This is a genomic window from Halomicrobium sp. HArcht3-1 (assembly GCF_058933345.1).
On sequence record NZ_JBZYDM010000001.1, the window covers coordinates 1 to 111,077 of the forward strand.

Genomic DNA, 111,077 nt, shown 5'->3' on the forward strand with positions numbered 1-111,077 from the left:
GACACCAGATGAAGTGGTACTGGAGTTTGTGGACGTTGGTACGTTCCCTGTCGAACCCACGAGGCATCGTCAGTATATAGAAACTACTCACCTAAAGATGTTACACAGGCATCCAACCCCAGCCGTGGCTACGAGCGTGGAGAGATTCCCAGTTGTCGGCTTCATCCCACCCGTAAACGGGTGGGCTTTCGCCTCGCTACCGCTGTAACCGTTCAATCTCGTTTTAACCTTCACACACTGCTTAGTAGGTCGGGATTCATCGTCCAGATACCCAGGCCATGTCGGGACTCATCGACCGGATGCAGGAACGGACCGCCACGACCGACGAGCGGGCGCGGATCATCGAGATGACCGACGGGGACGCAGACGAGGTCCTCGACGCGCTCGCGTCCGAGACCGGTCGTGCGACGTTCCAGACCCTGTTCGAAGAGCCACGAACCCCCTCCGAGATCGCGGATCGGGTCGATACGTCCGTCCAGAACGTCCACTATCACGTTTCGAACCTCGAAGCTGCGGAGCTGATCGAACCCGTGGATACGATCTACTCGGAGAAAGGCAACGAGATGACCGTCTACGGGCCGGCTAGCGATCCGCTGGTGCTGGTCGGGGACGACACGCGCACGCCAGCGATCGAGCAATCGGTGACGGAAGTCGTCGGCGGTCTCGGGGTGCTCGCCGCGGGGTCCCTGTTCGTCCAGTGGGGTGCCGAGCGGCTGATGCGCCAGCAGGTACGCCCGCCCAGCGCGGTCGGGCCGGCGAGTCCGGACGCGACCCTCGCACCCCCTGAGGGGTCGCTCGCGTGGCTCGTCTTCGAGGTCGTCGAACCCGGCGTGCTCTTTTTCTTCGGCGCGGTGCTCGTCGCGACGCTGGCGCTCGTCGCGTCGCGGCGCTAGCGCCGGAGCAGCCCCAGCAACAGTCCGATCCCGACGACGCCGAGCAGCAGGCCGGCACCGAGTGCACCGACGCCCCCGGGGTCGATGCCGGGCCGTCCGGGTGTCGTATCGTCCAGCGGTGCCGTCGGGGTGGCCGACCGGTCCCCGTTCGCTGGCGTCTGCGTGGCGGTCCGTCCGTCCATGACGACTATCGTTCCGGTGTTGATTTCCTCGCCGTCGGTCGTCCGCAACACGAGATCGTAGTCGTACGGCCCGAGTGGCTCCGAGAGTGTCGACTCCGAGTCGACCATGATCCGGTCACCGTCATCGGCGGACCACAGCGTCGTGGCGTCCGTGCCCGCTGCTTCGGGATCGAACACGGCGATGACACGCCCGTCGCCGTTCTCGTCGACCACCGTCGCGTTCAGCACGTAGTTCGCGTCATCGCTCCCGATCGCGAGCCGGCGGCGGTCGCGGTCACCGACCGTGATCGGGATCTCGACGGTCCGGCCCTGTCGGACCTGCACGACGGTGTCGGCGAGTCCCGCTTCGTCGGCCGGATACGTCGTGGTCGGTCGATCGGTGTCGCTGTCGGTCTCCGTACAGTCACGCACGCAGTCGACGACGCGTCCGTCCGTTCGAGCGATGGCCGTCCCGTTGTACCGGACAGCCACCTCGAAGCCGGTCTCGGGAGGGATGTCGCTAAAGTCCCACGTCGTGGCGAACGTCCCGTCGTCCGTTACGGTCGTCTCCAGTAGCGTGAGAAACGGCGAACCGCCGTCGGTCGAAGCGATTCGAAGCGCGACCCTCGTGCCCGCTGGGAGCGAGGTCGTTCCTTCGAGGCGTTGACTGGGGGCCGACTCGACGACGAGCGTGTCGCCGTCGTGGGTGAACGACGCCGACGGTGCCGAGGTCGTCGTCGTCTCGGTCTGTGTCCCCACGCCGGCGGTGGTCGCCGTCGTGAGCACGAGGAGGGCAACTGTCGCCGTGAGAGCGGTGGTAACTCGCATAGTGGGGACTGTCAGTGCGACCATCTAAGCAACCCCGGTAGCTTAAACGTGGCTTGAACCGCGCGAACGCTGCCCCAGTCGCAACCGTGACCGATTTCGTCACCCCGAGGTGGCGAATATCGTTACGAAGCTCCAGTCATCGGTATCATTCCCGGTTCGCGCGACACAGTCCGCCCCCGAGCGCGAGCGCGCCCCCGACGAGCGCGCCGACGACGCCGAAGCCGGGACCCTCGCCCGCCGTCGTCGACTCGGGAGCGTCGGTCGTCGTGTCGGACGCCGTGACCGCGGTGTCAGCGACGGTCGTCGTGTCGGCCTGCGCGGTTGCCGTGGTATCCAGTGTCTCGCTCGTCGTGGTCAAAGCCGTTTCAACCCCGATAGTCCCAAAGTCCAGAAACTCCTCGTGGCTGTCGGTTCGATAGAGATTCATCTGATAGCCTCCGGTCGACAGCTCCCCTCCGAGCGTCGTCTCGGAGTCGATTACCACACGATCGTCGTCACCGCCTGCCGTCAGCGTCTTGGCCTCTTGTTGGGCTTTCGTGGGATGGTACCGGGCGATGACACGTCCGTCGCCGTTGCCGTCGACGAGTGTCGCGTTGAGTCGATAGCTGACATCCTCGTGGCTGATCGTCAGCGCGACTCGTTCGCGATCACCGACCGAAACAGGGATAATACCCGTTTCCCCGCGACGAACTCCCACGACTCCAGTACCGATAAACTCGATCTCTCCCGTCGGGGGTGCTGGCTCTCTGACATAGAGGTGAACGTTCTCGACCGCCGACCCGCTCTCGTCCGGGGAGAGTTGCACAATGTACTCTCCCGGACCGATCTCGTTTTTCGATCCCAGTTGGGCGTTGACGTCGATCTCGTCCTCGTCGTTGGCGGCGGCGATGGTGGACTCCGAACCGTTTGTCGATGTGGTGTCGACGACGAGGGTGACGCGACCGTCGTCGTTCCCGTCAGTCACCGTCACGTTGAGATCGAGGACGTTTACTTCGCTGATTCGAACGACGCCGTTGTCGTGGTCACCGAGCAGAATCGTGATCCGCGTCTCCTGACCTGGACGCACGATCGTCTCAGCGGGCACTAATTCTCGTTCCGGTTGCGGTGTCGGCGTCACATCGCAGCGTCCAGTGCACTCGATCTGGCCCTGCGTCTTCGCCAGTTCGGTCCCCTGATAACGGATTTCGACGGCGATCTTCGAGCCGGACTGGAGATGACTGAGATTCTCTGTTACGGTGAACGTACCGTTCTCGCCGACTGTGGTCGTCGGTGTTGCCAGGAATGGACTGTTCTCTCCCGATGTAATCTGGACCGTCACCTCCGTTCCTTCCGGGAGGGAGGTCTCGCCGTGGATCTGCTGGCCGGGAGCCGATTCGAGCGTGAGTGTGTCGCCGTCGTAGACGAACGATGCGGTTTCGGTCTGTGTGGCACCGGTGATCCCGGTCGCCATCGCAGCACCGATTAGCACGACCGCGAGGACGAGTGCTGGAGGGCAGCGTCGTATCATCGTGATTCGTGTTCTGAATTTCCCAATGGCTGTAATTAAATATTCGTATTCACATGTGGTCAAAACACGAACCGCTCGCAGCTCGGTCCTGCCGTCTCGGGCTGTCGCCATCACGATCGGTCAGTGCCCTGATCGCCGAAGGGTCGGTGTTGAATTGCTATCGTAACAATTGAAACGATTCACACACCGATCGTACTTCAGTCGTGAGATCGGGTGTGCATTGATTTTAATTGCTACTATAAGTGATCTCGCCGGCGTCGATGTCGATTGCGCGGAGATTCGAGCCGCTGACGCCCACCGGCCGTCGCGACGGAAAGCATTCCGTCGGCAGCGCGGAGCCGTCGCGGATTACGGCGACGACGAGCCACGCTTACGGCCCTGCCGTCCCAGAGTCCGGTATGGATCGCGACGAGTCCGGCGACGGGGTATGGCTCGGCGTCGACGTGGGCGGGACCTTCACCGACGTGGTCGCCGTGGTCGACGGCGACCTGACGACGGCGAAAGTACCGACGACGGCCGACCAGAGCGAGGGCGTACTCGGCGGGATCGAACGGGCGTGTGAACGCGCCGGGATCGAACGCTCGTCGGTCGACCGCTTCCGCCATGCGACGACCGTCGCCGTCAACGCCATGCTCGAAGGAACGGGCGCGGCGACGGCGCTGGTCACGACTGAGGGATTCGCCGACGTGCTCGCGATCGGCCGGCAAGACCGGCCGTCGCTGTACGACCTCGATGCTCGCAAGCCAGACCCGCTCGTCCCGGCAGCGCGCCGGTACGAGGTCGACGAACGAGCGACGCCCGAGGGCATCGAGCGAGCCGTCGATCCCGACGAGATCGAGGCGCTGGCCGAGCGGATCGACGCCGAGGCCGTCGCGGTCGCGACGCTGCACGCCTACGCTCACCCCGACAACGAGCGCCGGATCGCCGAGATCCTGCGCGAGGAACTGGACGTGCCGGTGTCGGCAAGCCACGAGGTGCTGGCTCAGTTCCGCGAGTACGAACGGACCGCGACGACCGTCGCCGACGCCACGCTCACGCCGGTCGTGGCCGACTACCTCGACCGACTCACAGAGCGCGCGAGCGAGCGGGACGTGCCCGCGCCCCGCGTCATGCAGGCCAACGGTGGGATCGCGGACGCCGCGACGGTTCGGGAGCGCGCGGTGACGACCGTCATGTCCGGTCCCGCTGCGGGCGTCGTCGGTGCGGGTGCGTTCGAACCGGACGACGCCGCCGGTGCGATCACGTTCGACATGGGGGGGACCTCCAGTGACGTGTCGCTGGTCAGGGACGGCGCGGCCGAGCGAACGACCGAGGCCGACGTGGGTGGTTACCCGGTCAGGACGCCGATGGTCGACGTGGAGACGGTCGGGGCCGGCGGCGGGTCGATCGGCTGGGTCGACGACGGCGGCGCGCTCCGCGTGGGTCCCCGGTCGGCGGGGGCAGTGCCGGGACCGGCCTGCTACGGGAAGGGCGGCACCGAGGCGACCGTCACCGACGCGGCGCTGGTGCTCGGCTATCTCGGCGCGGAGACGACACTCGGCGAGGACCTCGAACTGGACGCCGACGCCGCCGAAGAGGCACTGGCCGATCTCGCTAGAGCTGCCGATCTCGACGGACCGGTGGCCGCCGCTCGCGGGGTCTATCGGGTCGCCAACGCGACGATGACCCGGACGATCAGGAGCGTCACGACCGAACGCGGCCACGACCCGCGCCGGTTCGCGCTGGTGGCTTTCGGCGGGGCCGGCCCGATGCACGCCGCCGCACTGGCCGACCGCCTCGGCGTCGAGCGCGTGGTCGTCCCGCGGGCCAGCGGCGTCCTCTCGGCGTTTGGCCTGCTCGCGGCCGACGAACACCACGATGCCGTCCGCACGTTCCGGACGACCCTCGCCGACGCGGCGGTCGACCGGATCGAGTCCGTGTACGCCGACCTCCGGGAGACCGTCCTCGACGACGCGAGCGACCGGGCGGCCGCGACCTGTGTGCGTCAGGCCGATCTGCGCTACGCCGGGCAGAGCCACGAACTGACCGTCGATATCGACGCCCCGTTCGATCCCGCGACGGTCCGGGCGACGTTCCACGACGCCCACGAGCGGACGCGGGGTTACCGACTCGACGACGAACCCGTCGAACTGGTCAACTGCCGGGCAACGGCGACGATCGAGGGGAGCGTCCCGAAAAGTTCCTTCGAGGGGAGCGGCGAGCCACGGACCGACACTCGAACGGCCATCTTCGGCGACAGGACGGTCGAGACCCCCTGCTACGACTGGCGTGCGCTCGCGCCGGGGACGACACTCGACGGATCAGCCATCGTCACCGGCGGCGAGAGCACCGTCGTCTGTCCGCCCGACTGGACACTGGCCGTCGACGACGCCGGCACGCTGACTCTGGAGGTGGTCTCGTGAGCGACCGCGACGACGGTCTCGACGCCGTCGAACTGGAGATCGTGCGCAATCAGTTGGAGAGCGTCGCCGAGGAGATGGGCGAGGTACTCGTCCGTGGGGCCTACTCGCCGAACATCACGGAGCGACGGGACTGCTCGACGGCGCTGTTCGACGCCGACGGGCGACTGGTCGCACAGGCTGAGCACATCCCGGTCCACCTCGGCGCGATGCCGCGGGCGGTCGACGCGATCATCGACCGCGACCCCGCTCCGGGCGACGTGTTCGCGCTCAACGACCCCTTCACCGGAGGGACCCACCTGCCGGACGTGACCTTCGTCTCGCCCATCGTCGGCAGCGTTCACGAGGCCACTGTAGCCCCGAAAGACGGGCAAGACGGTGACGACATCTTCGCCTACGCGGTCTCTCGCGCCCACCACGCCGACGTGGGCGGGATGGCTCCCGGGAGCATGCCCGCGGGCGCACGCGAGATCCAGCAAGAGGGATTGCGGATTCCGCCGGTCCGGCTCGTCGCCGACGGCGAGATCAGATCCGACGTGCTCGACCTGTTGCTCGCCAACGTCCGCAATCCGACCGAGCGACGCGCCGACGTGCAGGCCCAGCTAGCGGCCAACGAGCGTGGCGCACGCCGCGTCGGTGAACTGCTCGCCGACCACGGTGAGGACTTGCTCGGAGCGTTCGACGCCGTGATCGACTACTCCCGTCGGCGGATGGCCGCCGAAATCGCCGCCGTTCCGGACGGCGAGTACACGGCGACCACGACCATCGAAGGCGACGGGATCACCGAGGACGACGTGCCCATCGAGGTGACGGTCACAGTGGCAGACGAGACACTCACGGTCGACTTCGCGGGCACCGCCTCGCAGGTCCCGGGGAACGTCAATGCCCCGCTCGCGATCGCCGAGAGTGCTGTGTACTTCGTCGTACGCTGTCTCACAGACCCAGAGATACCGCCGAATCAGGGCTGTTACGACCCGATCTCGGTCGTGGCTCCGACGGGATCACTGGTCGACCCCGAGCCACCGGCCGCGGTCGTCGGTGGCAACGTCGAGACCAGCCAGCGCGTCACCGAGGTCGTGTTCGATGCGCTCGCGGACGCTGTGCCCGAACGCGTCCCGGCCGAGGGACAGGGCACGATGAACAACCTCGTCGTCGGCGGGCCGGCATTCACCTACTACGAGACCATCGGCGGTGGCGGTGGCGCGACCCCGAACGGCGACGGTCCGTCGGGCGTGCAGGTCGGGATGACGAACACGCAGAACACGCCCATCGAGGCGCTGGAGACCGCCTATCCGCTACGGGTCACCGAGTACGCACTGCGGGCGGACAGCGGCGGCGCGGGCCGTCATCGCGGCGGTGACGGTCTCGTCCGCGAACTCGTCGTCGAGACCGATGCGACCGTGTCGCTGCTGACCGATCGCCGACACACCCCGCCGGCCGGCCGCGCGGGTGGCAGCGATGGGACCGTCGGCAACAACGTCGTCGACGGCGAGCACGTCGGTGCGAAACTGACCCGGCAGGTCGCGGCTGGTACCACCGTCCGCGTCGAGACGCCCGGGGGCGGTGGCTACGGCGACGCCGACAGCGAGCGATGACGGCTGCCGACACCACGCTCTCGTTGGCCGTGAGACTAAGTACGAACACTGCATAAAACGGGGTATGGTGGGCGTTAGCGCCCGGTTCGCGCTCGCCGCCGTCCTCGCGGTGCTTGTCGTCGCGACGGCAGCGGCCGGGCTAGATGGGGCAGCGAGCGGCGACGGCGACAGTGCTGCCGGTCCCGCGTCGGGTGTCGGCTTCGGGTCCGACACTGGTCTCGGATCGGGCAACGACAGCGGCGTCGGACTGTCGTCGCCGGAAGGGCGCGCCATCTCGCTGTTGCCGCCCTTTCTCGTGGGGCACGTGCTGGGGTTCGTCGTCCTGCTCTCGATGACGGTGCCGGTCGTCTACGGGGCCGTCGTGGTCTGGCAGGACGGTCTCGGGCGACTCCGGGCGATGCTTGCGGACGCGGCCACACGGCTCGTGATTATCGTGGCCGTGTTCCTCGGTCTAGTCGCACTGTTGCTCTTGCTGTCGTCGTTGCTGGGCAACGGTGGCGGTGGGGCGTTCGGTTCGAACGCCGCCGCCGGGCGTGCACTCGGGGCCAGTGACGGGTGGCGCTCGCTCTCGGCGTCGTCGCTCCCGGTCGTACTGTTGCTGGCAGGTGGACTGCTGGCCGTCGTCGCGCTCGTGACGCGCACGACCCGGTCGGGCACGACGCGTTCGGTCGCCGCCGTGCTGGGCGGTCGCGGGAGCGAAAGCCGGTCCGCCGCCGAGACGCAGGCGACCACGTCCCCGACGCCAAGCCCCGCGGCCGACGTTGCGCCGACCAACGATGTGTACTGGGCCTGGCTCTCGCTCGTCCGCGCCGTCGGTGGCACCGACCACACCGAGACACCGAGCGAGGTGGCGGCCCGTGCGGTCGATCACGGGTTCGACGACGAGGCCGTCGCGACACTGACGGCCGTGTTCCGCGAGACACGCTACGGATCGGGGGTCGTCACCGCCGAACGCGAACGGCGCGCACGCGACGCAGTCGAGCGATTAGGAGCGGTCGACGCTCCAGACGGTGTGGACACGGAACTGTAATTTTACATGGTTGGCATTCGCGAGACAATACCATGAACACCGATCGACTCGGACCCGCACTGGTCGTCGTGCTTGGTGTGCTCGCCATCTCCGCGACCGCTGCGAGTATGGACGGCCCACCCGAGACGCCGACGGCCGGGACGGGGTCGGGCGAGGGGGAGGGGGCTGGTGACGGGACGGGACCCGGACTGAGTGCTGACCCGTCGGCAGCCCTCTCAGGCGGCGATACGTTCGACATCTGGAACTGGCTCCGGCCGGCGCTCGGACTGTTGTTTGCCGCTGGGGCACTCGCGTATCTCCTCTATGCTGTCCGTGAGATCTGGCGTGACGGCATCGACGGGGTCCGACAGGTCGTCGTCCACGCGGTCACCACGGTGCTCCCGGCCGGGATCGCCTACCTCCTGTTCTTCGGTCCAGAGGTGCTCCAGTGGGGGAGCGGGCCGGCCCGTGAGCCGTCGCGGTCAGTCGCACCCGAGTTCGAGCAGGGCGGCGGTTCCACCGATCCCGAAGTCGTCGACACCGCGACCCAGACCCCCTCGATACTGGTGCTCGTCGGTGCGTTCGTGGCGCTCGTGCTCGTCGTCGCGCTGCTGCTGTACGCCCTCGACAGCGAGGACGACGAGTCCACCGTCACGACCGATCCGGCCGGGACCGACGACCAATCCCTGGAGCGCCCGGTCCACGTCGATACACAGACCGCGATCGCCGACGTCGACGCGACCAACGACGTGTACCGGGCCTGGCGGGACTTTGCGTCGGCGGTCGACGGCGTCGACCTTCGGACCCATACGCCGGCCGAGGTCGCCGACCGTGCCAGCGACCGCGGCTTCGACCGACAGGCCGTGCGGACGATCACGGACCTGTTCGAGGAGGTCCGGTACGGCGGGCGTCCGGCCACCAGCGACCGCGAGTCACGCGCTCGGTCGGCACTCGACCGACTCCGCTCGGAGGGTGAGCACCGATGAACCGCCGCTCGCTCGTCTTGCTCGCCATCGCGATGGGCGCGGCCGTGGTCGGTCTGGTGCTCGCGTTCGCTCCGGGCGTTGCCGCTGTCGTCTCTCTCCCGACGATGCTGGTGGCCGTACTGGCCGGCTTCGCGGTGCTTGCTGGCTGTTACAGGGCCTATCTGTGGTTCGGTAGCGACGACGCCGATCGAACGCTGCCCACGCCGGAACGTGGGCGTCCGATCCCGGTTCCGGGTGACGACTTCGACTCGTTGCTCGCTGGGACGCCGTCGGTCGGCACGTCGAGCGGAAACCGGCGTGCACTCGCGGTCCGTGACGACCTCGAAGACGCCGCTATCGCGGTCCTGACTCGCCATCGCGGGCTCTCGGAATCGGCTGCTCGGGAGCGACTCGACGATGGCACGTGGACCGACGACCGCCTCGCTGCGGAGTTTTTCACCTCTGTCAGTGGGTCGGGATCGTCGCTTCGCGAGTCGGTGACTGGGTCGTTCTGGGGGGACGGTCCCTTCCAGCGCCGGGCCAGCCACGTCACCGCAGAACTCGACCGTATCGCCGGCCACCGGGGTGAGGACTGATGTCTTTTGGCTCACCCCCGGAGACGGACGCAGCCACCGAGACGGTCCCGGCGGAGACGGCGGCGTTCGCAGTCGAACCGGGGACCGTCGAGGAGCGCCAGACGAGACGCTGGTACGGCGTCACCGTCTTCGCGCTGCTGGCGCTCGGGATCGGTGTGCTCACCCGCCAGCCCGGACTCCTCCTGACGAGTGCGTTCGGCATCGCTTTTGCCGGGTACGGCCAACTGACCTCGCCACCATCGGTCGACATCGACGTCGAGCGGACGATCAGTGACCACTCGCCGAGTACGGACGGTGTCGTCGAGGTGACCGTGACGGCCACGAACACGAGCGACCAGTTCGTGCCCGATCTGCGCCTGCTCGACGGCGTTCCGCCGAAGCTGACGGTCGAGGACGGCTCGCCACGTCACGCGACGGCGCTTCGTCCCGGCGGCGAGACGACCTTCTCGTACTCGCTTCGGACGCGGCGGGGCCACCACGAGTTCGAGCCAGCGACCGTCCTGACGCGTGATGCAAGCGGCGCGACCGAGCGACGGGGGTCAGTCGAGTCGCCGTCGGCGATCGACTGCGAGCCGTCGCTGCCGACCCGGACGATACCGTTCCCGTTGCGCTCGCAGACGACTCGCCACACCGGTCGCTTCCCCGCCGACGCCGGGGGTCCCGGCGTCGAGTTCTACGCCACCCGGGAGTACCAGACCGGCGACCCGCTGAGCCGGGTCGACTGGAAGCGAACGGCCCGGACCGGCGACCTCACCACGGTCCAGTATCGGGTCGAACGCAGCGTCTCTGTCCTGCTCGTGATCGACGCCCGGGCCGTGGCCTACACGGGACCTGAACCCGACGCCCCGACAGCCGTCGAGGCGGCGATCGACGCCGCCCGCCACGCCTACGTCTCTCTGACGGGTGAGGGCCACAACGTCGGAATCACGACGCTCTCGCCGACGGAGTGCTGGCTCGCCCCCGGGAACGGCGACGACCACCGTGTGCAGGCCCGAGAACTGCTGGCGACCCATCCCGCACTCTCGCCGTCTGCGCCGGACGCGGATACCAACATCTACGCCGCCGTCCAGCGGCTCAAACAGCGCGCGCCGGCCGACGCACAGATCGTCCTGTTCTCGCCGCTGACCGACGACCTCGTCGCCGATTCGGCGATCAGGCTCGACGCACACGGCCACAAGACGACCGTCGTGACGCCGGACCCGACCGCCCACGACACCGCCGGCCATCGACTCGCCAGCGTCCGGCGCGCGAACCGACTGGCGGACCTGCGAACGCGCGGGCTTCCGGTCGTCGACTGGGACACCGAGACGGACTTCGACCGTGCGCTGGCTCGCTCGCAGGGGGGTCGTGAATGAGTACGACGACCGACGCATTCGAGCCGCGCCCGACCCGGATGTCGGTCGTCGCGACTGTCGTCCCTGCGCTCGTCGCCGTCGCCGCCAGCGCGACCACGCTCCCGTCGGCTGCCGGGGCCTTCCTCGGACTCGTCTTGCTCCCGATCGGCGTCCAGCGTGGCTCTCGCCTGCTCCACCGACTCGGCTCGGCGGGGCTGTTTTCAGGCGTGTTACTCTCCGGTGTCGCCGGCACGTCGCCGGTCCTGATGCTGGTGGCCGCGGGGGCCGCCGTCGTCGCCTGGGACGCCGGTGAGCACGGTCTCTCCCTCGGTCGGCAACTGGGCACGGCCGCGACGACGGGCCGCTCACAGCTCGCCCACACCGGTTCGACCGTGGTCGTCGCCACCGTGGTCGGGGCTGTCGGGTACGCCGTCTACCGGATCGCTCGCACCGGCCAGCCGACGACCGCCGTCGTCCTGCTCGTGTTCGCGGCGCTGCTCTTTACGTTCCTGCTGGACCGCTAGGGCGGTCGCTTTTCGAGTCGCTCACTGATCGAAGACGGCGACAACGAGCCGCTGCGTGGGGCGGTCGTGACGACCCTTACTGGCGGGCGACCGTCGGCACCGCAATCTCGTCGAGGACGCTCTCGACGACCGAGGACTCTTCGACGTTCTCGACGCGGGCTTCCGGCGTCAGGACGACCCGATGCGCCATGACTGGCTGGGCGACGGCCTTGACGTCCTCGGGGGTGACGAACTCGCGCCCGCGGATGATCGCCCGGGCGCGGACGGCTTCGAACAGGCGCTGGGTCCCACGCGGCGAGACCCCCACGTCGACGTGGCGGTGTTCGCGAGTCGCACGCGCGACGTTCGAGATGTACCGCAACACGTCGTCGTCGACGGTGACCGACTCCGGGAGCTGTCTGAGGTCGGCGACGTCCTCGGGCGAGAGGACGGTCTCGACAGACGGACTCTGCTCGCTGCGTCCGGCACGGCGCTGGAGGAGTTCGAACTCGCCGTCGTCGTCGGGATAGCCGATCGAGGTCTTGGCGAGGAAGCGGTCGACCTGCGCTTCGGGCAGTTCGAAGGTGCCCTCCATCTCGACGGGGTTCTGGGTGGCGATGACGAAGAATGGCGTCGGGAGGTCGTAGGTGTCGCCGTCGACGGTGACCTGTCCCTCCTCCATCGCTTCGAGCAGGGCCGACTGGGTCTTTGGCGGCGCGCGGTTGATCTCGTCGGCCAGTACGACGTTGGCGAAGATGGGTCCCTCGTTGAACTCGAAGGTGCGGTCGCCTTCGTTGAACACGTGGGTGCCGGTGATGTCCGCCGGCAGGAGGTCCGGTGTGAACTGGATGCGCGAGAACTCCAGCCCGAGCGTCTGGGCGATCGTCTGTGCGGTGAGGGTCTTCCCGGTCCCCGGCACGTCCTCCAGCAGCACGTGCCCGCGTCCGACGACGCCAAGCAGGACCGTCTCGAAGAACTCCCGCTCGCCGATCACCGCAGACTCGATCTCGTCCAGTACCGTCGAACACGCGTCGGTGGCGTCAGCTACGTCCATATTTTCTACTGTCATCCACCCACAATATTACTATCGGAGGGTGTGCCTCGTCGCTGTCTCTCGCCGCTCTCTCCACGACCGAATCGAAACCCCTAAAGAGTCCTTCGCGCTACGATTAGGTGAGCCGAGGTAGCCTAGCCCGGCCAAGGCGGTTGCTTCGAGAGCAACTGTCCGTTCAGGACACAGGAGTTCAAATCTCCTCCTCGGCGTTTTCCGACGAACAACACACCGCGAGCGCAGCGAGCGGTCTGCGAGTCGGAAAACCAGTACGAAGAGATTTGAACCCTATCAGTCGCGCGCAGCAACGCGAGCACGTCTGATTCCGGTTCAAATCTCCTCCTCGGCGTTTTTGAGTGAACAACTGCCTTCGAGCGACCGCTTCGCGTGTCGCTCGACCTGTGAACTCAAAACGCCACATTGAGTGATTTGAACCCTGGAAGTCGCAGCGGACGAGCGAAGCGAGTCCGACCGTCTTCCTCCGGTTCAAATCTCTCCCTCGGCGTCGTTGCGAGAGAAGTGAGCAACGGCTCGGAAAGCTCTGCTTTCCGGCGTTTTCACGAGCGAAGTGAGTGAAAGCACGAGCAGCGATACCTCTCGGCGTTCTTGCGAGTCACAGCGCGAGAGGCCCTGCCCGGTGAACTCGTCCGGTGGCCGAAAGTACTTGCCACTGGTGTCTCCATCTGGTGGCATGACCGACGACCACGCTGACCCGGACCACGCTGGGCAACTCCATCACGTCGAACTGTACGCAGACGACTTTGGGGCGTCGGTCGACTTCTGGGACTGGTTGCTGGGGGAACTCGGATACGAACCGAAGGACCAGTGGGAGGATGGCCGCTCGTGGATCAACGGGCCGACGTACGTCGTCCTCGTGCGGGCCGAGGCCCCAGACCAGCCGTTCGACCGCCGAGCGGCGGGACTGAACCACCTCGCATTCCACGCCGCCGACAGGGCACAGGTCGACGGTATCACGGCCGCTGTCCGCGAACGGGCGGACGCGACGGTCCTGTACGAGGACCGACATCCGTATGCCGGCGGCTACTACGCGCTCTACTGCGAGGACCCCGAGGGTATCAAGGTCGAAGTCGTCGGACCCGAGTGACACCGCTCGCTGTCCCGCCGTCGTACTGTCCGATCGGCGGTAACCGTGACACCCTCGTGGAGGTTCCGGCGTGAGTGGACTCGCTCACGCCCACTCGTCGAGATACCCGTCGAACGCCGCGGCCGCTCGTTCGTAGGGTGCGCTCGTTCGCAGGTCCAGTCCCAGCCGTTCGAACAGGTCGAGCGGGTCCTCGCGACCGGTCGAGCGCAGGAACTCGCGGTAGGTCGCGGGATCGAGGTCACCACCACGGAGCGATTCGCGCACGTGGAGTGCTCCCACCGCACCCAGTACGTACTGGTAGTGGTGGAAGGCATCGCGATACAGTGCGCCGGTGAGCCACTCGGCACGCGAGCGGTCACACTGTTGCAGTGTCGGGTCGAAGCGGGCTTGCGTGTCGGTGTAGGCGTCGGCGATCCGGTCGGCCGACAGCGTCTCGCCGTCGTCGGCCGCCATCGCCAGTCGTCGTTTGAACGCGGCGTTGGCCGCCTGTCCGTAGAGCATTCCGTCGAGACTCTTTTGCAGGCGATTCCGTGCGTGGGCGGCGAGCGGGTCGCCGGCTTCGACGAAGTGTTCAGTCAGCAGCATCTCGTGGAGGAGGCTTGGGACCTCGGAGACGGGGCGTGGGCCGGTCGCGTACATCGTCGGCTCCTCGCGGTAGTGTTCGACGTGGAGCGCGTGGGCGAGTTCGTGGCACAGGTGGTACAGTGTGCGCACGTCGTGCTGGTAGTTCAGGAGGATGTACGCGCCGTCGTCGGCCGAGGACGGGCAGAAGGCGGGGATGTCGCTGCGCTTGTCCGCACACTCGTACACGTCGATGCGCCGATCCGAAACGAATTCGCGGGCGCGTTGCTGGTACGCCTCACCCAGTGGGGCGAGTGCGGCGACGACGTGCTCGATAGCCTCGTCGTAGGGAATCTCCGGGACGGACTGGTCGGCAAGCGGGACGGTCCTGTCCCACGGCCGGACGGTTTCGATCCCCAGTCGGTCGGCTCGCAGGTCACGCGCACGCTCTCGCGGACCGATACAGTCACCGACGGCGTCGATCATCGTATCGTGCAGTTCGGACGAGAACTGAAAGTCGAGACCACTCTCGGGGTAGCTTCGGCCGCTCAGTTGTAGCTCTCGAATCGAGTCGTACTCACGCACGTCCGCGAGTGCGCTGGCGGCGGTGAGCTTTTCGTGGTACGCGGTCGCAAGCGTCCCCTCGAAGTCGGCGAGCGCGTCGAGATACGACTCGTAGACCCGTCGCCGGTAGGACCGGTCGGCGTGAGACAGTGCACCCGGATACCGTCCCTGTGTGATCGTCCGGCGTTCCCCCGCCGGGGTCTCGACTGTCGGTGGGTCGAAGTCCTCGTTTTTCACCGCGCGGGCGATCCGGTCGGCGCTCGACCGCTGCTCGGCGAACTGTTCGACGACCGTCTCGACCGCTGGCTCGCGCCGGTGCGTCGCCTGCCGGCGGAGTGAAGCGAAGTAGTGCCTGCGTTCGTCGAGTGCTGTTTCGACCCCATCGAGCGTCGTCTCGTCGGTCCGCCGGAGGCGGTCGATCCGGCGTGCGACGGCGGTCTCGACCGCGCTCGATAGCTCGCGGCTGGCGGCCATCCTGTCGCTGGCTTCATCGCGGTCGCTGATGCAGTCTCGGAGCGTGGCGTACAGTTCGAGGCGCTGGCTGCGCCGGTACCAGTCGGCGACGGTGTCGACGAGCGACCGGGCCGCTGTGGCGGACTCGATGGGTTCGCTCGGTGGATCGTCGCCGTCGAGATCGGACTGGAGGGCGTCGCGGGCGGCGACCCAGTCGGCCGGCGTCTCGTAGATCTGTGCGGTGTCCCAGGTGTATCGGGACGGTCGGTCTGTATGGTCGGGTAGTGACATCTATCGGTGAACGTCTGCGTGTAGTCGCTGTCGCTCGTCAGAGACGACAGACGAGACGAATCGCTCGGAGGTGGCGCGAACGCCGAGAAACGAGTTTACTGGGTCATCCTTCGACCGTACCTGCACGAACTGTCACACTACCTGCAATTAAACCTTCTCATCCACCCGTAACGAGGAAGATGCCGACGCTGACGGTGAGGATCGTCAGCAGGAAGGTCACGGCGAGTGCCCCACCGAGCGAGACGACGGCGTTGGCCGTCGAGGCGAGCGTCTCGGTGCGGTCGTTGCCGAAGACGGTGACGTTTGCCTTCTCGCTTGCCATGCCGGCTTCGACGGGTTCGAGGTCGGCGGTGGCCCGTTCGGTCAGGTCGGCGATCAGGGCGATCAGGTCGTCCGTGGGGATGGCCTGCCCGACCTGATTCTCGGCTTCGACGGTGTTGACGATGTGGGTGTCCGTCGTCATCACTTCGGCGTCGTCGATACCGTCGAGCGCGTCGACGATCTCGTCGCGCAGACCCGGTTCCATGTTGTTGCCGTCGATCAGGACGTAGGCCGTCCGCACGCCGTCGACCTCGAAGACGGCGACGCGGATACCAAGCGGGCCGATGCCTTGCTGTGGGACCCAGTCGGTCTCGTCCCACGCGACGCCACAGTGCAGTTGCCCCCGGTCGGCAGCGGCGAGCGCTTCGCCGAGTTCCCCTGCACCGTAGATCATGTCGAACGAGCGCTTGCTGCCGGGGACGACGTGGCCCAGATCCTCGCCTTCGAGACCGTTGTTGCTGTTGTGGGCGTCCACGAGGAGCACGTCGTCGAGCGATCCGGCGCGGGCCTCCGATGCCGCGGACAGACCGACGGCGTAGGCCACGTCGTCGGCGAAGCCCGGCGCGAACGTGGAGACGATCAGGGCGTCGTCGCCGACGGCCTGTCCGAGCAGTGACGCCTCGCCTTCCTCGATCCGGCGGCCCGCCGTCGCTTGATCGGTGTAGTCGAGGCGCTGGTAGGCCGTCTGGGCGGCCGAGAGGATCGTGTCGACCTCCCGTTCGGTGACGAGGTTGAAGTCGTGGCCGGCGGTGGCGTGTGGGGGAAACGCCAGCCCATCGGCTTCCTGTGCGACGCGTTCGGGGAGATTGCCGCCGCCGATCTCACCCATCGGGCCGGGGTGGATCATCGGCAGGACGAACCGGGCCTTCTCCTCGCCGCCGGGCCGGCGCACCGAGAGGACGGTGACGGGGACGAGCGCTTCCTCGCCCAGTTCCTCGAAGAAATCTTCGAGTTCGCGGGTGCCTTCCGCAATGTGGCCGATGAAGCCCTGAATGAAATCGAGCACCGAGACGCCCAGACTGGAGCGCCACGGGCGATCCAGCAGCACGAGGAACAGCCACACTGCACCAGCGTAGAGGACGCACATGAGCGCGAGCAGTCCGAAGTCGATCGGTTCGACGAACTGGAGTTCCGGCGGGGCTTTCTCGGGGCGAGAGAGCCAGGTGCGCAGCGTCGGATTGTCGAGCAAGACCGAGGTCGTCCCGGTGTAGACCGACAGTAGTACGCCTGCAGCGGCGGTCTGGATCCCGGCGGGGATCGCAGCGATCGGTAGCGAGTGGCGCGAGACGGCCATCACGACCAGCAGGCGAAGCGCGAAGATGCCGGCGAGACTGACCAGCAACGCGTCGAGGACGAACTCCTGTGCGAACGTCGTCAGCACCGAGATGGCCCCCGCGCCGACGAGGAACGCGATCACGATCAGTTCACAGAACAGCGCCAGCAACGAGGCACGGTTGGGCGTGAGTTGGCCGCCCAGTCGGTTGTCGACGTAGGACGTGCCGACGCTCGCGACGACAGTCGGGATGCCGACGAAGAACACGCCCTGCCAGGCGTCTTCGAGGACGAAACGCGAATCGAAGGCAGCGATGCCGGTGACGGCAGCGAACACCAGCGCAAAGGCCACGCTCGTGTACCATCGCGGGGCGCGAAAGATGAATCGCGAGAGACCCGCGAGGTTGCCTTGCGTCGCTGTCATACTGTCAGGAACTCCATCGAACAGTTTAAAACTACTCGTCGTGGTCCGCCGTGTGCGGCGCTGTCACTCGTTTTGCCGGTCGCTCGATCGTCACTCAGTTACCGTCACAGACCGCGAGGAAGTTCTCGAAGACGGCTTCGCCCTCTTCGGTGTGGGCGACCTCAGGGTGCCACTGGACGCCGAAGCGATCGGTCCCGTTGCTCATCGCTTCGACGCCGCAGACGTCCGAACTCGCCGTTCGCTCGAAGCCCTCGGGGACTTCCTTGACCTCGTCGGCGTGACTGGCCCAGACCCGTGTTTCGGGTGCGAGCGAGCCGACCAGCGGGTCGTCCTCGTCGTCGATTCGGACGGTCACGTCGGCGTAGCCGCCGTACTCGCCGGCACCGACGCGTCCGCCCAGCTGGTCGGCCATCAGTTGCATCCCGAGACAGATGCCGAGGATCGGCACGTCCATGTCGAGGTAGTCGGGGCAGTTGCCGATGCGATCCATGTCCGGCCCGCCCGAGAGGACGAGACCGTCGGCGTCGATCTCAGCCGGTGGTGTTTCGTTGTCGACGAGTTCCACGTCGACACCCATGTCACGCAGCGCACGCTGTTCGAGGTGCGTAAACTGGCCGTGATTGTCGATAACGGCGATCCGAGTCATTACTACAGGGGACGCTATCGCTCCGTATATATCTCTTGATCACGGCCCCGGTCCTCGTGGCCGGGATCGCTTCGAGCGTGCCGTCGCGGTGTCCGCGCACGCGACCGACTCAGCGATCGATTCGACGGAGTCGCTCTGTGAGGCCTTCACTCTCGCCGTTCGGGGCTGCTGGGAACACGAGTGCGACCCGATTACCGCCCACGTCGCTGGCGTCGAGTTCGATGTCACCGCCGTAGCTCTCCATGATCGACTGGACCAGCCAGAGACCGACCCCGGTCGAGTGGTTCAGTGTCGTCTCCGTGCCCCGTTCGAACACCGACCGTTCGTGGTCGGGAATTTCGGGGCAGTCGTCCACGACGTGCACCCGAACGCTGTCGCCGTTCCGCCCGATACCGACCCGGAGATAGGGGTCGTTCTCGGCGTGCACGATCACGTTCTCGACGACGTTGTCGAGGACGGTCCCGACCAGCCAGTCGCCGTACACCCACGCCGAGTCGGGAAGCTCCGTCTCGATCGTCGCGTCGGGATAGGCCGCCTCGACGGCGTCGACTCGTTCCCGAACGTACGGCACCACGTCGAGCGGGCGCTGGCTGTGGTGTTCTGCGGCCAGTGCGACGTCGATCTGGCGTGCCTTCTCGGTGGTCGACACGATCTCGTCGACTTTTCCCTGCAGTTGTGTCACTCGGTCTGCTTGCTGCCCCGAGACGTTCGCTTCGAGTTCACCGAGATGGCCGAGGATGACCGTCAGGTCGTTCCGAAGATTGTGGCGTAACACGCGGTTGAGTACGTGGTTGCTCTGTTGCAGTCGGTGGTTCGTGTGATGGAGTTCGAGCACCGTGCCGACGAGGACGCCGCCGACGCCGCCGATCGCGATGCTCGTCGCCAGCAACACTGGGACGAGATTGCTCAGCGGAAGCCCGTACGCGAGAATAGCGACGTTACACAGCGTCAGCAGTCCGATCCCGAATCCACTCCACTTCGCGACGCGCCACACCTGATCGCCCTCGATGCCACTGGCCGGGAGCCAGTAGTGTGCGCACGCGAGTGTCAGCGAGGGGACCAGCCCACCCACGAGCAGGATGCCGGCCAGCCAGCCGGCTTCGAACACGACGACGGCGTGGCCGAGCAGCGCGAGCGTCAAGGTGACGCCTGCTGCGACGACGTACGACTGTCCCAGCGTCTGCTTGGTGACCTCCATCGCTGTCTGTGCCGTGACCTCGCTCAGCGACGACTTAACCGTGTCTTCGGAGTATCAGTGCTGATACTCGGTCGGGTGATCACTCGTCGTCGTACCGGTCGGCGGCCGATTCGAAGCCCAGTTCGGACTGTTCACGGGTGCGACGACCCTCGCGTTCGGCGATCGCTTCGGGGTCGGGGCGTACTTCGTCGTCGATGCGCGCCCACGACTGGTGGACCTTGGCGTGACACCACCGACAGAGATAGAGCGTGATCTCGTGGCACAGGTCTTCGTCGCTCGCCACGCGGTAGGAGAGATGGTGCTCCTCCAGCAGTGGCCGCTCGTCTGAGTGGGCCATCCGCCGTTCTTCGAGACCACAGCGCGCACAGGCCCGGTCGTGTTCTCGGCAGCGAAAATGCGGGCAGTCGGCCCAGTCCCACGGACCGGCCGGTTCGTCTCCAGTCGAGGCGCTCGGGTCGTGGCCGTCGGCGTCGGCGACCACAGGGCACTGGAACTCCTCGGCGCTGCGGGCGTCGGCAAACTCGGGATCGTGGTGACCGTGTTCGACCGCCCACCGGCACTTGCCCTCGTCGGTCACGAAGTCACAGCGGTCGACGTGCGCGTACGGATCGTCCACGCCGACGCTCGTTCCGCCCGGTGCCTTCTCCATACACCCAGTCAGCGGGCGACGACCGTGAATCTGTTCCACGGGATCGCCGGCCGAGGCGAGTCAAGTCGACGCCGTCCGTGTACTGTCGGCTCTCATTTCACGAACGGGTTCGAAACCCGAGTGGCGAAATCGGTCACGGACTGGCAGCCGGCAATCACGCTGCTGGCTGCTCGGAGTCTGCTTCGACGGACTGTTCGTCCGCACGACCGAACTGTGTCTTCAGTTCTTCGAGTTCCTGCTCGACGCGGCGTTCAGTCGAGCGCCGCCGAAGCTCACGGTCGATCTCGTCGCCCTCGGCGAGGACGTCGTCGAGAGCGCCGCTCTCTTCGAGTTCCTCCAGTGCGGCGGCCCGGGCTTCCATCTGTTCGGTCCGCTCGGCGGCACGTTCGACCGCACGAGATACGTCCGCGAATTCGCCGCTGACGCCGGTGAACGCCTCGGCGACGCGTGCAGATGCGCGCGCGGCTTCGTGGCGCGCCTTCAGGGTCTCTTTGTGAGTTCTGAACCCTTCGATGCGACCGCGGAGCGTGACTTGCCGCTCGACGAGCTGGTCCTGTGTGGCCTGCAGGCGCTCGATCTGTTCGTCGAGGTCGGTCAGCTGATCCGCGGTCGCGTGTTTTTTCTCCAGCGCCCGTCGCGCGAGGTCCTCTCGATCCTGTTTGATCGCTTCTTTGATCTGTCCGTCGTACTTCTCGACCGTCGACCGCAGCCGTTCCCGGTGCAGTTCGAGTCGCTTCTTCTGGGTCGTCAGATCGGCGATCCCGCGATTGATGTCCTGCAGTTCGTCCCGCAACTGTTCGTAGGAGTAATCCAGTTCGGCGACGGGATCAGACGCGCGGTTCAGGATGCCGTTGATCCACGCACGGATCGTAAACCAGAGGCGGTCTACGAGTCCCATCAGCGTCCCTCGCTCTCGATGCGTCGGCGGTGACTGGTTCGTGTGACGACCATACGGCGACTACGACCGAGACCGGGGTAAATTTGTTGTCTATCGTGAACGTTTGCGGGACCGGCGCCCGCAGTCGAGGAACGCTTTTGACCGACGCCACGCAGGGGTCTGGTATGCGCATCGTCCACGAGCGAGACGGCGACCGCCGAACCCTGGCGACGAACGTCGAACTGGCCGATACGGCGCTCAAACAGATGCGAGGGCTGATGTTTCGGCGCTCGATTCCCGAGGACTACGCGCTCGTGTTCGAGAAGGACGCACCCGGGTTTCCGCTCTCGCTGGTGACGAGCAATCGGTCGAAGATGGACGCTCACATGCTGTTCGTCGCCATGCCCATCGACGTGGTCTGGGTCGACGACGGCACGGTCACCAAGGCCGCAACGCTCTCCCCGTGGACCGGCTCGGGGATCGCACGTGCGGACACGATGATCGAGCTTCCCGCCGGCACGGCCGACGAGGTCGATCCTGGCGACCGAATCAGCATCGACGACGATCGAGACCAGTGAAACGGCCCTGCTCTGTCCATAGACGCCACGCCACGGTTCGACAGCCTAAATCTGCCTTTACTAGTCTAATATCTCTGAATAGAATCGATCTTCTGTCCCTATTTTAGTGTCTGTGGGGCCTTTTAGCTGCAGCTTGAGTACAAATGCAGCTATTAGAGTAAGAATTAGCAATTATGGTTTCATATAGATCATTATTGCCTCTGACCTTGACAGCGTAGTCCAGAAGTGGACCGTCTCCACCGCCCTCGAACGTCCAGACGGGATTCGGTGCTGTTGTCCGGTGATTCGATATCGAACAACGATTCTCGTCACGTGGAGTATCGGACGATGGTCGGTCACCATTGTCGTATCGAATCTTCTGTATCCAGTAATGCTGAATCGAGGTGTGCAAAGGCGGATCGAAATTCGATTTTGCTCACTGCTACTCATCGGTGACGTTCTCGGCCGACGTGCTGTTTCCAGCGACCTACCTTTACAGCATTAATGCTGTAATGGCTGGCGGCTTCGAGACGGATCGACGACGACTACTGGTGCATCGTTTCTCCGGAGTGATCGTTTTGTATCCCGTGATTGATACCTGATACGGGTCGGCGCCCGAATCCACGACTGAATCGTATTGGCTGATATTGAATAATATTCTGTAGTACTGGACAGATGAGGTCTCATATAGGATTCTATCGGTGCGTTACTGGAACAAGATTTACTGTTGACGATCAGCACCACCTCACTGGACGAGAGAACGCCGTGATTCTCGCCGCTCTGGCCTTCAAAGTGCATTTCTACTAGTACTGGAGTATTGTTCTGCAATGCTGGACGAAGTCTCGTCGGCACGACTGTCCTGTCGCTCGTCGGCACAGTCGCGTCCCGATCACCGGTTCGTGCGCTCCCGACGGCCATCCGATCACGTGTAGGTGATGTTCAGTTCGATCACGTTCGCGACGCTCTTGAGTTTGGCCGGCAGTTCGGACCGGAACCGCTCGCCCTGCAGTCGACTCGTCGGCCCGGAGACGCTGATCGCCCCCTCGACGACGTTGTCGTTGTTCACGATCGGGACGGCGACACATCGGAGTCCCTTGACGCGTGCTTCGTCGTCGAACGCGACCCCGTCCTCCCGGACCTGTTCGAGCCGTTCGAACAGTTCCTCGCGGTCGGTGATCGTGTTCTCGGTCATCTCGGGCAGGCCGTGTTGTTCGATGATCTCGTCGACACGCTCTTCGGGGAGGTACGCGAGGATGGCGTTGCCGAGTCCGGTGCTGTGCAGATTGACCCGCTGGCCGATGTAGGAGTCGGTCTTGACTGCGTCGTCCCCGTGCGCGCGATGAATATAGATACCCCGTCCGTTCTCCTCAACGAGGAGGTTCGCCAGTTCGCCGGTCTCGTCGGCCAGATTCGTCACCTCCTCTTTGGCGATCTCGTAGATCTGTTCTCGGTGGCGAGCCTTCCCGCCCAGTGCGAGGTGTTTGAGGCTGAGTCGGTAGCTGTTGTCCTCTTTGACGACGTAGCCCGCCTGTTCGAGGGTGCTCAGATAGTTGTGGATGCTGCTCTTCGAGAGACTGAACGACTCGGTGAGATCCGTCAGCGTCGCCTCGTTACACTCTTTTAGTTCTTCGAGGAGTTCGAAGGCTGTCTGGACTGACTGAATCTCGTTGGACCGCTTCTGTGGCATACCCTCCCATTTCGACCATGCCATAATAAATCTGATCCACCAATGATGGACCGATGTCTGTAACGGACGAACGCCCGAATCCGGCGTCGCTGGCGGGTGTCGCGAACTTCCAAACAAATATATGGGTGGCCCGGAAGCCTTCTCGTATGTCACAGTTACCAGCAATCGGACTCGGCACGTGGCAGAACACCGATCCAGACGCCTGTCGTGAAAGCGTTCGCACCGCGCTCGAAGTCGGGTACCGCCACATCGACACGGCACAGTACTACGGCAACGAGGAACTCGTCGGCGAGGGGATCGCCGAGGCCGACGTAGCCCGCGAGGACGTCTTCGTCGCGACCAAGGTCCACGCCGAGAAGTTCGGACTCGCTCACGACGAGGTCATCGAGGGACTCGAAGTCAGCCTCGACCGCCTCGGACTGGACTCGCTCGACCTGCTGTACGTCCACTGGCCGGTGGGCAACTACGACGCCGCCGAGACGATGCCGGCGTTCGACGAACTCCGCGAGCGGGGCCTGATCGATCACGTCGGCCTGAGTAACTTCTCCGTCGAGTTGCTCGACGAGGCTCGCGAGCACCTCGAATCCCCGCTGTTCGCCCATCAAGTCGAGATGCACCCCCTGCTCCAGCAGGACGAACTGCTCGCCCACGCACAGGCCCACGACTACAACCTCGTCGCCTACTCGCCGCTGGCACGGGGCAACGTCTTCGAGATTCCCGAAATCGAGGCGATCGCCGACAAACACGGCGTCAGCGAGTCACAGGTCAGCCTCGCGTGGCTCCGTTCGAAAGAGAACGTCCACGCGATTCCGAAGGCATCGAGCGAGGCTCACATCCGCGACAACCTCGCCGCGCTCGATCTCGAACTCGACGCCGAGGACATCGAGCGGATCGACGCCATCGAGCGCACCGAGCGGTACGTCGAGCGCGACGGCGCGCCGTGGCTGTAAGTCGACGCACCGTCACTCGTTCGTCTGCCGTTTCCTCCGCTCGCCACTCACCGCACAGCGCGGTGGCGCTGGTATTCCGTCGTCAGTGAAAAACGGGCTGTCGTCGCTCGGTTGTCGCGTCCGTTCGCAGGCTCACCAGGAGGTGATCGTGATCTCGCGAAGCGGTCGTTCGAGAGGCACGTCGACCACGCCGCCAGTGTAGTGTGAGAGATAGAAGCCGACGATCATCTCCAGCGAACTCGTCGCTTCCGTGCCGGGCGAGTAGTTCTCGCACTCGCCGTTGAGCAGGTCCTGTACGTGTCTCGCGGCGTTGGCGAAGGAGTTCTTGTAGTCCTCGTCCCAGGTCCAGACGCCGTCGATCCCGCGGAGGTCCCGCTCGACGTGTTCGCCGTCTTCGAGGCTCCAGTAGCGCCACTCCCCGTCGTCGTTGTTGAGGTACAGTTTCCCCTCGGTCCCGATGAAGTTCAGCGTCATCGAGGACACGTCTCGCGGGATCGTACAGTCGACCGTGACGAACGTGCCGTCGTCCATGACGACGTAGCCACCGCCGCCGGCGTCGTCGACGGTCTCGTCGACCGCCAGCGAGTCGACGGCCTCGTTCTCGCCCGTGATGTAGCCGTTGACCTGCTCGGGTTCGGCATCGAGCAGGTAGACGAGCGTGTCCAGGACGTGCGTCGAATTGCGCATCAGTTCCATCCGGTACTGGGTGCTGACCGACTTCACCTCGCCGAGGATGTTCTCGTTCTGGATCAGGTCCCGGAGGCGCTGGAGCTTCTCGGTGAATCGAAACGAGTGGTTGATCACCAGTTCGGTGTCGGTCTCGTCACACACCGAGACCATCTCCCGGGCCGCGGCGACCTCGGAGGCGATGGGCTTCTCACACCAGATCACGTCCGGGTCGGCCGCCGAGCGTGCGGCGTCGATGGTGTGCTCGTGGTGAAGAAAGGAGGGCGTACAGATCGAGACGACATCGAGGTCTTCTGTTTCGAGCATCTCTTCGTGGCCCTCGTAGCGATTCCACTCGGGGATGTCCCACGCCTCACCGAACGTATCGAGTTTCTCGGTGTCGACGTCGGCGACCGCGACGAGTTCGATCTCGTCGGTGTCCGCGTAGCCGCCAGCGTGGCTGGCGTCGATCTTCTGTTTCCCGATGGCGTCCTCGTCGTGCATCCCGAGGATACCCATGCCGGCGATACCGCCTGTTCCGATGATGCCTGCGTTGTAGCTCATGTGTTCGATCAGTCTCCGCTGTGCGAGCGGGCTATCGCAGTGTCGAGTCGAGCGATGGGCTGGTGCCACTGCTCGACTGACCCATGGGACCTCAGTTTGATATCACCACGTATAAATCCTTGAGTTTCCCGTCTGGCGAAGTGATAGGTCTCGGCCCCAGATCGGTTCTGCGTTCGCGGGTCCCAAGCTACAAGACGGTCTCCGAGCAAGTGGGCGTATGTCAAATCCAGTGGCGCAGAACCCGCTCCAGAGCCGTTCGGACGTACAGCGCGCGGTCAGGCAACTGGTCGCCCCGCTCGAAGCCCACCAGAGTTCCGGGGGCGCACTGATCCGGCCCGGCGAGACCAGCGCGTGGTTCCCGAACCACGAGGCCGGCATCGAGGGGTACGCCCGGTCGCTGTGGGGACTCGCCGCACTCGACGCTGGCGGCGGATCGTTCGACGGGTGGGATCGCTACCGCGCGGGCCTCATCAACGGCACCGACCCCGACCACGCCGAGTACTGGGGCACCATCGAGGACGGCCACCAGAAGGTCGTCGAGAGTTCCTGTCTCGGGATGGCGCTCGGACTGGTCCCCGAGCACCTCTGGGAGCCACTCGACGACGGCGAGCGGGCGAACGTTCAGCAGTGGCTCACGGCGGCCAACGGCGAGTGGATCCCGGACAACAACTGGCGCTTCTTCCGTGTCCTCGCCAACACCGGACTGGCGTCCGTGGGTACCGAGTACGACCGGGAACAGGTCGAGACGGACCTCGACCGACTCGACGAGTTCGCGCTCGGTGACGGCTGGTACGCCGACGGCCCGGACGCGCCGGCCGACTACTACTGTGGGTGGACGATGCACGTCGAGGGGTTACTGTACGCGTGGCTGACTGACGACGACCCGGAACGGGCGGCGCGCTTCCGGCGGCGCGCGGTCGAGTTCGCCGACGACTATCGCTACTTCTTCGAGGAGCGTGGCCGGGCGATCCCCTACGGTCGCAGCCAGACCTACCGGTTCGCACAGGCGGCGTTCTGGGGTGCGCTCGCGCTCGCCGGTCGCGACGCCGATCTACCGTGGGGCGAGGTGAGAGGGCTGTGGCTGCGAAACCTCCGCTGGTGGTTCGACCAGCCGATCTTCGCCGCCGACGGGACGCTGACGGTTGGCTATCGCTATCCGTCACTGAAGATGACCGAGCCGTACAATTCGGCCTCGTCGCCTTACTGGGCCTTTCGCGCGTTCCTTCCATTGATCGTCGATGCTGACCACCCCTTCTGGACGGCCGAGGAGCGTCCGCTGCCGGCCCTCGACCGCCAGCGCACGCTCGACCACGCGAACCTCGTCGTCCGGCGGGAGGCGGACCACGTCGTCGCCCTCACCGGCGGCACCGACGCCCCGAACTACCCCCACAAGTACGACAAGTTCGCCTACTCCACTCACTTCGGATTCGGCGTCGACGACGGGATGGCGGGTCTCGAAGCCTGCGGCGTCGACAGCACGCTCGTGGTCAGCGCCGACGGCGAGCACTACCGCGGTCGCTCGGCCGACCTCCGGTCGACCGTGGACGACAGCGTCGCCGCCTCGAAGTGGCGGCCGCTCGACGACGTGACCATCGCCTCGTGGGTCGTCCCCGCCGGTCCGTGGCACGTCCGTGCCCACCGTCTCGACACGGAGCGACGGATCGAGAGTGCCGAGGGTGGGTTCGCACTCCCGACGACCGAGGAGCGCCACGCGGAAGACGTGACCGAGGTGACTGACGATCACAGCGCAGCAGTGCGATTCCGTGACTTCAGCGGCGTGCAGGCGCTCTCCACGTCTGGGGCTGGTGACACGACGGACGGTGACGTGGTCCGCCCGTCGCCCAACACCAATCTCCAGCACCCTCGCACTGCCGTGCCGGTGCTGTCCCGGTCGTTCGAACCGGGGACCCATCGCTTCGCCACAGCCGTGCTCGGTGTCCCCGGTGCGACGGCGGTGCCCGAGGCGTGGGCCTCGCCGCCGACCGTCGAGTGGACGGACGACGGCGTCGACGTGTTCGACGGCGATGGGTCGCTGGTGCGGTCGCTCGACGGTACACGAATTGAGGACCTGCAGACCAACGACTGAAAAACGGACGGCGGGACGATCAGTGCGACAGCGAGGTCGAAAAGTCGCCGTCGTCGAACTCGATGGGTGTCGGTTCGTCGACGACGCGGAGGTCGTCGCGGTCGCGTGCTTCTTCGACGAGCGCCCAGCCCCCCCGCCGCAGAAAGATCGACTCGCCGATCCGGGCGCTCAAAGCCAGCGGCGACGCCAAGACCCGCGACCAGATTGCCATCCACGGCAACGCCGCCCTGTTCGTCGACTGCACCTCGTTCCCCGACGACGACTGGGCGCGCATCCTCGGCGAACGCCCCGACGTGGGCCACGAACCCGCCGTCGTCTTTCGCATGCGTCCCGACGATCGCACTGAAGGCTACATCAAGGGGACGCTGCATCTGGACGTAGAGACCGTTCTCGAACAGCCTGCGCGGTAGGATGACGGTTCCTCTGGATTTGGTGGTGTTTCACATGACTGCTGTGAGTGATACCGTCAATAGGTGCCTCTGGAAGACTCAGGTATCACTCATTCGAAAGTAATCCGAGTAGCTGTTGGCCGTCATCCGTTATCCGGTACTCGGTCTTGTTTCGACTATCGTTCTCCATCACCAACGACTCTACCATTCCAGCCTCCTCCAAGTCGTTCAGGTGGCGGTACACGACAGGAGCTGAGACACCCACATCTTTGTGCAACTGATACCCGTGGCTTGGTGCATCGTCGAGCCGTCGCAGTATCTCCATCTTCGTTGCCCCGATTAGCGACACTGCTTACTCTGTTCCCCCGTCACTCATTTTTACTTTACAAAGCATAGATAGCATATATAGCAAGAAAGCTAGCTATAGTAGCCATTGAACGTCAATACACACCCAAGTGCACGATTGCACTGCGATGGGTGTGTAAATCGCTTCAATTGTTACTATAGTCGAGCGACTCCACAGCCTTCTTCCACGCTGTTTTGTTCTCCTCGGCTGCTCGCATCTCGTTGAGGAACTCCCCGACAGCCGTGACGAATTGTTTCCGGCCGGCTGTTTCACTGAACTTCAGGATACTCAGGAGATCGTCTGGATAGACGAGAATGATCTCGACGTTGGTTTCGTCGATCTCGTCGATCGCGGCCTGCCTTTCCGCCTCGTTTTTGAAGCCTTGGCCGACCACATACAGATACTCCGCGAGCCTGTTTTCGCGGGCTTTCGTAATGGCGTGTTGTAGATCACTCCGTTCTGTCGGCTTATCTTTCACCTCTATCGCCCGAATCAGTTCTTCGTCACAGCATACTTCTACGTCGCCCGCAGCATTACTGAACTCGTCGGGAACATTTGCGTGTTCGGCTTCGATGTTGAATGTCCCATCTCTATTGGTGTAATATGTCTTCATTACGGCGGCTGTTACGGACGCTAATCGTTCACCGCCACCAGATACCTCCATGAATTCGCTGACCCTCTGTTGTAGGCTGTTGTACGGAACATCGGACTTCGGTGGTCGAAAATCGACCGTTTGGGGTTCGAGTTGGGCAATCTCGTAGAGTGTCTGTCGTAACACGTCTTCTGGATCAATCTCGCCGCTGTTCGTCTTCTCTTCTAAACGTTCGAGAAGGTCGTAGAGTCGTTTGTGCGCTTGCTCTGACCGATACGAATTCTCCATCGAAAACGCGGGATACCGAGCGGGTTTGTTCAAAAACGGTTCGTTCGAGCCGCCGAGACGTTCCCCGTGTTCTTTTTCCCATTCCACGACGACCTGATGACCGAGTGAACGGGCGTTGTATGCACCAGGATCATCCCACTGCGCCTGCATCGCTCTGTAGTGGATCGCTGGGTTGACTGCTTTTGCGATCACGTTCGTAACGAGGATGTATTTATACGTGAGCTGTGAGGCGTTCAGCACTTCACTGATCGTACTGGCAATAGATCTGTTATTGAGATAATTCACCTCTCCGCTGTCGTCACTTCGCACCTGATTCCACTCTGCTTCTATAATCCTCTTGGCTGCTGAGTTGTCGACACTCTCTGCCAAATTAGACACCAATCGTAACCAACGATAGGTGATACAAATGCCATATAAATCAAATAGCACACGTATAGCAATATTGCTATACTGTTGGGGTGTTATTCGTCGGTCGCTTCGAATAGCGTCGCTTGGTCTGCATCTTTATCGATGCCGGGGGAGACCTCTCGGTTCGGCGGTTCGTAGTTGAGCCACAGACTTTCGACCCGAGTGTCTTTCGTCGTGTGCATCGTCTTCTCTTCGTCGTCGACTCGGTTCCATCCATGGTCTTCGAAGACCTCTTCGTACAGATCACACTGATAGCCCGAGACTGCGACTTTCCCTTCACAGTTTCGCAGGGTTTCGGCGAGCTCTCGATGCTCATCGTCTGTCATCTCGTGCCCGTACGAGTTCGTATCTCCACGCGCAGCGTGGACGTACGGCGGATCACAGTAGAACAACGCATCTTCGTCGTCGTGACGGTCGATGACTTCGATCGCGTCCTTGTTCTCGATTTGGACACGGCGGAGTCGATCTGCCACGTCGTAGAGCTGTTCGAGGCGGCCGTGCCACCGAGAGACAGCACCGGACATCTCTCGACGTGACGTGCTCTTACAGTACGCCCACCGTCCTGGTGTCGCCTCTTGGGCGAGACCACTTCTCGTCTGCCCTGCTCGGACGAAGAACAGACGTGCTTGTTCGATCTCGCTGAGGTCGTCGTTGTGTTGCTGTTCGACTGCGTGGGCCAGTTCTTCACGGGAAAACGGCGTGAGTGCGATCTGTTCGAGCAGTTCGTCCCGATTCTCGCGTAGCACTTTAAAGAACGTCACTACGTCACCGTCGATGTCGTTGTACGTCTCGACAGGGCTGGGTTCTCTGTTGATGAGGACAGCAGCACTCCCACCGAATGGCTCGATGTATTGGTCAGTTTTCGGGAGTTGAGCGAGAATAAAGTCGAGGTGACTGTATTTGCCGCCGTACCACCGGAACGGAAGCGCCTTTCCCATGTATGCTGCAAAATGGCCCGGTATGACTTATAAGGATTCGCTTCACAGGAGATGCAACACTGGCAGTCACCACTGCCCGAGAATTGATCTGTCGTGATATCGTCTCTGTTGCTCCTCAGTCGTTGCGGCGTGAGAAGAAGCCTCGGCCGGAATGTGAACAACGCGAAGACGTGCTCGCGTTCGCTGCGCGCGTCTTCTTTCGATTCAAATTCCGGGTACAGCTTTCGCTCCTCACGTCCGTTCGTCGCAGAAAGCCTAGGCCGGAATTTGAATCCGGGGTCTCGTCCTTACCAAGGACGCGCTTTACCGCTAAGCTACCCAGGCACGCATTCACTGGTAGTCGGGAGTTGTCTTTAGGCGTTTCGATTCAACCCCGGTACGGGAATCCGTCTCAGTGATCGGCAGAGGTGCGGACGCCGTCGGTGGCCGTCGCGTCGGTCGCGGCCAGCGAGACGAGCGTCTCGATGACCTCGTCGTCGTCGAAGGTCTCAGCGGGTGGTAGCGAGTCGTCGACGAGGTCGGTCGCGTACTCGCGCAGGCGCGGGGTCGGGTGTGCGCCGGCGGCGGTGATGCCGGCGACGACGGCGAGTTCGAGCACGTCGGCTTCGAGGTTCCGGTCGAGGGTGGGGTCGTCGGTCTCTCGGCGGACGGTCTGGTCGGTGCCAAAGGCCCGGACGACCTCGACGGCGGCGTCGGCGGCTTCCGTTCGTGCGAGCAGGTAGAACCCTCGGGAGACCAGAATGTCGGCGATGAGGATGTCCAGATCGGCGGCGTCGCGGTCGCCGTCGACCCAGGGGTTGTCGTGGGCGAGCGTCCGTGTGAGTCGGAGTCCTTCGTAGATCAACTGGACACCGGCGGCGCGGTCGGTGATGCCGTCGCGGTCGTTCTCGCAGCCGGCGGCGCTAGCGCTTGTGAGCGTGCAGACGCCGGGGGTCATCGAGGCGGTGTCGAGTCGGGCCTCGATACGGTCGTGCAGACGAGCGGGATCGACGTCGTCGACTGCCGCCAGTGCGGCTCGTTGGACCGCAGCGGCTTCCTCCATTACCTTCGCCTAGCGACGGGAAGGGCAAAGACCTTTGGAAACGTCCGGTGGGCTATGGACGCGATTCGGACGCGCCAGACGGGCGATGTGTGGGTCGTGACGCTCGATCGTCCCGAGCGGCGCAACGCCCTCTCCAGCGGAGCACTCGACGAACTGATCGGTGTGATCGAGAGCGCCAGCGCCCCGGTGCTCTGTCTCGATGGAGCCGGGTCGGCGTTCTGTGCCGGGGCCGATCTGGACACCGTCGATGCCCTCGACAGCGAGACGGCGCGCGAGTTCGCCCGACAGGGACAGGCGGTCGCGGACGCCCTCGCGACCTACGACGGCGCGACGGTGGCAGCGATCGATGGCGCGGCCCGCGGTGGTGGCGTCGAGCTGGCGCTGGCCTGTGACGTGCGCGTGTGTACCCCGCAGTCGACGTTCGCCGAGTCGGGCGTGACGCTCGGTCTCTTCGGTGCGTGGGGCGGGACCGGCAGGCTCGTCGACGCCGTCGGCACGACCGTGGCGATGGACCTGTCGCTGTCGGGGCGTGTCCTCGACGCCGACGAGGCTGCACGGATCGGACTGGTCTCCAGAGTCGTCGACGATCCGCTGGCCGTCGCCCACGAGATTGCGGGGAACGACACCGACGCAGTGCGGGCGATCAAGGGCCTGCTGGCCGAGCGGGCGGCACACGACCGCCAGCAAGAACGCGAGCGCGAGACCTTCGCCGAACTGGTCGCAGCGCGTGCACCGAAGCGCAAAGATTGAATTCATCGAGCACCCTGCAATCAATAATGGTTGACTGTGACTACTGCGATGCCTCGTTCGACGACGAGGACGCCTACCTCGATCATCTCGATACGGCCCACGAGGGGGAGCTGGGGTCGATCGATCGGCGTCGTGTCGAAGAACACACCGGCGGGAGCGACAGCGGCAGTTCGATCCCGCTCGGGCCGGCGATCCTCGTCGGCGTCATCGGCTTCTCGCTGGCGATCGTCGTCTACGTCGTCGTGTTCATGGGTGGCGGTGGCGGCGGTGGAGACGGCCCCGCGACGATCAGCGGGTTCGATGTCGAACAGACGCCGGGACAACTTCGTTCGGCTCACACCCACGGAACGATCAACGTCACGATCGACGGCCAGCGGATCGACTTCAGTCAGTCCCAGTACCAACTGGCTGCGAACAAGTTCCACTTCGAGGGCGGTGACGGCCGCACTTGGCACGCCCACGCGACTGGCGTCACGCTCGAATACGCCATGGCGACGGTTGGGATCGGTGTCACCGAGGACAGCGTCACGTTCGACGGGACGACGTACACTGACGGCGAGAACGCCAACGTCACAGTCACCGTCAACGGCGAGCCGGTCGACCCCGAGACGTACGTTCTCGACGGGGTCCAAGCCAACAGCGGAGCGAACGGCGATCACGTCCGGATCGTCGTCAGGCCGACGAACTAACGCCTCGCGGTCAGTACAGCGGGTCCGGTCCCGGCGGGGCGGCCCGCTTGTGCTTGCTCCCTTCGTACAGGGCTCTGACGTGCTCGACGGCACTCTGGTCGACGCCGATCTCGGCTGCCGTCGCGGACTTCGAGACACCGCCCTCGACGTGGAGTGCGAGGATCGAATCCAGCGTCGGATAGTCCAGCCCCATCTCCTCCTCGTCGGTCTGGCCGACCCACATCTCGGCGCTGGCAGTTTTGTCCGCGAGATCGTCGGGGACGCCGACGTGTTTCGCGAGCTGTCGGACCTGTCCTTTGTAGAGATTCGCGATGGGGTGACAGTCGACAGCACCGTCGCCGTACTTGGTGAAGTAGCCCACCAGCGCCTCGCTCTTGTTACCAGTCCCGAGGACGAGTGCGCCGCGGTGGTTCGCCGCGAGGTAGTTCAGCACGGCTCGACAGCGCACGCGGAGATTACCGACGGCGAGCTGATCGCCTTCGGCGGCGGGGAAGCCCGAGAGGAACGCCTCGACGATCGGTTCGATCTCGACCGTGTCGTACTCGATGCCGAGCAGTTCGCTGGCGACGCGCTCGGCGTCGCTCATGTTCGCCTCGCGGTTGACCTCGCTTGGCATCACCAGCCCGTAGACGTTGTCCTCGCCCAGCGCTTCGACGGCGAGATGCGAGGTGAGCGTGCTGTCGATGCCACCGGAGAGACCGATCACGGCGCTGTCGACGCCGGCGGCCGCGACCTGTTCGCTGATGAAGTCGGTGATGTGCTCGCGGTACGCGTCGAGTTCCGTCTCGGAGAGAGTCAGATCCAGCGGGTCACTCGCCCGGCGGACTGTCGTCGATTCTGCCATCGTATCTCTAAGATAGGGTTCCGGAGACTAATACCCCACCGAGTCGGGGCGCATACTGGACGAACGGTCACTCCTCCAGCGCTTCGACGAACTCCAGCACGTAGCCCTCGGGGTCCTCCACGAAGGCGACGTAGGCGTCGGCCGGTTCGATGACGGTCGGGCCGGTGACGACGGTCGCCCCACGTTCGGTCGCGCGCTCGACCATCGTGTCCGTGTCGTCGACGGTCAGCGCGACGTGGTCAACGTCGGCGCGGTTCGGTGCGATCGGTGTCGTCCGGTCGGGATCGTGGCGTAACTGGAGTTCACCGTGCTCGCCGCCGACGTAGACGTTCTCGACGCCATCGAGAGAAAAGGACCACTGTCGTTCCAGCCCCAGTCCGGTGTAGAAGTCGACCGCTCTGTCCATATCCGAAACCCACAGCGCGACGTGTGCAACGTCCATGGCGACCGTTAATCCGGGCGGTAGTTCACTGTACCGTCTTCTGTCCCCCGCTATTTGACGGGTGGGCACAATTTTCACAGCGAGCCTGTCAGAACATTGCCGGTGGCTACTTTAGGTCCTCACTCCTCCACGTGTCCGTATGGAGTACACGACACTCGGCTCGACCGGCATCGAGGTCTCGAAGATCTGTCTTGGCTGCATGAGCTTTGGCAGCAGCCACGACTGGATGCTCGACCGCGACGAATCCGAGGCGTTGATCGAGCGGGCGATCGATCTGGGAATCAACTTCTTCGACACCGCAAACGTCTACTCGACGGGCGAGAGCGAGGCGATTCTGGGCGACGTGCTGGCGGAGTACGACCGCGACGAGCAGGTCGTCGCGACGAAGGTGTACGGTGAGATGGGCGACGACCCGAACAAGCAGGGTCTCTCCCGCAAGACTATCGAGCAGGAACTGTCGGCCTCGCTGGATCGGCTGGACATGGAGACGGTCGATCTCTACCAGATCCACCGCTGGGACTACGACACGCCCATCGAGACCACGCTGCGGGCACTCGACGATGCTGTCCGGCGCGGGCAGGTCCGACACATCGGTGCCTCCTCGATGTACGCCCACCAGTTCCAGCGTGCGCTCCACGTCAGCGACCGCGAGGGACTGGCGCGTTTCGAGACGATGCAGGACCTCTACCACCTCACCTACCGCGAGGAGGAACGCGAGATGTATCCGATCTGTGACCGCGAGAACGTCGGCATCATCCCGTGGAGTCCCCTCGGTGCGGGCTACCTGACTCGCCCCCACGAGGAGTTCAGCGAGACGACCCGCGGCGAGCACGAGAAGGACAACGCGGGCGTGCCCTACCACGAGGGGCCCGGCAGCGAGGAGATCAACGAACGCGTGCAGGAACTGGCCGCCGACAAAGGCGTCACGATGGCCCAGATCGCCATGGCGTGGCACTTCGAGAACGAGTACACCGACGCACCGATCCTCGGAACGTCGAGTATCGAACACCTCGAAGAGGCCGTCGAGGCACTTGAGATCGACCTCTCCGCCTCGGACATGGCGTATCTCGAAGAGCCGTACCATCCGGTGGCTGTGTACGGGCACGAGTAGCCCGAGGGGCGTTGCGAGCGAAGCGAGCAACGGTCCTCGGAACGGCGAGCGGGAGCGCTAGCGACACGCGAGCGATGGGGCCGTGACCGACGGGAACGACCTCGGAACGGCGAACGGGAGCGCTAGCGACACGCGAGCGATGGGGCCGTGACCAGCGGGACCGACCACGAGACGGCGAGCATCGGATCCCTGTTTTCGGTCTGCCCGTGACGCCGTAACAGATGCGCCCGCTTCGGAGAAGCCGGGTCGCTCAGTACCGTCTGGTTATTCTGTTGGTCGGCGTCGTGACAGGCCCGCTCGCGCTCGGTGTGCGTGCTTTCGTCCGGGCAGCGAGACGACGCGACGATGGACTCGACGCGCGCTGCGTGGGGTGTCGAGGAACTCGACGGCGAACAGTAAGCTGGCCTGATCGCTGGCCGGGCGGGAAAAAGCAGTATATAACCAATTGCTCCGCCGGAAACGCGATGATACGGTTTCACCCGTCACTTCCCATGTCGACAGACACCCTGCTCGAACACATCGAACTCCGGCCGTATCTCGACGAGCAACTGACCTATCCGGTGACACTGTCATCGGTCCGCGAGCAGATCGGACACGCGACACTCGTCGCACCCGACAGCGACGCCTCGGAGACGATCACGACCATCGTCGACAACGTCGAGGACGACAGCTTCGAGACGCCCGAGGAACTGTTCGAGACCATCATCTCGCGACTGCCCGACGCCTACATCGGCCGGAAGTACTACGACGACCGCGGGTCGAACCCCGACGAGTTCCATACGGCGGACGACGAGTCACTGTAACACTCCGTGTCGCCACTACTGTTCAACAGACTGGCAACTACACCAATGATCGTCCTTCCCGTTAGCCCCGATATGGTCGAGGAGCAGACCGAGTCAGATGGCGCTGCGCCGGAGGCGAACGACGAGATCATCAACCGACGTATCTCCCCGGACCCGGGAACAGCCGAATACGAGGTACTGGAGATCGTTGCCGGCCTCCAAGACGAGGAAATCGAGGCGTTACCGTCGTTCTACGAACAGGTCGGACACTTCGTCGAGATGCTCTTCGAGAACCCCCCGGCACCCGAAGCGCAGATGGAGATCAGTTTCTCGTACGCTGGCTATCGCATCCGGATCACACAGGAGGGGCATGTGACCGTCCTGACGGTCAAGCACTCGATCGAGGACCACTGAGGCGACTCCTGCCCCGGGACGAGCCACGGACTCTTGTACGGGCCGGCCGAGTCACCCACCATGACCGACAGCGACGTGGCACTGGTCACCGGCGGGACGAGCGGGATCGGACGCGAGACGGTACTGGGGCTGGCCCGCGAGGGCTGGACGGTCATCGTCCACGGCCGCGACGCCGGTCGGGGGAGAGCGGTCTGTGAGAGGATTCGCGCCGAGACCGACGGAACGGCGACCTTCCTGCAGGGCGATCTCGCCGATTTCGACGCTGTCAGGGACCTTGCCGAGCGAGTCGCCGCAGAGACCGACCACCTCGACGCGCTGGTCAACAACGCCGGGACGTGGCCGGGCGAGCGTGTCCCCGTCGACGCGACCGGCGAGCGAGCCGAGGGGACGCGTGCCGGCGTCGAAAAGACGATGGCAGTCAATCACTGCGCGCATTACCTGCTCACCCACGACCTGTGGCCCCTGCTCGCCGCGGTCGACGGGCGAGTCGTCACCGTCGCCTCGGACCTCCACCGGCGTGGTGATCTCAACACTGATCGATTCGTCGGCCCGGACGGTCCGACCGGCCAGCAGGCCTACGCCGACTCGAAGCTCGCCAACGTCGCGTTCACGCGAACACTGGCCCGCCGTGCCGAGGGGACGGGTGTCACCGTCACGTGCTGTCATCCCGGTGTCGTCCCGTCCAGCCGACTGGCGCGTGACTCGGCCGGTCTCTCGCGGCTTGGCTGGAAGCTCTTTGGCGTCGTCGGCAGTCTCGTCCCCTTCGGCCCGGTCGACTCAGAGCGTGAGGCCGCCGAGACATCGATCTCTCTGGCGACGACCGACGACGACATCGAGCACGGCGGCTACTTCGCGAACGCTCGGCCTCGACAGGCGAAGTCGACTGACGAGCGCGAGGCAGAGCGTCTCTGGACGTGGACCGCCGACGTAGTCGGCGTCGCGCCGGACTGGCCGCCGGTCCCGTGAGGGGGCAGACTATCGGATGGCGTCCCAGCCCGGTGTCGATGGCGCGCCGTCGTCGTCTTCGACCGCGCGAGCACGGTCGGGATCGGGTGCCGGCCGGTCCGCGTCGTCGGCCATTTCCTCCCACCGGTCTATCGCTCGCCCGGCCCACGAATCGGCGTCGCGGGTGCGGTCCGCGTAGCGCTCGTACCAGTCGTCGCTGACGGCACCCGTCCCCGGCGCGGAGGCGGCCGCGACGGCGACGAACTCCGCGCGGTCGGCGGTCGTCAGTTCGTCGGCGACCAGTCTGTCGACGACGCCCGAGAGCCGGTCGGGATCCGGGTGGGCGAACAGCTTCGAACCGAGAGCGGCCGGACCGAGCAGCGGCGTGGCGTCCTCGGGTGGCTCGTCGTCGAGCAAGCGCTGGCCCGCACGCTGCCCCGGTGCGTGCGATTCGACGCGCTCGCACTCGGTCGTCACGTCGAGTGTGAGGTTCTCGCCGGGATACGTCCCACAGGTCGCGGGATACAGGTCGGTGTCGTGGATGCGACACTGCAGGGTCACGGGGTCGAGGAAGACGCAGGCGTCGAGCCACGTCGGATCGGCGTCGAACGGCGCGACCGGCTTGGGTGGCTTGCGCAGGCCCACGTAGAAGACGGGCCGGCCGTCGATGGCCGCCAATGCGTGGCCGTCGACGGTGACGCCGTCGTCGCCCGAAAAGAGCCGGGGCGTCAGGGCGTCGCCATGGCCGGCGTCGACGAACGCCCGCACTTCGTCGCGAGTCAGCGGGACGAGATTGGCCGTCCCGTCGAGTGGCTGGCGGTCGCCGCGGTGCTCGTGGTCGATGTCGGCGTCGGTGAGTGGCTGCCAGTCGAGACAACAGCCAGCACACCCTTCGCAGTCGACCTTCATGCCGGTCAGTATGGACCGGCGGGAGATAACGACAGGGTCGGACCTGCAACGAGAGTCGCACTTTTCACGCCACGCTCCCAAGCGACGGTATGGCAACGCAGCCCTGCGATGGGTGTGGCGGCGAGGTCACCATCGCCGGCGGGATCGCGAACATCTGGACCCAAGAGCACACACCCACCGGCGGGATCACACTGGAGTTGCAGGACGACACCGAACACTTCCTCTGTTTCGACTGTATCGATCGGCTCCCCGACGAGGACGTGACCGCCGACGACGTGGCCGCGCTGTAGGCTTACGCGTCTGGGCCGGTGTCGGAGCCGAGTGTCACGCCGCTCCCGGCTGCGGGCGAGTAGAGGACGAACAGCCGGTACGCTGGTGTGGCACCGACGACGACGCTGTCGCCGGCGACGACCGTGTTGCCGTCGCCACTGGCTGTACCGGCCCACGTGCCGGCGCTCGTCTGGTCGGCATCGGCGCGGTCGGCGAAGCCCCGCCCCTGAAGTTCGATGTTGTCGGCCGGCACCGAGTCCCCGCCCCGATGGGATATCGTCACCGTCCCGGCGTCCGCATCGAACGCGAAGTCGAGGGCGATCTCGGGTTGATTCCCGTCCGTCGCCGAGATACTGAACCGGCCGAGGTCGCCCGTCGGTACGTCCGCGCTGGCGGTGACGACACGGCCCTCAGCCGACACTGAGGGGGATACCTCGCCGAACGGACCGGCGGCGCTGGCCCACGACTCGACGCGCTCCACGTCGGCCGTGTCGTCGGTCTCGAAGAGGGTCGCGGTCGCGACGGCGGTCGTGTCACTGCCGATCTGCCAGCGTCCGCCCTGTGCGACAGCGTTGTCGGTCTGGAGCGCGGTCGAACCCGGCTGGCAGGTCACGACGTGCCCGTCCCCGAGCGTGGACAGCAGCGTCGCCACGTCGTCGTCGACGGCGTCGTAGCGCTCCCCGGCGTCGGCGTAGGCGTCGATGGCGCCCTGCAGGACGGCTCCGCTGTCGACCGACACGTCCACCTGACGAAGGTCGACCTGTGCGACCTGCTGGTCGCCGATCCCGACGACGCGGTCGGCGTCGGCGCTGTACACCTGAAACCCCTGATAGCTGCCGTCGTCGCCGAAACCCGCCCCCGTCAGCTGTTCGACCAGCGTCGACCGGTCGAAGGGACCGTCGAGCACCGTCAGACCGACCCCGGTCTGGTGGAGGCTCCGCAGCGTCCCGACCGTCTCGAAGCCGGCGAGTCCGATCTCCGTCCCGAAGTTCGCCGTGCGGGCGTCGGGCAGCGCGTCGCTGTACTCGGTCATCGCCGCCGGCCGCAGCGTGACGAAGGCGTAGTCGTCCTGCCCGGCGACCGACGGCACTGGGAGCCACTGACCGACCGGTGTCCCGGCCTCGTCGACCGACTCTGTGGCCGTGTCGGTCTCGCCGTCAGCTGTCGTCTCGTCGGTCGTTCTCCCGTTCGATTTCGTCTCGGTCGAGTCGTCGCCTGAAAGGGCCGAACAGCCGGCAAGCCCGCCGACACTGGCGACTGTGGCCGTCCGCTGGAGGAGGGCACGACGTGTCTGATACATACCCGGGGTCGTCGTCGCCGCGGGAAATACTTCGTGGTCTCGACGGACCCATCCTCGGTGACCGGCAGTTTTACGAGCGCAGACCGGTTGCCAACAGTCGTGGACCCCGCCCGGATCTTCGACGAGTTCCCGGCTCCCTCCTACCGGGGGAACCAGAAGCAGGCGCTCGCGGACATCCGCGACGCCTTCGCGGCCGGCAACGACGTGGTGCTGGTGCGTGCGCCGACCGGGAGCGGCAAGTCCCTGCTCGCACACGCTATCGCTGGCTGTGCCCGAACAGCGGGCGAGGCTGGTGCCGAGCAGGTCATCGACGCCTACTACACGACGCCACAGGTCTCGCAATTGGACGACGTGGCCGAGGACCCACTGCTCGAAGACCTCAACGTGATCCGGGGGAAGAACAACTACGACTGCATCCTGCCCGGCGAGACCGACACGCCGGTGAATCAGGCTCCCTGTGCCCGCGAACGAAAGTTCGACTGTCAGGTCAAACACCGCTGTCCGTACTTCTCGGACCGGGCCATCGCCTCGAACCGCCGGATCGCCGCGATGACGCTCGCCTATTTCATGCAGACCGCTGGCTCGGACGTGTTCGGGCCGCGCGACGTGGTCGTCATCGACGAGGCTCACGGGCTTGGCGACTGGGCGGAGATGTACGCGACGATCGAACTCGGTCCCGACACCGTCCCCGTCTGGGACGACACGCGCCCCCAGCAGGTCGACGATCTGGAGGATGCGGCGGGCTACGCCCAGCGGCTGGCCGACGTGGGCGAGCGCCGGGTGCAGGAACTGCGCCAGCAGGAGGAACTGACCGCCGAGGAAGTCGCCGAGCGTGACCGACTGAACAAACTCAGACAGGACCTCCAGTGGTTCGTCGAGGACTATCGGGACCCCGAGAGCGTGACGACGTGGGTCGTCGACCAGCCCGAAGGCGAGGGCGGGCGCGTGACGATCAAACCGCTGGACCCGGAAAAGTACCTCAAACACACCGTCTGGGATCGGGGCCATCGCCACGCCCTGCTGTCGGCGACGATCCTCAACAAGGAGGCCTTCTGTGCCAACGTCGGTCTCGATCCGAACAACGTCGCTTTGGTCGAGGTCGGCCACACGTTCCCCGTCGAGAATCGCCCGCTGTACGACGTGACACAGGGGAAGATGACCTACGAGCACCGCGAGGAGACGCTGCCGAAGATCGCTCGGATCGTCGTCCGAGCGATGCAGGCCCACCCCGACGAGAAAGGACTGATCCACTGTCACTCCTACGCCATCGCCGAGCAGCTAGAGGAACTGCTCGTCGACTTCGGCGTCGGCCAGCGCCTGCGCAGCCACGAGAGTGAGGACCGGGACGGCCAACTGACGGCGTGGAAGCGCACCGACGATCCCGACGTATTTCTCTCGGTGAAGATGGAGGAGGCACTGGATCTGGAGGGAGATCTCTGCCGCTGGCAGGTCATCTGCAAAGCGCCGTATCCCAACACCCGGGACTCTCGCGTCGCCCAGCGCCTCGAAGACGGCCAGTGGGGCTGGTACTACCGGACCGCCCTGCGGACGGTCATTCAGGCCTGTGGCCGAGTGATCCGGGCGCCGGACGACCACGGCGCGACCTATCTGGCCGACTCGTCGCTGCTGGACCTGTTCGAACGCGCTCGCGTCGACATGCCCGACTGGTTCGCCGAGCAGGTCGACCGGATGGGACCGCCCGATCTGCCGACGTTCGACCCGTCGGCGGCGCTCGGTGGCGGGAGTGCGGGCAGTGCGACCGACGACGGCGACAGTGGCAACCGCTCCCGGTCGCGCTCTCGGCGGTCCCGCTCTGGCCGGCGCTCTTCGGGGACGAGTCCGATGGCCGACGTGTGGGACACGGAGTGATGCGACTCGAAGTGAGACGGGTCGGAGAAGGGACGGTGGAGAGACGGGTCCCGAACCCCCGGCGCTACTCGTCCGTGACCTCGTTAGAGTGCTGACCCGACCGCGAGTGCGATCGGTGAGCCGATCATCAGCACCACGAAGATGATCGCGATGATCTGCTGTCGATCCATACCAGCCATTGTTCGGCCGGTGGGATAGGCGTTTCGAGCGCTCACTCCGACAGGTCCGGTGGGTACTGTAGATCGACCCAGTATACCGTGCCGTCGTAGCGTGTGAGCCAGTCGCCACCGTACTCGTCGCTATCGACCGCGTCGTGAGCGCGGAATCGATCGATCAGCGACCGGAAGGCGTCGGTCGTCTCGTCGGGATAGTAGTTCTCTTCGATGGCCGTCTCGACGATGTCACGCTCCGCGTCCGAGAGTCCCGAGAGTGTGAACAGATGGGTCTCGCGGAGTTGCGCGCCCAGATCGGCGGCGCTTTCGGCGACCTGCTCGGCGCTGTACTCGTAGGTGTTGACCGTCACCTCGCGATTCGCCTCGACTTCGAGGCGATAGACCGCGCTGTCGTGCCTGACGCCGTCGTACTGCCCGTCGATGAGGACGCTCTCGGCGTCCTCCGGGTATCGGTATGTCCGTCCTATATCGACCCCGTCGTTGTCGGGCACGTCCTCTTCTGGCGGAATGAGTCCGCCAATCGCGTTCCGGTCGGCCTCGGGCAGGTCCGCGTAGTCGATCACCGACGACGGCGGTTCCGCCGGGTCGTAGTCGATCCGAACGTCGTACAGCGTCTCGGTGTGGCTGTCGACGACTTCGTGGGTGATCCGGTAGTACGCGCCCTCGTACTCGACTGGTCGGTCGCGGTCGTACGGTGGACGCGTCCCTTCCCGGGTCGGGGATTCGCCGGCGATGGCGGCGTCGAGCAGTGCTTTTCTCTCGGGCGGTAATCCTTCGGTTTCGGCGGCGTACCGGTCTGCGATGGCGGCGTCGGTCGTCATTTCGCCCATCGTGAGCGTCCCGTTCGTGGGGTGGGCACAGCCGGCGAGCGCGATGGGGAGGGCGGTCGCGGCGGTCGCGAGGAAAGTACGGCGGCGCATACTGATCGACGTTCGAGACCCGGTGAATATTTTGTGGTCGCCCGCTCACTCGATCCGGGCGTCGACGACGACGTGGGCGACGCCTTCGCTGTAGCCCTTGACCCGGCGGGTGTCGAGCACGTCGACGGAGCGGCCGGCAGCGCCAGCGGCGCCTTCGAGACGGCTGATCGGTCGGTCGAAGACCAGCGCCTCGGGGGTCGCTTCGTGGAGATGGATCGTCCCGCCCGCCCGCAGCGCCACGAGTGCCGCGTCGAGGTAGTCGTGGGCCTCGTAGTAGCCCATCACGACCCGGTCGACGGGGTCGTCGGCCAGTTCCGGGGCAACGTCCCGGCAGTCTGCCCGATAGGGGTGGACCCGGTCGTCGACGTCGTTGAGGCGGACGTTCTCGATCAGGTAGCGAAAGGAGTCGGGGTTGCGTTCGACGGCGGTGACGTGTGCGCCAGCGCGGGCCATCGGGAGCGTGAAGTAGCCGATGCCGGCGAACATATCCAGCACGCGCTCACCCTCGCTCGCGTGTCGCGTCGCTCCCGCTCGCCCCTCCGAGGCCCCCGTCTCGCTTCGCTCGTCGCGCGCCTCGCGCACGATCTCGCCCATCCGCGCCCGCTCGGCCTTGTTCCCCGGCGAGAACATCACTTGCGACAGGTCGAGTGCGTACGCCGTCCCGTGTTCGTGGTGGATGGTTTCCGTATCGCCGGTGCCGGCCAGTACCTCCACTTCGGGCTCGCGGTGGTCGCCCGTGATCGGCCCGCGAGCGAGGACGGTGTCGGCCCCGCCGTGGACCTGCAAGAGCGCCTCACCTACCTCTTCGGGCCGGGGCGCGTCGCCTATGTCGACGAGGACGACGCTGCCGATGACGGCCCACGACGACGGTGCCCGGTCCAGTTCCGCGTCGGTCCACCCCATCTCGTGGAGGTAGTCGTCTAGCTCGCGAAGTCTCGGTTCGCCGACCTGCCGGACGACATCCCGTACCGAGAGGTCGGCAGGGACGCTGGTGACTGGGACGGCGACGCTGTCCTCGTCCCACGGCTGGACGGTCCGGCTGTCGTCGTAGGCACCCGCAGCCTGTAATCGGTCGATGACCGTCTGGGCGCGGGACTGATCGACGACGACGCCGAGTCGCTGGTCGTCGTCGGTCACCGACTGTTCCTCACTCATCGCTCTCGTCGGGCAGGACGTGCAGCCCTTCGCGGTGTTTGAGCACCGGTAGCTCGTCGGCGTCGGGGTCGACGTAGTCGGGCCGGGGAACGGTCTTTGACTCGTAGGTTTCGGGATCGAGCACCTGTACCGCGTTCTCGTCTTCGACCGCGACGAGCGTCGTCTCCGCGGCGTCTTCGCGGGCACCCAGTCGTCGCGCATCGGGTGCGTCGGCGTCCTCGAAGGAGGCCTCGAAGTCCTCGCCAGTGGCGAGACGTGTCCCCTTGAGGTTGCCCTGTACGGACCGAACGAGGACGGGGCCGTCGCCGTCCTCGGGATCGATGATCTCGCCCGGCCGGTAGCGGGGCAGACGGATCGCGTAGGTGACCCGGTACACTTCGTTGCCGTCGGAATCCTCCGTGACGAGCGTCTCGTTGTCGGTGAACGACCCGCCGAGTTCGGTGGTGATCTGGCGCGAGACTTTCATCCCGATCTTGTTGGTCGAGACCTTGATGTTCACGCCCTCTTCGGGTTCGGTGATCTCCGTGACGAACGCCTCGCGGTCGCCGGTCGCTTCCATCGCATCGACGACTTCGTGGGCGATTGCTTTCGCCCGCTCGGCCTCCTCGTCCGTGGGGGTGCGCTCGTCGGCCCGGACCTGCACCGTCGAGGCGTAGGACCCCCCAGCGATCTTCCCACAGCGCGTGCAGGTCTGGCGGCTGATCTTGACCGGCACGACCACTTCCTCGGTGACGGGTGTCTCCCGGATGACCCCGGAGAACTCCGCGTGCATTCGAATGTTGTTCTTGTCGACCTGCTCGGGTGCGACCTGCCACGCGATCGAGTGGGCGTCGACGTGGATGCCGAGCGCCTCGCTTACTTCGTCGACGGCGATGTCGGTGTAATCCTCCGCGCCAACGTCGACCCACCGATTGCCCCGGTGGACCGCACCACACTGGGCGCAGACGCGGACTTCGATGCGGTCGGGCGCGTCGACGAGGTCGAACTCGTCGAAGTAGCAGGCGTCACAGAGCACGCTGTCGGGGTCGTGCTGCCCGTCGACTCCCGGCCGCTCGCGCTCGTGGTCCGGAATCTCGTCACCACAGCGCGGACAGAAGGCTCCAGAACGACTCATTGGACGCTCCTACGACGGTGCCGTGGTTATCGCTTGTGTTCTCCACTCGCTAGCAGTCGCGAACAGAACCGCTGATCCGAACGATAGCTGAAAGCCCCCGCCTCGCTCGCCAGCAGTTGCCGACACAGCAAACACCCGTGACTTCGAGTACTGAAAGCCCTCCCCTCGCTCGCGGCCGCTGGGCGGCATACCTTCGCTTCGCTCAGATAGTGGCCGCCCAGCGACTCCCCTTCGGCGCGATCGTGGCTCGCCCTTTCAGTCCGCCAGGGACTGAACCGCAACCGCGGCCCTGCCCTCCCCCAGGTCGCGCGCTGAACCGCGCTCCCGGCCACGGTGGTGCGGTCAGGAAGCGTGATTCGCCCGACAGGGCGAATCCGGGGAGGGGTGGGGGTACGTTCGCGAGCGCGCTCCGTCGCGCGAGCACCACTATGCTGTCCTGGTGGAGTGAACGGGCGAGAGCCGTCTGGCCGGTTCTGCGCGGGCACTATTCGAACGACCGCAGGGAGCGAGAATATCTTGCACAGAACCGGCCAGCGGATCGAGGGCGTTCAGTTGTGAGTGGAGGATACGTTTCGGGAGCGGATCGAGGGCGTTCAGTGACAGTCGACACAATCACCAGACGCTAATTCAGCACGACGAACCGATAGTTCAGCACCGTCGCAAAGAGCACCCACGCGAGATAGGGGACCAGCAAGGCCGCGGCCCGACGGTCCACCCGGTCGAAGGCCCAGATGGTCGGCACCAGTACGACCACGAGGATGGCGATCACGACCAGTGCGGCCAGCGGCATCTGCAGTGTAAAAAACGTCGGCGTCCACGCGATGTTGAAGACGAACTGTAGCCCGAACAGTCCCAGCGCGACCTGCACTCGCCGGTCGTCGAGTCCTTCCCGCGCCACCAGAAAGACGGCCACGCCCAGCAGCGTAAAGAGAAGCGTCCAGACGACGCCAAACGCCCACGTCGGCGGGTAGATAGCGGGCTTGACGAGGGCGTCGAACCACGCCGAATCGGGACCGCCCAGCACCGCCGGGAGACCGCCGAGGAGGTTCACGAGGACGATCAGACCGAGCACTCGCAGGAGGTCGCGGCGGTCGAAGCCATCGGGTGTGGCGTCGGCGAGGGACATACCGATCGTACGAGCGACAGGTGCAAAGCGGTTGTGCCGGTTCGCCCGGACTGCTCCGGTGGGCCTACTGCGCCGACCCGGCACCCAGAGCGAAGTCCGGCCCGGCAACGTCCTCCTCGGCGGCCTCGCGCCAGGAGTGGGTGGGCTCCCAGTCGAGCATCGACTGGGCTTTGGCGCTGGACATGGCCGTTTGCTCGCCTTCCAGCGTACAGTCGTCGGGTACCTCGCCGAACCACGCTTCGACCAGTTCGACAGTCGGCTGGCCGGCCCAGTTGTCGGCGGCGGCGATCAGGAACGGTTCGTGACCACCGAGATCGGCGTCCATGGCGGCGACGACGCTGTCGACGATGTCACGCACGTCGACGTAGCTCCAGAGGTTGCCATCGCCGTGCTCGGTCGGGTCCTGCTCCTGACACAGGTACTCGCCGGGGTACTGGATCCACGAGGGGCGGATCGAGGCCACGTCGATGCCGTCCCGTCGCGTGACCATCTTCGCGATCTCCTCGCCGACGACCTTGGAGGTGCCGTAGGGGTCCTCCGGGCGCATCGGGTGGGTCTCGTCGATAGGCAGGAAGTCGGGTAGGGGCGTCTCGTCGGCGAAGGGGAGGCCGTAGGCGCTTTCGGATGAGGCCCAGACCACGTCCGCGCCGACCCGGCCAGCGGCGTCTATGACGTTGTATGCGCCCATGACGTTGTTCTCGAAGACGTGGCCGCCGGCGTGGTCCAGCGGGTGCGGGATCGCGCCCCAGTGGACCACCTTGTCGGGACCGAACTCGTGAACGAGGTCGAACACGTCGCCCTTCTCGGTCAGGTCGGCCTGCCGGGCGTCGATCGCGGGGTCGTCCACGTCGCTGACCGCCTGATCCACACACAGGATGTCGTGGCCGTCGGCCGCGAGACGATCGACGATCCAGCGACCCGAGCGGCCGAAGCCACCGGTAACGAGAATGCGAGACATACACCTGCCGTTGTTCCTCGCCCGTGATAAAGCCGGCACCCGACTCCGACTCCAGTGTTCCGTTCGTGTGGCGTGTCACCACGCTGCGGGCAGTCGAACAACCCTTTTACTCGCCAGGCTCATACGATCGCTCATGCAGTGGAAAACAGACTGGGGCCTGCGCGGCCGCATGATCCTGACGATGTTCCTCCTCTTCGCGCTGTACATCGTCTTCGTCGCCGTGATGACCCAGACTCGCTTCTTCGGCGTCGCGATCCTGGGGATGGGCGTGTTCTTGCTCGCGCAGTTCTTCTTCAGCGACAAGCTCGCGCTGTACTCGATGGGGGCCAAAGAGGTCAGCCCCGACGAGTACCCCGATCTCCATCGGTCGCTGGATCGGCTCTCCCAGCAGGCCGACCTCCCCAAACCGAAGGTCGCCGTCGCGGACTCCCGGGTTCCGAATGCCTTCGCGACCGGACGCTCGAAGAAAAGCTCGGCCGTCGCCGTCACGACGGGCCTCCTCCAGACACTCGATCAGGAGGAACTGGAGGGCGTACTGGCCCACGAACTCGCTCACATCAAGAACCGCGACGTGATGGTGATGACCATCGCCTCGTTCCTCTCGACGATCGCCTTCCTCGTCGTCCGCTGGGGCTGGCTGTTCTCGGGTGGCCGGGATCGTGGCGGGAACGGCGGTGCGCCCGTCATCGTCGCGATCCTCGTCTCGCTGGTCGTCTGGATCGTCTCGTTCCTGTTGATCCGGGCGCTCAGCCGCTACCGCGAGTTCGCGGCCGACCGCGGGGGCGCGTCGATCACGGGCAAGCCCTCGGCGCTCGCGACGGCGCTGATGAAGATCGACGGCCGGATGGACAAGGTCCCCAAGGAGGACATGCGCGATCAGGCCGAGATGAACGCCTTCTTCATCATCCCGATCCGCTCGGGGTTCATCGGGAAGCTGTTCAGCACGCACCCCTCGACCGAGAAACGCATCGAACGACTGCAGGACCTCGAACGGGAACTCGAAGGTCTCTAGACGGGGATCGCCCCAGCCGTCGGACGTGCGACCACCCACCGTGCAACCGTAAAGGATTCATCGGTGACCGATCTATCGCTGCTGATGAAGTCATCTCTGCTCGAACTGGCACCGGAACTCCTCGAACTCGCCTTTTTCGCCGTGAGTAGCGTCGTTCTGACGGTCGTCGGGGCGCTCATCGAGCAGTTCGCGCTCGCGACGGCACAGAGTGGCGATCTGAAGATCGGTCTCTGGGCGGCCATCATCGGAACGGTCGCACTCTACGTGGCGTTTCTCCTCGCGACCCGGCAGTTCCCCGCGAAACTGACCGCCGTTCGGACCCAACTGGCGGACTAGACGAGGCGGAGACGATCCGTACGACCATTGATTATTTTACACGTCCGGCCGACGTTCCAGTATGGTCCGCCCTGATTCCCTCCGGGCCCGCATGGTGGCCGCCCTCGCGCTCTCCGTGCTGGGATACGGTGCCCTCGTCTGGATCGTCGTGTGGGTCCTGCCCGACCAGTTGGCGGTGCTCGTCGGCTGTGTGCTTGCCGCCGCCCTCGTCGTTATGGTCCACGAGGCCGACCGACTCGCCTACGTCCTGACAGACGCCGTCTCGATCGATCACGACCAGCATCCCACGGCCTACCGGACGTTGCATCGCCTCGCCCAGCAGATCGGCATCACCACGCCCGCGCTGGCTGTGATCCCGACTGACGAACCCAACGCCGTCACGGCCGGTCGGGGCGACCGCGCCGTCGTCTGTGTGACGCTCGGGCTACTGAAACGCCTCGACGACGACGAACTCGAAGCCGTGCTCGCCCACGAGGTCGCCCACATCGCCAACGGCGACTCGGCGGTGATGACCGTCGCTAGCTTCCCGGCGACAGTCGGGGCCGTGTTGTTCTCGGTGTCACGGCGGGCCTTCGGCTTGAAGGCGTTCTTGCTTGGCTTCCTGTTCGTGCCGCTGTATCTCGCCGTGCTCGCCCTGCCGCTCCTGCTCGTGAGTCTCCCCGGGACGGTCGTCCTCTCGCGGTCCCGTGAATACGCGGCCGACCGTGCCGGTGCGGCACTGACTGGTGACCCGACGACACTCGCACTCGCGCTTGGGACGATCCACGAGGCCGACCGACCACCCGAGACCGACCTGCGCCGGATCGCCGGCCTCTCTGCGTTCGCCATCGTCCCGCCCGCCACGTCGCTGCTTCCGCTGTCGGTACACCCACCGACGGCCGAGCGGATCCGCCGACTCAAGTCGATGGCAGCGGAATAATACGTTGTCTCGCCCACGCCCGAATGAATAGAGATGCAATCCATGTCTTCTGCAACTCGATTTCCTCAGAAGTCTATAGATAGGTCTATTAAAGCTACAATCGGACCATAAATGTGATCTTATAGCAATATCCTCGGTCGAAAACTCTAAATAGAGGTATTAATGGCCTTGTTTACACATCTGGCTGCATTATCTGTCCCCACCTTTCCCTCTGCTGTACATCTATCGCCACGGTTTCGATATGGTCTCCGTTCTCGTGACCGGCTTATCTGGCGTATCGCCATCGTTAACTGGGACACTCTCCAGACGTTTGCTAATGAGTGACCCGTACGCACACGAGATCATGTCGACCGATCCCGAGACGGTGTCGCCCGAACAAGTGTCGTCGGAGACGCTTCGGTCGGCACTCGGCCACGAGGAGAACCTCGTCCGCACACGCGGATCGCGAGTCGCTGCCGCCATCGTCGACGAGGACCCCGCACTGGTCGCCGAACACACGTCGTTGCTCATCGAGAGCCTCGATCACGAGCGGACGAACGTCGTCGTCCACAGCGCGCTCACGCTCGCTAGTCTCGTCGAGACGGCCCCCGACAAGGCCGCCGAGGCCGTCGGTCCGATCGTCGACCTGCTCGATGAAGACCCGCCGATCATCCAGACCGCTGCAAGCCAGTTCGTACGCATGTCGATCACGGAGGCACCGGAGACCTTCGTCTCACACGTCGACCAGCTCGTCGAGCGGACGCTCCAGGAATCGGACGAAGTCGTTCCCGAGGAAGCCATCGATTCGGCCGGGGACGAGACCCGCCAGGAGCTCATGCAGGATGTCAACGAAGACGAAGGGAAGCGCCAGTGGGCGACGCGTCTCGTCGCAGCGAACATGATCGCCGAACTGGCGACTGTCGAACCGACCGCCGTCGCACCGTACGTCGACGACCTCGCCACCGTGCTTGATCCCGACAGCGACAACGTTGGCCTCACGACGACCGTTGCAAACATCCTCACCAGTGTCGCCGAACACGATGCTGAACTGGCCGCGGACACTGTCGATCCGCTGATCGCGGTTCTCGGACACTACGACCAACCGACCGTCGCAACCGCCGTGACGGCGCTTGGCTTCATCGAAGACCCGGCCGCCATCGAACCGCTACGGGCGCTCGCCGACGACGACGACCGGGATGAAGACCTGCGCGATCTGGCAGCCGAGACCGCCACGTTCATCGAACAGCAGACTTCCGAGTAGCGCCGGCCAGCCGATCGTCTTTTCGCTCGTTGCTCCGTGTCGATCAGTTCACCGACGGACGGCCGAGCCGCTCTCATTTCGGTGCTCGCCGCCGTCTCGCCACGAGATGGGACGACACTCGTCTCATACGGCTTATTGTAGCGATGTACCGGTGATCGTTGCCACGAGGTAGACGAACACCGGTACGCAACGACAATAAACCGTCTCAGTACGTCTCGTTCTCCCGGCGCGTACACGTGTAAAAACCAAAGAACGCGATGCTACCCGACACCCCGAGCACTGCGACGTTGATCATCGAGATGAGATACGACGACGTCCCCGGCTGACCGGCGACGAGACCGACGAGTGCGAGCAAGAGCAAGAAGATGTGCACCATCACGAGGAGCCAAATATGAGATCGGTAGGCACAGATGACCTTCCAGAACGATTCGAGACGCGCCATATCAATCGATGCAACTGGACCGACAAGAGTCTTGCTTTGACGTGAACGCCGTCCGACCGAAGTATCAACGGCAATCGAATCTACCGTCAGCGCAGTCGCGCCCGATCCGTGTCGGACCGCTCTCGACGCTCGTCAGTCGGTGAGTTCCGCGCTCTCCCAGTAGGCGTGGTCGTCTTCCTCACGGAAGCACTTGACGCGCTGGCTGCCGGTGTCGTACGTCTGTGGGTCCGTCTGTTTACAGGCCTCTCGGGCTTCTGGACAGCGGGTGTGGAAGTTACAGCCTGCCGGCGGATCGACCGGGTCCGGGATGTCGATCTTACGCATCGGGAGATCACCCGCATCCTGCATCGAGAGGTCCGGGGTCGCCCATCGGAGCACGTTCGTGTAAGGGTGGCGTGGATCCTGCACGATGGCGTCCGCGTAGCCGATCTCTGCAAGCTGACCGAGATACATCACGCCGATACGCCCACCGCTGTGGGCGGTGAAGTAGCGTGCGTTCGAGAGGTCGTGACTGATGAACACGTACGAGGTGTCGAACTCGTCCTGGAGTTCGAGCATCAGATCCATCATCTCGACGCGTAGACTCACGTCCAGCGCGCTGATCGCCTCGTCGGCGAGGATCACGTCCGGGTTCATCAACAGGGCACGACACAGCGCCACGCGCTGTTGTTCCCCGCCCGATAGCTGATGAGGGTACCGCTCTGCGAAGTCGGCCGCCGGCGTCATTCCGACCCGCTCAAGTAGCGCGTAGATACGTTCGCGCTTTTCCTGTTTCGCAAGGTCGGGACTGACCTGTCGCAGCGGCTCAGAGAGGATCGAGATGAGCCGTCGGTTCGGGTTCAGTGCTGCCCCGGGGTCCTGATGGATGATCTGCAGGGACGTACGGATGTCGTCCCACGACAGATCGGTATTGGCTTTCCCGTCGCGGATGTCCCAGATGTCGTGCCCGCGATACTTGACTGAGCCACTGGTCGGCCGCTGCAGCCCGATCGAGGTCTTTCCGAGCGTGGTCTTCCCACAGCCCGACTCGCCGACGAGCGCGATCACGTCGCGCTCGTGGATGTCCAGTGAGACGCCGTCGACTGCTCTGACGACTTCCGTCTCAGCGCCGAAATCGAGCAGCGACGGTTTGTTCTCGAAGTGCACTTCGACGTCTTCGAGACTGAGGACGACTTCGTCGCCCGGCATCAGTTCTCACCTCCCGATCGCGCGGCGTCACCGAGATTCTCGGAGTAGTTGAGCGTGATCTCTTCGCGGGCTTCTTCCCAGTGGTGACACGCCGAGTCGTGATGCTCACTGACCGTATAGCCGTCAGGCTCGACGGACCGACACTGCTCGTCGGCCAGCGGACATCGTGGATGGTACGCACAGCCGTCCGGGACGTTGATCGGTGCCGGCTGTGACCCGGGGATCGGCACCATCTCCTCGATCGGTGCGTCGAGGTTCGGCGTCGAGTTGAGCAACGCCCGCGTGTAGGGGTGGGCCGCCCGCTCGACGATCTCCTCGGTCTTCCCGATCTCGATGGGATGGAAGGCGTACATGATCGCGAGCCGATCTGCAAGCGCCGCGATCAGCGGGAGGTCGTGCGTGATAAAGACCATCGTCAGATCGTACTTCTCTTTGAGCTCACGAAGCAGCCGAAGGATCGAGCGCTGCATCAGCAGGTCCAGTGCCGCCGTCGGCTCGTCCATCACCAGCACTTCCGGTTCGAGCACCAGCGACAGTGCGATCAACGCACGCTGTTGCATCCCACCGGAGAGTTCGTGCGGATAGGAGTTCAGCACCCGGTCCGGTTCGAGATACAGGTCTTCGAGGAGCTGGCGAGCGAACGCCATCCCCTCCTCGACGTTGGCATCGTGGGCCGAGAGAGTCTCCTTGAAGTGCCCGCCGACACGCATCGTCGGATTGAACGAACTCATCGCTCCCTGGAACACCATCGAAATCTCTTCCCAGCGGAGCTTCCGTAGCTCTTCTTTGCTCAGGTCGAGCACGTCGATCGGTTCGCCGTTACTCGGATTGTACGTGACCTGCCCGCGCAGCACGCCCGGGTCGGGGATCGAGTCGAGCATCGACTCGGCGAGCATGGATTTGCCGGATCCGCTCTCGCCGATGACGCCGATGACTTCGTGTCGGTGGACGTCGAGCGAGACGTGATCGAGGACGTAGGAGTCCCCGTCGTCGTACGTGACTGATGCGTTTCTGATCTCGACGACTGGATCGTCTGCGTCCGGCTCTCGTGTTTCGGTAGATACTGCTTGTGCCATCTAGATACCTCCACTCTGTGTGACGGATTCGTCTTCCGCTTCGACAGACTCGGATTCGCCGGCCATCCGAGTCCGGACGCGGGGATTGAAGATTCGATCGAGTCCCTGTGCGAGCAACACCATCGACAGCGACAGCAGCGCGATCGGGATCATCGGCACGATGACGAGGTACTCCGAGCCACTCCCGACGAGTGCGCTGTAGTTGTTGTACGCCTGGTCGAGCTGGAGACCCCAGTTCGCCAGATTGGACGGCAACACGCCGAGGTAGTACAGGGCGACTGCCGAGAAGATGCAGTATCTGGCTGCGAAGGCGAAGTTGACCAGAATGTACGGCATCAGGTTCGGAATGATGTCTTTGGTCAGGATCCGTCGCGTACTCACGCCCATCGTCCGTGAGGCTTCGACGTAGGACTCCTCGCGGAGGGTGAGCACCTGTGACCGGATCGCACGACCCAGCCCGGACCAGTAGTTGATCGTCAGCAGAACGCCCACGACCGCCGGGTTACTCGGATTGATCGTCACGGCTAGCACCATGACGAGCGGGAGACCGGGGATCGACATCGCGATGTCGGTAACCGTCGTAATGACGCGGTCGGTCGTGCCACCCTTGTAGCCAGCGAGTGTGCCAGTGATCACTGCCACGAAGGTCGCGAACACTGCACCGGCAGTGACCAGTAGCAGCATCGACGGCGTCGCGTGGATCACCTGCGACAGCAGGTCCGTTCCCGAGGGGTTCGATCCCAGCGGGGCATCCATCGTCTCGAACGGCTTGAGCCGCCGGTCGACCTGGTTCGTCACCGGAGCGGGATACAGCCGGGTACCGACCAGCGCGATGAAGATGAAGACGAACAGCAGCGCCCCACCGATCAGCGTTCGCGAGTCGTCGATCGCGACCAGCCCCGGCTTGTAGATAAACTCCTCGTAGAAGTCCCGGAGCCGTTCGCTCGTCGAGACCTCTACCGTCGAGGTCTGTGTTTCGAAGATGAACTCTTCACCGTGGTCTGTCTCTGAATCAGTAGGCTTCACTTGCATCACCCGATTGAACCCGCGGATCGACCAGTGAGTAGGTCAGGTCGGCGATCAGTACAGCGATCACCAGCATGATCGTAAACACGAGGAACACACCCATCAGCACCGAGTAGTCTTGCACCTCTAGGGCCTCGTACATGAGGAATCCAATTCCCCGGTAGCTAAACACCTGTTCGAGGACGACCGAGTTCCCGATGTTGAAACCGATCAGCGTCAGGAAGCCAGTGTACATCGGCAGGACCGCGTTTCGACCGACGTAGCGCGTCGAGATGCGTAAGTCAGAGAGGCCCCGAAGCCTGGCGACGCGGACGTAGTCTTCACCCAGCACCTGAATACTGTTCCCACGCATCGACAGCATGTTCAGGCCGGTCTGAGTGACGACGACCGAGATGATCGGCAGTGCTGCGTGATAGAGGACATCCACGAGGAAGCTAAACTCCAGGCGAGGGTCGGTCAGCGGCGGTAGCCGACCGGTGGCCGGGAAGATCCTGTTCTGATACGCCAGGAACATCAGGAGGACGAACGCGAAGACGTAGAACGGGATCGATCCCAGTGCTACACCTACCACCGACGAAACCTTGTCGAACAGACTGCCTTCGAGATACGCTGCCACTGCCCCCCAGATGATGGCGAGTGACATCAACAGGATGGTCGCAGTCCCCATGACGAACACCGTCCACGGCAGTGCCTCGGCAATCAGACTGCTGACTGGCTCAGCCTGTTGCAGTGACATACCGAGATCCCCCTGTGCCAGATTGCCGATGTAGTTGATGTATTGTTCGTGGAGCGGCGCGTCAACGAGACCGAGACGATCTCTGTACGATTCGAGCCGTGCATCGATCGTTGCCTGGTCCAACCCTTGCTGTGCCAATCTCGCTTCCAGTTGCGCCAGCGGTCCACCTGGCATCAGCCTGAGCATGCCAAATGTTAGTGTGACCGCAGCCCACACCGTTAACACGGATCGGGCTAGTCGTTCCACATAGTATCGCATACACGAATTCTAATGCTTCTCGTAAATATGAATTGCGGTTACGATTCATGGCCGTTTGATTTCAGATACTCTCAAAAGTACAGAATTTCGACACATATGTCGATCCGGAGCCCACAGAACGTCGACCGTCACGAGGTCCAGTTCGTTCTGACCATTCGGTCGCGACTCGGCTTCGAAGGCTGTCGTCGCGCAGACCACGGTGCGCGTGGACGGATAATGGGTACGAGAGAGAAGAGAGGCAAATACAGCGTGGGGACCGATGATCGGTGGCCGCCGTGAGAGTCAGTTTCCCTGATGGGGGAAACGGACAGAAACGGCGTTAGTTACCGTTGTACTGCATCTCGCCCTGACGTGGGAGCCAGGTGTTGGCGTACTTGACCTGTGCGACAGCAGCGTCCTCGGCAGGCACGTCGAAGCGCTTGGAGTTGATGAACGTCTGGTCCAGCCCTTCCTGGATCGGGATCATCGGCAGATCCTGGTTGGCGACCCACAGCAGTTCGAGTGCGAGCTGGGCTTCCTTTTCACTGTCGGCGGTGGATCCGAGCGTCGAGACGTCCTCGGACGGGTTGACCGTCAGTTCGCCCGACCCTTCGAGCGCGGGCACGGTGATGTCGGCCTTGGAACCGCCACGTGCTTCGACAGCGCCCGGATAGTTGTACCCGCTGGCACGAAGCGTCGCACCGGGGTCGACCATCTGGTGTCGGAGGTTGTGGTACGGGTGGGCTGCACGGGCGAATGCTGCAGTCCAGTACTCGGCGGTCGCGTCGAACTCGCCGGATGCCCATCGACCTTCGGGACCAGTCAGCTCTCCCGGGGGAACCGTGTTGAACGTAACGTCCATCCCGGCCGCGCTGAGCTGGTCTTTGATGGTCTCCATGCCGGTGACCCAGTCGGACCAGCCAGCGGGAGCGATGATCTCGAAGGAGAGCAGCTCTCCGTTCTCGTCTTCCCACATACCGTCGCCGTTCTTGCTGTAGCCGGCGTCCTTGAGAACACTCGAAGCCTTGCTGGTCATCTTCTTGCCTCGGCCGTAGGTCTCGAACTTGTCCATCGAGTCGCCGAGCCAGTTCTCGAGCTGGGCGTCCGGCAGGGCCGTCGGGATGCGCGGTGAGACCTTCGTTCGCGGGTCGGAGTTGGCCGCGACCGTCTCACGGTCGAGGAGGTACATGATCGCCTGTCGGACCTCTCGCTTGCCCAGGTCCTTGTGGCCGTGGTTCGGGATCAGTCCAGCCCCACCGTTACGCGGCGTCTGGTATTCCTCGACGCTGTCCGGCAGGTCAGCGACGACGTTTGCCGGCGCGTAGACGGTGAACTGGCTCTCGATGTTACCCGAGAGTAGTGCCTGGTGCCGTGCCGTGTTGCCGTCCAGGAACTTGAAGGCGTACTCCTTGAAGTTGATGTTACTTGCGTTCGGGTGACCCGAGTGGCGCTCGGTGAGCAGGACCTGATCGCCAGATTCGGCGAACTTGAATGGGCCGTTACCGACCGGCTGATCGTCACTGAAGTCGGAGAGGGCTTTCGTGTCGCCCGGGCTGATTTTCGAGACGACGTCGCCGTATCGCGACTGCTTGGAGAACAGGCGCTTGTCGAGGATGGTGAACTCGATCAGCGACGGGTTGATGTCGTCTTCGACGGTCACTGCGACCGTCCGTTCGTCGCGCTTCTCGATTTCGCCGCCCCAGTCGAAGACCGACGTTTCGAGGGCCTTCTCGATTTCGAGGCGTGCCACGAGGTCGTCGGCTGTCACCGAATCGCCGTTGTGCCACGTTGCGCCTTCCTGAATCTTCATTTCGAAGGCACTGTCGGTCAGCTCCCATTCGCTGATGATGCCCGGCTTGAACTCACCGTCGGCGTAATTGAACTCCGCGAACGGGTCGAAGATCACTTCCCAGCCGATCGAGGACGGATTGGGTCCCTGGGGGTTGAACTGGATGTTCGCGGGCGAGACGTCAGTCCCACTGAGGTGGGTGACGTCCGCGACTTCCATGCCACCGTCTCCGCCCGAATCGGTCGAGTCCTCGGTGTCTTCGCCACTGCTGTCGGTCCCGTCGCTGGTCTCGGTGGAACCGTCTTCGCTCTGACAGCCAGCGAGCGCGGCCGCACCTGCAACGCCGGTCAGTTGAACAAACCGCCGGCGGCTCACGATGTCTCGATAGTCGTTGGATTCGTCTGCCATATCCACCTTTACCCGCTCTTTTCTTGAATAATAAAGCTTTTGAATATTCCTGAAGTTACCAGTCGCGTTCCCACTGGTCACATTGTCGGGCCACTACACTCCAGCCCGCTGTTTCGAATTAGTGTTTTTTTGCAGTCTTCGTGTGCTACTTGTCGTTAATTTCTATATGTGGTCGATCAACATCTACTCTCGCCTCACTGTTCGTCTTGTTCGGAGGCTCTCACACCACCTTGCCGGTAGATTACCGGTACGTTGACTAGTGTTAGTAGCAGAATAGGTACTTCAACGCTGACGATCGTTCTTTTCGGGTCGTCTCGGCCCGATTATCGCCGTTACGCGGGGCTAAACTGGTCTCTCCATCGTCGTCTCGGGGTCCACGACGGCGGTTCAACATCGGTGAACGATCTTTCCCTCGATCCCGGGACTCTTGGGGCCGAGCACCATCGACTCCCGCCTCTGGGTCTGTCCAGCAGAGTTCCATCGGCCCGCGCGACACACGGATTTCCGTGAGGACTGCGGTACTACATCGCCACGGCGATCCGATCTCGACGATCAAACGCCACCACGTGTCGACCACGAGACCGAAGCCCGAACTACTGTCTACTTCTCGAACAATCGAGATTCTCTTTGTTCTGCTGACGATGTTCTCTGTATCCTTTCCGCTCCGGCGGGCGGTCCTCGCTGTGGTGTCGGTAGATACGTCCTCTACCGTGTGATTCCTCGACTATCGGCGGTCGTCTGTGTGCTCCTGTGGCCCGGCCGTGCCAGTCGATGGTCGTTGTTAGTCTATCGTACTGAACGTCGATTCCTGGCGACGTTTTCGTCGTGCACGTCCACTTATGTAAAACAAAATAATGATAGATAACGGGAGTACTTTTGATATAGCATCGATACTACGGTTCCTCGTGGCTGTTCTGTTCTGAAAGTCCTGTGGTCTCTTAGGTTACACGTGGCGACCAGTGACGTGACTCTCTACGGGTCCCAGCACACGGATCAACTCCAACTCTGTCATTAAAATAATTTTGATAGTTATACTGGTGCTACGCACGTCGTTATTCGTTTTCAAGTGAACGTGTGAATATATATTGACTGTTTCTCTCTATAGCGATTTTTCTCACTATCGATTACTATTTCCTCTGTTATCTGGACAATCACTCTATGGTTCTGCTTAACCATAGTTGACAGACATACAAATACACTCGGATCTGTCACTTCTGACCCGTCCCTTCGATCCGCTCTGTCGTGTTCTGTGGTTTGATCCAGCGTCTCTGTCGAGGGAGACACTGAAGAAGGCCCAGTGAGACAGTTCATGTATGGGACTGTTGGACGGACTCAAGAGCATCCTCGGGACGAAAGCCGAAACCGACGCGACCCGGGATGCGAACCCTGACGACCTCTTTGGCATGTCGACGGCGTACATCACGATGGAGGCCGACCTCGGCTATCGGCCAACGGGTGACGCCGCGCTCTGTTTCGCTGACGTGGACAACACCGACTTTCGGGACGCTATCGCTGAGGTCGAAGCGATCCTCGAAGCGGGTGAAGTCGAGACCGGCACGACGGCCGACTTCACGACCGACGAGCACGGGTACGACTGGATCGTCCTCCACGACGACGAGTTCGAGGATCTCGTTACCTCCATCCACTTCGCGGCCGATACGCTCATCGAGGCCCGATACGGGTCGCGGCTACTGGCTGCCCTGTTCGCCTTCGAGCGTGAACGTGACGGTCAGCTCGTCTACTGGGTGTATTCGTTTCGACGGGGTGCGTACTACCCCTTCGCTCCCAGTGCCGACGACGACCACGAGCGCGACACCAGCGCGGAGTTCAAACTGGACTCGAACCTCGATGGCGAACTGGCGATCGAGGCGAACAAGGAGTTCTGGTATCCGATGTGGCCCGACCGGCCCGGTGATCACCCGTGGGAGTGACCCCATCCGATACCCCACTCTCGACGTACGATCACGTCAGTCTCGACGCGGATGCCGAATCGGCGTTTCCTAATGCGACACGTGGCGTCTATCGCGTCGTCGGGACCGAGGGTGAGACCGTCACGCTCCTGCGCGTAACCGACCCTGACGGCCGCCGTCGCCACACCGGTGACCTCCTGCGCGTGGAGCGCGCACGCCTGTCGGCGTTCGAGCCAGCGGCGAACCCCGACGGGCATCGGTCTGTCGTGGCTGGGATCACGAACCTGACCGACAGCTTCTGGTGGCAGATGCGCGTGTTTTATCGGTCGCTGGCCGCTCGACCGCTATCGTCGATTGTCGCGGGTGTTGTCGTCGCTGTCGGTGTCGTTGGCGACCAGTTCATTTCGGGACCGGACTGGGTGTTCGGTCTCGCGGTGTTCCTCGGCAGTCTCGTGGTGGCCGCACTCGGTACCGACCTGTTCTGACGGTCTGGGCTGCTCGTCTCACCGTTTCAACCTTCGTCTCGACTGATGAATGTCCCCCCGCCGCCCTTCAGTTTCACTTTCACTCCCCTGTTAACGGAGATTTATTACCCCCGACGCACAAGCGACGTGTATGTCTGCATCAGAAGACCTCGAAGAGCTGCCGGGTGTCGGTCCGGCCACAGCAGAGAAACTCAAAGAGAACGGCTTCGACGGGTATCAGGGAATCGCCGTCGCTTCCCCCGGCGAACTCTCGAACACGGCCGACATCGGCGAGTCGTCCGCCGCCGACATCATCCAGGCCGCTCGCGAGGCAGCCGACATCGGTGGCTTCGAAACCGGGGCGACAGTGCTGGAGCGCCGTGAACAGATCGGCAAGCTCACCTGGTCCGTCGACGAGGTCGACGAACTGCTCGGCGGCGGGATCGAGACCCAGTCGATCACCGAGGTGTACGGTGAGTTCGGGGCCGGCAAGTCACAGGTCACCCATCAGATTTCGGTGACAGTCCAGCTCCCGGCCGAACACGGCGGGCTGGAGGGAAGTGCGATCTTCATCGACTCCGAGGACACGTTCCGTCCCGAGCGAATCGAGCAGATGGTCAATGGCCTCGAAGACGACGTACTGGAAGATACGATGGTCCTGCACGGTCTCGTCGAGGACGAGGACGACGCCGACGCGGGTGACGAGGAACTGCTCGATGCACTGGTCGAGTCCGTACTGGACAAGATCCACGTCGCCAAGGCGTTCAACTCCAACCACCAGATTCTGCTGGCCGAGAAGGCCCAGGAGATCGCCGGCGAAAGTCAGGACGGCGAGTTCCCCGTCCGCCTGCTCTGTGTCGACTCGCTGACTTCCCACTTCCGTGCGGAGTACGTCGGTCGTGGCGAACTCGCAGAACGCCAGCAGAAGCTCAACAAGCACCTCCACGATCTGATGCGCGTGGGCGACCTCAACAATACGGCCGTCGTCGTCACGAATCAGGTCGCGTCGAACCCCGATTCATTCTTCGGTGACCCGACTCAGCCCATCGGTGGGAACATCCTCGGCCACACCTCGACGTTCCGACTCTATCTCCGCAAATCCAAGGGGAACAAGCGGATCGTCAAACTCGTCGACGCACCGAATCTCCCGGACGGGGAAGCGGTCATGCGCGTCGAAGGAGGCGGCCTGATGGACGAGTAAGGCCGACGAGGAGTGGACTCACACGCACCAGTGGATTCGCTTCGGTAAGCGAGTTGCTGCGACGAATCGTTTTTCGCTCGCTGTCGTCCCCGGCCGACCCCTCCGTTTCCTCTCCAACCCACTCACGTCTGGCGTCTGTCGAGCGTCTGACGCGCCGGAGTGAAAGTGAATATCAGTCACTCGAATCGCACGAGGGGAGTCGATCTCTAGTCGAAGCAGGGGGGTTCGAGTCGTGGGACCGAATCACGTCCGTGGAATCGCCGCCGATACCGGTGTGACGGCAGTATCGTTTTGTGGGGTGGTGACGTACCACGCGGTATGAAGTTCGTCATCGTCGGTTACGGACGAGTCGGGACGCGGACGGCGCGCATCCTCGACAACGAGGGTCACACGGTCATCGTCGTCGAACGCGACCACGACAAGGCACAGCGGAGCGAGCAAGAGGGATTCGAGACGGTCCACGGCGACGGTAACGACGAGTCAGTCCTCGAAGCCGCGGGACTCGACGATGCCGACGCGATCGGTGGGCTGACCGGTGATCTCAACACCAACTTCGCGGCCTGCATGGTCGGCAAGGAGTACGGCTGTCGGACCGTGTTGCGCATCGATTCCGACTACCGCGAGGAGATCTACCAGACCTATGCCGCCGACGTCGACGAGATCATCTATCCCGAACGACTGGGTGCGGCGGGCGCAAAGACCGCGTTGCTGGGCGGGAACTTCAACGTCCTCGCGGATCTGACCGAACAGCTTTCGGTCGCCAGCGTCACCGTCCCCGACGAGTCACCCGTGATCGGTGAGCGCGTCATCGCACTGGAACTGCCCGGGGACGCCCGGATCTACGCTCACGGGAGCGATCGTGAGCCGATGACGATTCCATTGCCTCGGACGACGCTCGCGGCTGGTGACACGGTCGCCGTGATGGCGAGTCCGGAGACGCTCGACGACGTTCGGGCCACGCTCAAGGGGACCTGATCACGCCCGCCGACGATATCACTGTGCGGTGCTGGATCGCGGTTCAAAGAGAGGGGTGGGTTGCGGTGTCCGGGCGCGCTCGGGAGGATGGGATACTGAGTGGTCGTCAGTATGCGCGCCCGTGGCGGGTGATCCGCAGGGCAGTACTTAAAAACCCGTCAGACGCCCGTGCGACACCGGTGTCGTCCGTGGGTTTTTGCCACTTCCGCTCGTCTGCACAGCCATGACCTGGGGCGACCTGTTTGAGCGGGCGAGCGAGTACGAGACCAGCCTGTCGGCCGTCCGCGACGCGTTACGGGAGCGCCGGGATGGCGGGTGAGTCGACGCGAGTCGTGGCCGATGCCGACGTGCTCGCGGCCGATCTGTTGGTCGGTGGCGACGCGCGTGACGCTCTCGATCACGTCCGCCGGCACGACTGGCTGACCCTCGTCGCGAGCGAACAGTTGCTCGACGACGCCCGGGCCGTGATCGCGAGACTCGCAGACGACGACCTCGCCGCAGCGTGGCGCGACCGGATCGAAGACGAATGCGACATCGTCGAACACCCCCCGGAGGATCACCCCGGACTGGCGTCGGCCTACCGCGGCGAGGCGGCCCACCTGCTCACCTACGACGAGTCACTGCGCTCGGCCAGGACCGGCCTGTCGATCCAGCCCCACGCCGACCTCAGCGTTCGGCCGCCGGACGCCTTTGCGCGCCTGTTCGATCCCGAAGCGCTGTACGAGGCGACCCACGACGGCGCGTATCCGGGTCCGGACCGGGACCCACGTGCGTAGTCGTCGCCGCTCGTTGGCTTACCGATCGCCGTTGACGAGGCGTCCGCCCCACCGCTGGAGCGAGCCCGGAACGAACCGAAGGAGTGTCGCGAGGACCGTCATCGCCAGTCCGGGGATCACGACCGTTTCGCCTCGCTGTAGGCCGCGGTAGCCTGCCCGCGCCACTTGCTCGGGGGTGTAGCACAGGGACTGACCGACGGCAGAGTCGCCCATCCCCGCCCGCTCCTGAAACTCCGTCTCGGTCGGTCCGGGACAGAGCACCGTCACATCGATCTCGCTGTCGTGGTGTTCGGCCGCGAGTGCCTGCGTGAAGCTGTTGACGTAGGCCTTGCTGGCGTAGTAGCCCGCCATGTACGGCCCCGGCGTGAAGCCGGCGACGGAGCCGACGTTGAGGAGACCGCCGGACTCGCGGTCGTCGAGGAAGCGCCGTGAGAGTGCGACCACAACGGCGACGTTGAGCCGGAGTTGCGTTCGTTCTTCTTCACAGTCGCTTTCGGCGAATGGTCCGTACGTGCCGATACCAGCGTTGTTGACGAGCGTCTCGACGGTGATGTCGCGCTCGTCGAGTTCGGTCCAGAGTCGTTCTGGCGCGCCCTCTGTGGTCAGATCCATCGCGACGATGTGGGTCTCGATTCCGTGGTGTTCGAGGTCCGTGGCCAGTGCGGTGAGACGCTCTTCGCGGCGGGCGACCAGCACGAGGTCGTGGCCGTGGCGAGCGAACTCACGAGCCAGTGCGGTACCGATGCCGGCGCTGGCACCGGTGATCAGCGTCGCGTCACTCATTCCAGCCGACCGGTCGTCTCCGCCCATTCCGCGAACGTCGCCAGCGCCCGACCACGGTGGCTGACGGCGTTCTTCTGTTCGGTGTCCATCTCCGCGAAGGTGGTCCCGTCGTGTTCGAAGATCGGATCGAAGCCGAAGCCGCCGTCGCCACGCGGCGCGACGATGGTCCCCGGAACGCGACCGAAGAACAGTTTGACCGGCAGGTCGTCGCCAGCGACCTGTTCGTCGGTGGTCGCCGCCCCACGGTCGTCGGCCGCGAGGTCCTGCCCGCGACGCTCGTCCCGGTCAACGGACTCACGGCCGTCGCCCGTTCGCTCGTTCGGCGGCCCCGAGACCCCGCCCGGGTCGGGTGCGGCTTCGAATCCCTCGCCATCACAGTAGGCGATGACCGTCTCGAAGGCGCCGCTGTGGTCGTCCTCGGGTTCGGTGAGTTGCCACACCCGTTCGATGCCCAGTCGGTCCTCGACGTAGGACGAGTAGGGACCGGGGAAGCCGTCGAAGGCGTCGATGAACAGGCCCGAATCGTCGACGATCACCGGTTCGCCGGTCGCCCGGTAGGCCTCGCGTGCGCCGTGGGCGGCGACGGTCGCCAGGTCGTCGGCCTGGACCTCGGTGTAGTCGAAGTCGAACTGCTCGACGGTCGCCGACCCGAGGTAGTCCTGAGCTTCGTGGATTTTCCCGGGGTTAGTCGTGACGAACTTGAGCATACCGCTGGTCGGGAGAGCAGCGGAAAATAGCCGTCGATGTTGGCGGTCACCCGGTCGCCGATATCGATCAGTCGACGACGACTTCGACCGGTTCGTCTTCGGCGGCCGCTTCCTCGACCCCGCTGCGATTCTCCTGCCACAGGAGGACGCCGACGACGGCCAGCGCGATCCACGACCGCCAGTTGGCGAGGTTGAGCGTGTACCCGATGCCGAAGGGTTTCTCGACGAGCATCTTCTCGCCGGGTTGCCAGTAGGAAGCAAGCATCCGCCGGACGCTTGGCCGCTCGAAGTTGTAGGGGACTCCGAACAGTTCGCCGGACTGTGGTCTGTCAGCCATGGGACGGGATACGGAGCGCCGCGTTAAGTCGTTTTTCCTCGAAGTCAGGCGAGTCGAGCCGTGACGGGTCCATCGAAGTTGAGCATCACTGCCTGTGCGCGGTCGCCGAAGACGGCCTTGCCCGTCGGCGAGCGCTGGGTGCCCGTGATGAACACGTGGTCGATGTCGTTGTCCGTGGCCGCTTCGAGGACGCGGTCGGCCTCGCTCTCGGCTTTCCCGACGTGTCCAGCGATCACGTCCCACTGCACGTCGATATCGTCGAACACCTCGCTGACGACTTCTTCGGCGTCCTGTCTGACGTTGTCCATGAGGACGCTTTGGTCGTAGCTGGTGTGTTCTTCCTCGGCCATCGCATCGAGGGTTTCGCGCTTCTCCTCGAACGCCTCGTGGGAGAGCAACGAAAGGACGTGGAGTTTCGCGTCGACACCGGCGGCGAGTTCGCCCGCTTCGACCAGCAGTTCGCGACCGTTGTCGTCGTTTTCGAGGACGACGAGTGCGTCTTCCATATTATACTCTCTTTACCGGCGCGTACTTAACTCTCACTGGTAGCGGCCACGGCCTTCGATCGCCGTCAGCTGATCGAGGACGGCGTCGTCGCGCTCGCTGGCCGCTCGGTAGGCGTCGGCAAGCGCCGCCCGTAGCGCGGCGGCGTCGTCGGTCGTCCCGGCCAGTGACTGTTCGAGCACGTGCAGATCCATCGCGTGGTCCTCCTCGTCACGGGTGTAGTAGCCCAGTCCGAAGTCGATGAGAAACGTCTCCGGAGCATCGCCGCCCGGCCCAACGCGGACGTTGCGCGTCGTCGGATCGCCGTGGACGAAGCCGGCGTCGTGGATCGTCGCGAGGTGTCGCCCGACCGCACGGACGTGGCGCTCGGTCAGGTCGTCGCGCAGTTCGGTCTCGCCGACGTGCTGGAAGACGATCCGACTCTCGGCGAGGTCGACATCGCGGATCACGGGCGTCGGGACGCCGTGGCGTCGGGCCTCGCTCGTGAGGCGGGCCTCCTGTCGCGTGCGCTCGGTCCGCAGGCGTTCGTCGAGCGCGGGATGGCGGTAGGATCGCGGTCGTCGTTCCTTGATCACGCGGTCGGGTTCGATCGTCACGATGGCTTCGGCCCCCTGTATCTGGTCGTCGTCGTGAACTGCCCGAGCGACCGGTTCACCGGCGTCCCACGTCACGTCGACCTGATCGGGGCGAAAGTCCGAGTCGATCCCGGAGTGCTCGACGGGGATGGTGTCACCGGCGGCGTACATCCGCGCCCCCAGAATTGCGATCATTCCGGCGTTGTCCCGAAGGAATCGGGGATCGGGCGCGTAGAAGTCGGCTCCACGCTGGGCACACATCTCGGCGAGCATCGACTGCAGTCGCTGATTCTGGCCGACACCACCGCCAAGCACGAGTTCGTCGGCGTCGGTCAGCGAGAGGGCGCGCTCGGCCACTTCCGCGAGCATTGCGAAGATGGTCTCTTCGAGACCGCGACACACGTCGTCGACGCTTTCACCTTCGTCGACGGCCTGCTTCGCGGCGGACATGATCCCCGAAAAGGAGAAGTCCATCCCCTTGACGACGTAGGGCAGGTCGACGTACTCGCCGTTGCGGGCGTGCTCCTCGACCTTCGGGCCGCCGGGATGGGACCAGTCCAGATGACGGGTGAATTTGTCGATGGCGTTGCCGACACCGGTGTCCATCGTCTCGCCTAGCACTCGATAGCGCCCCGAGCGATAGCCGAGCACGTGGGCGTTGGCCCCCGATGCGTTCAGACAGACCGGTGCGGAAAAGCCCGAAAAGTAGCGTCCGACTTCGAGATGGGCGACCATGTGGTTGACGCCCACGAGGGGCACGTCGAAGCGCTGGGTGACCGCGCGGGCAGCGGTCGCGACGATGCGCAAGCAGGGACCAAGTCCCGGCCCGCGCGAGAACGCGACAGCGTCGATCGGTGTCGTCGGGTCCTCGCCGGCCTCGTCGGCCCGCTTGCGAGCGTGTGTCAGTGCCGTCTCGACGACTTCGGGCATCGCTTCGCTCATGTGTTCTGCGGCCTCTCGCGGGTGAATACCCCCGCTCTCGGGCTGGTAGGCGTCGGTCTCGATGAAGACGTGATCGTCGTCACTGGCGACCGACGGCTCGCTTCCTTCGCCCGCGTGTGCCTCGAAGACTGCAGCACTGGCTGCCCAGGCCGTTCCTTCGATGCCGAGAATACGCATTGTGAAGCCGCTACGAGAGCGTTATTCCCACTCGGTGTAACCGCACTTGCCGCAGTGCTTGCGGTCGTCGTGCTCGGCGAGGAAGGTGTCGCCACACCGGGGACACTGCTCGCGCTGTGCTTCGCCGTCGTCGTAGTATTCGTTTCGGGCCATTATGCTTCCTCACCCTCTTCGCCTTCACCGTCGGCGACGATCTTGTTGCGTTCGAGCATGTGGTCCTGCTCGACCTCGCGGGCGAACTCGGGTGCGTCGTAGACCTTCGCGTAGCCGATGGTCTTTCGCATGCCGAACTTCGTGTCGAGTTCGTGGACGACGACTTCTTCGGCGTCCTTGTTCAGTTTCGCCGCGAGCGAGTCGCGGACGGACAGTCGCGAGGGCGTTGCCTCGTCGTGGCGCACCTCGAACCGAACGTCGGTCCGGTGCAACATCGGATTGTCGTCTTCCTCGATGATGTCGATTTCCATGGTTCGTTGTCCCTACATTGCCCCTGAAGCGCGTAAAAGGATTTCGAACGGCGTTCTGCGCGAACACCGTGAGCGCAGGGCTTGGTGGACGCCAGCGGCGTTCACCAGCGTACAGTCGAACGGAGTGAGACTGTGCTCGGCAGAGCTTGCTCTACAGGTGTACGGTCGAGCGACGCGAGACCCACCAACAGGACGACCTCGCCGAGACGGAACTGGCCGACGACTGATCCCCACGACGGTGCGTCGGTACCCACGCCACCGTTCGGAGCGTCGAGAGTGCTGCCGATTCCGGTTGGGGTGCCGATCTCGACCATTGTATACAAAATCTGATTTGTGATGAGTCATACCGTGTTAATCGTTACAGGGGCTTTCGACCCCCTGAAATACTTTGTCTATGGATGGTCTATGGTAACGTCTCTCAAAACTAATCGACTATCTGAAACTTTTTGTACTCGGAGTTATTCTACACAACTGTGGCGCTCGGTCACGACCGATCGTCGCCAGGAGTTCCCCCATGTCGTTACACACATCCCATTCCCGAACGCGATCCGAGCGTGGTCCAACAGTCGAACCGGTGTCACTCGTGACAGTGCTGGGGTTCCCCCTGGTGCTCGTCGCCCTCCTCGCCGCTGTGAGCTATCCGATGGCGTCGCTCGCGGCGCTGTCGATGCTCGTGATCGGTAGCAAACTCGCTCAGTTCACCCTCGCGACCCTCGCCCGTCGGATCGCCACCTCGCCGCGACAGCTTACCGTCCCCGGCGTCGGTACCGTGACGATCAGCGTCGCTCCGGTCTGATCGACCGCGCTTCTCTCCGCTCGTTCCCTCGTACGGAATGGTGTCGCCGTTTCCCCGGTCGACTGCACGACGGTGTGCGGTCGATCCGGGACAGATCAGCAACGGTCCGTCTCACTCCTCGGTTACCGGCGCGTCCATCCGGCGCACGTCCAGTACGACTTCGTCTGCGGTCTCGGTGACCGCCGTGACTTCCCCGGCAACGACGAGCGCGCTGGACGGCGTCGGTCCGACGACGATCGGGTCGCCGATCGAAATCGCCGGCAACGACGCCTGAAAGTGGATGTGTGCGGTGCACTCGGTCGGGTGATGGACGTTCGTCAGGTCGATCGTCTCGACGGTCGCGTCGACCCGCTCGAACGCCTGTGAGACGGTCACCGTCTCGGCGTCGTCCAGTGACTCACGATCCAGCACTTCGTAGGCGGCCTCGGTCGGTCGATACCCGCCAGTCGGACCCTGTACGCTCTCGACCAGCCCCAGCGACAGGAGGTTCGTCAACTGATTCTGGATCGTCCCCGGGCTACGGTCGAGTACCGCTGCGACCGTCCCGCTGGTCACTGGCGCGTCCTCGACATCGTGTTCGTTACAGAGCGCGGTCAGGAGGTGTACCTGCGTCGTCGACAGGTCGATGTCCGTCGGGTTCATTCGTTGTACACCGGGTTCGCACCCGGCCACTATCAGTACCGTGCCTGATGCGAGTACTGCCAAGGGTATAAATAACGGTCCCACGAACGGTCGCGGAACGAGATGGCCGCGAGTACGCGCGCAGACCGGTTTTACGACTCTTTCGAGACGGTGTTTCACGAGACGTTACAGGACGCGGTCCACGGATTCGACGACGCCGACGAGCGCGGCGCCTATGCGCGACTGCTCGCGATCAGGGTCCTGTTCGTCCTGTTCGTCCAGCAAACGGGCTGGCTCGACGGCGACGAACGGTACGTCGAGCACCGCTACGAGCGTGCCCGGGCGGCCCCCGACCGCGACCCCTTCGCTGACTGTTTCGCGCCGCTGTTTACGGCGCTTTCCGACCCCGATGCACCGGCCGACGCGTTCCTCGGCGACGTACCGTTCCTGACCGAGGGACTGTTCGAGTGCCGGGACGACGCCGCCGAGGTATCCGTCGATCCGGCCTTCTTCGACGCTCTGCTGGCGGGCGACCCCGACGAATCCGGCGCACCGCAGGGGCTGTTCCGGCGCTACGAGATCAGGCTGACAGCGTCCGGGCCGGACGAGCGCGACCACGTCGTCGGCCCGGAAGCCGTCGGCCGACTGTTCGAACGGTCCATGAACGACGATGTTCGGTCCGCCGTCGGCGCGTTCTACACGCCCACGTCGATCACGACCTACATGGCCCGGTCCGCGCTCGTCGAACATCTGCGAGCGACGACCGGGATCACGCGCGCGCAGGCCGTCACACTCGTCGCCGACCGGACGGTCCCCGACGCCCTGTCTGCGACCCAGCTCGAAGCCATCTCTCGCTCGCTTCGGTCGGTGACGGTCCTCGATCCGGCCGTCGGCAGCGGTGCGTTCGTCGTCGCGATGCTCGAAACGCTGGCCGACGCTCGCGAGACAGTCGACGCCGCGCGGGGCAGCGAACAGTCACCGTCCCGGCGAAAACGCGACATCGTCGCCGAGTCGCTGTACGGCGTCGACGTGGACCCCGGCGGGATCGAATGCTGTCGGCTCCGGGTGTGGCTCCACCTGTTGCAGGACTGCGATGCCGACGACGTGGGCCGAGCGGCCGACGGCCCGGCGCTCCCGAACCTCGACTGGTCGTTCTTCGTGGGCAACAGCCTCGTCGGCGACCACGACCCGGCCCGACCCGGGCGAGCCGATTCCGTCCCCGACGACCTCGAAGCGACCCTCGACGAGTTCGTCAGCGTCCGGTCCGTGGCCCGCACCGCCTGTGGCGAGCGGAAAGCCGAACTCGACGCCCGTCTCGCCGAACTCGGGGAGACGCTCGCGACCTGTTTCGACACGGTGGTCGACGACCGCTGGATGACCGACGTGGCCGCGGCGGCCGACGCGCCGTTCGCGTGGGCCACTCACGTCCCGGACGTGCTCTCCGACGGGGGATTCGACGTGGTGATCGGGAACCCACCGTACGAGGGCGGCTCACAGCAGCCCTACGTCGGCGAACTGGCCCAGTGGTACGACGAGCACTACGACTGCTACGAGTCGATCCCGCGGATGCGCCACGACCTCTACCAGCAGTTCGTCGTCCGGGGCTGGGAACTGACCCGACCCGGCGGGACCCTCTCGTATCTCACCAGTAGCACCTTCCTCACTATCGGGTCGAAGCTGACGACCCGGCGACTCCTGCAGGAAAATCGGCTGCGCGAACTGCTCCGTGTGGACCCGGACGCCTTCGATGTGGCCGTCGAGCCTGCCATTTTCACGCTGGGGCGCACTGAGGCAGACGACGCGAGCTACCGGTTCGACTACGTCGACGCCACCGGGGTCGACCACCGCCAGTACCGGTCGCTGCTGGAGCGCGAGCGACTCGACGACCGGGCCGACGGCGACCGGACTGATGGTGACTGGACCGACAGCGACCGCCCGGACCGGCTCTCAGTGCCGGGGGCCGCGCGTGGCTACCGCGTCGGGATCGACCGCTACCGGCGCTCGCTGCGCCGCTCCTTTTTCGAGCCGACCGACCGAAACATCGCGCTGGCCGACGCCGTCGTCACCGACGCACAGCGACTGGCGACCGAATGGGCGGGGGCGATCCGCGATTCGACGACGCTCGACGGGCATCGAGCGGCGATCAGGGAAGACCACCTCGACACGCTCGAACCGGGCGACGTGTCGATCCTCGGCTTGCTGACCGTCGGCGGGCAGGGCCTCGCGACCGGTGACAACGAGCAGTATCTGGCCTATCTCGACGGGACGCCCGGAGCCGCCGAGATCAGGGCGCGCAACGACGATTTCGCCTATGGAACGACGAACGACGAGACCTACCGCTGGCTGAGTCGCGTCGTCCGACCGACCGACATCGTCGACGTGGCCGACCTCACGGAGGAACAGGCCCGCTCTGGCATCGACCCCGGAGCAGCCCGGACGTGGGTGCCCATCATCAAGGGGAAAGGCGATCCCTACTACGCCCCGATCACGCAGTACGTCGACTGGTCGAAGACCGGCCTCGACGGCATCAGATCGGACGGTCTGATACGGAATCGCCGGTACTACTTCCGCGAGGGTATCTTCGTCTCCCGGGGCGGGACGGGTCGCCCGGTCGTCCGGTACGCCCCGCCCGCGGCCGTCGATAGCTCCGGTGGGAAGTACATCCCGACGTTCGATCGGGTCTCGGCAAAGTACCTCAACGGACTGCTCAACGCCGCGCCGGTCCAGCACATCCTCGACACGTTCGTCAACGGGACGGTCAACACGCAGATTCAGGACATGCGCGTGGTACCGATCGTCGTCCCGACCGACGACCAGCGTGCCCGGATGGAGTCGCTGGTCGACGAGGCCATCGCGATCCGTGCTCGGGACCACGATATCGACGACCCGGTCGCCGACTTCGACCCGCCGGCGGCCGACGGGGATCGGTCACTGTCGGCCGTCAGCGACGACATCGACGCGCTCGCCGAACGGCTCTACGACCGCTGACCCTCGAAGTCGCCAGTCTCAGATCGGCAGTCGGCGCATCAGCCCAGGCAGGCGATTGCGCAGTCGGGTACCCAGATCACCGTCCAGCGCATCGATCTGCGCCATCTCCGCGTCGCTCAGTTCGAAGTCGAACACCGCGCGGTTCGCCTGTAGGTGCTCGCGGCTGGTCGCTTTCGGGATAGCGACGACGCCCTCCTGTTGGACCAGCCAGCGCAGCGCCACCTGCGGGGCGCTCTTGTCGTGGCGCGCACCGATCTCGACGAGCACTTCGTCGTCGAGCGCCCGTCCGCGCGCGAGCGGGCTGTACGCCGTTAGCGCGACTCCCTCGCGGGTGCAGTACTCTCGGAGCCCGGACTGGTCCTTGTAGGGATGATAGAGCATCTGATCGGCCACGATTGGGGCGTCGACGGCCGCGCGGGCCGCGTCCAGTTGCGAGCGGGTGAAGTTACTGACTCCGAGGTGCTCGACGAGCCCGCGGTCGCGCAACTGTGCCATCGCTCCCAGCGTCTCCGTGACGGGGACCCGCGGATGGGGCCAGTGGATCAACAGGAGGTCGACGGAGTCGACGCCCAGATCGTCGAGGCTCTCCTCGACGGAGTCGATCACGTCCTCGTGGTGAAGGTCCGACCGCCACACCTTCGTCGTCAGGAAGATGTCGTCGCGGTCGACGTCGGCGGCGGCGATCCCCTCGCCGACCGCGGCCTCGTTGTCGTAGACCTGTGCGGTGTCGATGTGCCGATACCCCATGTCGAGCGCCGTCCGAACGGTCTCAGTGCAGGTCGGTCCGGTGTTTTGCCACGTTCCCAGTCCCAGTTTCGGAATGCGTGCGCCGCCGGCTTCGACGTACTCCATGTGTGGACCTTACGCCCCAGCACAATCTAACTGTGGCACGGGCGCGAGCGGCGGGTGCAAGTGATGGGCCGAACGAGCGATCCGATCCGTCGCCCTCGCTGTCCGGTGTTGCCTTCGTCGGTCTGCGCCCGGTCCGTGCCGTTCCGTTCGTCGCGGGCCGTCGTCGGGTCGGACGGAAGGATGTTTGTGGCTTCGTCTCCATCGACACAGGTAATGAGCGAATCGGACGGGCCAAAGCAGGTCGACGACCCGGACTACCACAGCGAAAATCACACGGCCGCTCAGACGTGTGGCTGGACCGCGAACGCCCTGCGCGGCGAGGGGAAGTGCTACAAGTACATTTTCTATGGCATCGAGTCCCACCGCTGCATCCAGATGACGCCCGTCGTGAAGTGTAACGAGCGCTGTGTCTTTTGCTGGCGGGACCACGCGGGCCACGCCTACGAACTGGGCGACGTGGAGTGGGACGACCCCGCTGCGGTCGCCGATGCGTCGCTGGAACTCCAGAAAAAGCTGCTCTCTGGCTTCGGCGGGAACGACAAGGTCCCGCGAGAACGCTTCGAGGAGGCGATGGAACCGCGCCACGTCGCCATCTCGCTGGACGGCGAACCCTCCCTGTATCCGTACCTGCCGGAACTCATCGAGGAGTTCCACGAACGGGACATCACGACGTTCCTCGTCTCGAACGGCACCAACCCCGAGATGCTAGAGCGCTGTGACCCCACACAGCTGTACGTCTCCGTCGACGCGCCCGACCGCCAGACCTTCGACGACACGGTCAAGGCCGTCGAGGACGGTGCGTGGGAGTCCCTGATCGACACGCTGGACGTGCTCGCCGACAAAGACGACACCCGGACCGTGATCAGGACGACGCTCGTGAAGGGCCACAACATGCACAGCCCGGCGTGGTACGCCGCGATGTGCCAGCGCGCTGATGTCGACTACGTCGAGATGAAGGCGTACATGCACGTCGGCCACTCCCGTGGGCGTCTCGACCGCGACTCGATGCCCAGCCACGACGAGGTCCGTGCATTCACCGAAGAGGTGGGCGAGTTCCTCCCCGACCACGACGTGCTCAAAGAGGTCGAAGAATCACACGTCACGCTGCTGGCGAAAGACGAGCAGACGTGGGTGCCGAAACTGGAGAAATCCAGCGACTTCTGGGAGCGCGACCCGGTCGTGAGTTATTGAGTAGCTGTTTTTTCGCCCACGTTTTTGGCCGTTGGAGTGTAGCGACGAGGCGAAAAAGGTGGTCTCGGGAGCGCGACCCGGTCGTCTCCTATTGAGTACCCGCTCGTACTTTCAGAGACCCCGCCTGCTCACGGCTCCTGACAGTCGCCGCTCGCAATAACGAGGGCCGCTCCCTGCGGTCGCGCCCCTCGCTACTCACCACTCGGCCACACTCCCGTCGTCGTGTCGCCAGACCGGGTTGTGCCAGTTCACGTCTTGTTCGGCCTGCTCGCGGACGTGGTCTTCGTCGATTTCGATGCCCAGTCCGGGCTGGTCGGGGATGGCGACGGAGCCGTCGGCGTAGTCGAAGGTGTCGGGATCGACCAGATAGTCGAGCACGTCGCTGCCCTCGTTGTAGTGGATGTTGAGACTCTGTTCCTGAATGAGCGCGTTGTGCGAGCAGGTGTCGACCTGCAGGCACGAGGCCAGTGCGATCGGACCCAGTGGGCAGTGGGGGGCCAGCGCCACGTCGTAGGCTTCGGCCATCGCGGCGATCTTCTTGACCTCGGTGATCCCGCCGGCGTGTGAGAGGTCGGGCTGGATTACGTCGACGGCACCGTCCTCGAAGACCTCCTTGAAGTCCCACCGGGAGTACATCCGCTCGCCGGTGGCGATTGGGATCGTCGTGTGCTGAGCGATCTCCGGGAGCGCGTCGTTGTGCTCGGGCAGAACTGGCTCCTCGATGAACATCGGCTCGTAGGGTTCGAGCGCCTTGGCGAGGCGTTTCGCCATCGACTTGGCGACGCGGCCGTGGAAGTCGACGCCGATGTCGACCTCGTCGCCGACCGCCTCGCGCACCTCGCGGAGTCGAGTTGCGGCCGCCTCGACTGCGGCGGGGTTGTCGATCCGTTCGAGTTCGGCCGTCCCGTTCATCTTGACGGCCGTCAGGCCGGCGTCGACCCGCTGGCGGGCCTCGTCGGCGACTTCGCTGGGCCGGTCGCCGCCGATCCACTGGTAGACACGGACGCGGTCTCGGGCCGCGCCGCCCAGCAGTTCGTGGACCGGGGCACCGAACTGTTTGCCCTTGATGTCCCACAGGGCCTGATCGATCCCGGCGATAGCGCTCATCAGGATCGGCCCGCCCCGATAGAAGCCGCCGCGGTACATCGTCTGCCAGTGGTCCTCGATCGGTGCAGGATCTTCACCCAGCAGGTAGTTGTCCAGCAACTCCTCGACGGCCGCCCGGACGCTGTGGGCGCGACCTTCGACGACCGGTTCACCCCAGCCGACGGTCCCGTCGTCGGTTTCGAGTCTGAGGAACAGCCACCGCGGTGGCACTTCGAACAGTTCGTAGTCGGTGATACGCGGCATGGTGGATACGCGTCGATGCGACGGTCCCCCGGAAAAGCGTTTCCACCGACCGACGACGACTGACTGGCTGTCCGACAGGACGGCTCTCGGAGCCGTTCACAGCGGTCGTCTCAGTCCGCGCCGCCCCACTGCCACTGGGCGCGTTCGGCCTTCTGTTCGAGGGTGTCGAGACGCTCGTCGAAGCCTTCGTCAGCGACGTGTGGGTGGTCTGCGATCAGCGTCTGTGCACGCTGGAGTCGCTCGATGGCGTCCGCGTAGTGGTCGGCGGTGTCGTCGTGGCCCTCGCCGAGGTCGTCGCCCTCGTTTTCCAGTCGCGTTGCGTCAGCGGCGAGTGCGTCGACGAGGTGCTGGACGACCCAGACGCGCTGAAAGCGCAGTGCGTCGGCGCTGACACCACCGACACCGTCCCAGTCGGCGGTGACTGCGGCCCGGTATCGATCCAGTGCGTCGTCCCAGTGGACGACTGCCTCGGTCGTCGTCTCGGCGTCGAGTGCGTCGTGACAGGCCGCCTCGGCGTCGTCGAGATAGGTCGCGACGAGGCCTGTACAGTCGGTCTCTAGGTCGTCGATGTCGGCCAGCACGTCCTCGTCGCCGACGACCGCACGGGCGGCCGTAATTTCGTCGGTGGCCGCGGCCAGTGCCTCGGCTGCAGTCCCGTACTCGTCGACATTGGCCGCCTCGTGGGCCGTTTCGAGGTGCGTCTCTATCTGATCAGTCTGGGAGACGCGTGCGAGTCGTTCGAGTTCGTCCTCGATGGGTCGGATCGACGCTCGCATCTTCTCGGTCGGGGCATCGTCCACGCGGGTCGCACAGTGGTACGCCTTCGAGATGCGTGTACGGGCCTGCTGGCGGCGCTGATCCGTTCCCTCGCCGTTCTGGATGGCCGTCTCGAAGGCATCGAGTGCTTCGCGGGCCTCGTGCAGCGCGCTGTCGAGGTCGCGCCAGCACGACCCGATCCGGTCGATGTAGGCTTCGGCGATGGCGGCTTGCTCGGCGTCGATCGGTTCGAAGGTGACGGTTTCGTCGGCCGTCCGGAGCACGAGCGTCGTCCGTAGCAGGCCGTCGGTGAGTTCCGTCCACGTGATGTCGCCGAGGTCGACGGTGATCGCCGCGGTCGATGGCTCGTCCCCGAGCACGGCATAGACCCGCTGATCGGTCACGACGATGTAGGCGGCGTGATCGCCACCCGGCTCGACGATCGTCGTGCGCCCGTTCGTCGTGTGTTCGATCTCACTGGCGCTCGCCAGTGCATACTCGACGGTCTCTGCTCCCCCCACCAGTGACTCGATCGGTTCTGTCCCGATTTCAGACACCGCCGGTACGGACCCCCCAAACGGCCCCTTCGATAAGTCGCTGAGACGATTGAACATTCACTACCCCCCTGTGCGAGGCTTACACCACGCATAATTATAGCTATCGGTACGGTGAATCGAACGGAAACGAGTCGTGAGAAAAACCGGCTTGCGACGGGACTCCGTGGCGTGGCAGCTACTCGGAACCGCCCCACTGCCACTCGGCGAGTTCGATCTTCTCGTCGAGTCCTTCGATCCGCTCGGTCGAGACCGATGCGGTCGCGTAGGTGTGTTGGCTCGCTAGCTCGCGAGCGCGAGTGAGCTGTTGTTTCGCGCGTTCGTAGCTGTCGGTGGCGTCGTCTTCGTCGCCCTCGGCTTCGAGTACGTCGGCGTGTTCGACGTGGGCGTCGACGAGTCGCTGCGTGACCCAGGTAAGCTGAAAGCGCAGTGCCTCGGCGCTGACGCTGGCCTCGCCGTCCCAGTCGGCCGACAGGGCGGCCTGGTAGCGCTCACGGGCTTCCCGCCAGGCTGTCACGGCTTCGGCCGGGTCGTCGGCCGTCTGCCCGCGGTGGCAGGCGAACTCGGCGTCCTCGAAGGTCATCGTCACCAGTTCGTCGTACGTCGAGCCGAGTTCGTTGATCGTTTCGAGGACGCCGCCGTCGGTGACGGCCTTGCGTCCGTCAGCGATGGTCGAGTGGGCCTGTGCGAGCGTCTCGAAGGCGGTCTCGTGGTCGCCACTGGCCTTGGCTTCGCGGGCGTCGTCGAGCAGTGTCTCGATCTGTTCGGTGTCGATGGCGACACAGAGTTGATCGAGTTTCGTCTCGACGGGTTCGAGCAGACGCTCCATTAGCTCGGTCGGCGCGTCGTCGTCGTGGGTCGCGGCGTGGTGGGCGTTCGAGATGTACGATCGGGCACCCTGTACGAGGCGTGAGGTCTCTTTCCCGCTCGCGAGGCGCTCTTCGATCTCCTCGATGGTCTCTCTGGCGTCGGTCAGCGCACTGTCGAACTCTCCCCACGCGATAGCCATCCGTGCCATGTAGTCGGCGACCTCGCCGGCTTCGTCCGCGTTCTCCGGCTTGAAACGAACGGAGCCGTCGGCGGTCTTGACGAGCAGCGTCGCGTTGAGCAGTCCACTGTTGAGTTCTGCAGTCGTCACTGCTGCGTGTGAGAAGGTCACTTCCGCCGTCTCTGGATCGTCTCCGAGGACGAAGTAGACGTGTCGGTTCGTGACGATCATGAACGCGGCGTGACCGTTGCTCGGCTCGATCGAGGTCGAGCGCCCGTTGGTCGTGTGATCGATACCACCACTCCCGGCGAGCACGTACTGGAGCGATTCCCTGTCGCCCAGCAGTGCCGCCACCGGCCCACCATCGAGTTCGTCGCCCGACGGCTCGCTGCCGTTCGTGAACGACTTATTCGATAGGTCACTAATACGATCGAACATCGAAGTCCCTTGATACCTATTGACAACCTTCGCGTAATTATAACCTTCGGTAAGCGTTCTAATATGCACGCAAACGTGAGTACTCGACGTTTCTCTGGTAATTTTCGGGACCCACTCCGATGGGGAGTCCGTTCACGCGGGTTGTTCACCCGGGTCGCCCCGGAACCCTTTTCCGCCGGACTCACCTACCGATCGGTAACAATGGGTCTTGGCGGCTCCGATATGTACCGACAGCAGATCCTCGACCACTACAAGAGTCCCCGCAACTACGGGGAGATCGAGGACCCGACGTTTACCCACGTCGGGGAGAACCCGATGTGTGGCGACACCATCGAGATGGACGTGGTCCTCTCGGAGGACGAGGAGACGATCGAGCGGGTGGCGTTCCGCGGCGACGGCTGTGCCATCTCGCAGGCGTCGGCGTCGATGCTCTCGGAGCAACTCCACGGCATGGCGATCGACGACCTCGACGCGATGGACCGCGACGACATCGTCGACATGCTCGGCGTCGACATCTCACCGATGCGGGTCAAATGCGCCGTGCTCGCAGAGAAAGTCGCACAGGACGGCGCTGACATCTACTTCGGTGACCTCGACGTCGACAAGACCAAAACCGAGGACGACGACGCCGACGCCCCAGACGACGCCGCGTAACGCGCTCTTCACAGCAGACTGTTTTCAGCGCAGTGTTCAGATAAGCGGCAGCATCCGTAGAGATTGAGACACCGAAAGCCCTCGGCACGCTCCGGGGTTCTGTGGCAGATATCCTCACTTCGCTCGGATAGTGCTGCCGCAGAACCCCGGATCGCGCCTCGCCCTTTCATCCACCAGGAGTCGGCTGTTCAGCCGTCTACACCCTGGTGGATGGAAGGGCGAGCGTCGTTGCGGGAACCCCGGCGACGCAAGCACGCGAAGCGCGCGCAGCGAGTCGCGGGACCGCAACGACGCGAGGGCTTTCGGTGGCTTGTTCTGACTTCTTTCGACCTCTTATCTGAACACTACCGTTTTCAGGTCCCAAAACGTGATGAGCGGCCGCGACGAACGTCGGCCAGATGCAGCGCCTCGTCGCGGCGGTCGATCGGCTGGAAGCGGGGATCAACGAGCGCTTGCCGGGACCCGTCAAGATCGGTGCGCTGACGCTGTACTGGTACTCGACCCGCCAGTCCGACCACATCGAGCGTCTCGCCGACCACCCGTGGTGGGACCGCTGGAGTGACGCCGCGATTGCGGCGCTCGTGACGGTCCAGATTCTCGGGATCGCCGTCGTCGCGCTGGCGGCCGCACAGGCGCTGGGCCAGCAGCGCGCGACTGCGCTCAACGACCCCGTAAACACCATCGCCGTGCCGGGGATGAACGCCTTCATGCCACTCGCGGCGACGCCCTACATCGTGCTGGCCCTCGTCGTCGCCACGGTCGTCCACGAGGGCGGCCACGCCGTCGCCTGCCGGGCCGCCGACGTGTGCGTCGAGGAGTGGGGACTGGCACTGCTCTTTGGCGTCTTGCCACTCGCAGGCTACGTCCTGCCGGGCGACGAACTCGATGCGGCACCGATGCACGCCCAGTTGCGAGTGTACTCGATCGGTGTCTTCCACAATCTGCTGGTCGCGGCCGTCGCCGTTGCGCTCCTGCTCGTACCCCTGACGGCCACGCCCCGAGCGGCCTTCATGGCCTACTTCGGCTGGGCCGTCATCGGCGGCGGCCCGCCGACGGCCGCGACCGTCGCAGAACTGGGCGTGCTGACCAACGTCGCCTTCTGGCTGGCACTGTTGAACGCCAACTTCGGGCTGCTCAATGCCCTGCCGATCAGCGCCCTCGACGGTGGGCGAGTCCTCTCGCTCGCACTCACGCACCTCGACCGGACGACCGGGATCGATCTCACCCCGCGGACGCACTGGCTTGCCCTGCACGGGGCCAGTGTCGGCGTCATCACGCTCGTCGTCCTCGCTATCGTCGGCCCGGCGCTCTAATCGCCCCTCGCTGCTCGCGTGTCGCTCCTGCTGTCCGAGGCGCGTAGCGCTTCGCCAGTCGCTCCCGCTCGCAGTTCCAAAAGCTACCGCTCGCGGTGTCCTTCGCTACGCCAGGAAAACGTGGCGAGGCTTGTCCGCCAGTACCGTTCGCCCCCGACTCCACCTTTTTCCACGTCGGGTGTCCTCGCTTCGCTGCGGGCACCCTCGTGCAAAAACGTGGGCGAAAAACACACCTCGCTTCGCTCGGTGTGGACGACCTCAGGCCAGGAAAACGTGGCGAGGCTTGTCCGCCAGTACCGTCCGGCCCCACTGGACCGTTTCGGAGAAGGCGTCAGACCGGAAGAAGGCCATGGCGTTTTCTTTGGCGTCCCACTGGCTGGCGATGAACATGTCGTTCTCGTCCTCGCGGTTGGCCAGCAGCGTGGTCTCGCGGTGGCCCTCCATCTCGGCGAGCAGGTCGCCGACCTCGGCGAAGGTCTCGACGAACTCCTCGCGGTGGTCGGGCTTGACGGTGTAGAACATCCCCATCGTCCCGAAGCCGTCGCCGTCGTCGGGTCGGCCGACGATGCCCGGCAGGTCGGTGAGGAAGCCACTCGCGGTGTCGGCAGCGCTCTGGGTCTCCCAGAGGCTGACGACGGCTGTGGTGTCTGCCTCGTTGGCCTCGTAGACCGCGGTCTTGACGTGGGTGTCGTAGTGGTCGAAACTCTCCCGGAGGTCCGCGACTTCCGTCGAGAGGTCCTCGGGGTCGGTCTCGGAGTACAGCACCAGCGCGAACACGTCTTCTCCGTGGGGCTGACCGGCGTAGATGTCCATCTCGGCCAACTGCTCGCGGATCTCCTCGCTTGCGTCTTCACTCGCGGCCGTGTCGTCGCCCTCGTCGGTCGCTACGTCCCCGTCGCCGAGGTGGCCGCCGTATTTCTCTTCGACACCGGATACGTCGCCGAGGAAGCCCGCGGCGGTGTCGGCGGCCTCTTTGGCGGTCCAGATGCTCACGACGGCGGCCTGTCCGCTGCCGGCCCGGACTGTCGTCGTGACGTGGCGGTCGTAGTGGTCGAAGCTCTCCCGGAGGTCCCCGACTTCCTCGGCCAACTCCTCGGCGTCGCTCGACGAGTAAAAGAGGAGTCCGTAGTCGCCGGCGTCGTAGTCCTCGCCCTCGTACAGCCCCAGCGTCCCGATGCGCTGGTGGAGGTCGTCGATCTCGTCGTAGGAGGTGTCGCCGGGCGACGGGCGGCCCCCGCTGCTCGATGGATGGTCCGATTCGTCCACGTCGTCGCCGTCGTCGTCGGGAGCCTCGTTGCCGTGGGGATGGTCCCCCTCTGCAGCGCTCCCGGGGTGGACACCGCCGTGAGAGCCGGCGTCACCGGCCGGGTGCTCGCTGGTCGCCGTGTCGTGCTCGGCGTCGTCGTGGCCCGCTGCCGTGGCCGTATGGCCGCCTTCTTCGTGGCCGTGTGCGGCCGCTGGCGCTCGCTCGCGCTGGCCGTCGGTCGGGACGCGCTGGCCGTTCATCACGGCCGGGAGGTCCGTCGGTGTGAAGCGCCGGCCGACGTAGAAGCTGCCGAAGTCGGCGAACTTCGAGGTCGAGGGGTCGAAACGCATCTGGGTCAGCAGGTCCTTGACGTGGATCATCTCGTCGGACCAGAGCGTGATCCCCCACTCGTGGTCGTCGAAGCCGATGGAGCCGGCGATCATCTGCTCGACTTTGCCGCCGTACTCCCGCCCGATGTCGGCGTGGCGCTTGATGTGCTCGGCGCGCTCGGCAAAGGGCAGGTCGTACCAGTTCTGATCCGGGTCCCGGCGCTTGCTCATCGGGTAGAAACAGACGAACTCGTCGTCTGGAACCTCGGGGTGGAGCCGAGCCTGAATGTACTGGGCCAGCCCCGAGTCCTCGTCGACCTCGCCCTCGAAGTACTCGCGCGCTTTCTCGGTGTAGCCCGACGCCTCCGTGACGGAGACGTACGAGGTGGCCTGCTCGGTGAAGCGGGCGAACTCGGTCTGCTCGAACTGGCGTTCGGCGGCGTCCAGATCCGACAGCGTCGGCCGCAGATGGAGGATCATGATGTCGGCCTTGTCACCGAGCACGGTGTAGACGGCCGTCTGGCCCTCCGTGCTGTCCTCGACGGCCTCGAAGTACTCCAGATAGTCGATCCCGTCGGTGAGCGCGCGCTCGCGGTCCCGCTCTGGCGCTTCGCGCCAGGCGTCCCAGTCGACGTGTCGCAGATCGTGCAGGACGTACCAGCCCTCGTCGGTCTGTGGCGGCTCTCGTTTCATGGCTGGGGCTACTGGTTCGATCCTAAGGAACCTTCCCATGTTGGGCCACACAGCCGACGCTCGCCACCCGCTGTGACCCGCAATTTAGAGGTTCGACGGATCTTCGCCCGCCACGATGCGATCCAGCGCATCCTCGACACGGTGGTGCTGGTCACCGTCACACGCCGGGTACACGCCCGTGATCTCGTCGTCGGCCCGGATCACCAGCGCGATGACGGGCAGGTACAGCACGTCCGAGTCCGTCGAGTCGTGGCCAGTCGCGTGGCGAAACGCTGGCTGCAACGAGATGTCGGTTCCTTCGACGGCGTCGAGGAGTTCGCCGACGATCGCCGGGCAGGAGTCCCCTGCGCCCGTCTCGGCACCGGGCGTACAGACGCGTGTGCTCCACCACTCCTCGGACACGGTATCGATCGAACCGCGCTCGGACAGGTCGCGCAATCGTGCCTGCACGTCCTGCTGGCGCTGCTGTGCGGTGTCCGGTGCGAACCGTCGCAGACAGAGCTGTACGGATGTCGTCGCAGTGGAAGCCTGACTCATCGACTGCTATTACTGATAGTCAATTGAAAACTCTTGCTGCTAGTGTCATACTTGCGCCAGTTCTGGCCGTGACAAGCGTGTATGGCTGCCAGCGCGACAGCTACTGGTCGGTCTCCGTCCTCACTGCTCGGTGTCTCGGTTGTGTGCCGCCGGAGAGCCACGCTCGACTGCCGTTTCGATCCCGCCGAACAGGCCCCACGCAGCGAGTGCCGCCCCGCCGAACAGCGCCAGCAAGACCAGCGAGCCACTGCCATCGATCCCGAATACGAATAGCGTCACACCGAACGCGACAGTCAGTACGTGTTCCCAGTACGTCATCGTCGATCCGTCACCGATCCGTTCGGGCCAGTTCGCCGATCTCCGCGAGCAAGTGCGAGACGTGCACGCGGTCGCTCATTCGCGACCCCGCGCTAACTCGCCAATCTCCGTGAGCAAGTGCGAGACGTGCACGCGGTCGCTCATTCGCGACCCCGCGCTAACTCGCCGATCTCCGCGAGCAAGTGCGAGATGTGCACGCGGTCGCTCGTCCCCTCGACGAGGTCGGCGTCGATCTGCCCTGCCAGCCGGTGGATCTCGGCGACCCGGTCGCCCGAATACCGCGACCGTGCCACCGCCAGCAGGTCTTCGAGCACGTCCCCGCCGCTGTGGCCCTCGTCGACGAGCAGGTCGTCGAGCGTCGACCGGGCGTCGGTGAAGTCGCCGGCCTCGGCGGCCGCCAGCATCGACTCGACCTGATCGTCCGCTTCGACGGCGTTGAGTGCTTCGTAGGCGGTGTTCATCGTGATCTCGCCTTCCTGCTCGTGGGTGGTCTGGGCGGCCAGCACCGCCTGTCGAAGATCGCCGTCGGCGTAGCCCGCGACGTACTCCAGTCCGTCGTCGTCGTACTCGACTGCCTCGGCCTCGACGATCCGTTCGAGCGCGCCGACAGTCTCGTCGTGGGTCGGGGCGCGCATCACGACTGGGAAGCAGCGCGAGCGAATCGGCGGGAGCAACTGTGAGGGCTGGCGGGTCGCGATGACGAACTGTGTGGCCTCGTAATACTGTTCCATCACGCGACGTAGCGCCTGCTGGAAGTCCTCGCGCATCCCCTCGGCGTTATCGAGGAGGATCGTCTTGTACGACCCCGACATCGGCGAGTAACTGGCCGACTCCTTGAGAACGTGGTTGATCAGATCGGCCTTCGAGGACTCACGACGACGCTTCGAGTCGATAAACGGCGAGAACCGCGGGTCGTTCGCGACCTCCTTCTTGGTCAGGTCGAACACGTCGGCGACGTTGATCTCGATGAGGTCGGCGTCGGGGTTCTCGTGGACTTCTTCGGCGAGTGCGCGCACGGCCGCGGTCTTGCCCGCACCGACCGGGCCGTGGACCAGCAGATTCATCGGCTCCTCGATGGCCCCCCGCAGGTGCTCTCGGGCCTGTGGCTGGGGGATGTCGTCGAGCGACGGGGCGTGGGTCTCGGTCCACAGCGGCGCGTCCATCACTCCGTGATTGGCCGGCGGTGGGTATCAATTACACGGATACGAGACGCGTCGCGAGCGGAGCGAGCGACGGGTCTCGGAACGGCGAACGAGGAGCGCATGCGACTCGTGAGCGGCGAGGCGCGCGGTCGACGAGAACGTTGCGAGCGACGGGTCTCGGAACGGCGAACCAGGAGCGCCAGCGACGAGGGGGTCTCGACACCGTGAGCGGGGAACGAAGTGACCCGTGAACAGCGAGACGCGCTACTCCTCGGAAAAGCCGAAGACGGAACGATGCTGGGCTTCCAGTTCCTCGACGTAGCGTTCCAGCACCGTCTCCAGTTTCTCGTCGTCGACGATGATCGCCGTCAGGCGGTCGGTCGGGTTCTCGGGCAGCGAGATGGAGAACTGGCCGTCGCCGTCGTAGACCGGTTCGGACTCGTTGAGGATCTGCTGGTCGATGGCGTGGATCAGTTCCGAGTCGTAGCGGTCGTTCATCACCTCGAAGGCCTGTTTGTAGGCCTTCTGGAGTTCGGTGAAGTAGTGTGCGTACTTGTCTTCGAACTTCTCGGGATCGAAGTCGGTCATATCCGTTGGTGACAGCGGCACGTACTAGTCGGCATCGAAACAGCGCCGGCCGCCTGCGAGAACCACAGCCACTGCACTCTGTGGTCGACGAGTGATCAGACGGACTCGTCGTCTTCGATTGGCTCCTCGCTCGTGTCGCCGATCGGCAGGAGCAGTCGATTCTCGGGGAACGCGAGCAGGTACAGCGACGCACCGACGATCCCCGAGAAGACGACACTGCCCGCGATCGAAATGAACACCGGCGTCTTGGTCGAGAACGACGGCCCACCGACCGTGGCGACGACGATCGCCAGCAAGACCAGCACACAGGTCGCGCCGAAGGCAAAGCCCGCACCGAACAGCAGTCGGTCCTTGTCGGAGAGCAGCGGATCGTCCATAAGTAACTATAATTATATACTGCTGCTAGTATTAATATTCGATGGCCGAACTCACTCGACGAGCGGGGCGACGTACTTCGGGACGCGCTTTCTGACTGTCGTGTAGGCCGCGGCGACGACGAGCAGGCCGACGGTGAGCCAGCGGACCGGGCCGTCGTACACCACGAGGACGGGCGTCGCGGCGACGGCGGTGACGGCGAGGTCTCGCGGGTGGCCGTCGTAGGGCACGAGATAGCGCGCTCTGAGCCAGCGTCCGCGGACGTGATCGTAGACGGCGTCGGGGTTGGTCCGTTCCCACGGGCGTAACTCCTCGCCAGCCCCTAGCGCGTCGCTGGCGGCGTGGACGAGGAAGGCGACGCCGGCGACCCCAGCCCCGACGGTGATCGGGTCGGGGACGACGAGCGCACTGGCGACACCGAGGAGCGCCGGGACGACCCCGAGCACGGGGAAGTGCAGCGTCTTCCGATGCGTTCCCCACAGCAGGTCGAGGTCGGGGACGACCCCGCCCACGACGCCGCCGACGGCCGCCGGGAGTGCGAACCCCGGTGCGGTCAGCGCGATGGGGACCGCGAGCAAGAGACCGACCGCGACGTGGGTGAGGACCATCATAGTCGTGCCAACAGATCGTATTGGTGGGCCACGTACGTGAGTCGTCCGGCGGCCAGTTGCTCGCGGCGGGTCCGAAGCCAGTCGTCGGCCTCGGGTACGTCGGCGTCGGCCAGCGCGTCCGCGACGAAATCGAGGATGTGACCCAGAAAGTAGCGCTCGTCGGCGTGGTACGCGCCTTCGCGGGGTCGAACGATCCAGTCCGAGCTAGCGACCGCGAGGAGGTCGTCGCAGAGACGATCCAGCAGGTGGCGACCGGCGTGGCTGTCCCGGCCCGACTGGGCGTCGATCGCCCTGTGGTAGGCGCGCTCGACGGCTGCGTCCGCCGGGTGGTCCGGCTGGAAACTGCTGACTCCATCGAAGGTAATCGGCGCGTACAGCAGGCCGTCGGGGGCCAGTGCGTCCTCGAATGCAGCCAGTGCGCCGTCGAGATCGACCAGATCGAGGAAGGCCTGTGCGACCACCACGTCGGCCCCGCCGTCGAACTGTTCGCCTGCGCGGGCCAGCGCGTCGCCGACGCGGACGCGACAGTCGAGACCGTCGACGCGCCAGCCCTCAGCGGTCGCGTCCACCGCCCGCCCCTGCCGGCGACAGATCGCGGGCCGGACGCGACGGGCGTGTGCGACGATGCCCGGATCGGTGTCGATCCCGCGATACTGGCCGTCCTCGACACCCCAGTCGAGCAGGCGGGAGACGGTCACACCGGTGCCACAGCCGGCTTCGACGATCCGTGGCGCGTCGGGCAGTGTCGAAAGCAGGCGGCCGCGCACCCGTCGCGAGCGGGCCCGCTCGTCGACCGATTCCTTCGCGTGGAGGTACCGCGCTCGTGCGTGATTCATCTGGCTGGCAGCGTCATCGCGCATCGAGGCGGCGCTCGTGGCTCGCCCACGCCTGTTCGTCTTCCGCGATCCGTACGGTCAGGGTCGTTGCCGGGCCGTCGGCGAACGTGGGTGCGATCTGGTCGCCGACGAGTCGCGCGAAGTGCTCGACGCTGGGGTTCAGTCCCTCGAACTCTGGTAGGTCGTTGAGCAGCGTGTCGGCGTACCGGTCTTCGATCTCGTCGAGTGCGGCATGGACGGCGTCGATATCGGCGAGATAGCCGTACTCGTTTAGCTCTGGTCCCGACAGTCGGAGCGAGACCCTGAAGTGGTGGCTGTGGACCTCGCCCTCTGGACCGGGATCCGGGACGGTCAGGTAGTGCTGTGCGATCAGATCGCGCTCGACCGCGACGCGGTAGGTGTCTGTCATGGGTGGTGTTTCGTGTGGTCGTTTATCGCTCGTATGTCAGGACCAGTCCGCCGGGCGGACGGTGTTCGTCGAGCCGGTCGTATGCGTCCGGGGCGTCCTCGAACGGGACGCGGTCGTCGACGAGTCGTTCGTCACACGTCCGAAGGTGATCGAGCGCCACGGCCAGCCGACGGTCGGTCGTCCAGCGCCCTCGCAGCGTCGGGTCGATGGTGCTGACCTGACTGGATTCGACGGTGATCCGGTCCCGGTGGAAGCGCCCGCCCAGATCGACGTTCGCCCGTTTGGTGCCGTACCACGACCCGACGACGATCCGGCCGTCGTAGCCGACGGCGTCGACGGCGTCGTCCAGCGCGTCGGGGTTGCCCGACAGTTCGTACACCAGATCGGCCCCGTCGGGGTCGCCCTCGGGCGCGACTGTCGGGGCCGACGAGACGACCCGATCCGCGCCGAGTCGCTGGGCCGCTTCCCGCCGCTCTGGGACGGGGTCTGCGACGACCAGTTCGGCGAGCGGGAACGTCGAGAGCACGGCCGTCGTACAGAGACCGATCAGGCCCGCGCCGAGGACGGCGACGCGCTCGCCGATCCGGGGCTGCCCGTCGAGAGCGAAGTTGACGGCCGTCTCGACGCTGGGCAGGAGCGTCGCCCGCTCGGGAGCGAGTCCGTCGGGGACGACCACGAGATCAGACGGCGCGGCGGTAAAGGCCGTCTCGTGGGGGTTGAACGCGAAGACGGTGCGCCCGCGCCACTGCTCTGCCACCGACGCGCCACAGTCCGTGACGCGCCCGACGGCGGCGTAGCCGTAGGCCAGCGGATAGGACAGGTCGCCGTCGAGTGCCGGCAGCGTCTCGTCGGCTGGCATCTCGGTGGGTGCCTCGCCGCGGTACAGGAGCAGTTCCGTGCCGGGGCTGATCGCCGAGGCGACCGTCTCGACGTGGACCTCGTCAGGGGCTGGCTGGGGGTCCGACCGCTCGCGGATCGCCGCCTCGCGCTCGCCCGTGAAAAACAGCGTGCGCCGGCCCATCAGTCGTCGGCCGCCGCCCGCCGGATGCGGGTGCCCGTCTCCCGGCAGGTCTCCAGGGCGTGTTTCGCCTGCTGGCCGGCGTCGTAGGCGGTCTCGGCGTGGCCGACGCCGACCTGTAGAGCGACATCCGCGGTCTCGCGGACGTGTGCGAGCGTCTCGTCGAAGGCCGAGCGGTCGAGGGGCGGACAGGCGGCGATCATGTTGTCGCCCCCGACGAACTGGGTGACGGCGTCGTGTTCTGATCGGAGGTACGTGGAGAGTTCCGTCGTCGCTCGCTGGACGGCGAGGTTCGCGTCGATGGCGTTGTGCGTGTCGGTGTAGGTGCCGGTCGCGTCGACCACGTCGAAGTGTGCGATCGTGATCGCTTCCGGGCCGGCGGTCTCGCCAGCGACGCCGAGCACTTCCCGGCGGTCGGGGTCCTGCGCGCTGCCCGCGTCCTGCAGCACCGCGCTCGCGGTCCCGAGCGCTGCCGCCGGCGTCGTCCCTCGACCGATCCCGACGCTGGCGGTGATCGGGTAGCGGTTTCGCACCCGCTGTTGAAACCGCTCGTGTGCGCCCCGGTCGATCCCGTTTGTCACGGCGATCATGTTGTCGAACCGATTGAAGAAGACGTAGCCGTCCCGATCACCCACGAAATCTGCGAGATCGGCGAACAGCCGTGCTTGCAACGCCTGCAGGTCCGTTTCTCGGCGGGGAGAGGGCGTCACGGTCCATGGGCCGTAGTCGTCCAACTGGACCAGCGACATCTGGATGGTGGGGTCGACTGGTGATGACACGTTTATATTTCGGCACGATCACGTTTGACTGTTGTGCCAACGACCACTGATCGCGAGGTAATCCCGAGCGAAGACGGCCAGCGAGGGCACGAGCACGACCACGGCGGCGACGCGAGCCACCGAGAACGGGACGACCGGTGCTAACGCGACCGCAATAAAGGCCATCTGCAGGCCAGCGAGCGGGCGTCGAAGGCGGCTCTCCGGGAGGGCCGAGACGGGCAGGCCGCGATATCGCCGGAGACCACGACCGGCCTTGAACAGGTAGCGCGCGACAGACAGCGACAGATACCACACCGGAAGCTGTCCCCAGAGGACGCCGACGACCGGGGCGATCAGGAAGCCGAAGGTGTCGAAGGCCATGTCCAGTCGCGTCCCGAGCACCGTTACGCGGTCCGTCGCGCGGGCGACGATGCCGTCGAGGGCATCGAGGGCGGCGCTGGCACCGTATGCGAGCGCCGGGAGCCACGCCAGTGGCGCGAACGGGTCGGGATCGATCAGGGCACAGCCGGCGACGACGGCCAGCAGGCCGCCCCGAACGAACGTGACGGCGTTGGCCGCCCCCATCGTGGTGAACGGCCGCTCTCCCTCCGTGCGGTTCGCGTCGAGGTGATAATACCCAAAGCCAAACTGGAAACACAGCGCCGCGGCCGCGCCGAGCGTCCAGCCCCACGTCGTCGTGGTTGGCGTCACGGATCCAAGCGCCGCCGTCCCCGAGACCAGCGCGACGCAAGCCAGCGCCGCTCCGCCGGCAAAGCGCCACACCAGCGCCTTTGGCACGTCGCTGTGTACGCCGCTCATCGCTCGAACTCCGGGTCGACGAGGGCCGTGATGCGGGCCGCATCCTCGGGTGCCAGTCGCCGCCCCGCCGCTGCGAGGTTCGCGGCGATGTGGCTCCGGTCGTTGCTCGCCGGGATCGGGACGACCCCGCGACCGATCTGCCACGACAGTACCACGCCGGCCGGCGAACAGTTGTACTGTTCGCCGAGTTCGGCCAGTACGGGTTCGTCGAGGAGTCCCGGTGCCGACAGCGGCGAGTGGGCGATCACCCGAACCCCGCGCTCGTGACACCACTCGACGAGATCGGTCCGGGGCTGGTAGGGATGGGATTCGATCTGCACGACTGCGGGTCGGTAGCGCGCCTGCTCCCACACGCGCGCCACCGCCGCCCGGGAGACGTTACACAGCCCGAGGGTCCGGGTCAGGCCGTCGTCGACGAGTGCCTCCATGCGCCGCCACGTCGATTCGAGTGACACGTCTGCGGTGGCCCGCTCGCCGTCCCGCTCGGGGAAGGCCAGTCGCTCCTGCTGGGCCACGGGTCGGTCGGCCAGCCGTTCGAGCGGTCCCTGATAGGCCCACGCGTCGGGCCAGTGGAGTGCGTAGCAGTCGAAGGCGTCGATGCCCAGTTCCGACAGCGATCCCCGACAGGCCTCCCGGACGTGCTCGTGGTTCGTGTTCCAGACTTTCCCCAGCACGAACAGGCCATCGCGGTCGGGCGACCCCGGCGACGCCAGCAGATCGCCGATCCGGTGCTCGTTGCCGTACAGTTCCGCCGAGTCGAGGAGCCGATAGCCGGCGTCCAGCGCCGTCGCGATCGAGCCGATCCGGTCGACGTACTCGCCGTCGCGGTAGCGCGAGCAGCCAAAGCCGATCGGTGGGAGCCGCAGTGACGCGGTGTCGTCGGCGATAGCGCTCGACCGGTTCGATCCGCCGGGTTCGGGTGGTCGAACCGTCGGCGGTGCCGGCGCTCTCGCCGTCGCGCCACAGTCGGGCACCGACTGCGGGGCACCCGACTGCGCGGCGGCCTCGATGGCGTTACACACGGCGACGACGTGGGCGCCCCGTCGCGCGTCGTCGTAGTCGATCCGACCCCGTCGAATTGCCCGTGCCAGCCGGTCCGGGCCGTCGATGTGGTGGCGCTCGCGGTCGGGCGTCGGCGGTGCCATCGGGACGTACTCCCGCCCGCGACCACCGAAGCGAACGCTGTCGTCCGCGGCGACCAGCGCCCCGGCGTCGTCGAGATAGAGCGATCCGTCGTCGCCGTGGAGTTCGAGCCCGTAGAACTCCCGGCTCCGGTGGGGCGCGTAGAAACTGGCGGTCAGACGCACTGTCGGGCCGTCGAAGGACAGGGTCGCCTCGACGTGGCTCGGTCCCTCGGGAGCCGCGCTCGCGTCGGCCGGCCACGGGTCGAACGCGTCGGCGACCCGGACCCGCTCGACCGGGCCGAACCACGCGACGAGCAACGACAGCGGGTAGACCGCGCCGTCGTACAGCGGCCCGACCGAGAGGAAGGAGGTGGGATCGTCGTGCCACTCGGTGACCCGGCCGACGTGGGCGTGGGCGTAGCCCAGCCTGACCGAGCCGAGCCGACCGTCCCCGAGGACCGTCGCGGCGTGGCGCTGTCCGACGCCGCGGTCGTTCGTCGGCGCACAGCCAAGCCCACGCCCGCGGTCGGCCGCCAGATCGACGAGACTGCGTGCCCGGTCACCGTCCATCGCGAGTGGCTTCTCGCTGTAGACGTGGCGATCCGCCCGCAGGGCCTGCTCGGTGACGTCGGCGTGGGCGGCGTGGCCGGTCAGGTTCACCACCAGTTCGGCGTCCGTCGCCGCGAGTGCGGTTCCCAGTTCGGCGTACGCCGCCGCGTCGACCGCGTCGGCGAGGTCGTCGGCGCGGTCTCGTTTGCGGTCACAGACGGCGACGACCTCGATGGCGGCGTCGGCCAGCCCAGCAACGTATTGCGGGGCGACGGCCCCCGCACCGACGAGTAGACAGCGCATACTCTCGGATGGTGTTCGTCAAACAAAAACCACGAACCTAACCACGGCGGACAAAGCGCAAGTGGCTGGTGGTCCAATTCACGACAAAAGGATGCAACGCGTTCGACAGGCTGCGGTCGTTCGGGCGTGGCTCCGCCGGGAGGCCGCCAACCCATCGACGGCGTTCGACGACGACATCGCGTCGATGACCGACAGAGAGCGGCTGGTCGCCTTGCTCGATCTGAAACCCGGCGCGTCTCGTTTCATCGTCACCGCCCCCTCGCTTCGCTGGTACTGGACGACACTCGACGAGGCGCAACTGCGCAGGCTCAGACTGATCGCCTGTCCCGAGCAGACCCTCTGGCGAGCGCTCTCTCCGGACGGAACTGTCGGCGGTGCCGCCGACCGGATCACGAGGGCCGAACCCGACCGGCTGGCGGCCGAGAGCGGCGTCGACGTGAACTACATCACCTCGCTGGCCGAAGAAACCGGGGCTGCTGAACCGCTCGTCGCTCACACCCGGCGCGGTCACGCTCCCTGGACCGTCGCCGACGGGAACCACCGCGCGGTCGCCCGCGCGCTGTCGTCGGCTGGATCGTTCGAGTCACAGCCGACGTATCTCGCCGTCGCGCCGAACTCGGTCGTTCGCCCCCTTCGCGAGCGACTCGTCGGGGCCGTCCGCCGTGCGCTCGGCCGGTCGCCGACGCCCTCGCGATAGGGCTTTCAGCGTCGCGCTCGTTGTCGGAGACGTGGCACGTATCGCCGTCCTGCACAACACGCTCGACCTCCGTGGCGGGGCCGATGCCGTCTGTCTCCACGTCTGTCAGGCCCTCCAGACCGACCACGACGTGACGCTGTTTACCCTCTCGCGGTCCACGCTGGCCGAACTCAACGACCTCTTCGGGACCAGTGTCGACGTGGCCGTCGAGCGGCCGCCGCTGGGGCGACTGCTCGCCGACGCCTTTGCCGCCGGGACGCCGTGGCTCGGCCCGCAACTCCCGCTGCGGACCGTCCTCCTCGTCTCGTACTTCCGCCGCCGGGCCGCCGCGTTCGACCTCGCGGTCAGCACCGCAAACGAGGTCGCACTCCCGCTTCCCTCGGTCCAGTACGTCCACTTCCCGCAGTTCGACCAGTACCACTGTCCGGCCGGCGGCTTCGACCGCGCGAACCCGCTGTGGTCTCGCCTCGCGGGGCCGCGTGATCGCCGTCTTCCGGCGGACGCGACCGTGCTGGCGAACTCGGCGTGGACCGCGGACGTGGTCGAAGCCACCTACGACCGTCGCCCCACCGTCTGTCACCCGCCCGTCGATCCCATCGAGGCCCGACCGTGGGCCGAGCGCGAGCAGGGGATCGTCACGGTCGGCCGACTGGCCCCCGACAAGCGGACGCTCGCTGCGATCGAGGTCGTCGATGGGGTCCGCGAGCGCGGGTACGACTGTCATCTCCACGTCGTCGGCTCGGCCGCGCCGGCCTATCGGCAGTACGTCGAGCGCATCGAATCGGCCGCGAGCGAGCGCCCGTACGTCACGCTCGAACGCGACGTGTCCCGCGAGCGTCTGGAACACGTGCTGGCGACGCACCGCTACGGTCTCAACACGAAACGTCGCGAGCACTTCGGGATGGCGCTGGCCGAGTGTGTGGCCGCCGGTATGCTCACGTTCGCGCCGGACGACGGGGGCCAGCGCGACGTGGTCGGCGATCCGTCACGGCTGTTCGACTCGCGGGCCGACGCGGCCGACCGGATCGCGCGAGCGATCGAGCGCGACGACCGTCCGTCACGCTCGCCCGATCGATTCGACAGCCAGCGTTTCCACGAGCAGATCCGCCACCACGTCACCGAACGACTGGCTCGCCACCCCCGTCAGTGGTAGTGTTCAGATAAGCAGCAGCAACCGTAGAGATTGAGACACCGAAAGCCCTCGGCACGCTCCGGGGTTCTGTGGCGGATATCCTCACTTCGTTCGGATAGTGCCGCCGCAGAACCCCGGACCGAGCCTCGCCCTTTCATCCGCCAGGATTCGGCTGTTCATCCCTCTGAACCCTGGCGGATGAAAGGGCGAGCGCAGTTACGGGAACCCCGGCGACGTCTGCGAACGGCGCAGCCGTTCGCACGGGCCGAGGGACGGAGTCCCTCGCGGCAAGCACGCGGAGCGCGCGCAGCGAGTCGCGGGACCGTAACTGCGCGAGGGCTTTCGGTGCTTCGAGGGTTGTTATCACGGTCTCCTATCTGAACACCGTCCAGTCAGTAGGCTGTAGACTCAAGTTCGACCCGATAGAACACCCTGCCATGAGCTCACAGACCGCCGACGCACAGGCCACCACTGGTCTCGCGACCGCCTCGCTCACCCCGCTGCACTGGCTCGGTATCGTGCTCTCGGCGATCACGGGCGTGATCCACCTCTGGCTCGGCGTGCAGTTCGCCGCCTCGCCGATGGGGCCGGCGTTCCTGTTCGCCGGTGTCGTCTTCCTCGGTGCCATCGTCGCCGTCCTCTTGGACGTTCGCCGCCGCCTGCTCTATCTGCTCGGTCTGCCCTTTACCGCCGGGCAGATCCCGCTGTGGCTCGCGGCCAACTGGCCCGATCTGGGCGTCATCGGGATCGCAGACAAAGTGGTACAGGTCGCACTGATCGCCGTCCTCGTCGTGCTGTATCGGCGCTCGTCGTGAGAACGTGAGTCGAGCTACGACCGACGGGCCGACCGGCTGGCGTCCTTCTTGGGGAGATAGACGACGAGATAGGCGACGAAACAGACGCCGCTGACGCCGCCAAGCACGAGGTAGATCCGAACGTCGAGTCCCAGCAGGACGGTCACGACTTCGTCGAGCTTTGGCCGGGGGTCCTCGATCCCGTAGAGCTGAACGTACGCGGCGGTCACGGCCGCGAGCGCGAGTAACAGATCGAAGATGTCTCGCTGGTCCATTGGCGTCCACTCTCGGGGGCAGGTAGTTAGCTCTTACCCGAGTTGCTCGGCGACGATGTCGTCGGCGGCGTCGACGAACGCCTGTTCCTCGCCCGCGGGGACGGTCGCACCGGCGGCGATGTCGTGCCCGCCGCCGTCACCGCCGACGGCCCGGGACGCCTCGCGCATCACCGCCGAGAGGTCCAGCCCGCGGCCCACGAGCGGGCCGGTCCCGCGCGCCGAGACCTTGGTCTCCTCGTCGTTCTTGCTGGCGAACGCGAAGATCGGTTTGTCGGAGTCGATGCCGGCGGTCCCCAGTGCCATCCCGGCGACGATACCGACGATGGTCTCGCGGATCGCTTCGCCCGCGTCGAACCACTGGACGTGACCTTCCTGCGTGACGCCCCGTTCCTGCACGAGATTCAGGCCTTCAGAGAGGTTCCGCCGGTGGTTCGCCAGCAGCGTCTGAGCGCGGTCGAGCGCGCCGTCACGGTTGCCCCGGCAGACGGCCAGTCCCACGTCGGCCCGTTCGTAGCGTGCGGTCGCGTTCAACAGCGTCGAGAACTCGCTTGCGTCACGCAGTTCCGTCCCGGCCGGTTCGTCGGTCAGGGTGTAGGTCGTCCCGATCAGCGTCTGGATCTTGTCGGCGGGGACGCCACGCTCGACCGCCCGCTGGACGAGCGCGCTGGCGACGGTCTGGCGCTCGTCGCCGTCGAGGTCCGCCCACGTGCGCCACTCGCCCGCCCGTTTCAGCTCCAGCCCGAGCGATTCGAGGAACTGGATCGCGCCCGCTTCGTCGTTGGAGATACCGGGGATCGGCACCTCGGTGGCATACTCCAGTAGCTTCGGCAGGGGCCGGGTCTGCTTGCCGTACAGCGTCAGATCGGTCCCCTCGTCGAGGACGCCCGCTTCGACGCCCTCGGCGACGATGCCGGCGTTCGCACCGACGAGTTCGCCGTCGACGGCCTGCATGTCTCCCACGGCACCGACGACCGCGAGCGCGGCCAGATCACGGTTTTCGGCCGGCGGATCCGGTTTGGCTTCCGCGGCAAGCGCCCGCGCGAGGACGTAGCTCGCGCCCGCACCCGACAGCTCCGAGGCCCCGTTGATCCCGAACAGGAGCGGATTGAGGTGGTACGCCGTCTCCGCGTCGGCCGGCTGGTGGTGGTCGGCGATCACCGGCTGAAAGTCGCCGGCCTGTTCGTGGGCGCTGATCACGTCTAGCTGGCCGCTCCCGAAGTCGGTAAAGAGGACCGTGTCGTACTCGCGAGCCGCGATCGATGCGATCTCGGTCTCGTCGAGTTGCTTCTTGAAGACGACCTCGAACGGAATGTCGGCCCGTTCCAGCGCCAGCGACGCGACCGCGGCACTGGTCAGGCCGTCGGCGTCGATGTGCGAAGCTAGCAGCACGCGATCCGCGTCACAGAGCCGCGCTGCGCAGGCTGCCGCGGTCTCGTCGAGGTCGGGAACTGGTCCCATCTGAGCGACGTTGGTACCTGCTTGAATTTAAAGCTCCGGTCCACGTGCTCGGTCGTGTTCAGATAAGCAGCCGTCTTTGGAGAGATGAGGACACCGAAAGCCCTCAGCACGCTAGCCTGAGCCTGCGTTCACTTTGTTCACACAGACGCCAGGATTCGGCTGTTGAGCAGTCTGAACCCTGGCGGATGAAAGGGCGAGTGCAGTTGCGGGAACCCCGGCGAAGTCTGCTCACGGGCGCGAAGCGCCCGTTCGCACGGCCAGAGGGACTCGCGGAGTCCCTCTCGGCAAGCACCCACGGCGCGCAGCGAGTCGCGGGACCGCAACTGCACGAGGGCTTTCGGTGCCTTGTTCCGACTACTCTTGATCTCTTATCTGAACACCACGCCTGCTACACGTTTCGTCGAGCGGCTACTCGTGATAGCTGGGTGCAGCGTCTTCGATCGCGGTCGCGGCCAGCACCTCGAAGTCGGCGGTGTCGGGCACCACGTCGACGGCGATGCCGGCGTCTTCGGCGGTCTCTCGGGTCGGTTCGCCGATGGTGCCGACGACGGCGTCGTTCAGACCGTCGATCGCCGCTCGGCGGACCCCGCGTTCGTCCGCGGCCGCGAGGAAGTGTGTGACCGTGAGCGACGAGGTAAAGAGTGCCACGTCGAGATCGCCGCTGGCGGCCAGTTCGGCCGAGTCGCCGGCACCGTCGGGTCGGACGAGGCGATAGAGGATGGTCTCGTGGACGTACGCGCCGGCGGCTTCGAGTCCGTCGGTCAGGACCGCCGAGCCGTGGTCCGAGCGGGCGACCTCGACGCGGTCGCCCTCGACTTCGTCTTCGAGGGCCGCGACCAGCCCGGTCGAGGAGAACTCTTCGGGGATCAGATCGACCGCGTAGCCCGCCGCTTCCAGTGCGTCGGCGGTCGGCCGACCGATGGCACAGACGGTCGCGCCGTCGGGGTCCCAGCCCGCGTCGGCGGCGAGTTCGACGCCGGTCTTGCTCGTGAGGATCACGAAATCGGCGTCCGAGCGGGGCGTCGACCCGGTCGGTTCGACGGCGAGCATCGGATCCGAGACGGGGTCTCCGCCGAGTGACTCGACGAGTTCGGCGGCATCGGTCGCGCGCTCGTCGTCGGGGCGGAAGAAGGCGACCCGGAGGCGGGGTTCCTCACGCATCGTCGCCTCCGTCGGCGGTCTCGTCCGCGGTGCTGTCGCCGTCGTCGCCCGCGCCGACGAGGAAATCGAGGACGCGCTCGCGGGTCCCAGCCACGTCGCCGATGACGGTGATCGCCGGCGGTTCGATGCCCACCTCGTCGCGCACGCCGACGATGGTGTCGAGCGTCCCCGTTGCGACACGCTGGTCGGGCCAGGTCGCTCGTTCGATCAGCGCGACCGGCGTCTCGGCGGCCATGCCGCCCTCGCGCAGTGCGGCGGTGTAGTCGGGGAGTTTGCCGACGCCCATCAGGACGACGATGGTGCCGCCGGTCGCGGCCAGCGCGTCCCAGTCGATGGCCGACTCCGCCTTCGTGGGATCCTCGTGGCCGGTGACAAAGGAGACCGACGAGGCGTGATCGCGGTGGGTGACGGGGATGCCGGCGACTTCCGGGCCGGCGACCGCCGAGGTGATGCCTGGCACGATCTCGACGGGCACCTCGTTGTCGGCGAGGTGGACGAGTTCCTCGCCGCCGCGGCCGAAGACGGTCGGATCGCCGCCCTTGAGCCGCACCACGTCCTTGCCCTCGCGGGCGAGTTCGACGAGGCGGCGGTTGGTGTACTCCTGTGGCGTCCACTCGCCGCCGGCACGCTTGCCCACGTCCTCGCGCTTTTCCTCGGGGATCATGCCGATGATCTCCGGGCCGGGCAGTTTGTCGTGCAACACTACGTCGGCCGATTCGAGCAGTCGTTTCGCCTTGATCGTCAGCAGTTCGGGGTCGCCGGGACCGGAGCCGACGAGGTAGACCGTTCCAGTCTCGGCGTCCGCCGATGCTGTCGTCCCGTCGGTGGCTGTGTCCCTGTCGGCGTCCGGCCCGGTCATTCCTCCGTCGCCCCCTGTGCCGTCGCGGCGTCGTCGTTGCCCCCCTCGCGCTTGGCCTGTGCGATCAGGTCGTCGGCACCCTGATCGGCCAGATCGGCTGCGAAGGCCCGCGCCTCGTCGATGTGGCGCTGTGCGTCGAGATCGCGCGTCGCCATGATCTCTTCGTCGCCGTCACGGTCCAGCACGCGGGCCGTCGTCCGGATGACGCTGCCCTGCAGGACGGCGTGGACGCCCAGCGGCGCGACACAGCCACCGCCGAGTTCGGCGAGGATGGTGCGCTCGACGGTCGTCTCGGCCCGCGACCGCGGGTGATCGAGAGTCTCGCTCAGTTCGACCGCGAACTCGCTGTCGACGGCGGTGATCGCCAGCGCGCCCTGCCCCGGCGCGGGGACGAACGTCGTCGTCGGGAGGCTCTGGTACTCGACGTGGTGGAGCAGGCCGGCCCGCTCCAGACCGGCCCGGGCGAGCACGATGGCGTCGTACTCGGTCTCGACCTCGCGGCCCAGCGCCTGCCGTTTGATCTCGCTGATCCCGTCGAACCACTCCTCTACGGTCTGGTCGTAGGGGAACTCGTAGTCCTCGTCGTTGACCTTCTCCTTGCGTTCCTTTTCGGCCTCGCTGCGTTCCTCGTGTTCGGCCTGCAGCGCGGGCGCGAGCAGTTTCTGGATGCGCGTGTCGACGTTGCCCCGCAGTGGCTGTACGTCCAGATCCTCGCGCTCGGCGAGCAACTGGGCCTTCCGGCGCAGACTCGACGTGCCGACGGTCGCCCCCTCCGGTAGATCCGCGACGGTCGCCCCGTCGGTCGTCACCAGCACGTCGTCGGGACGCTTGCGCTCTGGCACGCCCGCGACGACCAGTTCCTCGGGCTGGTCGGTCGGCACGTCCTTCATCGAGTGGACGGCGGCGTCGACCTCACCGTCCATGACCTTCTCGTCGAGGCTGCGGACGAACGCCCCGGTCTTGCCGAGCCGGTGGATCAGTTCGTCGCGCACCTGATCGCCAGTGGTCTCGACCTCCACGAGTTCGACCGCATAGCCCCGATCCGTGAGCGCGTCTTTGACGGCCGCCGCCTGACGCAGGGCCAGATCCGACCCTCGCGTCGCCAGTCGCACCGTCGATTCGGTAGTCATACTCGTTGGTCGTCGGCCAGCGTAGAAAAGCCCTCCACTTTCGCGACTAGCAACGGCAGTGGGAGTCGTCGACGGGTGCATGCGGACAACGTTGGCGACCTCGGCCGTTTCGATAGTAGAACTGCTACGCTTCGCCACACAGCGGCCAGACACAGGCGTCCGTTTTGCTCGTCACCAGGGTTCGGATTTCAGCCCGAGCGCGTAGGCGATGGCGTTGGTGACGACGTGCAAGAGCGGGGTGACGACGAGCACCGCGACGAGGACGGGCAGATCGAACGTCGCGAGCGTCCACGACGATGCGAGCAGGCCCGAGACGAGGAGTGCGCCGACGACAAAGTCAAGCTGGTCCAGACCGGGGAAGGCGGCACCGCGTTCGCGGCCGGTACGGCGTTTCAGGAACGACGCACCGATGTCGCCGACCATCGCACCCAGTGCGAGACCGGCCCCGGCGAGGAGAGGGAACGGGTCGGCGGTGACGCCCAGAGCGGCAGCCACGGGATCGTGGACGGCGTTGAGGACGAGTGCCAGCGCCGTCCCGGCGAGCGTGCCGGCGGCGGTCCCGCGCCACGTCTTCCCGTCGCCAAGTACGCGACGGCCGCCCCACGTACGGCCGCCATCGATGGGACGACCGCCGCCGGCCAGTACCGCCGCGTTGTTGGGCACGTAGGCCGGCAACATCGCCCAGATCGCCGTCGCAACGATCGCGAGTACGTCCATGTCGCGGTGCTGTTTGCGCCGGGGCTTAACGTCGGCGACTCTCGGTCGACACCCAGTGGGGCGACAAACCTCATACGTGGGGCTTCCGTAGTACGATTAGATGATTCCGCCACTGGCGCGGCGGTTCGTCGCGGGTGAGACGGCCGCCGAAGCGCTGGAGCACGCGCGACAGCGCAACGAGGAGGGTATCGGTGTCATCCTGAACCGACTCGGGGAACACTACGAGACGCGGGGGCCGGCCGACGAGGCTGCGACGACCTATCAGGGGCTGGTCGAGGAGATCGCGGCCGCCGACCTCCGGGCGTGCATCTCGATCAAGCCCTCGCAACTGGGGCTGTCTGTGAGCGCGGACGTGTTCGAGCAGAACCTCGAACGGGTCGTCTCGCATGCCGCTCCCCGGGACGTGTTCGTCTGGATCGACATGGAAGATCACACGACCACCGACGCGACGCTGTCGGCCTTCGAACGCCGCACTCGCGAGACCGACGGTGGTGTCGGGGTCTGCCTCCAGGCCAATCTCAGGCGCACGCCAGACGACCTCGAACGACTCGCCGACCTGCCCGGCAAGGTTCGACTGGTCAAGGGTGCCTACGACCCGCCGCCCTCGGTCGCACTCGACGGGAAGGACGCGATCAACCGGGCCTACCGCGAGCAACTACGATACATGTTCGAACACTTCGACGGCGGCGTCGCCGTCGGGAGCCACGACCCCGAGATGATCGATCTGGCGGCGACGTTACACGACGAGTTCGGCACCGACTACGAAGTCCAGATGCTGATGGGGGTCCGCGAGGACGCACAGCGGGCACTGACCGACGACTGTCCGGTGTGGCAGTACGCCCCCTACGGCGGCGAGTGGCTGGCGTACTTTTATCGACGCGTGGCAGAGCGGAAGGAAAACGCACTGTTCGCACTGCGGGCGCTCCTGTCGTAAGTTACGGTCGGCTGACAATCGGAAAGGGAAGCGCTCATAACTGGGGAGGGCCAGGCACTCTACATGGCCTCGGCGACGTGGAAGCGTGACTTCGCGAGCGGGCTCATCATTCTCTTGCCGGTGTTAGTGACGGTCTACGTCCTCGCCTACCTCTATGGCATCCTCGCGGCGATGCCCTTCGCCTCGGTGATCACTGAGGATACGCTGGCGGTACTCGGTGTCCCTCGCGACTACAACTACATCACGCAGTTGCTGACGTTCGTCCGCGTCGTCACGACACTGGCGGTGTTCGTCTTGCTCGTCTTCTCGATTGGCTATCTCATGCGGACGGCCTTCGGCGACGTCGTCGAACAGGCCCTTGACGACGTGATGAATCAGGTCCCCGGTCTCCGAGTGGTGTACAACGCCTCGAAGATGGCGGTCGAAACGGCGGTCTCGGGGGCCGACGAACTGCAAACGCCGGTCAAACTGGAGGTGTGGGACGGCCTGCGGATGACGGCGTTCAAGACCGGCCAGCAGACCGACGACGGCCGCGACGTACTCTTCTTGCCGACGGCACCCAACATCACGACCGGCTTCGTCATCGAGGTGTACCCCGAGGAGTACGAGGAGACCGACGAACGCGTCGAGGACGCACTCACGCGGATCCTCTCGGCCGGCTTCGGCGACGCCGAAGAGAACCGCCAGCAGGTCCCCGCGGGACTGGTCGAAGCCGAGGATGACTGACCATCTTTTTCCGCTTCGGGTTTCCTCGCGAGCCTGTGGCTCGCTGCGGGAACCCTCGCGCAAAAACATGGGTGAAAAAGGCTCGATCTCACTTCGCTCGATCGAGTGAACCGCGCGACCTACCGGGTCCTGACGGACCGCTCGGTCGCCCGGATGCTCATTTTTGGATGGTCTGTTGAGATAAGCGCTGTATCATGTTTGCCCAAGAGCTACCAATAAAGTGCAATTGGATTCAGGATTGTTGCTGGACCATTCACAAACATCTCGTCAGGATTCAATTCGGGAAATTCGAATCCATCGTTATCTTGTTCATCAATCTCTTTCAGAATTCTACCAATGATTTCCGCTCTGATTTGATCAATATCCACGTCTGGACTAATTCCAGCGATGACTCGTAGCGCTTCAATCAGGTCCCATCTTTCACCTTCTTGAATCTGATCCTGCACTCTCGCAAGTACTGTATATTCGTTTAGTCCCCGGAACTCACGATAACAATCCACTGTGGTAACCTCCTCATTGATAGCAAGCCCAAAGTTATGCTCGTCAGTGTTTGGTGTCAGTTCCAATCCGACCCATCCCCCGTATAATAGTTGATAGAATTGTTGTACTTGTCCGAAATCAGATTGGCTTTGAGCCAATTGTGCTATTAATCCGTTTCCACTTGGAGCATCGCTTGTTGCTTCGGTGATGTGTTCTAATGCACCAAGTACTGGATAAAGAGGATCTGTTGTACAGGTACCTCGTATTTTGACTATCTCACCGGTATTTAGATCGGAAAAATTATCCGTGTTTTCAAATTTATGAATGTCTGTCGTATCTCCATCCTGCAATGCCTTTTCCAGAATGTCATAGCGGTATTGACTGGTAACGTACCGTTCAATTTCAGACAGATCGCGGGATCCCTCGCTCTGTGTAGCCTTTCCGCCACCACCCAAGGTAACGAACGAAGGGAGGTTGAATTTCGCTTCGCCACTCGCTTCTTCACCCTTTTCCTCAGTTTCCTCTACGACCTCTCTCACACGTTCAGGTACCGCCATCGACATTGAGGCAAGCAGGCTGTTAACTGCTTGCGAGTCGAGATAAATGAACTGACGGACATCTGACCCCATAATGATATAATAGTTACCATTTGGTAAATTAGTGTTGGTATCACTACCTCTAATGAGTGTAGGTGTATATGTGGAAAAGCATCAACAATAACTTATTATTTAAAAATTTGGTGCGGTCTGTGGTATTTATTAAGCATCTCCATCCTTAGAATCGTCAGGTCTATGTTTCCGTAATTTCCAATACGATAAACAGATACGCAGTCAAAACGCACTCCAGTTCCACTCTGATCTTTCAAACTGGCATAATCTGAAACAACCGGAACGACCCTCTGCGATAGCCTCGGACCCGATCCAGTCCTCAGACGTAGTGGAACCAGTCGTCGTACTCCGCGGGCGCTTCCTCCAGCACGTCGAAGAACCGCGTCTGGATTTCGTCGGTGACCGGGCCTTTGGTGCCAGCACCGATCTCGTTGTCGTCGACCGATCGGATCGGTGTCACTTCGGCGGCGGTGCCGGTGAAGAACAGTTCGTCGGCGGTGTACAGTTCGCCCCGGGAGATGGTGGCGTCGTCGTGGACGGTGTAGCCCAGGTCTTCGGCGAGCGTGATGACGCTGCGGCGGGTGATGCCGTCGAGGATCGACTCGGCGAGGCCGGTGGTGTAGATCTCGCCGTCACGGACGAGGAAGATGTTCTCGCCCGGCCCTTCGGCGACGTTGCCCTCCTTGTTGAGGACGATGGCTTCGCCGTAGTCGTTGCCCTTCGCTTCCAGCGATGCGAGGACGCTGTTGACGTAGGTGCCGGTGGTCTTTGCGTTCGTCGGGATCTGGCTGGAGGAGTACTTGCGCCACGAGGAGATGGCGGTGTCGATTCCCTCTTCGAGGGCTTCCTCGCCGAGGTACGCGCCCCACGGCCACGCACCGATGGCGGTCTCGACGGGCGACTTTCCGGGGTTCAGTCCCAGCGGGCCGTAGCCGTAGAACGCGATCGGGCGGATGTAACACGAATCGAGGCCCTCACGGCGGATCAGTTCGACCGTCGCCTCGGTGAGTTCCTCGGGATCGTAGGGAATCTCGATGTCGTAGACCTTCGCAGACTCGTAGAGGCGGTCGAGGTGCTCTTCCCAGCGGAAGATCGCCGGGCCGTCGTCAGTGTCGTAGCACCGGACGCCCTCGAAGACGCCCGTTCCGTAGTGCAGCGCGTGGGTCAGGACGTGGACCTGCGCGTCCTCGAAGTCGACGAATTCGCCGTCCTGCCAGATCGTGTCGACGCCCTCGAACATCTCCGGGCGCTCGCTCATCGGTCCCACCCCCCGTGTGTCGTGTGGTATTCACTGCACTGTCCGCAAACAGTGTCGTCGAAGTACATACCCGGCAATTGAAGGCCATCGTTAAGAGTCTTGACGATGTCTGGGTCCGACTCACACGGACCCGACGGCAACGAGCGCCGCTATCGGACGGTCTCTAGGTCGGTGTGGCCGCCACGGGGCAAGACGAGCGTGACGATCGACCCGTGTGGGTCGCGTTCCGTGAACTGGAGTGTGCCGTTTGCTCTCGTCACGATCCGCTTGACCAGCCACAGCCCCATCCCGCTGCTGTGTGACAGCGGATCGATCCCCGTCTCCTCGGTGAACATCCGCCGTTCGTTCTCCGGGATGCCGTCGCCGTCGTCGGCGACGCTGATCGAGACAGTCTCCTCGTCGAACGCCGCGGAGACGGTCACTGTCGGCGACTCGTTGTCGTTGTGGCGCACCGCGTTCTCGATGACCTCCTCCAGTGCTCGCTCGATCGACGGGATCGTCGTGAGCCGGATCGACGGCACCTCGACCGTGATGTCAGCCGCCGGGTCGGCAGTCGTGACGCGATCCACGACGGCCGCCACCACGCTGTCGAGATCGATCGACATCAGTTCGGCCGGCTCCGAGAGCAGATCGACGACCTCGCGATGTTTGTCGGCCTGATCGAGAATCCGTTCGACCGACTCCCGGATCGGACGCGCGATCTCGCCGAGTTCGTCGGACGCTCGTTCGAGCAGGATGTCGGCCCGGCCGTCGATGACGGTGAGTTCGTTGTAGATGTTGTGACGCAGCATCCGGTCGAGCGACGCTAACTGACGTTCGCGCTCGATCTGCTCGGTCAGATCGCGCATCGTCGCGACGACGCCCCACACTTCTCCCTCATTGTCTTCCAGCGGATAGTACCGGATGTCGAACGTGCGGTCGCTCCGATCCGGCCGCGTTCGGGTCATCCGGTACTGCACGGTGTGGCCGTTGAACGCCCGTTCGACGTACGGCTCGACCGTCTCGAATGCTTTCGAGCCGATCACCTCGGGGAGCGTTCGGCCGGTGACAGTCGCTTCGTCGAGGTCGTGAAACTCCCGGTAAGACTGGTTCGCAAAGAGGAACTGGTAGTCCTCGTCGATCGCGGCGATCGATTCGCGCGCTCCCTGAATGGCGCGTTCGTACTGGCGCAACTGGGCTTCGCGTTCTTTCCGGTCGGTGATATCCGTCTGGATGGCGACGTACGCCTCGATCTCGCCGTCGTCGTCGGTCAGCGGAGCGATCGTCTGCTCTGCGTAGTACAGTTCGCCCGACGCGCGCCGGTCGCGGATCTCTTCGGCCCAGACATCGCCTCCGCTGATCGTCTCCCACAGGGACTCGTAGTACTCGTCGGGCATCTCACCAGACTTGAGGATCGCCGGCGTCTGCCCGATCACGGTCTCGGCGTCGTAGCCGGTGATCCGTTCGAACGACGGATTGACGTAGGTGATCGTTCCCTCCGGGTCGGTCATGTAGATCCCGTGGCCGGCCGCCTCGACCGCTCGCCGGAACCGTCGTAACAGATCTTCGTCCGCTTTCTGCGCCGTGATATCTTCCTGAAAGCCGACGTAGTTGGTCACGTCGCCGGCGTCGTTGGTGAGTGGCGCGATGGTGACGCGGTTCCAGAACTCGCTCCCGTCTTTCCGGTAGTTCTGTAGTTCCGTGGTCACCGACTCCTCCCGTTCGAGTCCGTCGCGCAGCTCTCGGACGTGGTCCGGGTCGGTCCCGTCACCCTGCAAGAAGCGCGCGTTGTGCCCTCGAATCTCTGCTCCGTCGTAGCCGGTCACCTGCTGGAACTGCTCGTTGGCGTAGACGAGTGGGGTGTCGTCCGCGGTCGCGTCGGCGATGGTGATCCCGAGCGGCGCTTCGTCGAACACGCGGGTCCCGAGAGAGCGTCCACCACTCCACTCGCTCCCGTCACGTCGTCCGCGAATCACGAGGACGGCTGCCGCCCCGTCCGCCCGTTCGATGTGGCCGATCGTGAGCGTGACCGAACACAGCTCGTCGTCGGCGCGAGCGAGCGTTCCGGTCGTACGGACGAGCGTCTCTCCACCGCCGTCGACGGTCGCGAGTACGTCCGGGAGTGACGCGTCCCCCGCGACAGTCACGCTGTCCGCGACAGATCGGTCCATGATCGCCGCCGGTGTCTCGACAGCCAGGTGCGTGCGACCGGCTTCGTTGAGATGTTCGATCCGGCCGTCGCGGACGACGGCGACCACGTCGGGGATCGCATCGAGGTGTGTGCGTCGCTGTGTGGCTGTGTCGGCGACGCCGCGCTGTGTTCGGTGGTAGTCGATGGCGCTGTGTACGAGCGAGACGAACTGGTCCCACCGGTCGGTGAGGTCCGATCTGACGAACGAGTCCGTGACGCCGGCGCTGACGGCGTCGGGAACGACAGCCTCGTCGTCCGTGACGAGCAGGAACGGTATCGCGGGCGACCACGTACGAACGATCGCCAGAAACGCGATCACGTCGGCGTCGGGCAGGTCGTGGTCGCTGACGACGCAGTCGACCGGTTCGTCGGCGAGGGTGGCGAGTGCGTCGCTGACGGTCTGTGTGACCGTAACGGTGGTCTCGTCGCTCGACGTAAGGTGTCGGTCGAGGGCGGCAGCGAAATCGTCGTCGGTCGTGACGACGAGGACATGTCGGTCACTCCCAGTCCCGTCAGCAGCCATTTCGCCTCGCCAGTTGGTGAGTCCCCCGGATATATCTTCGTAATACCGGCTCTTGTTACAACACCCGGTAAAAACACCTGTCCGTCGAGGTGACGATCACGTCGCGTTCCGCAGTTCGACGACGAAGACCGCGCCTCGAGGGTCGTTGTCCTCGATTCGGATCGTTCCATCGTAACTTTCGACGAGCGTCTCCACGAGGTAGAGTCCGATACCGGTCCCTTCGCTGTCCAGTCGCTTCTCTCCCCGTCCGAAGACCGCGTCTTTCTGGTCGTCGGGGACGCCCGGGCCGTTGTCCGCGATTCGAACGACGGTCGTCTCGTCGCGTTCCGTGACGCTCACTCTGACTTCGGGAATCTCGTTGTCGTTGTGCTGGACGGCGTTTTTCAGTAGATTTCGCAGGACGGAATCCAACATCTCGTTGGCGACGACTCTCGTCTCCGGAATCTGGCCGTCGACAGTGACGATCACGTTCGAGTACTTCGACCGAATCGCGTCGAGTTCTCCTTCGAGGGCGTTTCGGAGTGCGACCGGTCGAAGCGTCTCTTCGGTCGAGAGCATCACGTCGGCCATGTCGCGTGCGGTCTGGGTGATCTCGACGGCGTGATCTGTACTCTCCCGGATCGAATCGACGTACTCCCGTCCCTCGTCGTCGACGTGGTCGGTGAGGAAGTCTGTGTAGGCGAGCACCAACTGGAGATCGTTTCGGATGTCGTGCCGGAGCATCCGATTCAGGATGTCGAGGTCGTCACGTTGCTCTTTGAGCCGCTGTTCGTACTGCTTTCGCGCCGTGATGTCCTGTACGACGCCGTCGAACATGGTTTCGCCATCGACCTCTCTGGCGATCGCCGTGACTGCACCCCAGAGTTCCGCCCCGTCGAGCGTCGTGAGTTCGAGTTCGCGCTCGGTGACGACGCCCTCGTCGAGCAGTTGCTGGCTGAAGTCTTCGCGCTCGTCCGGGTCCACGTACAGGTCCCGGACGGAGTGGTCTCGGAGGTGTGCTTTCGAAGTCCCGTCGAACATCTCGACCATCGCCTCGTTGACGAAGGTAAATCGTCCGTCGGGACCGGGGGTGTTCTGGAAGACGCCGATCGGGAGGCTCTCGACCAGCCGTTCGTAGCGTTCCAGCGCCTGTTCGCGCTCTTTTCGGTCGGTGATCTCCTGAACGACCTTGTGGATGTACTCGGTCCCCGATGCTTCCTCACACAGGGCGGCGGTGACGACCACGTCCTTGGTGTCGCCGTCGACGGTCGTGAGCGTGACCTCTCGCTGAATCTGCTCGGCATCGGTCTCGTAGAGGGCGTCGACGAGTGCCGCCCGTTCGCTCGGGTCGGCGTAGAAGTCGGCGACTGGATACGATTGGAGTTCCGCGACCGACGCCACCCCGAGGAGTGACGCGAGTGCTGGATTGGCGTACTCGAAGCTCCCGTCGTCGTCCGTTTCGGTCCGAAACACGCCGCTTGGGACCGTCTCCAAGAGGTGATTCGCCAGTTTCAGATTCCGGTCTTTCTGGGACAGTTCGGTCAGACGCAGCAGCCGAACCGTGTCGCCGTCGAGTCGGACTGTCGAACTGCGGACCCTGACCGGGGTCGTCGACCCGTCCGTGCCGGCGCTCAGGTCGACTGTCTCCATCTTCGCTTCCCGCTGTTCGAGTACAGACTCGACGGGACAGTCCGATGCGTCGGCGACCAGCGACGCGAGGTCGCTGTCGAGTATCTGCTCGCGGTCGCGACCGGTCAGTTCACAGAATCGTCGATTACACTCTCGAACGTGCCCTCCCGTTGGATCGACGAGGACGAGTCCGTCCGGGTCCTCATCGAAGAGTGTCTGATACGCTGACGCTGGCAGGTCCATGCAGCGAGTATATGCTGGACCCGATTAGTCCCTTCCCTCGTGTGATCGCGCTGCCGGCAGTCGTCACTGGCGCTCAATCGAGCCGTTCGACCAGCGCGCTGCCCTCGACGTAAGCCAGTCCCTCGCGGTCGGCGTAGGCCTTGGCTGCTCCGGGGGAGAGTGCACCACCGGTCTCGTCGTCGAGCATCTCACAGACGACGACCGCTGGGGGCTGCTCCGCGGCTTCGGCCACGGCAAGCCCGAGTTCCGTGTGGCCGAGCCGATCCGAAAGGAGGCCGGGCGCGCCACGCAGCAAGGTCACGTGGCCCGGTGATCGGAACTGCTCGGCAAAGTCGACGCTGTCGGGATCGCTCGCGGCGGCGGCCAGTTCGGTGATCGTCAGCGCCCGGTCGTCGTCGGTGATGCCGGTGTGGGTATCCCGGTGATTGACCGTCAGCGAGAACGACGACCGCTCGTCGTAGCCCAGTTCGTGGTCGGCCGCACTGGGGTGATCGAGCGACTCCTGCATGAAGGGGAGGCCGAACGACTCGGCGACGCCATCGGAGAGGGCGACACAGACCAGTCCGCCGGCGTCGTTGCGCAGGCGAGCGACGGCGTCGGATGTGACGGCACCTGCCGGATACACCAGATCGACCTCGCCCTCGCGGTCGGCGGCGTCGTGGATCAGGACCGGCTGGCCGCGGGCGAACGCGGTGATGGCGTCCTCGGCGGTGCTCACGGACTGTTCACTGCTCCGAGACATGGATGCTCACCTCGTCGCCGTCGCCCAGTTCGAGCACGTCACGCAGCTTTTCGGGCGCGATCACTTCGAGTTGGCTCTCGCCGTGGTGGGTGCGCTCGGGCGCGATGACGTGGGCCGGTTCGTACTCGCTGTCGCCGGCGACGACGGAGGCCGGGTAGCAGTAGGCCGGGCCGTAGGTACGCTCGTCGTCTTCCCAGCCCTCGATGGTGATCGGCTCGAACGCGCTCAGACGGGCGCGCTTGCGGACGCTCTCGTCGACGAGTTCGACGTTGAGCGTCCCCGCGAACGGCTCGTAGTCGAGTTTGTCGATGAACTGCTCCATGTAGCCCGGCAGCGTGATGTAGTGGCGTCCCTCGCCCATGCCGGAGGTGACGATGCCCGTCAGATCGACACCGACGGCACGTTCGAAGATCCGTCGATAGTCGGCGTACTCCCGCTGGAGGGACTGTTCGCCGGCTTCGGTGATGCGAATGAGCTGTCCGTCGCCGACGATGTCTCGCTCGACGAGCGCCGCTTCTTCGAGGCGCTGGAGTCGCCGGGACGCGGTCTGATTGGAGGCGTCGAGCCGGTCGGCCAGCGCCGCACAGGAGACCTTTCGCTCACCCTCGATCGCGCCGTCGAGGGCCAGCAGCTTCAGCGTGGCCAGTTCGTCGTGACCGACGGCCTGCGTTGTCTCTGCCATATCCGGAGTTAGGACTATCTGCCGATAAGAATAACGAATGTGGCATCCGTCACGTATATGGAACGGTTTCGAACGGGTGTCCCGTTGGAAGACGACGGCACGCGATCCATGCCGGCAGCCACTTGTCTATTCGGTCACTATCGACGCACAACGCCGCCGACCGGCGGCACACCAACGTATGAACGAGACGGAATCGACTACGTCCGGCCGCCGCGTCGTCGGTTGGGTGTTCGTCGTCGCGCTGGCGCTTGGCATCGCCTTTGGCTACTTCGTCGGTGTCGTCATCAGTAACGACGCCGCCATCTCGGTCGGACTCCCCTTCTTGGCGTTCCGGCCGACGCCGCTGAACATGGCCGCTTACGGTGGGCTTGCCGTGCTCGTGGTCTCGGGACTGTTCTACGGTCTGATGCGCCTGACTCGGCGGTTCGACGACGCCGAGTCGGCCTGAGACAGTCGGCTGTCACGTCGTCGGAAGGCGACGACGGAGCCGCGAGACTGTCACAGTCGACTGGCCGGTCGTGTCCCGACGCCTCGTTCGGTCGCCTATCGTTCCGAGGGTCCACCGAGGTCGGCGTCGTGCTCCGCGAAGACGCCCTCGTCGATGGCTGCCGCGGGAATCTCCTTGGGCTTGCCGTTCTCGGTGACGCCCGTCGTCACGAGTAGACGCATGCCAGCGCGGACGGTCATGTCCGTCTGGTGGAGGTCGCTCTCGGGGACCAGCGCCAGCCGTCCACCCGTCGGGTTCGGACTGTTCGGGAAGTAGACGTTGTAGACGGGTTCTCCATCGAAGGCGTCGACCTCGACGGGACTGTCACCGGTGACGAGACCGATAGAGAAGATGCCGTCACGGGGATACTCGACGAGGACGACGCTCTCGTAGGCCTCGTCGCGGTCGACCAGCGAGTTCGCGACCTGCCGGACGCTGCCGTAGATCGTGTTGACGAGCGGGATGACGTTGACGACCCGGCCGACGTTACCAAACACCTGTCGCCCGACGTTGCGCTGTGCGAGGTA

At 64.9% G+C, this 111,077-nt stretch carries 109 protein-coding genes, 2 tRNA genes and 1 pseudogene (1 of these 112 running past the window's edge); 42 read left to right on the plus strand and 70 right to left on the minus strand.

What is annotated here, in order from left to right; genetic code table 11:
* Positions 1-67 (minus strand): annotated as a pseudogene (locus AC5FRW_RS00005) (IS200/IS605 family transposase); the annotation flags it as partial.
* Between the two features lie 211 nt (positions 68-278).
* Here AC5FRW_RS00005 and AC5FRW_RS00010 point away from each other — a divergent pair.
* Positions 279-893, plus strand: coding sequence for an ArsR/SmtB family transcription factor (locus AC5FRW_RS00010; RefSeq protein WP_493566361.1), 615 nt, complete (start codon positions 279-281; stop codon positions 891-893).
* Here AC5FRW_RS00010 and AC5FRW_RS00015 read toward each other — a convergent pair.
* Together AC5FRW_RS00015 and AC5FRW_RS00020 are read right to left on the minus strand one after the other, a co-directional pair.
* Complete coding sequence (locus AC5FRW_RS00015) at positions 890-1,882, minus strand: BGTF surface domain-containing protein (RefSeq protein WP_493566362.1); 993 nt, start codon at positions 1,880-1,882, stop codon at positions 890-892. The two genes, AC5FRW_RS00010 and AC5FRW_RS00015, sit on opposite strands and share 4 nt — an antisense overlap.
* Before the next feature lie 145 nt (positions 1,883-2,027).
* Positions 2,028-3,389, minus strand: a complete 1,362-nt coding sequence (locus AC5FRW_RS00020; protein WP_493566363.1) for a BGTF surface domain-containing protein — start codon at positions 3,387-3,389, stop codon at positions 2,028-2,030.
* A 398-nt stretch (positions 3,390-3,787) separates the two neighbouring features.
* Here AC5FRW_RS00020 and AC5FRW_RS00025 point away from each other — a divergent pair, with 398 nt between their 5' ends.
* The 7 genes from AC5FRW_RS00025 (at position 3,788) to AC5FRW_RS00055 (ending at position 11,811) form a co-directional block, all read left to right on the plus strand.
* Entirely contained in the window at positions 3,788-5,791 is a 2,004-nt protein-coding gene (locus tag AC5FRW_RS00025; protein WP_493566364.1) for a hydantoinase/oxoprolinase family protein, read from the plus strand.
* Entirely contained in the window at positions 5,788-7,383 is a 1,596-nt protein-coding gene (locus AC5FRW_RS00030; RefSeq protein ID WP_493566365.1) for a hydantoinase B/oxoprolinase family protein, read from the plus strand. The genes AC5FRW_RS00025 and AC5FRW_RS00030 overlap by 4 nt, the downstream gene beginning before the upstream one ends.
* A gap of 64 nt (positions 7,384-7,447) precedes the next feature.
* Positions 7,448-8,413, plus strand: coding sequence for a DUF4129 domain-containing protein (locus AC5FRW_RS00035; protein ID WP_493566366.1), 966 nt, complete (start codon positions 7,448-7,450; stop codon positions 8,411-8,413).
* Positions 8,414-8,445: 32 nt separating this feature from the next.
* Entirely contained in the window at positions 8,446-9,378 is a 933-nt protein-coding gene (locus AC5FRW_RS00040) for a DUF4129 domain-containing protein (RefSeq protein ID WP_493566367.1), read from the plus strand.
* Positions 9,375-9,953: a DUF7269 family protein gene (locus AC5FRW_RS00045; RefSeq protein WP_493566368.1), complete on the plus strand. Its 579-nt coding sequence runs from the start codon at positions 9,375-9,377 to the stop codon at positions 9,951-9,953. Before AC5FRW_RS00040 ends, AC5FRW_RS00045 begins: the two co-directional genes overlap by 4 nt.
* Positions 9,953-11,308 carry a DUF58 domain-containing protein gene (locus AC5FRW_RS00050; protein ID WP_493566369.1) on the plus strand — a complete coding sequence of 452 codons (1,356 nt, stop codon included), beginning with the start codon at positions 9,953-9,955 and terminating at the stop codon, positions 11,306-11,308. The genes AC5FRW_RS00045 and AC5FRW_RS00050 overlap by 1 nt, the downstream gene beginning before the upstream one ends.
* Positions 11,305-11,811, plus strand: coding sequence for a DUF7519 family protein (locus AC5FRW_RS00055; RefSeq protein ID WP_493566370.1), 507 nt, complete (start codon positions 11,305-11,307; stop codon positions 11,809-11,811). Before AC5FRW_RS00050 ends, AC5FRW_RS00055 begins: the two co-directional genes overlap by 4 nt.
* 76 nt (positions 11,812-11,887) lie before the next feature.
* Here AC5FRW_RS00055 and AC5FRW_RS00060 read toward each other — a convergent pair whose 3' ends face one another.
* Entirely contained in the window at positions 11,888-12,844 is a 957-nt protein-coding gene (locus tag AC5FRW_RS00060; protein ID WP_493566371.1) for an AAA family ATPase, read from the minus strand.
* Positions 12,845-12,967: 123 nt separating this feature from the next.
* On the opposite strand from AC5FRW_RS00060, the gene AC5FRW_RS00065 reads away from it, so the two are divergent.
* A tRNA-Ser gene (locus AC5FRW_RS00065) sits at positions 12,968-13,053 on the plus strand.
* A gap of 479 nt (positions 13,054-13,532) precedes the next feature.
* Positions 13,533-13,946, plus strand: a complete 414-nt coding sequence (locus AC5FRW_RS00070; RefSeq protein ID WP_493566372.1) for a VOC family protein — start codon at positions 13,533-13,535, stop codon at positions 13,944-13,946.
* A gap of 84 nt (positions 13,947-14,030) precedes the next feature.
* Here AC5FRW_RS00070 and AC5FRW_RS00075 read toward each other — a convergent pair whose 3' ends face one another.
* The 6 genes from AC5FRW_RS00075 to AC5FRW_RS00100 form a co-directional block, all read right to left on the minus strand.
* The gene (locus tag AC5FRW_RS00075; RefSeq protein WP_493566373.1) at positions 14,031-15,815 is read right to left on the minus strand and encodes a M3 family oligoendopeptidase; all 1,785 of its coding nucleotides are present in this window, start codon (positions 15,813-15,815) and stop codon (positions 14,031-14,033) included.
* Positions 15,816-15,972: 157 nt separating this feature from the next.
* Positions 15,973-17,832, minus strand: coding sequence for a DUF2070 family protein (locus tag AC5FRW_RS00080; RefSeq protein WP_493566374.1), 1,860 nt, complete (start codon positions 17,830-17,832; stop codon positions 15,973-15,975).
* Between the two features lie 94 nt (positions 17,833-17,926).
* Positions 17,927-18,478 (minus strand): GMP synthase subunit A, encoded by a 552-nt coding sequence (locus AC5FRW_RS00085; protein ID WP_493566375.1) that lies wholly within the window; start codon positions 18,476-18,478, stop codon positions 17,927-17,929.
* A 109-nt stretch (positions 18,479-18,587) separates the two neighbouring features.
* The gene (locus tag AC5FRW_RS00090) at positions 18,588-19,676 is read right to left on the minus strand and encodes a sensor histidine kinase (RefSeq protein ID WP_493566376.1); all 1,089 of its coding nucleotides are present in this window, start codon (positions 19,674-19,676) and stop codon (positions 18,588-18,590) included.
* Between the two features lie 79 nt (positions 19,677-19,755).
* The gene (locus AC5FRW_RS00095) at positions 19,756-20,325 is read right to left on the minus strand and encodes a DUF7097 family protein (protein ID WP_493566377.1); all 570 of its coding nucleotides are present in this window, start codon (positions 20,323-20,325) and stop codon (positions 19,756-19,758) included.
* 154 nt (positions 20,326-20,479) lie between these two features.
* The gene (locus tag AC5FRW_RS00100; protein ID WP_493566378.1) at positions 20,480-21,223 is read right to left on the minus strand and encodes a PspA/IM30 family protein; all 744 of its coding nucleotides are present in this window, start codon (positions 21,221-21,223) and stop codon (positions 20,480-20,482) included.
* A 164-nt stretch (positions 21,224-21,387) separates the two neighbouring features.
* Between AC5FRW_RS00100 and AC5FRW_RS00105 the strand changes: the two genes are divergently transcribed.
* Positions 21,388-21,780: a DUF192 domain-containing protein gene (locus tag AC5FRW_RS00105; protein ID WP_493566379.1), complete on the plus strand. Its 393-nt coding sequence runs from the start codon at positions 21,388-21,390 to the stop codon at positions 21,778-21,780.
* Positions 21,781-22,681: 901 nt separating this feature from the next.
* Here AC5FRW_RS00105 and AC5FRW_RS00110 read toward each other — a convergent pair.
* Positions 22,682-23,446, minus strand: coding sequence for an IclR family transcriptional regulator (locus tag AC5FRW_RS00110; protein WP_493566380.1), 765 nt, complete (start codon positions 23,444-23,446; stop codon positions 22,682-22,684).
* Between the two features lie 146 nt (positions 23,447-23,592).
* Here AC5FRW_RS00110 and AC5FRW_RS00115 point away from each other — a divergent pair, with 146 nt between their 5' ends.
* Positions 23,593-24,396 (plus strand): aldo/keto reductase, encoded by an 804-nt coding sequence (locus AC5FRW_RS00115; protein WP_493566381.1) that lies wholly within the window; start codon positions 23,593-23,595, stop codon positions 24,394-24,396.
* Between the two features lie 132 nt (positions 24,397-24,528).
* Here AC5FRW_RS00115 and AC5FRW_RS00120 read toward each other — a convergent pair whose 3' ends face one another.
* Positions 24,529-25,626, minus strand: coding sequence for a Gfo/Idh/MocA family protein (locus AC5FRW_RS00120; protein ID WP_493566382.1), 1,098 nt, complete (start codon positions 25,624-25,626; stop codon positions 24,529-24,531).
* A 217-nt stretch (positions 25,627-25,843) separates the two neighbouring features.
* On the opposite strand from AC5FRW_RS00120, the gene AC5FRW_RS00125 reads away from it, so the two are divergent.
* Both AC5FRW_RS00125 and AC5FRW_RS00130 read left to right on the plus strand, forming a co-directional pair.
* A complete protein-coding gene (locus AC5FRW_RS00125) occupies positions 25,844-27,712 on the plus strand; it encodes a DUF2264 domain-containing protein (RefSeq protein WP_493566383.1) in 1,869 nt (622 codons plus the stop codon).
* A 158-nt stretch (positions 27,713-27,870) separates the two neighbouring features.
* Entirely contained in the window at positions 27,871-28,122 is a 252-nt protein-coding gene (locus tag AC5FRW_RS00130; protein ID WP_493566939.1) for a DUF5784 family protein, read from the plus strand.
* 85 nt (positions 28,123-28,207) lie between these two features.
* On the opposite strand, the gene AC5FRW_RS00135 is transcribed toward AC5FRW_RS00130, so the two are convergent.
* The 5 genes from AC5FRW_RS00135 to AC5FRW_RS00155 all read right to left on the minus strand — a co-directional run bounded on the left by AC5FRW_RS00135 (position 28,208) and on the right by AC5FRW_RS00155 (position 31,715).
* Positions 28,208-28,426, minus strand: coding sequence for a PadR family transcriptional regulator (locus AC5FRW_RS00135; RefSeq protein ID WP_493566384.1), 219 nt, complete (start codon positions 28,424-28,426; stop codon positions 28,208-28,210).
* A 166-nt stretch (positions 28,427-28,592) separates the two neighbouring features.
* Positions 28,593-29,696: a restriction endonuclease, SacI family gene (locus AC5FRW_RS00140; RefSeq protein WP_493566385.1), complete on the minus strand. Its 1,104-nt coding sequence runs from the start codon at positions 29,694-29,696 to the stop codon at positions 28,593-28,595.
* 92 nt (positions 29,697-29,788) lie between these two features.
* Complete coding sequence (locus AC5FRW_RS00145) at positions 29,789-30,673, minus strand: DNA adenine methylase (RefSeq protein WP_493566386.1); 885 nt, start codon at positions 30,671-30,673, stop codon at positions 29,789-29,791.
* 252 nt (positions 30,674-30,925) lie between these two features.
* A tRNA-Thr gene (locus AC5FRW_RS00150) sits at positions 30,926-30,997 on the minus strand.
* Between the two features lie 67 nt (positions 30,998-31,064).
* On the minus strand, positions 31,065-31,715 hold the full coding sequence (locus AC5FRW_RS00155; RefSeq protein WP_493566387.1) for a DUF7114 family protein: 651 nt from the start codon (positions 31,713-31,715) through the stop codon (positions 31,065-31,067).
* A 54-nt stretch (positions 31,716-31,769) separates the two neighbouring features.
* Between AC5FRW_RS00155 and AC5FRW_RS00160 the strand changes: the two genes are divergently transcribed.
* On the plus strand, positions 31,770-32,465 hold the full coding sequence (locus AC5FRW_RS00160) for an enoyl-CoA hydratase/isomerase family protein (protein ID WP_493566388.1): 696 nt from the start codon (positions 31,770-31,772) through the stop codon (positions 32,463-32,465).
* Between the two features lie 26 nt (positions 32,466-32,491).
* Entirely contained in the window at positions 32,492-33,154 is a 663-nt protein-coding gene (locus tag AC5FRW_RS00165; RefSeq protein ID WP_493566389.1) for a hypothetical protein, read from the plus strand.
* Between the two features lie 10 nt (positions 33,155-33,164).
* Here AC5FRW_RS00165 and AC5FRW_RS00170 read toward each other — a convergent pair whose 3' ends face one another.
* Positions 33,165-33,998, minus strand: coding sequence for an NAD+ synthase (locus tag AC5FRW_RS00170; RefSeq protein WP_493566390.1), 834 nt, complete (start codon positions 33,996-33,998; stop codon positions 33,165-33,167).
* A gap of 67 nt (positions 33,999-34,065) precedes the next feature.
* Positions 34,066-34,440 (minus strand): VOC family protein, encoded by a 375-nt coding sequence (locus AC5FRW_RS00175; RefSeq protein WP_493566391.1) that lies wholly within the window; start codon positions 34,438-34,440, stop codon positions 34,066-34,068.
* 139 nt (positions 34,441-34,579) lie between these two features.
* On the opposite strand from AC5FRW_RS00175, the gene AC5FRW_RS00180 reads away from it, so the two are divergent.
* From AC5FRW_RS00180 to AC5FRW_RS00195, 4 genes are all read left to right on the plus strand, one after another.
* A complete protein-coding gene (locus AC5FRW_RS00180) occupies positions 34,580-35,551 on the plus strand; it encodes an aldo/keto reductase (protein WP_493566392.1) in 972 nt (323 codons plus the stop codon).
* A 491-nt stretch (positions 35,552-36,042) separates the two neighbouring features.
* Positions 36,043-36,354: a DUF5789 family protein gene (locus AC5FRW_RS00185; protein ID WP_493566393.1), complete on the plus strand. Its 312-nt coding sequence runs from the start codon at positions 36,043-36,045 to the stop codon at positions 36,352-36,354.
* Positions 36,355-36,426: 72 nt separating this feature from the next.
* Positions 36,427-36,747: a HalOD1 output domain-containing protein gene (locus tag AC5FRW_RS00190; protein ID WP_493566394.1), complete on the plus strand. Its 321-nt coding sequence runs from the start codon at positions 36,427-36,429 to the stop codon at positions 36,745-36,747.
* A 60-nt stretch (positions 36,748-36,807) separates the two neighbouring features.
* Positions 36,808-37,713, plus strand: a complete 906-nt coding sequence (locus tag AC5FRW_RS00195; RefSeq protein ID WP_493566395.1) for an SDR family NAD(P)-dependent oxidoreductase — start codon at positions 36,808-36,810, stop codon at positions 37,711-37,713.
* Between the two features lie 9 nt (positions 37,714-37,722).
* On the opposite strand, the gene AC5FRW_RS00200 is transcribed toward AC5FRW_RS00195, so the two are convergent.
* Entirely contained in the window at positions 37,723-38,601 is an 879-nt protein-coding gene (locus tag AC5FRW_RS00200) for a YkgJ family cysteine cluster protein (RefSeq protein ID WP_493566396.1), read from the minus strand.
* 89 nt (positions 38,602-38,690) lie between these two features.
* On the opposite strand from AC5FRW_RS00200, the gene AC5FRW_RS00205 reads away from it, so the two are divergent.
* The gene (locus AC5FRW_RS00205; RefSeq protein WP_493566397.1) at positions 38,691-38,891 is read left to right on the plus strand and encodes a DUF7561 family protein; all 201 of its coding nucleotides are present in this window, start codon (positions 38,691-38,693) and stop codon (positions 38,889-38,891) included.
* Between the two features lie 2 nt (positions 38,892-38,893).
* Here the strand turns inward: AC5FRW_RS00205 and AC5FRW_RS00210 are convergent, their stop codons facing one another.
* Positions 38,894-40,171: a type IV pilin N-terminal domain-containing protein gene (locus AC5FRW_RS00210; RefSeq protein WP_493566398.1), complete on the minus strand. Its 1,278-nt coding sequence runs from the start codon at positions 40,169-40,171 to the stop codon at positions 38,894-38,896.
* A gap of 99 nt (positions 40,172-40,270) precedes the next feature.
* Between AC5FRW_RS00210 and AC5FRW_RS00215 the strand changes: the two genes are divergently transcribed.
* Entirely contained in the window at positions 40,271-42,040 is a 1,770-nt protein-coding gene (locus tag AC5FRW_RS00215; protein WP_493566399.1) for a helicase C-terminal domain-containing protein, read from the plus strand.
* Positions 42,041-42,251: 211 nt separating this feature from the next.
* Here the strand turns inward: AC5FRW_RS00215 and AC5FRW_RS00220 are convergent, their stop codons facing one another.
* The 5 genes from AC5FRW_RS00220 to AC5FRW_RS00240 all read right to left on the minus strand — a co-directional run bounded on the left by AC5FRW_RS00220 (position 42,252) and on the right by AC5FRW_RS00240 (position 47,486).
* Entirely contained in the window at positions 42,252-43,133 is an 882-nt protein-coding gene (locus AC5FRW_RS00220; RefSeq protein ID WP_493566400.1) for a hypothetical protein, read from the minus strand.
* A gap of 45 nt (positions 43,134-43,178) precedes the next feature.
* Positions 43,179-44,288, minus strand: a complete 1,110-nt coding sequence (locus AC5FRW_RS00225) for a class I SAM-dependent methyltransferase (protein ID WP_493566401.1) — start codon at positions 44,286-44,288, stop codon at positions 43,179-43,181.
* Complete coding sequence (locus AC5FRW_RS00230) at positions 44,281-45,402, minus strand: 60S ribosomal export protein NMD3 (RefSeq protein WP_493566402.1); 1,122 nt, start codon at positions 45,400-45,402, stop codon at positions 44,281-44,283. The genes AC5FRW_RS00225 and AC5FRW_RS00230 overlap by 8 nt, the downstream gene beginning before the upstream one ends.
* A gap of 622 nt (positions 45,403-46,024) precedes the next feature.
* On the minus strand, positions 46,025-46,528 hold the full coding sequence (locus AC5FRW_RS00235; protein WP_493566403.1) for a TspO/MBR family protein: 504 nt from the start codon (positions 46,526-46,528) through the stop codon (positions 46,025-46,027).
* A gap of 64 nt (positions 46,529-46,592) precedes the next feature.
* Positions 46,593-47,486 (minus strand): NAD-dependent epimerase/dehydratase family protein, encoded by an 894-nt coding sequence (locus AC5FRW_RS00240; RefSeq protein WP_493566404.1) that lies wholly within the window; start codon positions 47,484-47,486, stop codon positions 46,593-46,595.
* Positions 47,487-47,619: 133 nt separating this feature from the next.
* Here AC5FRW_RS00240 and htpX point away from each other — a divergent pair, with 133 nt between their 5' ends.
* The 4 genes from htpX (at position 47,620) to AC5FRW_RS00260 (ending at position 50,993) form a co-directional block, all read left to right on the plus strand.
* Entirely contained in the window at positions 47,620-48,498 is an 879-nt protein-coding gene (gene htpX, locus AC5FRW_RS00245) for a zinc metalloprotease HtpX (RefSeq protein ID WP_493566405.1), read from the plus strand.
* Positions 48,499-48,582: 84 nt separating this feature from the next.
* Positions 48,583-48,834, plus strand: a complete 252-nt coding sequence (locus AC5FRW_RS00250) for a DUF8151 family protein (RefSeq protein ID WP_493566406.1) — start codon at positions 48,583-48,585, stop codon at positions 48,832-48,834.
* 61 nt (positions 48,835-48,895) lie between these two features.
* Entirely contained in the window at positions 48,896-49,753 is an 858-nt protein-coding gene (locus tag AC5FRW_RS00255) for a M48 family metalloprotease (RefSeq protein WP_493566407.1), read from the plus strand.
* 316 nt (positions 49,754-50,069) lie between these two features.
* Positions 50,070-50,993, plus strand: a complete 924-nt coding sequence (locus tag AC5FRW_RS00260; protein WP_493566408.1) for a HEAT repeat domain-containing protein — start codon at positions 50,070-50,072, stop codon at positions 50,991-50,993.
* A gap of 205 nt (positions 50,994-51,198) precedes the next feature.
* Here AC5FRW_RS00260 and AC5FRW_RS00265 read toward each other — a convergent pair whose 3' ends face one another.
* The 6 genes from AC5FRW_RS00265 to AC5FRW_RS00290 form a co-directional block, all read right to left on the minus strand.
* Positions 51,199-51,435 carry a hypothetical protein gene (locus tag AC5FRW_RS00265; protein WP_493566409.1) on the minus strand — a complete coding sequence of 79 codons (237 nt, stop codon included), beginning with the start codon at positions 51,433-51,435 and terminating at the stop codon, positions 51,199-51,201.
* 132 nt (positions 51,436-51,567) lie between these two features.
* Positions 51,568-52,623, minus strand: a complete 1,056-nt coding sequence (locus AC5FRW_RS00270; protein WP_493566410.1) for an oligopeptide/dipeptide ABC transporter ATP-binding protein — start codon at positions 52,621-52,623, stop codon at positions 51,568-51,570.
* Positions 52,623-53,699 (minus strand): ABC transporter ATP-binding protein, encoded by a 1,077-nt coding sequence (locus AC5FRW_RS00275; protein WP_493566411.1) that lies wholly within the window; start codon positions 53,697-53,699, stop codon positions 52,623-52,625. Before AC5FRW_RS00275 ends, AC5FRW_RS00270 begins: the two co-directional genes overlap by 1 nt.
* Complete coding sequence (locus tag AC5FRW_RS00280; RefSeq protein WP_493566940.1) at positions 53,700-54,725, minus strand: ABC transporter permease; 1,026 nt, start codon at positions 54,723-54,725, stop codon at positions 53,700-53,702. It lies immediately after the preceding gene.
* The gene (locus AC5FRW_RS00285) at positions 54,712-55,719 is read right to left on the minus strand and encodes an ABC transporter permease (protein WP_493566412.1); all 1,008 of its coding nucleotides are present in this window, start codon (positions 55,717-55,719) and stop codon (positions 54,712-54,714) included. Before AC5FRW_RS00285 ends, AC5FRW_RS00280 begins: the two co-directional genes overlap by 14 nt.
* Before the next feature lie 319 nt (positions 55,720-56,038).
* A complete protein-coding gene (locus AC5FRW_RS00290) occupies positions 56,039-57,895 on the minus strand; it encodes an ABC transporter substrate-binding protein (protein ID WP_493566413.1) in 1,857 nt (618 codons plus the stop codon).
* 1,313 nt (positions 57,896-59,208) lie between these two features.
* Here AC5FRW_RS00290 and pspAB point away from each other — a divergent pair.
* The 5 genes from pspAB to AC5FRW_RS00315 all read left to right on the plus strand — a co-directional run bounded on the left by pspAB (position 59,209) and on the right by AC5FRW_RS00315 (position 63,221).
* Positions 59,209-59,826 (plus strand): PspA-associated protein PspAB, encoded by a 618-nt coding sequence (gene pspAB, locus AC5FRW_RS00295; protein WP_493566414.1) that lies wholly within the window; start codon positions 59,209-59,211, stop codon positions 59,824-59,826.
* A complete protein-coding gene (locus tag AC5FRW_RS00300; RefSeq protein WP_493566415.1) occupies positions 59,817-60,290 on the plus strand; it encodes a hypothetical protein in 474 nt (157 codons plus the stop codon). The genes pspAB and AC5FRW_RS00300 overlap by 10 nt, the downstream gene beginning before the upstream one ends.
* A 130-nt stretch (positions 60,291-60,420) precedes the next feature.
* Complete coding sequence (gene radA / locus AC5FRW_RS00305; RefSeq protein WP_493566416.1) at positions 60,421-61,470, plus strand: DNA repair and recombination protein RadA; 1,050 nt, start codon at positions 60,421-60,423, stop codon at positions 61,468-61,470.
* Positions 61,471-61,788: 318 nt separating this feature from the next.
* The gene (locus AC5FRW_RS00310; protein ID WP_493566417.1) at positions 61,789-62,445 is read left to right on the plus strand and encodes a potassium channel family protein; all 657 of its coding nucleotides are present in this window, start codon (positions 61,789-61,791) and stop codon (positions 62,443-62,445) included.
* Positions 62,446-62,753: 308 nt separating this feature from the next.
* Entirely contained in the window at positions 62,754-63,221 is a 468-nt protein-coding gene (locus AC5FRW_RS00315; RefSeq protein ID WP_493566418.1) for a DUF7384 family protein, read from the plus strand.
* 18 nt (positions 63,222-63,239) lie between these two features.
* Here the strand turns inward: AC5FRW_RS00315 and AC5FRW_RS00320 are convergent, their stop codons facing one another.
* The 7 genes from AC5FRW_RS00320 to AC5FRW_RS00350 all read right to left on the minus strand — a co-directional run bounded on the left by AC5FRW_RS00320 (position 63,240) and on the right by AC5FRW_RS00350 (position 67,710).
* Complete coding sequence (locus AC5FRW_RS00320; protein ID WP_493566419.1) at positions 63,240-64,004, minus strand: SDR family NAD(P)-dependent oxidoreductase; 765 nt, start codon at positions 64,002-64,004, stop codon at positions 63,240-63,242.
* On the minus strand, positions 64,001-64,711 hold the full coding sequence (locus AC5FRW_RS00325; RefSeq protein WP_493566420.1) for a non-canonical purine NTP pyrophosphatase: 711 nt from the start codon (positions 64,709-64,711) through the stop codon (positions 64,001-64,003). Before AC5FRW_RS00325 ends, AC5FRW_RS00320 begins: the two co-directional genes overlap by 4 nt.
* Before the next feature lie 67 nt (positions 64,712-64,778).
* Positions 64,779-65,048, minus strand: coding sequence for a DUF5808 domain-containing protein (locus AC5FRW_RS00330; protein WP_493566421.1), 270 nt, complete (start codon positions 65,046-65,048; stop codon positions 64,779-64,781).
* 44 nt (positions 65,049-65,092) lie between these two features.
* Positions 65,093-65,554, minus strand: a complete 462-nt coding sequence (locus AC5FRW_RS00335; protein ID WP_493566422.1) for a universal stress protein — start codon at positions 65,552-65,554, stop codon at positions 65,093-65,095.
* 33 nt (positions 65,555-65,587) lie between these two features.
* Positions 65,588-67,246, minus strand: coding sequence for a bifunctional N(6)-L-threonylcarbamoyladenine synthase/serine/threonine protein kinase (locus tag AC5FRW_RS00340; protein ID WP_493566423.1), 1,659 nt, complete (start codon positions 67,244-67,246; stop codon positions 65,588-65,590).
* 21 nt (positions 67,247-67,267) lie between these two features.
* Positions 67,268-67,399, minus strand: coding sequence for a 30S ribosomal protein S27ae (locus AC5FRW_RS00345; protein ID WP_493566424.1), 132 nt, complete (start codon positions 67,397-67,399; stop codon positions 67,268-67,270).
* A complete protein-coding gene (locus tag AC5FRW_RS00350; protein WP_493566425.1) occupies positions 67,399-67,710 on the minus strand; it encodes a 30S ribosomal protein S24e in 312 nt (103 codons plus the stop codon). Before AC5FRW_RS00350 ends, AC5FRW_RS00345 begins: the two co-directional genes overlap by 1 nt.
* A 514-nt stretch (positions 67,711-68,224) precedes the next feature.
* On the opposite strand from AC5FRW_RS00350, the gene AC5FRW_RS00355 reads away from it, so the two are divergent.
* Positions 68,225-68,506 (plus strand): hypothetical protein, encoded by a 282-nt coding sequence (locus tag AC5FRW_RS00355; RefSeq protein ID WP_493566426.1) that lies wholly within the window; start codon positions 68,225-68,227, stop codon positions 68,504-68,506.
* Positions 68,507-68,617: 111 nt separating this feature from the next.
* Here the strand turns inward: AC5FRW_RS00355 and AC5FRW_RS00360 are convergent, their stop codons facing one another.
* Positions 68,618-69,148 (minus strand): TrmB family transcriptional regulator, encoded by a 531-nt coding sequence (locus AC5FRW_RS00360; RefSeq protein WP_493566427.1) that lies wholly within the window; start codon positions 69,146-69,148, stop codon positions 68,618-68,620.
* A 102-nt stretch (positions 69,149-69,250) separates the two neighbouring features.
* Here AC5FRW_RS00360 and AC5FRW_RS00365 point away from each other — a divergent pair, with 102 nt between their 5' ends.
* On the plus strand, positions 69,251-72,115 hold the full coding sequence (locus tag AC5FRW_RS00365; protein ID WP_493566428.1) for an Eco57I restriction-modification methylase domain-containing protein: 2,865 nt from the start codon (positions 69,251-69,253) through the stop codon (positions 72,113-72,115).
* 18 nt (positions 72,116-72,133) lie between these two features.
* Here the strand turns inward: AC5FRW_RS00365 and AC5FRW_RS00370 are convergent, their stop codons facing one another.
* A complete protein-coding gene (locus AC5FRW_RS00370; protein ID WP_493566429.1) occupies positions 72,134-72,967 on the minus strand; it encodes an aldo/keto reductase in 834 nt (277 codons plus the stop codon).
* A gap of 213 nt (positions 72,968-73,180) precedes the next feature.
* Here AC5FRW_RS00370 and twy1 point away from each other — a divergent pair, with 213 nt between their 5' ends.
* On the plus strand, positions 73,181-74,158 hold the full coding sequence (twy1, locus tag AC5FRW_RS00375; protein WP_493566430.1) for a 4-demethylwyosine synthase TYW1: 978 nt from the start codon (positions 73,181-73,183) through the stop codon (positions 74,156-74,158).
* A gap of 195 nt (positions 74,159-74,353) precedes the next feature.
* Here the strand turns inward: twy1 and dgoD are convergent, their stop codons facing one another.
* The 3 genes from dgoD to AC5FRW_RS00390 all read right to left on the minus strand — a co-directional run bounded on the left by dgoD (position 74,354) and on the right by AC5FRW_RS00390 (position 78,244).
* Positions 74,354-75,508: a galactonate dehydratase gene (gene dgoD, locus AC5FRW_RS00380; RefSeq protein ID WP_493566431.1), complete on the minus strand. Its 1,155-nt coding sequence runs from the start codon at positions 75,506-75,508 to the stop codon at positions 74,354-74,356.
* A 110-nt stretch (positions 75,509-75,618) separates the two neighbouring features.
* Positions 75,619-76,785 carry a hypothetical protein gene (locus AC5FRW_RS00385; RefSeq protein WP_493566432.1) on the minus strand — a complete coding sequence of 389 codons (1,167 nt, stop codon included), beginning with the start codon at positions 76,783-76,785 and terminating at the stop codon, positions 75,619-75,621.
* A gap of 211 nt (positions 76,786-76,996) precedes the next feature.
* Positions 76,997-78,244 carry a hypothetical protein gene (locus AC5FRW_RS00390; RefSeq protein WP_493566433.1) on the minus strand — a complete coding sequence of 416 codons (1,248 nt, stop codon included), beginning with the start codon at positions 78,242-78,244 and terminating at the stop codon, positions 76,997-76,999.
* Positions 78,245-78,445: 201 nt separating this feature from the next.
* Between AC5FRW_RS00390 and AC5FRW_RS00395 the strand changes: the two genes are divergently transcribed.
* Entirely contained in the window at positions 78,446-78,898 is a 453-nt protein-coding gene (locus AC5FRW_RS00395) for an iron-sulfur cluster assembly scaffold protein (protein WP_493566434.1), read from the plus strand.
* 398 nt (positions 78,899-79,296) lie between these two features.
* Positions 79,297-80,211: a site-2 protease family protein gene (locus AC5FRW_RS00400; protein ID WP_493566435.1), complete on the plus strand. Its 915-nt coding sequence runs from the start codon at positions 79,297-79,299 to the stop codon at positions 80,209-80,211.
* Positions 80,212-80,469: 258 nt separating this feature from the next.
* Here the strand turns inward: AC5FRW_RS00400 and AC5FRW_RS00405 are convergent, their stop codons facing one another.
* From AC5FRW_RS00405 to AC5FRW_RS00465, 13 genes are all read right to left on the minus strand, one after another.
* Positions 80,470-82,479 (minus strand): heme-binding protein, encoded by a 2,010-nt coding sequence (locus AC5FRW_RS00405; protein ID WP_493566436.1) that lies wholly within the window; start codon positions 82,477-82,479, stop codon positions 80,470-80,472.
* Positions 82,480-82,563: 84 nt separating this feature from the next.
* Entirely contained in the window at positions 82,564-83,016 is a 453-nt protein-coding gene (locus AC5FRW_RS00410; RefSeq protein WP_493566437.1) for an HTH domain-containing protein, read from the minus strand.
* 120 nt (positions 83,017-83,136) lie between these two features.
* Complete coding sequence (locus AC5FRW_RS00415; RefSeq protein ID WP_493566438.1) at positions 83,137-83,334, minus strand: hypothetical protein; 198 nt, start codon at positions 83,332-83,334, stop codon at positions 83,137-83,139.
* A gap of 140 nt (positions 83,335-83,474) precedes the next feature.
* Positions 83,475-84,497, minus strand: a complete 1,023-nt coding sequence (locus AC5FRW_RS00420) for an AAA family ATPase (protein WP_493566439.1) — start codon at positions 84,495-84,497, stop codon at positions 83,475-83,477.
* A gap of 243 nt (positions 84,498-84,740) precedes the next feature.
* Positions 84,741-85,064: a DUF5783 family protein gene (locus tag AC5FRW_RS00425; protein WP_493566440.1), complete on the minus strand. Its 324-nt coding sequence runs from the start codon at positions 85,062-85,064 to the stop codon at positions 84,741-84,743.
* A gap of 95 nt (positions 85,065-85,159) precedes the next feature.
* Positions 85,160-85,441 carry a hypothetical protein gene (locus AC5FRW_RS00430; protein WP_493566441.1) on the minus strand — a complete coding sequence of 94 codons (282 nt, stop codon included), beginning with the start codon at positions 85,439-85,441 and terminating at the stop codon, positions 85,160-85,162.
* Positions 85,442-85,492: 51 nt separating this feature from the next.
* Positions 85,493-86,050: a metal-dependent hydrolase gene (locus AC5FRW_RS00435; protein WP_493566442.1), complete on the minus strand. Its 558-nt coding sequence runs from the start codon at positions 86,048-86,050 to the stop codon at positions 85,493-85,495.
* On the minus strand, positions 86,047-86,910 hold the full coding sequence (locus tag AC5FRW_RS00440; RefSeq protein ID WP_493566443.1) for a class I SAM-dependent methyltransferase: 864 nt from the start codon (positions 86,908-86,910) through the stop codon (positions 86,047-86,049). Before AC5FRW_RS00440 ends, AC5FRW_RS00435 begins: the two co-directional genes overlap by 4 nt.
* The gene (locus AC5FRW_RS00445; protein WP_493566444.1) at positions 86,900-87,295 is read right to left on the minus strand and encodes a 6-pyruvoyl trahydropterin synthase family protein; all 396 of its coding nucleotides are present in this window, start codon (positions 87,293-87,295) and stop codon (positions 86,900-86,902) included. Before AC5FRW_RS00445 ends, AC5FRW_RS00440 begins: the two co-directional genes overlap by 11 nt.
* A gap of 22 nt (positions 87,296-87,317) precedes the next feature.
* Positions 87,318-88,316, minus strand: a complete 999-nt coding sequence (locus AC5FRW_RS00450) for a zinc-dependent alcohol dehydrogenase (RefSeq protein WP_493566445.1) — start codon at positions 88,314-88,316, stop codon at positions 87,318-87,320.
* Complete coding sequence (locus tag AC5FRW_RS00455; RefSeq protein WP_493566941.1) at positions 88,316-89,062, minus strand: GTP cyclohydrolase IIa; 747 nt, start codon at positions 89,060-89,062, stop codon at positions 88,316-88,318. The genes AC5FRW_RS00450 and AC5FRW_RS00455 overlap by 1 nt, the downstream gene beginning before the upstream one ends.
* A 48-nt stretch (positions 89,063-89,110) precedes the next feature.
* Positions 89,111-89,890 (minus strand): CDP-alcohol phosphatidyltransferase family protein, encoded by a 780-nt coding sequence (locus AC5FRW_RS00460; protein WP_493566446.1) that lies wholly within the window; start codon positions 89,888-89,890, stop codon positions 89,111-89,113.
* Positions 89,887-91,866, minus strand: a complete 1,980-nt coding sequence (locus tag AC5FRW_RS00465) for an aldo/keto reductase (RefSeq protein WP_493566447.1) — start codon at positions 91,864-91,866, stop codon at positions 89,887-89,889. The genes AC5FRW_RS00460 and AC5FRW_RS00465 overlap by 4 nt, the downstream gene beginning before the upstream one ends.
* A gap of 91 nt (positions 91,867-91,957) precedes the next feature.
* On the opposite strand from AC5FRW_RS00465, the gene AC5FRW_RS00470 reads away from it, so the two are divergent.
* From AC5FRW_RS00470 to AC5FRW_RS00480, 3 genes are all read left to right on the plus strand, one after another.
* The gene (locus AC5FRW_RS00470) at positions 91,958-92,563 is read left to right on the plus strand and encodes a hypothetical protein (protein WP_493566448.1); all 606 of its coding nucleotides are present in this window, start codon (positions 91,958-91,960) and stop codon (positions 92,561-92,563) included.
* Positions 92,564-92,594: 31 nt separating this feature from the next.
* On the plus strand, positions 92,595-93,716 hold the full coding sequence (locus AC5FRW_RS00475; protein WP_493566449.1) for a glycosyltransferase family 4 protein: 1,122 nt from the start codon (positions 92,595-92,597) through the stop codon (positions 93,714-93,716).
* Positions 93,717-94,132: 416 nt separating this feature from the next.
* A complete protein-coding gene (locus tag AC5FRW_RS00480) occupies positions 94,133-94,510 on the plus strand; it encodes a hypothetical protein (RefSeq protein ID WP_493566450.1) in 378 nt (125 codons plus the stop codon).
* Between the two features lie 14 nt (positions 94,511-94,524).
* Here the strand turns inward: AC5FRW_RS00480 and AC5FRW_RS00485 are convergent, their stop codons facing one another.
* From AC5FRW_RS00485 to AC5FRW_RS00510, 6 genes are all read right to left on the minus strand, one after another.
* Complete coding sequence (locus AC5FRW_RS00485) at positions 94,525-94,764, minus strand: hypothetical protein (protein WP_493566451.1); 240 nt, start codon at positions 94,762-94,764, stop codon at positions 94,525-94,527.
* 33 nt (positions 94,765-94,797) lie between these two features.
* Positions 94,798-96,222, minus strand: a complete 1,425-nt coding sequence (recJ, locus tag AC5FRW_RS00490; protein WP_493566452.1) for a RecJ family nuclease — start codon at positions 96,220-96,222, stop codon at positions 94,798-94,800.
* Positions 96,223-96,630: 408 nt separating this feature from the next.
* Complete coding sequence (locus AC5FRW_RS00495) at positions 96,631-97,383, minus strand: uroporphyrinogen-III synthase (RefSeq protein WP_493566453.1); 753 nt, start codon at positions 97,381-97,383, stop codon at positions 96,631-96,633.
* Entirely contained in the window at positions 97,376-98,242 is an 867-nt protein-coding gene (cobA, locus tag AC5FRW_RS00500) for a uroporphyrinogen-III C-methyltransferase (RefSeq protein ID WP_493566454.1), read from the minus strand. Before cobA ends, AC5FRW_RS00495 begins: the two co-directional genes overlap by 8 nt.
* Entirely contained in the window at positions 98,239-99,372 is a 1,134-nt protein-coding gene (gene hemC, locus AC5FRW_RS00505; protein ID WP_493566455.1) for a hydroxymethylbilane synthase, read from the minus strand. The genes cobA and hemC overlap by 4 nt, the downstream gene beginning before the upstream one ends.
* Positions 99,373-99,543: 171 nt before the next feature.
* On the minus strand, positions 99,544-100,089 hold the full coding sequence (locus AC5FRW_RS00510) for a CDP-2,3-bis-(O-geranylgeranyl)-sn-glycerol synthase (protein WP_493566456.1): 546 nt from the start codon (positions 100,087-100,089) through the stop codon (positions 99,544-99,546).
* 100 nt (positions 100,090-100,189) lie between these two features.
* Between AC5FRW_RS00510 and AC5FRW_RS00515 the strand changes: the two genes are divergently transcribed.
* On the plus strand, positions 100,190-101,023 hold the full coding sequence (locus AC5FRW_RS00515) for a proline dehydrogenase family protein (RefSeq protein ID WP_493566457.1): 834 nt from the start codon (positions 100,190-100,192) through the stop codon (positions 101,021-101,023).
* A gap of 63 nt (positions 101,024-101,086) precedes the next feature.
* Positions 101,087-101,749, plus strand: a complete 663-nt coding sequence (locus AC5FRW_RS00520) for a DUF502 domain-containing protein (protein WP_493566458.1) — start codon at positions 101,087-101,089, stop codon at positions 101,747-101,749.
* 209 nt (positions 101,750-101,958) lie between these two features.
* Here AC5FRW_RS00520 and AC5FRW_RS00525 read toward each other — a convergent pair whose 3' ends face one another.
* From AC5FRW_RS00525 to AC5FRW_RS00550, 6 genes are all read right to left on the minus strand, one after another.
* Positions 101,959-102,858, minus strand: coding sequence for a DUF6414 family protein (locus AC5FRW_RS00525; RefSeq protein WP_493566459.1), 900 nt, complete (start codon positions 102,856-102,858; stop codon positions 101,959-101,961).
* A gap of 298 nt (positions 102,859-103,156) precedes the next feature.
* On the minus strand, positions 103,157-104,095 hold the full coding sequence (locus AC5FRW_RS00530; RefSeq protein ID WP_493566460.1) for a branched-chain amino acid transaminase: 939 nt from the start codon (positions 104,093-104,095) through the stop codon (positions 103,157-103,159).
* Positions 104,096-104,244: 149 nt separating this feature from the next.
* Positions 104,245-106,788 carry a PAS domain S-box protein gene (locus AC5FRW_RS00535; protein ID WP_493566461.1) on the minus strand — a complete coding sequence of 848 codons (2,544 nt, stop codon included), beginning with the start codon at positions 106,786-106,788 and terminating at the stop codon, positions 104,245-104,247.
* 96 nt (positions 106,789-106,884) lie between these two features.
* Positions 106,885-108,639, minus strand: a complete 1,755-nt coding sequence (locus AC5FRW_RS00540; protein ID WP_493566462.1) for a PAS domain S-box protein — start codon at positions 108,637-108,639, stop codon at positions 106,885-106,887.
* A gap of 73 nt (positions 108,640-108,712) precedes the next feature.
* Positions 108,713-109,381, minus strand: a complete 669-nt coding sequence (ribB, locus tag AC5FRW_RS00545) for a 3,4-dihydroxy-2-butanone-4-phosphate synthase (RefSeq protein WP_493566463.1) — start codon at positions 109,379-109,381, stop codon at positions 108,713-108,715.
* The gene (locus tag AC5FRW_RS00550) at positions 109,365-110,063 is read right to left on the minus strand and encodes a DUF120 domain-containing protein (RefSeq protein ID WP_493566464.1); all 699 of its coding nucleotides are present in this window, start codon (positions 110,061-110,063) and stop codon (positions 109,365-109,367) included. Before AC5FRW_RS00550 ends, ribB begins: the two co-directional genes overlap by 17 nt.
* 178 nt (positions 110,064-110,241) lie before the next feature.
* On the opposite strand from AC5FRW_RS00550, the gene AC5FRW_RS00555 reads away from it, so the two are divergent.
* Positions 110,242-110,511: a DUF7520 family protein gene (locus AC5FRW_RS00555; protein WP_493566465.1), complete on the plus strand. Its 270-nt coding sequence runs from the start codon at positions 110,242-110,244 to the stop codon at positions 110,509-110,511.
* 95 nt (positions 110,512-110,606) lie between these two features.
* Here AC5FRW_RS00555 and AC5FRW_RS00560 read toward each other — a convergent pair whose 3' ends face one another.
* Positions 110,607-111,077: the 3' portion of a DUF502 domain-containing protein gene (locus tag AC5FRW_RS00560; RefSeq protein ID WP_493566466.1), read on the minus strand. Its footprint extends 225 nt past the window's final position; 471 of the gene's 696 nt are visible here — the last part of the coding sequence; its start codon lies off the right edge, out of view; its stop codon occupies positions 110,607-110,609.

Coding starts and splice junctions, on each gene's coding strand:
- AC5FRW_RS00465 (WP_493566447.1), bottom strand. CDS start 91,866: ATGCGCTGTCTACTCGTCGGTGCGGGGGCCGTCGCCCCGCAATACGTT.
- AC5FRW_RS00015 (WP_493566362.1), bottom strand. CDS start 1,882: ATGCGAGTTACCACCGCTCTCACGGCGACAGTTGCCCTCCTCGTGCTC.
- AC5FRW_RS00400 (WP_493566435.1), top strand. CDS start 79,297: ATGCAGCGCCTCGTCGCGGCGGTCGATCGGCTGGAAGCGGGGATCAAC.
- htpX (WP_493566405.1), top strand. CDS start 47,620: ATGCAGTGGAAAACAGACTGGGGCCTGCGCGGCCGCATGATCCTGACG.
- AC5FRW_RS00110 (WP_493566380.1), bottom strand. CDS start 23,446: ATGCCACAGAAGCGGTCCAACGAGATTCAGTCAGTCCAGACAGCCTTC.
- AC5FRW_RS00535 (WP_493566461.1), bottom strand. CDS start 106,788: ATGGCTGCTGACGGGACTGGGAGTGACCGACATGTCCTCGTCGTCACG.
- AC5FRW_RS00235 (WP_493566403.1), bottom strand. CDS start 46,528: ATGTCCCTCGCCGACGCCACACCCGATGGCTTCGACCGCCGCGACCTC.
- AC5FRW_RS00480 (WP_493566450.1), top strand. CDS start 94,133: ATGAGCTCACAGACCGCCGACGCACAGGCCACCACTGGTCTCGCGACC.
- AC5FRW_RS00250 (WP_493566406.1), top strand. CDS start 48,583: ATGAAGTCATCTCTGCTCGAACTGGCACCGGAACTCCTCGAACTCGCC.
- cobA (WP_493566454.1), bottom strand. CDS start 98,242: ATGACCGGGCCGGACGCCGACAGGGACACAGCCACCGACGGGACGACA.
- AC5FRW_RS00055 (WP_493566370.1), top strand. CDS start 11,305: ATGAGTACGACGACCGACGCATTCGAGCCGCGCCCGACCCGGATGTCG.
- AC5FRW_RS00315 (WP_493566418.1), top strand. CDS start 62,754: ATGGCGGGTGAGTCGACGCGAGTCGTGGCCGATGCCGACGTGCTCGCG.
- radA (WP_493566416.1), top strand. CDS start 60,421: ATGTCTGCATCAGAAGACCTCGAAGAGCTGCCGGGTGTCGGTCCGGCC.
- AC5FRW_RS00045 (WP_493566368.1), top strand. CDS start 9,375: ATGAACCGCCGCTCGCTCGTCTTGCTCGCCATCGCGATGGGCGCGGCC.
- AC5FRW_RS00540 (WP_493566462.1), bottom strand. CDS start 108,639: ATGGACCTGCCAGCGTCAGCGTATCAGACACTCTTCGATGAGGACCCG.
- dgoD (WP_493566431.1), bottom strand. CDS start 75,508: ATGCCGCGTATCACCGACTACGAACTGTTCGAAGTGCCACCGCGGTGG.
- AC5FRW_RS00440 (WP_493566443.1), bottom strand. CDS start 86,910: ATGCGCGATGACGCTGCCAGCCAGATGAATCACGCACGAGCGCGGTAC.
- recJ (WP_493566452.1), bottom strand. CDS start 96,222: ATGGGACCAGTTCCCGACCTCGACGAGACCGCGGCAGCCTGCGCAGCG.
- AC5FRW_RS00205 (WP_493566397.1), top strand. CDS start 38,691: ATGGCAACGCAGCCCTGCGATGGGTGTGGCGGCGAGGTCACCATCGCC.
- pspAB (WP_493566414.1), top strand. CDS start 59,209: ATGGGACTGTTGGACGGACTCAAGAGCATCCTCGGGACGAAAGCCGAA.
- AC5FRW_RS00345 (WP_493566424.1), bottom strand. CDS start 67,399: ATGGCCCGAAACGAATACTACGACGACGGCGAAGCACAGCGCGAGCAG.
- AC5FRW_RS00075 (WP_493566373.1), bottom strand. CDS start 15,815: ATGTCACTACCCGACCATACAGACCGACCGTCCCGATACACCTGGGAC.
- AC5FRW_RS00470 (WP_493566448.1), top strand. CDS start 91,958: ATGCAACGCGTTCGACAGGCTGCGGTCGTTCGGGCGTGGCTCCGCCGG.
- AC5FRW_RS00310 (WP_493566417.1), top strand. CDS start 61,789: ATGAAGTTCGTCATCGTCGGTTACGGACGAGTCGGGACGCGGACGGCG.
- AC5FRW_RS00225 (WP_493566401.1), bottom strand. CDS start 44,288: ATGAGTGAGGAACAGTCGGTGACCGACGACGACCAGCGACTCGGCGTC.
- AC5FRW_RS00335 (WP_493566422.1), bottom strand. CDS start 65,554: ATGGAAGACGCACTCGTCGTCCTCGAAAACGACGACAACGGTCGCGAA.
- AC5FRW_RS00365 (WP_493566428.1), top strand. CDS start 69,251: ATGGCCGCGAGTACGCGCGCAGACCGGTTTTACGACTCTTTCGAGACG.
- AC5FRW_RS00370 (WP_493566429.1), bottom strand. CDS start 72,967: ATGGAGTACGTCGAAGCCGGCGGCGCACGCATTCCGAAACTGGGACTG.
- AC5FRW_RS00395 (WP_493566434.1), top strand. CDS start 78,446: ATGGGTCTTGGCGGCTCCGATATGTACCGACAGCAGATCCTCGACCAC.
- AC5FRW_RS00185 (WP_493566393.1), top strand. CDS start 36,043: ATGTCGACAGACACCCTGCTCGAACACATCGAACTCCGGCCGTATCTC.
- AC5FRW_RS00360 (WP_493566427.1), bottom strand. CDS start 69,148: ATGAACCCGACGGACATCGACCTGTCGACGACGCAGGTACACCTCCTG.
- AC5FRW_RS00405 (WP_493566436.1), bottom strand. CDS start 82,479: ATGAAACGAGAGCCGCCACAGACCGACGAGGGCTGGTACGTCCTGCAC.
- AC5FRW_RS00265 (WP_493566409.1), bottom strand. CDS start 51,435: ATGGCGCGTCTCGAATCGTTCTGGAAGGTCATCTGTGCCTACCGATCT.
- AC5FRW_RS00050 (WP_493566369.1), top strand. CDS start 9,953: ATGTCTTTTGGCTCACCCCCGGAGACGGACGCAGCCACCGAGACGGTC.
- AC5FRW_RS00420 (WP_493566439.1), bottom strand. CDS start 84,497: ATGGACGCGCCGCTGTGGACCGAGACCCACGCCCCGTCGCTCGACGAC.
- AC5FRW_RS00430 (WP_493566441.1), bottom strand. CDS start 85,441: ATGGACGATCCGCTGCTCTCCGACAAGGACCGACTGCTGTTCGGTGCG.
- AC5FRW_RS00270 (WP_493566410.1), bottom strand. CDS start 52,623: ATGCCGGGCGACGAAGTCGTCCTCAGTCTCGAAGACGTCGAAGTGCAC.
- AC5FRW_RS00210 (WP_493566398.1), bottom strand. CDS start 40,171: ATGTATCAGACACGTCGTGCCCTCCTCCAGCGGACGGCCACAGTCGCC.
- AC5FRW_RS00240 (WP_493566404.1), bottom strand. CDS start 47,486: ATGTCTCGCATTCTCGTTACCGGTGGCTTCGGCCGCTCGGGTCGCTGG.
- AC5FRW_RS00100 (WP_493566378.1), bottom strand. CDS start 21,223: ATGGGACTCGTAGACCGCCTCTGGTTTACGATCCGTGCGTGGATCAAC.
- AC5FRW_RS00355 (WP_493566426.1), top strand. CDS start 68,225: ATGTCGTTACACACATCCCATTCCCGAACGCGATCCGAGCGTGGTCCA.
- AC5FRW_RS00275 (WP_493566411.1), bottom strand. CDS start 53,699: ATGGCACAAGCAGTATCTACCGAAACACGAGAGCCGGACGCAGACGAT.
- AC5FRW_RS00060 (WP_493566371.1), bottom strand. CDS start 12,844: ATGGACGTAGCTGACGCCACCGACGCGTGTTCGACGGTACTGGACGAG.
- AC5FRW_RS00290 (WP_493566413.1), bottom strand. CDS start 57,895: ATGGCAGACGAATCCAACGACTATCGAGACATCGTGAGCCGCCGGCGG.
- AC5FRW_RS00390 (WP_493566433.1), bottom strand. CDS start 78,244: ATGTTCGATCGTATTAGTGACCTATCGAATAAGTCGTTCACGAACGGC.
- AC5FRW_RS00525 (WP_493566459.1), bottom strand. CDS start 102,858: ATGGGGTCAGATGTCCGTCAGTTCATTTATCTCGACTCGCAAGCAGTT.
- AC5FRW_RS00450 (WP_493566445.1), bottom strand. CDS start 88,316: ATGGGCCGGCGCACGCTGTTTTTCACGGGCGAGCGCGAGGCGGCGATC.
- AC5FRW_RS00230 (WP_493566402.1), bottom strand. CDS start 45,402: ATGAGTCGTTCTGGAGCCTTCTGTCCGCGCTGTGGTGACGAGATTCCG.
- AC5FRW_RS00425 (WP_493566440.1), bottom strand. CDS start 85,064: ATGACCGACTTCGATCCCGAGAAGTTCGAAGACAAGTACGCACACTAC.
- AC5FRW_RS00410 (WP_493566437.1), bottom strand. CDS start 83,016: ATGAGTCAGGCTTCCACTGCGACGACATCCGTACAGCTCTGTCTGCGA.
- AC5FRW_RS00460 (WP_493566446.1), bottom strand. CDS start 89,890: ATGAGCGGCGTACACAGCGACGTGCCAAAGGCGCTGGTGTGGCGCTTT.
- AC5FRW_RS00445 (WP_493566444.1), bottom strand. CDS start 87,295: ATGACAGACACCTACCGCGTCGCGGTCGAGCGCGATCTGATCGCACAG.
- AC5FRW_RS00485 (WP_493566451.1), bottom strand. CDS start 94,764: ATGGACCAGCGAGACATCTTCGATCTGTTACTCGCGCTCGCGGCCGTG.
- AC5FRW_RS00330 (WP_493566421.1), bottom strand. CDS start 65,048: ATGGCTGACAGACCACAGTCCGGCGAACTGTTCGGAGTCCCCTACAAC.
- twy1 (WP_493566430.1), top strand. CDS start 73,181: ATGAGCGAATCGGACGGGCCAAAGCAGGTCGACGACCCGGACTACCAC.
- AC5FRW_RS00120 (WP_493566382.1), bottom strand. CDS start 25,626: ATGAGCTACAACGCAGGCATCATCGGAACAGGCGGTATCGCCGGCATG.
- AC5FRW_RS00200 (WP_493566396.1), bottom strand. CDS start 38,601: ATGAAGGTCGACTGCGAAGGGTGTGCTGGCTGTTGTCTCGACTGGCAG.
- AC5FRW_RS00025 (WP_493566364.1), top strand. CDS start 3,788: ATGGATCGCGACGAGTCCGGCGACGGGGTATGGCTCGGCGTCGACGTG.
- AC5FRW_RS00020 (WP_493566363.1), bottom strand. CDS start 3,389: ATGATACGACGCTGCCCTCCAGCACTCGTCCTCGCGGTCGTGCTAATC.
- AC5FRW_RS00155 (WP_493566387.1), bottom strand. CDS start 31,715: ATGGAGGAAGCCGCTGCGGTCCAACGAGCCGCACTGGCGGCAGTCGAC.
- AC5FRW_RS00085 (WP_493566375.1), bottom strand. CDS start 18,478: ATGACTCGGATCGCCGTTATCGACAATCACGGCCAGTTTACGCACCTC.
- AC5FRW_RS00165 (WP_493566389.1), top strand. CDS start 32,492: ATGGTTGACTGTGACTACTGCGATGCCTCGTTCGACGACGAGGACGCC.
- AC5FRW_RS00195 (WP_493566395.1), top strand. CDS start 36,808: ATGACCGACAGCGACGTGGCACTGGTCACCGGCGGGACGAGCGGGATC.
- AC5FRW_RS00340 (WP_493566423.1), bottom strand. CDS start 67,246: ATGCGTATTCTCGGCATCGAAGGAACGGCCTGGGCAGCCAGTGCTGCA.
- AC5FRW_RS00555 (WP_493566465.1), top strand. CDS start 110,242: ATGAACGAGACGGAATCGACTACGTCCGGCCGCCGCGTCGTCGGTTGG.
- AC5FRW_RS00095 (WP_493566377.1), bottom strand. CDS start 20,325: ATGGAGAAGGCACCGGGCGGAACGAGCGTCGGCGTGGACGATCCGTAC.
- AC5FRW_RS00135 (WP_493566384.1), bottom strand. CDS start 28,426: ATGGAGATACTGCGACGGCTCGACGATGCACCAAGCCACGGGTATCAG.
- AC5FRW_RS00320 (WP_493566419.1), bottom strand. CDS start 64,004: ATGAGTGACGCGACGCTGATCACCGGTGCCAGCGCCGGCATCGGTACC.
- AC5FRW_RS00160 (WP_493566388.1), top strand. CDS start 31,770: ATGGACGCGATTCGGACGCGCCAGACGGGCGATGTGTGGGTCGTGACG.
- AC5FRW_RS00255 (WP_493566407.1), top strand. CDS start 48,896: ATGGTCCGCCCTGATTCCCTCCGGGCCCGCATGGTGGCCGCCCTCGCG.
- AC5FRW_RS00415 (WP_493566438.1), bottom strand. CDS start 83,334: ATGACGTACTGGGAACACGTACTGACTGTCGCGTTCGGTGTGACGCTA.
- AC5FRW_RS00260 (WP_493566408.1), top strand. CDS start 50,070: ATGAGTGACCCGTACGCACACGAGATCATGTCGACCGATCCCGAGACG.
- AC5FRW_RS00170 (WP_493566390.1), bottom strand. CDS start 33,998: ATGGCAGAATCGACGACAGTCCGCCGGGCGAGTGACCCGCTGGATCTG.
- AC5FRW_RS00090 (WP_493566376.1), bottom strand. CDS start 19,676: ATGGAGGTCACCAAGCAGACGCTGGGACAGTCGTACGTCGTCGCAGCA.
- AC5FRW_RS00510 (WP_493566456.1), bottom strand. CDS start 100,089: ATGGACGTACTCGCGATCGTTGCGACGGCGATCTGGGCGATGTTGCCG.
- AC5FRW_RS00035 (WP_493566366.1), top strand. CDS start 7,448: ATGGTGGGCGTTAGCGCCCGGTTCGCGCTCGCCGCCGTCCTCGCGGTG.
- AC5FRW_RS00520 (WP_493566458.1), top strand. CDS start 101,087: ATGGCCTCGGCGACGTGGAAGCGTGACTTCGCGAGCGGGCTCATCATT.
- AC5FRW_RS00040 (WP_493566367.1), top strand. CDS start 8,446: ATGAACACCGATCGACTCGGACCCGCACTGGTCGTCGTGCTTGGTGTG.
- AC5FRW_RS00180 (WP_493566392.1), top strand. CDS start 34,580: ATGGAGTACACGACACTCGGCTCGACCGGCATCGAGGTCTCGAAGATC.
- AC5FRW_RS00080 (WP_493566374.1), bottom strand. CDS start 17,832: ATGACAGCGACGCAAGGCAACCTCGCGGGTCTCTCGCGATTCATCTTT.
- AC5FRW_RS00070 (WP_493566372.1), top strand. CDS start 13,533: ATGACCGACGACCACGCTGACCCGGACCACGCTGGGCAACTCCATCAC.
- AC5FRW_RS00125 (WP_493566383.1), top strand. CDS start 25,844: ATGTCAAATCCAGTGGCGCAGAACCCGCTCCAGAGCCGTTCGGACGTA.
- AC5FRW_RS00145 (WP_493566386.1), bottom strand. CDS start 30,673: ATGGGAAAGGCGCTTCCGTTCCGGTGGTACGGCGGCAAATACAGTCAC.
- AC5FRW_RS00495 (WP_493566453.1), bottom strand. CDS start 97,383: ATGCGTGAGGAACCCCGCCTCCGGGTCGCCTTCTTCCGCCCCGACGAC.
- AC5FRW_RS00325 (WP_493566420.1), bottom strand. CDS start 64,711: ATGCTCAAGTTCGTCACGACTAACCCCGGGAAAATCCACGAAGCTCAG.
- ribB (WP_493566463.1), bottom strand. CDS start 109,381: ATGTCTCGGAGCAGTGAACAGTCCGTGAGCACCGCCGAGGACGCCATC.
- AC5FRW_RS00515 (WP_493566457.1), top strand. CDS start 100,190: ATGATTCCGCCACTGGCGCGGCGGTTCGTCGCGGGTGAGACGGCCGCC.
- AC5FRW_RS00105 (WP_493566379.1), top strand. CDS start 21,388: ATGCGCATCGTCCACGAGCGAGACGGCGACCGCCGAACCCTGGCGACG.
- AC5FRW_RS00530 (WP_493566460.1), bottom strand. CDS start 104,095: ATGAGCGAGCGCCCGGAGATGTTCGAGGGCGTCGACACGATCTGGCAG.
- AC5FRW_RS00115 (WP_493566381.1), top strand. CDS start 23,593: ATGTCACAGTTACCAGCAATCGGACTCGGCACGTGGCAGAACACCGAT.
- AC5FRW_RS00220 (WP_493566400.1), bottom strand. CDS start 43,133: ATGCGCCGCCGTACTTTCCTCGCGACCGCCGCGACCGCCCTCCCCATC.
- AC5FRW_RS00435 (WP_493566442.1), bottom strand. CDS start 86,050: ATGATGGTCCTCACCCACGTCGCGGTCGGTCTCTTGCTCGCGGTCCCC.
- AC5FRW_RS00175 (WP_493566391.1), bottom strand. CDS start 34,440: ATGGACGTTGCACACGTCGCGCTGTGGGTTTCGGATATGGACAGAGCG.
- AC5FRW_RS00455 (WP_493566941.1), bottom strand. CDS start 89,062: ATGTCGCTGGTCCAGTTGGACGACTACGGCCCATGGACCGTGACGCCC.
- AC5FRW_RS00350 (WP_493566425.1), bottom strand. CDS start 67,710: ATGGAAATCGACATCATCGAGGAAGACGACAATCCGATGTTGCACCGG.
- AC5FRW_RS00285 (WP_493566412.1), bottom strand. CDS start 55,719: ATGCGATACTATGTGGAACGACTAGCCCGATCCGTGTTAACGGTGTGG.
- hemC (WP_493566455.1), bottom strand. CDS start 99,372: ATGACTACCGAATCGACGGTGCGACTGGCGACGCGAGGGTCGGATCTG.
- AC5FRW_RS00550 (WP_493566464.1), bottom strand. CDS start 110,063: ATGGCAGAGACAACGCAGGCCGTCGGTCACGACGAACTGGCCACGCTG.
- AC5FRW_RS00010 (WP_493566361.1), top strand. CDS start 279: ATGTCGGGACTCATCGACCGGATGCAGGAACGGACCGCCACGACCGAC.
- AC5FRW_RS00190 (WP_493566394.1), top strand. CDS start 36,427: ATGGTCGAGGAGCAGACCGAGTCAGATGGCGCTGCGCCGGAGGCGAAC.